General features: G+C 68.6%; 108 protein-coding genes and 1 pseudogene (1 of these 109 running past the window's edge). 68 read left to right on the forward strand and 41 right to left on the reverse strand.

The annotated features are described in order from the left end of the window. Positions 1-1,360 precede the first annotated feature (1,360 nt). The 10 genes and pseudogenes from VKT83_10035 (at position 1,361) to VKT83_10080 (ending at position 8,896) form a co-directional block, all read left to right on the forward strand. Positions 1,361-1,450: pseudogene (locus tag VKT83_10035) on the forward strand (Crp/Fnr family transcriptional regulator). Positions 1,451-1,656: 206 nt separating this feature from the next. Further along, on the forward strand, positions 1,657-1,782 hold the full coding sequence (locus tag VKT83_10040) for a hypothetical protein (protein HLY22792.1): 126 nt from the start codon (positions 1,657-1,659) through the stop codon (positions 1,780-1,782). A gap of 1,496 nt (positions 1,783-3,278) precedes the next feature. Continuing rightward, the gene (locus VKT83_10045; protein HLY22793.1) at positions 3,279-3,668 is read left to right on the forward strand and encodes an STAS domain-containing protein; all 390 of its coding nucleotides are present in this window, start codon (positions 3,279-3,281) and stop codon (positions 3,666-3,668) included. Between the two features lie 326 nt (positions 3,669-3,994). Next, positions 3,995-4,741 (forward strand): Crp/Fnr family transcriptional regulator, encoded by a 747-nt coding sequence (locus tag VKT83_10050; protein ID HLY22794.1) that lies wholly within the window; start codon positions 3,995-3,997, stop codon positions 4,739-4,741. A gap of 157 nt (positions 4,742-4,898) precedes the next feature. Then, on the forward strand, positions 4,899-5,621 hold the full coding sequence (locus VKT83_10055) for a Crp/Fnr family transcriptional regulator (GenBank protein ID HLY22795.1): 723 nt from the start codon (positions 4,899-4,901) through the stop codon (positions 5,619-5,621). Between the two features lie 90 nt (positions 5,622-5,711). Beyond that, a complete protein-coding gene (locus VKT83_10060; protein HLY22796.1) occupies positions 5,712-6,392 on the forward strand; it encodes a Crp/Fnr family transcriptional regulator in 681 nt (226 codons plus the stop codon). A gap of 279 nt (positions 6,393-6,671) precedes the next feature. Beyond that, positions 6,672-6,902: a hypothetical protein gene (locus tag VKT83_10065; GenBank protein HLY22797.1), complete on the forward strand. Its 231-nt coding sequence runs from the start codon at positions 6,672-6,674 to the stop codon at positions 6,900-6,902. A 137-nt stretch (positions 6,903-7,039) separates the two neighbouring features. Further along, positions 7,040-7,603: a YSC84-related protein gene (locus tag VKT83_10070; GenBank protein HLY22798.1), complete on the forward strand. Its 564-nt coding sequence runs from the start codon at positions 7,040-7,042 to the stop codon at positions 7,601-7,603. Between the two features lie 115 nt (positions 7,604-7,718). Further along, entirely contained in the window at positions 7,719-8,108 is a 390-nt protein-coding gene (locus tag VKT83_10075) for a YtxH domain-containing protein (GenBank protein ID HLY22799.1), read from the forward strand. A gap of 218 nt (positions 8,109-8,326) precedes the next feature. Continuing rightward, a complete protein-coding gene (locus VKT83_10080) occupies positions 8,327-8,896 on the forward strand; it encodes a hypothetical protein (GenBank protein ID HLY22800.1) in 570 nt (189 codons plus the stop codon). Positions 8,897-9,598: 702 nt separating this feature from the next. On the opposite strand, the gene VKT83_10085 is transcribed toward VKT83_10080, so the two are convergent. Continuing rightward, on the reverse strand, positions 9,599-9,733 hold the full coding sequence (locus VKT83_10085; protein ID HLY22801.1) for a hypothetical protein: 135 nt from the start codon (positions 9,731-9,733) through the stop codon (positions 9,599-9,601). Positions 9,734-10,188: 455 nt separating this feature from the next. On the opposite strand from VKT83_10085, the gene VKT83_10090 reads away from it, so the two are divergent. Next, a complete protein-coding gene (locus tag VKT83_10090) occupies positions 10,189-10,329 on the forward strand; it encodes a hypothetical protein (protein ID HLY22802.1) in 141 nt (46 codons plus the stop codon). 981 nt (positions 10,330-11,310) lie between these two features. Here the strand turns inward: VKT83_10090 and VKT83_10095 are convergent. Continuing rightward, positions 11,311-12,102 carry an SDR family oxidoreductase gene (locus tag VKT83_10095; protein ID HLY22803.1) on the reverse strand — a complete coding sequence of 264 codons (792 nt, stop codon included), beginning with the start codon at positions 12,100-12,102 and terminating at the stop codon, positions 11,311-11,313. 156 nt (positions 12,103-12,258) lie between these two features. Here VKT83_10095 and VKT83_10100 point away from each other — a divergent pair, with 156 nt between their 5' ends. Then, positions 12,259-13,146: a ChaN family lipoprotein gene (locus tag VKT83_10100; protein ID HLY22804.1), complete on the forward strand. Its 888-nt coding sequence runs from the start codon at positions 12,259-12,261 to the stop codon at positions 13,144-13,146. 30 nt (positions 13,147-13,176) lie between these two features. Next, positions 13,177-14,424 carry an MFS transporter gene (locus tag VKT83_10105; protein ID HLY22805.1) on the forward strand — a complete coding sequence of 416 codons (1,248 nt, stop codon included), beginning with the start codon at positions 13,177-13,179 and terminating at the stop codon, positions 14,422-14,424. A gap of 45 nt (positions 14,425-14,469) precedes the next feature. Here VKT83_10105 and VKT83_10110 read toward each other — a convergent pair whose 3' ends face one another. The 3 genes from VKT83_10110 to VKT83_10120 all read right to left on the reverse strand — a co-directional run bounded on the left by VKT83_10110 (position 14,470) and on the right by VKT83_10120 (position 18,637). Next, the gene (locus tag VKT83_10110) at positions 14,470-16,281 is read right to left on the reverse strand and encodes an HD domain-containing phosphohydrolase (GenBank protein ID HLY22806.1); all 1,812 of its coding nucleotides are present in this window, start codon (positions 16,279-16,281) and stop codon (positions 14,470-14,472) included. Between the two features lie 183 nt (positions 16,282-16,464). Then, entirely contained in the window at positions 16,465-16,806 is a 342-nt protein-coding gene (locus VKT83_10115) for a hypothetical protein (protein ID HLY22807.1), read from the reverse strand. 151 nt (positions 16,807-16,957) lie between these two features. After that, entirely contained in the window at positions 16,958-18,637 is a 1,680-nt protein-coding gene (locus VKT83_10120) for an ABC transporter substrate-binding protein (protein HLY22808.1), read from the reverse strand. 119 nt (positions 18,638-18,756) lie between these two features. On the opposite strand from VKT83_10120, the gene VKT83_10125 reads away from it, so the two are divergent. Next, a complete protein-coding gene (locus tag VKT83_10125; protein HLY22809.1) occupies positions 18,757-19,428 on the forward strand; it encodes an aspartate/glutamate racemase family protein in 672 nt (223 codons plus the stop codon). 32 nt (positions 19,429-19,460) lie between these two features. Continuing rightward, entirely contained in the window at positions 19,461-19,625 is a 165-nt protein-coding gene (locus VKT83_10130) for a hypothetical protein (GenBank protein HLY22810.1), read from the forward strand. Positions 19,626-19,657: 32 nt separating this feature from the next. On the opposite strand, the gene VKT83_10135 is transcribed toward VKT83_10130, so the two are convergent. Then, positions 19,658-20,083, reverse strand: a complete 426-nt coding sequence (locus VKT83_10135) for a PIN domain-containing protein (GenBank protein HLY22811.1) — start codon at positions 20,081-20,083, stop codon at positions 19,658-19,660. Between the two features lie 726 nt (positions 20,084-20,809). Here VKT83_10135 and VKT83_10140 point away from each other — a divergent pair. The 4 genes from VKT83_10140 (at position 20,810) to VKT83_10155 (ending at position 26,380) form a co-directional block, all read left to right on the forward strand. Next, positions 20,810-21,394 carry a hypothetical protein gene (locus tag VKT83_10140; GenBank protein ID HLY22812.1) on the forward strand — a complete coding sequence of 195 codons (585 nt, stop codon included), beginning with the start codon at positions 20,810-20,812 and terminating at the stop codon, positions 21,392-21,394. Positions 21,395-21,481: 87 nt separating this feature from the next. Further along, positions 21,482-23,005: a hypothetical protein gene (locus VKT83_10145; GenBank protein HLY22813.1), complete on the forward strand. Its 1,524-nt coding sequence runs from the start codon at positions 21,482-21,484 to the stop codon at positions 23,003-23,005. A gap of 338 nt (positions 23,006-23,343) precedes the next feature. Continuing rightward, positions 23,344-24,027 (forward strand): isochorismatase family cysteine hydrolase, encoded by a 684-nt coding sequence (locus tag VKT83_10150; protein HLY22814.1) that lies wholly within the window; start codon positions 23,344-23,346, stop codon positions 24,025-24,027. 37 nt (positions 24,028-24,064) lie between these two features. Further along, complete coding sequence (locus VKT83_10155; protein HLY22815.1) at positions 24,065-26,380, forward strand: molybdopterin guanine dinucleotide-containing S/N-oxide reductase; 2,316 nt, start codon at positions 24,065-24,067, stop codon at positions 26,378-26,380. Positions 26,381-26,401: 21 nt separating this feature from the next. On the opposite strand, the gene VKT83_10160 is transcribed toward VKT83_10155, so the two are convergent. Next, entirely contained in the window at positions 26,402-26,815 is a 414-nt protein-coding gene (locus VKT83_10160) for a thiol-disulfide oxidoreductase DCC family protein (protein ID HLY22816.1), read from the reverse strand. Between the two features lie 137 nt (positions 26,816-26,952). On the opposite strand from VKT83_10160, the gene VKT83_10165 reads away from it, so the two are divergent. The 3 genes from VKT83_10165 (at position 26,953) to VKT83_10175 (ending at position 29,030) form a co-directional block, all read left to right on the forward strand. Continuing rightward, on the forward strand, positions 26,953-27,786 hold the full coding sequence (locus VKT83_10165) for a hypothetical protein (GenBank protein ID HLY22817.1): 834 nt from the start codon (positions 26,953-26,955) through the stop codon (positions 27,784-27,786). Positions 27,787-27,879: 93 nt separating this feature from the next. After that, positions 27,880-28,668, forward strand: a complete 789-nt coding sequence (locus VKT83_10170) for an alpha/beta hydrolase (protein HLY22818.1) — start codon at positions 27,880-27,882, stop codon at positions 28,666-28,668. 26 nt (positions 28,669-28,694) lie between these two features. After that, a complete protein-coding gene (locus VKT83_10175; protein ID HLY22819.1) occupies positions 28,695-29,030 on the forward strand; it encodes a hypothetical protein in 336 nt (111 codons plus the stop codon). Between the two features lie 45 nt (positions 29,031-29,075). Here VKT83_10175 and VKT83_10180 read toward each other — a convergent pair whose 3' ends face one another. Beyond that, positions 29,076-29,705: a cation transporter gene (locus VKT83_10180; protein HLY22820.1), complete on the reverse strand. Its 630-nt coding sequence runs from the start codon at positions 29,703-29,705 to the stop codon at positions 29,076-29,078. 388 nt (positions 29,706-30,093) lie between these two features. Here VKT83_10180 and VKT83_10185 point away from each other — a divergent pair, with 388 nt between their 5' ends. From VKT83_10185 to VKT83_10225, 9 genes are all read left to right on the forward strand, one after another. Then, positions 30,094-32,487, forward strand: coding sequence for a xanthine dehydrogenase family protein molybdopterin-binding subunit (locus VKT83_10185; GenBank protein ID HLY22821.1), 2,394 nt, complete (start codon positions 30,094-30,096; stop codon positions 32,485-32,487). 30 nt (positions 32,488-32,517) lie between these two features. Then, positions 32,518-33,786 (forward strand): DUF1116 domain-containing protein, encoded by a 1,269-nt coding sequence (locus tag VKT83_10190; protein ID HLY22822.1) that lies wholly within the window; start codon positions 32,518-32,520, stop codon positions 33,784-33,786. Positions 33,787-33,861: 75 nt separating this feature from the next. Then, positions 33,862-34,752 (forward strand): xanthine dehydrogenase family protein subunit M, encoded by an 891-nt coding sequence (locus VKT83_10195; protein ID HLY22823.1) that lies wholly within the window; start codon positions 33,862-33,864, stop codon positions 34,750-34,752. Further along, the gene (locus VKT83_10200) at positions 34,749-35,258 is read left to right on the forward strand and encodes a (2Fe-2S)-binding protein (GenBank protein ID HLY22824.1); all 510 of its coding nucleotides are present in this window, start codon (positions 34,749-34,751) and stop codon (positions 35,256-35,258) included. The genes VKT83_10195 and VKT83_10200 overlap by 4 nt, the downstream gene beginning before the upstream one ends. A gap of 34 nt (positions 35,259-35,292) precedes the next feature. Next, positions 35,293-36,288 carry an ABC transporter substrate-binding protein gene (locus VKT83_10205; protein ID HLY22825.1) on the forward strand — a complete coding sequence of 332 codons (996 nt, stop codon included), beginning with the start codon at positions 35,293-35,295 and terminating at the stop codon, positions 36,286-36,288. 54 nt (positions 36,289-36,342) lie between these two features. Continuing rightward, positions 36,343-38,718, forward strand: coding sequence for a molybdopterin cofactor-binding domain-containing protein (locus tag VKT83_10210; protein HLY22826.1), 2,376 nt, complete (start codon positions 36,343-36,345; stop codon positions 38,716-38,718). A gap of 2 nt (positions 38,719-38,720) precedes the next feature. Continuing rightward, positions 38,721-39,773, forward strand: coding sequence for a hypothetical protein (locus VKT83_10215; GenBank protein ID HLY22827.1), 1,053 nt, complete (start codon positions 38,721-38,723; stop codon positions 39,771-39,773). Next, positions 39,770-40,546 (forward strand): ABC transporter permease, encoded by a 777-nt coding sequence (locus VKT83_10220; GenBank protein HLY22828.1) that lies wholly within the window; start codon positions 39,770-39,772, stop codon positions 40,544-40,546. Before VKT83_10215 ends, VKT83_10220 begins: the two co-directional genes overlap by 4 nt. Continuing rightward, positions 40,522-41,334: an ABC transporter ATP-binding protein gene (locus VKT83_10225; protein ID HLY22829.1), complete on the forward strand. Its 813-nt coding sequence runs from the start codon at positions 40,522-40,524 to the stop codon at positions 41,332-41,334. The genes VKT83_10220 and VKT83_10225 overlap by 25 nt, the downstream gene beginning before the upstream one ends. 5 nt (positions 41,335-41,339) lie before the next feature. Here VKT83_10225 and VKT83_10230 read toward each other — a convergent pair whose 3' ends face one another. From VKT83_10230 to VKT83_10240, 3 genes are all read right to left on the reverse strand, one after another. Continuing rightward, positions 41,340-41,798, reverse strand: coding sequence for a cupin domain-containing protein (locus tag VKT83_10230; protein ID HLY22830.1), 459 nt, complete (start codon positions 41,796-41,798; stop codon positions 41,340-41,342). A 106-nt stretch (positions 41,799-41,904) separates the two neighbouring features. Beyond that, positions 41,905-42,825, reverse strand: coding sequence for an amidohydrolase family protein (locus VKT83_10235; GenBank protein ID HLY22831.1), 921 nt, complete (start codon positions 42,823-42,825; stop codon positions 41,905-41,907). Between the two features lie 178 nt (positions 42,826-43,003). Beyond that, a complete protein-coding gene (locus tag VKT83_10240; protein HLY22832.1) occupies positions 43,004-44,776 on the reverse strand; it encodes an ATP-dependent DNA ligase in 1,773 nt (590 codons plus the stop codon). A gap of 119 nt (positions 44,777-44,895) precedes the next feature. On the opposite strand from VKT83_10240, the gene VKT83_10245 reads away from it, so the two are divergent. Then, a complete protein-coding gene (locus tag VKT83_10245) occupies positions 44,896-45,849 on the forward strand; it encodes a threonine/serine dehydratase (GenBank protein ID HLY22833.1) in 954 nt (317 codons plus the stop codon). A 26-nt stretch (positions 45,850-45,875) separates the two neighbouring features. Here VKT83_10245 and VKT83_10250 read toward each other — a convergent pair whose 3' ends face one another. Further along, positions 45,876-46,508 (reverse strand): DUF4389 domain-containing protein, encoded by a 633-nt coding sequence (locus tag VKT83_10250; GenBank protein HLY22834.1) that lies wholly within the window; start codon positions 46,506-46,508, stop codon positions 45,876-45,878. Between the two features lie 2 nt (positions 46,509-46,510). After that, entirely contained in the window at positions 46,511-46,939 is a 429-nt protein-coding gene (locus VKT83_10255) for a cupin domain-containing protein (GenBank protein ID HLY22835.1), read from the reverse strand. 185 nt (positions 46,940-47,124) lie between these two features. Here VKT83_10255 and VKT83_10260 point away from each other — a divergent pair, with 185 nt between their 5' ends. Continuing rightward, positions 47,125-48,147, forward strand: coding sequence for an alpha/beta hydrolase (locus VKT83_10260; GenBank protein HLY22836.1), 1,023 nt, complete (start codon positions 47,125-47,127; stop codon positions 48,145-48,147). Between the two features lie 10 nt (positions 48,148-48,157). Here VKT83_10260 and VKT83_10265 read toward each other — a convergent pair whose 3' ends face one another. Genes VKT83_10265 through VKT83_10275 form a run of 3 tightly spaced genes read right to left on the reverse strand, consistent with a single transcriptional unit; the run spans position 48,158 to position 50,816 of the window. Further along, entirely contained in the window at positions 48,158-49,234 is a 1,077-nt protein-coding gene (locus VKT83_10265; protein HLY22837.1) for an ABC transporter permease, read from the reverse strand. A gap of 32 nt (positions 49,235-49,266) precedes the next feature. After that, the gene (locus VKT83_10270) at positions 49,267-49,947 is read right to left on the reverse strand and encodes an ABC transporter ATP-binding protein (GenBank protein HLY22838.1); all 681 of its coding nucleotides are present in this window, start codon (positions 49,945-49,947) and stop codon (positions 49,267-49,269) included. An 11-nt stretch (positions 49,948-49,958) separates the two neighbouring features. Next, the gene (locus VKT83_10275) at positions 49,959-50,816 is read right to left on the reverse strand and encodes an aldo/keto reductase (GenBank protein HLY22839.1); all 858 of its coding nucleotides are present in this window, start codon (positions 50,814-50,816) and stop codon (positions 49,959-49,961) included. A 160-nt stretch (positions 50,817-50,976) separates the two neighbouring features. Here VKT83_10275 and VKT83_10280 point away from each other — a divergent pair, with 160 nt between their 5' ends. Beyond that, positions 50,977-52,323 carry a glycosyl hydrolase family 28-related protein gene (locus VKT83_10280; GenBank protein ID HLY22840.1) on the forward strand — a complete coding sequence of 449 codons (1,347 nt, stop codon included), beginning with the start codon at positions 50,977-50,979 and terminating at the stop codon, positions 52,321-52,323. Here the strand turns inward: VKT83_10280 and VKT83_10285 are convergent. Genes VKT83_10285 through VKT83_10300 form a run of 4 tightly spaced genes read right to left on the reverse strand, consistent with a single transcriptional unit; the run spans position 52,310 to position 56,768 of the window. Further along, positions 52,310-54,652, reverse strand: coding sequence for a xanthine dehydrogenase family protein molybdopterin-binding subunit (locus VKT83_10285; GenBank protein HLY22841.1), 2,343 nt, complete (start codon positions 54,650-54,652; stop codon positions 52,310-52,312). The two genes, VKT83_10280 and VKT83_10285, sit on opposite strands and share 14 nt — an antisense overlap. Positions 54,653-54,700: 48 nt before the next feature. Further along, positions 54,701-55,693 (reverse strand): TIGR03619 family F420-dependent LLM class oxidoreductase, encoded by a 993-nt coding sequence (locus VKT83_10290; protein HLY22842.1) that lies wholly within the window; start codon positions 55,691-55,693, stop codon positions 54,701-54,703. Then, positions 55,690-56,391, reverse strand: a complete 702-nt coding sequence (locus VKT83_10295) for a DUF2848 family protein (GenBank protein HLY22843.1) — start codon at positions 56,389-56,391, stop codon at positions 55,690-55,692. Before VKT83_10295 ends, VKT83_10290 begins: the two co-directional genes overlap by 4 nt. Before the next feature lie 14 nt (positions 56,392-56,405). Continuing rightward, a complete protein-coding gene (locus VKT83_10300; protein HLY22844.1) occupies positions 56,406-56,768 on the reverse strand; it encodes a cupin domain-containing protein in 363 nt (120 codons plus the stop codon). 135 nt (positions 56,769-56,903) lie between these two features. Between VKT83_10300 and VKT83_10305 the strand changes: the two genes are divergently transcribed. Genes VKT83_10305 through VKT83_10315 form a run of 3 tightly spaced genes read left to right on the forward strand, consistent with a single transcriptional unit; the run spans position 56,904 to position 59,538 of the window. Further along, complete coding sequence (locus VKT83_10305; GenBank protein HLY22845.1) at positions 56,904-57,092, forward strand: hypothetical protein; 189 nt, start codon at positions 56,904-56,906, stop codon at positions 57,090-57,092. A 29-nt stretch (positions 57,093-57,121) separates the two neighbouring features. Beyond that, the gene (locus tag VKT83_10310; protein ID HLY22846.1) at positions 57,122-58,498 is read left to right on the forward strand and encodes an MmgE/PrpD family protein; all 1,377 of its coding nucleotides are present in this window, start codon (positions 57,122-57,124) and stop codon (positions 58,496-58,498) included. Next, positions 58,498-59,538, forward strand: coding sequence for a prenyltransferase (locus tag VKT83_10315; protein ID HLY22847.1), 1,041 nt, complete (start codon positions 58,498-58,500; stop codon positions 59,536-59,538). The genes VKT83_10310 and VKT83_10315 overlap by 1 nt, the downstream gene beginning before the upstream one ends. Positions 59,539-59,572: 34 nt before the next feature. Here the strand turns inward: VKT83_10315 and VKT83_10320 are convergent, their stop codons facing one another. The 4 genes from VKT83_10320 to VKT83_10335 are packed head-to-tail and all read right to left on the reverse strand — an operon-like array spanning position 59,573 to position 62,426. Continuing rightward, positions 59,573-60,580 carry an aldo/keto reductase gene (locus VKT83_10320; GenBank protein HLY22848.1) on the reverse strand — a complete coding sequence of 336 codons (1,008 nt, stop codon included), beginning with the start codon at positions 60,578-60,580 and terminating at the stop codon, positions 59,573-59,575. A 57-nt stretch (positions 60,581-60,637) separates the two neighbouring features. After that, entirely contained in the window at positions 60,638-60,934 is a 297-nt protein-coding gene (locus tag VKT83_10325; protein ID HLY22849.1) for a MoaD/ThiS family protein, read from the reverse strand. Continuing rightward, positions 60,931-62,046 (reverse strand): exo-alpha-sialidase, encoded by a 1,116-nt coding sequence (locus VKT83_10330; protein ID HLY22850.1) that lies wholly within the window; start codon positions 62,044-62,046, stop codon positions 60,931-60,933. The genes VKT83_10325 and VKT83_10330 overlap by 4 nt, the downstream gene beginning before the upstream one ends. Then, positions 62,043-62,426, reverse strand: coding sequence for a MarR family transcriptional regulator (locus VKT83_10335; GenBank protein ID HLY22851.1), 384 nt, complete (start codon positions 62,424-62,426; stop codon positions 62,043-62,045). The genes VKT83_10330 and VKT83_10335 overlap by 4 nt, the downstream gene beginning before the upstream one ends. Before the next feature lie 174 nt (positions 62,427-62,600). On the opposite strand from VKT83_10335, the gene VKT83_10340 reads away from it, so the two are divergent. The 3 genes from VKT83_10340 (at position 62,601) to VKT83_10350 (ending at position 66,080) form a co-directional block, all read left to right on the forward strand. After that, a complete protein-coding gene (locus VKT83_10340; GenBank protein ID HLY22852.1) occupies positions 62,601-64,208 on the forward strand; it encodes an ABC transporter substrate-binding protein in 1,608 nt (535 codons plus the stop codon). A 66-nt stretch (positions 64,209-64,274) separates the two neighbouring features. Further along, the gene (locus VKT83_10345; GenBank protein ID HLY22853.1) at positions 64,275-65,180 is read left to right on the forward strand and encodes an ABC transporter permease; all 906 of its coding nucleotides are present in this window, start codon (positions 64,275-64,277) and stop codon (positions 65,178-65,180) included. A 27-nt stretch (positions 65,181-65,207) separates the two neighbouring features. Then, entirely contained in the window at positions 65,208-66,080 is an 873-nt protein-coding gene (locus tag VKT83_10350) for an ABC transporter permease (protein HLY22854.1), read from the forward strand. A 7-nt stretch (positions 66,081-66,087) separates the two neighbouring features. On the opposite strand, the gene VKT83_10355 is transcribed toward VKT83_10350, so the two are convergent. Next, a complete protein-coding gene (locus VKT83_10355; GenBank protein HLY22855.1) occupies positions 66,088-66,498 on the reverse strand; it encodes a pyridoxamine 5'-phosphate oxidase family protein in 411 nt (136 codons plus the stop codon). Positions 66,499-66,649: 151 nt separating this feature from the next. Between VKT83_10355 and VKT83_10360 the strand changes: the two genes are divergently transcribed. The 11 genes from VKT83_10360 to VKT83_10410 all read left to right on the forward strand — a co-directional run bounded on the left by VKT83_10360 (position 66,650) and on the right by VKT83_10410 (position 78,699). After that, the gene (locus tag VKT83_10360) at positions 66,650-67,807 is read left to right on the forward strand and encodes a mandelate racemase/muconate lactonizing enzyme family protein (GenBank protein HLY22856.1); all 1,158 of its coding nucleotides are present in this window, start codon (positions 66,650-66,652) and stop codon (positions 67,805-67,807) included. A gap of 84 nt (positions 67,808-67,891) precedes the next feature. Further along, positions 67,892-68,953 carry a Gfo/Idh/MocA family oxidoreductase gene (locus VKT83_10365; protein HLY22857.1) on the forward strand — a complete coding sequence of 354 codons (1,062 nt, stop codon included), beginning with the start codon at positions 67,892-67,894 and terminating at the stop codon, positions 68,951-68,953. Continuing rightward, on the forward strand, positions 68,950-69,978 hold the full coding sequence (locus VKT83_10370) for a Gfo/Idh/MocA family oxidoreductase (protein ID HLY22858.1): 1,029 nt from the start codon (positions 68,950-68,952) through the stop codon (positions 69,976-69,978). Before VKT83_10365 ends, VKT83_10370 begins: the two co-directional genes overlap by 4 nt. Positions 69,979-70,063: 85 nt before the next feature. Then, the gene (locus tag VKT83_10375; protein HLY22859.1) at positions 70,064-70,768 is read left to right on the forward strand and encodes an aspartate/glutamate racemase family protein; all 705 of its coding nucleotides are present in this window, start codon (positions 70,064-70,066) and stop codon (positions 70,766-70,768) included. A 5-nt stretch (positions 70,769-70,773) separates the two neighbouring features. Further along, positions 70,774-72,351, forward strand: a complete 1,578-nt coding sequence (locus tag VKT83_10380; protein ID HLY22860.1) for an ABC transporter substrate-binding protein — start codon at positions 70,774-70,776, stop codon at positions 72,349-72,351. A 34-nt stretch (positions 72,352-72,385) separates the two neighbouring features. After that, positions 72,386-73,306 (forward strand): ABC transporter permease, encoded by a 921-nt coding sequence (locus VKT83_10385; protein HLY22861.1) that lies wholly within the window; start codon positions 72,386-72,388, stop codon positions 73,304-73,306. Further along, positions 73,303-74,148, forward strand: coding sequence for an ABC transporter permease (locus VKT83_10390; protein ID HLY22862.1), 846 nt, complete (start codon positions 73,303-73,305; stop codon positions 74,146-74,148). The genes VKT83_10385 and VKT83_10390 overlap by 4 nt, the downstream gene beginning before the upstream one ends. Positions 74,149-74,235: 87 nt before the next feature. Continuing rightward, the gene (locus VKT83_10395) at positions 74,236-75,435 is read left to right on the forward strand and encodes a membrane dipeptidase (GenBank protein ID HLY22863.1); all 1,200 of its coding nucleotides are present in this window, start codon (positions 74,236-74,238) and stop codon (positions 75,433-75,435) included. 25 nt (positions 75,436-75,460) lie between these two features. Further along, positions 75,461-76,642, forward strand: coding sequence for an amidohydrolase family protein (locus tag VKT83_10400; protein HLY22864.1), 1,182 nt, complete (start codon positions 75,461-75,463; stop codon positions 76,640-76,642). Positions 76,643-76,647: 5 nt separating this feature from the next. Next, positions 76,648-77,694 (forward strand): zinc-binding dehydrogenase, encoded by a 1,047-nt coding sequence (locus VKT83_10405; protein ID HLY22865.1) that lies wholly within the window; start codon positions 76,648-76,650, stop codon positions 77,692-77,694. Between the two features lie 24 nt (positions 77,695-77,718). Further along, complete coding sequence (locus VKT83_10410; GenBank protein ID HLY22866.1) at positions 77,719-78,699, forward strand: hypothetical protein; 981 nt, start codon at positions 77,719-77,721, stop codon at positions 78,697-78,699. On the opposite strand, the gene VKT83_10415 is transcribed toward VKT83_10410, so the two are convergent. Together VKT83_10415 and VKT83_10420 are read right to left on the reverse strand one after the other, a co-directional pair. Continuing rightward, a complete protein-coding gene (locus VKT83_10415; GenBank protein HLY22867.1) occupies positions 78,687-79,541 on the reverse strand; it encodes a M55 family metallopeptidase in 855 nt (284 codons plus the stop codon). The two genes, VKT83_10410 and VKT83_10415, sit on opposite strands and share 13 nt — an antisense overlap. Continuing rightward, a complete protein-coding gene (locus VKT83_10420; protein ID HLY22868.1) occupies positions 79,538-80,335 on the reverse strand; it encodes a creatininase family protein in 798 nt (265 codons plus the stop codon). Before VKT83_10420 ends, VKT83_10415 begins: the two co-directional genes overlap by 4 nt. Before the next feature lie 134 nt (positions 80,336-80,469). On the opposite strand from VKT83_10420, the gene VKT83_10425 reads away from it, so the two are divergent. The 12 genes from VKT83_10425 to VKT83_10480 are packed head-to-tail and all read left to right on the forward strand — an operon-like array spanning position 80,470 to position 93,419. Continuing rightward, the gene (locus VKT83_10425) at positions 80,470-81,183 is read left to right on the forward strand and encodes a GntR family transcriptional regulator (protein HLY22869.1); all 714 of its coding nucleotides are present in this window, start codon (positions 80,470-80,472) and stop codon (positions 81,181-81,183) included. Next, positions 81,180-81,980: an RraA family protein gene (locus tag VKT83_10430; GenBank protein ID HLY22870.1), complete on the forward strand. Its 801-nt coding sequence runs from the start codon at positions 81,180-81,182 to the stop codon at positions 81,978-81,980. Before VKT83_10425 ends, VKT83_10430 begins: the two co-directional genes overlap by 4 nt. 11 nt (positions 81,981-81,991) lie before the next feature. Continuing rightward, positions 81,992-83,353, forward strand: a complete 1,362-nt coding sequence (locus VKT83_10435) for a M28 family peptidase (protein HLY22871.1) — start codon at positions 81,992-81,994, stop codon at positions 83,351-83,353. Beyond that, positions 83,350-84,948, forward strand: coding sequence for an ABC transporter substrate-binding protein (locus VKT83_10440; GenBank protein ID HLY22872.1), 1,599 nt, complete (start codon positions 83,350-83,352; stop codon positions 84,946-84,948). The genes VKT83_10435 and VKT83_10440 overlap by 4 nt, the downstream gene beginning before the upstream one ends. 5 nt (positions 84,949-84,953) lie before the next feature. Further along, positions 84,954-85,871 (forward strand): ABC transporter permease, encoded by a 918-nt coding sequence (locus tag VKT83_10445; protein ID HLY22873.1) that lies wholly within the window; start codon positions 84,954-84,956, stop codon positions 85,869-85,871. Beyond that, positions 85,868-86,698: an ABC transporter permease gene (locus VKT83_10450; GenBank protein ID HLY22874.1), complete on the forward strand. Its 831-nt coding sequence runs from the start codon at positions 85,868-85,870 to the stop codon at positions 86,696-86,698. Before VKT83_10445 ends, VKT83_10450 begins: the two co-directional genes overlap by 4 nt. A gap of 18 nt (positions 86,699-86,716) precedes the next feature. Then, complete coding sequence (locus tag VKT83_10455) at positions 86,717-87,379, forward strand: RraA family protein (GenBank protein HLY22875.1); 663 nt, start codon at positions 86,717-86,719, stop codon at positions 87,377-87,379. Between the two features lie 5 nt (positions 87,380-87,384). Beyond that, on the forward strand, positions 87,385-88,956 hold the full coding sequence (locus VKT83_10460; protein ID HLY22876.1) for a gamma-glutamyltransferase: 1,572 nt from the start codon (positions 87,385-87,387) through the stop codon (positions 88,954-88,956). Between the two features lie 13 nt (positions 88,957-88,969). Continuing rightward, positions 88,970-90,538: an ABC transporter substrate-binding protein gene (locus tag VKT83_10465; GenBank protein ID HLY22877.1), complete on the forward strand. Its 1,569-nt coding sequence runs from the start codon at positions 88,970-88,972 to the stop codon at positions 90,536-90,538. A gap of 9 nt (positions 90,539-90,547) precedes the next feature. Next, positions 90,548-91,489, forward strand: a complete 942-nt coding sequence (locus VKT83_10470; GenBank protein HLY22878.1) for an ABC transporter permease — start codon at positions 90,548-90,550, stop codon at positions 91,487-91,489. Beyond that, positions 91,482-92,318 (forward strand): ABC transporter permease, encoded by an 837-nt coding sequence (locus VKT83_10475; GenBank protein ID HLY22879.1) that lies wholly within the window; start codon positions 91,482-91,484, stop codon positions 92,316-92,318. The genes VKT83_10470 and VKT83_10475 overlap by 8 nt, the downstream gene beginning before the upstream one ends. 3 nt (positions 92,319-92,321) lie before the next feature. Next, positions 92,322-93,419, forward strand: a complete 1,098-nt coding sequence (locus tag VKT83_10480; GenBank protein ID HLY22880.1) for an arginase family protein — start codon at positions 92,322-92,324, stop codon at positions 93,417-93,419. Here the strand turns inward: VKT83_10480 and nikC are convergent. From nikC to VKT83_10495, 3 genes are read right to left on the reverse strand one after another with little or no spacing between them, the layout of a single operon-like run. Then, the gene (nikC, locus tag VKT83_10485) at positions 93,358-94,254 is read right to left on the reverse strand and encodes a nickel transporter permease (GenBank protein ID HLY22881.1); all 897 of its coding nucleotides are present in this window, start codon (positions 94,252-94,254) and stop codon (positions 93,358-93,360) included. The genes VKT83_10480 and nikC overlap by 62 nt on opposite strands. After that, positions 94,223-95,227: an ABC transporter permease gene (locus VKT83_10490; protein ID HLY22882.1), complete on the reverse strand. Its 1,005-nt coding sequence runs from the start codon at positions 95,225-95,227 to the stop codon at positions 94,223-94,225. Before VKT83_10490 ends, nikC begins: the two co-directional genes overlap by 32 nt. 30 nt (positions 95,228-95,257) lie before the next feature. After that, positions 95,258-96,892, reverse strand: a complete 1,635-nt coding sequence (locus tag VKT83_10495) for an ABC transporter substrate-binding protein (protein HLY22883.1) — start codon at positions 96,890-96,892, stop codon at positions 95,258-95,260. 188 nt (positions 96,893-97,080) lie between these two features. On the opposite strand from VKT83_10495, the gene VKT83_10500 reads away from it, so the two are divergent. The 4 genes from VKT83_10500 to VKT83_10515 are packed head-to-tail and all read left to right on the forward strand — an operon-like array spanning position 97,081 to position 102,377. Continuing rightward, complete coding sequence (locus VKT83_10500) at positions 97,081-98,718, forward strand: ABC transporter substrate-binding protein (protein HLY22884.1); 1,638 nt, start codon at positions 97,081-97,083, stop codon at positions 98,716-98,718. Positions 98,719-98,734: 16 nt separating this feature from the next. Beyond that, positions 98,735-99,682: an ABC transporter permease gene (locus VKT83_10505; protein ID HLY22885.1), complete on the forward strand. Its 948-nt coding sequence runs from the start codon at positions 98,735-98,737 to the stop codon at positions 99,680-99,682. Between the two features lie 2 nt (positions 99,683-99,684). Further along, positions 99,685-100,584: an ABC transporter permease gene (locus VKT83_10510; GenBank protein ID HLY22886.1), complete on the forward strand. Its 900-nt coding sequence runs from the start codon at positions 99,685-99,687 to the stop codon at positions 100,582-100,584. A gap of 17 nt (positions 100,585-100,601) precedes the next feature. Further along, positions 100,602-102,377 (forward strand): M28 family peptidase, encoded by a 1,776-nt coding sequence (locus tag VKT83_10515; GenBank protein HLY22887.1) that lies wholly within the window; start codon positions 100,602-100,604, stop codon positions 102,375-102,377. Between the two features lie 50 nt (positions 102,378-102,427). Here the strand turns inward: VKT83_10515 and VKT83_10520 are convergent, their stop codons facing one another. The 7 genes from VKT83_10520 to VKT83_10550 all read right to left on the reverse strand — a co-directional run bounded on the left by VKT83_10520 (position 102,428) and on the right by VKT83_10550 (position 108,814). Further along, positions 102,428-104,152, reverse strand: a complete 1,725-nt coding sequence (locus tag VKT83_10520; protein ID HLY22888.1) for a M28 family peptidase — start codon at positions 104,150-104,152, stop codon at positions 102,428-102,430. Further along, complete coding sequence (locus VKT83_10525; protein HLY22889.1) at positions 104,149-105,384, reverse strand: ABC transporter substrate-binding protein; 1,236 nt, start codon at positions 105,382-105,384, stop codon at positions 104,149-104,151. Before VKT83_10525 ends, VKT83_10520 begins: the two co-directional genes overlap by 4 nt. Positions 105,385-105,420: 36 nt before the next feature. Further along, complete coding sequence (locus VKT83_10530) at positions 105,421-105,723, reverse strand: hypothetical protein (protein HLY22890.1); 303 nt, start codon at positions 105,721-105,723, stop codon at positions 105,421-105,423. Continuing rightward, a complete protein-coding gene (locus VKT83_10535; protein HLY22891.1) occupies positions 105,724-105,996 on the reverse strand; it encodes a hypothetical protein in 273 nt (90 codons plus the stop codon). It lies immediately after the preceding gene. An 84-nt stretch (positions 105,997-106,080) separates the two neighbouring features. Further along, the gene (locus tag VKT83_10540; GenBank protein ID HLY22892.1) at positions 106,081-107,007 is read right to left on the reverse strand and encodes a proline dehydrogenase family protein; all 927 of its coding nucleotides are present in this window, start codon (positions 107,005-107,007) and stop codon (positions 106,081-106,083) included. After that, positions 107,007-108,026, reverse strand: a complete 1,020-nt coding sequence (locus VKT83_10545) for a PQQ-binding-like beta-propeller repeat protein (GenBank protein HLY22893.1) — start codon at positions 108,024-108,026, stop codon at positions 107,007-107,009. The genes VKT83_10540 and VKT83_10545 overlap by 1 nt, the downstream gene beginning before the upstream one ends. A 203-nt stretch (positions 108,027-108,229) precedes the next feature. Next, entirely contained in the window at positions 108,230-108,814 is a 585-nt protein-coding gene (locus VKT83_10550) for a hypothetical protein (GenBank protein ID HLY22894.1), read from the reverse strand. 241 nt (positions 108,815-109,055) lie between these two features. On the opposite strand from VKT83_10550, the gene VKT83_10555 reads away from it, so the two are divergent. Continuing rightward, on the forward strand, positions 109,056-112,484 hold the full coding sequence (locus VKT83_10555) for an anti-sigma factor antagonist (GenBank protein ID HLY22895.1): 3,429 nt from the start codon (positions 109,056-109,058) through the stop codon (positions 112,482-112,484). Positions 112,485-112,728: 244 nt separating this feature from the next. Here the strand turns inward: VKT83_10555 and VKT83_10560 are convergent, their stop codons facing one another. The 4 genes in view from VKT83_10560 to VKT83_10575 are tightly spaced (each overlapping or abutting the next) and all read right to left on the reverse strand, a layout consistent with a single transcriptional unit that may run on beyond the window. Next, complete coding sequence (locus VKT83_10560) at positions 112,729-113,583, reverse strand: metal ABC transporter permease (protein ID HLY22896.1); 855 nt, start codon at positions 113,581-113,583, stop codon at positions 112,729-112,731. After that, entirely contained in the window at positions 113,580-114,410 is an 831-nt protein-coding gene (locus VKT83_10565; protein ID HLY22897.1) for an ABC transporter ATP-binding protein, read from the reverse strand. Before VKT83_10565 ends, VKT83_10560 begins: the two co-directional genes overlap by 4 nt. Next, complete coding sequence (locus VKT83_10570; protein ID HLY22898.1) at positions 114,407-115,327, reverse strand: zinc ABC transporter substrate-binding protein; 921 nt, start codon at positions 115,325-115,327, stop codon at positions 114,407-114,409. Before VKT83_10570 ends, VKT83_10565 begins: the two co-directional genes overlap by 4 nt. Continuing rightward, positions 115,324-115,343, reverse strand: the end of a protein-coding gene (locus tag VKT83_10575; GenBank protein HLY22899.1) for a Fur family transcriptional regulator. 379 nt of this gene lie beyond the right edge of the window; only the last 20 of its 399 coding nucleotides appear in the window; its start codon lies beyond the right edge, outside the window; the stop codon is at positions 115,324-115,326. Before VKT83_10575 ends, VKT83_10570 begins: the two co-directional genes overlap by 4 nt.

The raw sequence follows: 115,343 nt of genomic DNA on the forward strand, positions 1-115,343 counted from the left end.
AGCGGGGAGTACTTAAGATGAGTTGGAACGCTTGAGGAAGGTAGTCCCAGCGCAGTTGTTGCACCTCGCGTGGACGGGTAGGTAGTTGTCGATCGCGCGGCGGCCATCGTCGCTATAGAAGAGAACGTGGTCTGGCTGCCACCGTTCTATAGACGCAATGATCCCGCCACAGATGTAACACCGAGCAGCAGTCTTCTCATGGATCGAACAAGAGACTACCGATGGGCGGACGTCGCCCATCAACCGTGACTAACCCGTAGGTCACAATACCCTCGGCCACGACCATGCCGTCCACCGTGGCGGTCACGTGCGCCTTTCCGAACGGATCCTTTTCCCTCAGTGCAACCACGGTCCTGACGAGCTGGGCACCGGGGCGCACCGCTCGACGAAACCTTACACGTTCGAGATTCGCGAGGTAGATCAGACGGCCATCGATGTTGGGGCGAAACCTAACGAGATCTTGTTTTCTCGTTCCTCCGGGGCGGCCGGGCCGTTGGGCCGGCTGCCCCGGTCCGTTTCAGCAGCCCTCGCAGCGGGGCCCTGTTCCTCCACGCATGCCATTGTGAGCAATTCTGAACAGACAGAGAATTCTCGCCCCGTTAGCATCTAAGTAAGGTGATCCTCAGGTGAACGCGCAGGCTAGCGTTTTGTGCTGGTCGGGTCGATCTCGTCCGTCCACAAGATTCTCGTGATCATCAAACTGCACGAGCGCATGCCTGTCGTGGATACCGCAGGAGAAGCCCTTGCGATGCTGGGGCAGGAGAACAAACCAGTAACGCGGTCACAGACCAGTAACGCGCACTGTGCGCGAGATTCGGCCAGGGTTCACGGAAGAGGACGGATATTCATTCACATAGTGGGGACAATGGAGGCGACAAGATGCCTGGACGGACGAGTGCGATCCTGATCATGCTCCTGGTATTCGGATTGTCGGTTGGCGCCGCAATGGCTCAGACGTATCCACCGGCTCAGCCGCCTAGTTCGCCCAGCGCGCCCAGTCAACCCAGTGCACCGAGTCAGCCCAGTGCACCCAGTCAACCCAGTGCACCCAGTCAACCCAGTGCACCCAGTCAGCCCAGTGCACCCAGTCAGCCCAGCGCACCGAGTCAGCCCAGTGCACCCAGCCAGCCTGGGTCAATATCACCCAGTGTAGTCGCGATCGGAGTTGTTGTTGTCCTAGCGTTGATTGTGTTCGCGATTCTGGCTGCGACGCGCCGTCGAAGCGATACCGTCATCATTGACCGTACTACGGGCACCCCGCCAACACGTTAACGAAGTGGTCTTTGCCACGTACCATGGGAAGGGTCCTGGAGCTCAAGGCGGCCACCAGGGCCCTTCTTTCGATCGCGGGTGAGGCCACTTCATGAACAAGTTCAGGAAACTAGGCTTCATCGAATACAACGGCGGCCTATCGATCCACAGTTCTCTCTTCGGCGTCATCCTGCACGACCGATTCAACCCCAAAACGTTCGACCCCAGACGAGTCTGCAATTTTGCACAGACAGGCTCGTATGAATCGTCGCATCGTTTTCTAGTGAGAGGGTGTCCGCCGGAGGTGGCGCTGATGAACCGTGAGGGGATTCTTTTCATCGCGCTCTGCCTTCTCCCTCACCTACAACCGGTTGATACGCCGTCTGGATCGAGGAGGGAACGCTAATGCACCACGTACGTGGAATCGGCACCGTGGTCCGGGCCCAGTGGGTCCGCGACGTCCAGATTTACGTCGGGACGATTTGCAAGGGGTGCGGCGTCGACGAGGGCTTGGCTGCGTGGTACGTATGAAAAGAGACACTACACACGCCTCGCCCCTCAACGGAACTGGGCGATCGTCGTTCCGAGCGCTGGCGTCGATCCTCCGGCGCCCCAGCCTGACATGGGCGCTTTCCCTGGCACTGGTCGGATGGAGCGTCGCGGGCGTTGCGGTCTTGGGTGATGTGCAGGAGCATCAAGTCGCACGTAGCTTGGCCGCTGCGGCCGGGCTAACGGCGATTCCAGGGTCCGGCATCGAAATTGTGCTCACAGACGCCGCCAGTGCGTCCTCATCGGGCGCAGATCCACGCGTCGCGTTGGTGCAAGACGGAGATGTGGTATTGCTGAACATGATGTTGTGGTATGGCGGGGCGCAGGCCGTCGCCGTCAACGGAGAACGAATCACGGCACAGACTACAATTGTATCGTCCGGTCCAACCCTCCTGATCAACGGACGCCGAACGGTCGGGCCATTTCACGTGACGGCGATCGGCGACCCGGTGGTGCTCCGAGGGTCAGTAGAGGCACGTGGGGGAGTCCTTGACAGCCTGCGTCAATCTGGTCTTGGCGTGCACGTCACTACGAAACGGGCCATGGTCGTTGCGGCCGGAGCCAGTGAGCAGTGGGGACACGTGTTCCCTCCGCGCGATTCGCCAACTCCGCGTGCCGCTCAGATGGACACCCCGTGACTGGCGCGATGACGAGGAGGTAGCGGATGACCTCGGCACGGCTATCCGCCCGGCGTCGAGCAGGCAGGCCCACCTGATCGCCGCGCAGCAGGCCAGGTCCTGACGACGCTTTAGGGTCTGGAAGACACCCGGGCACGACGGATCTTAATGAAGGTCCCTGCGTCATCTGTGGGCTTCTCTGGCGCGGCAGTGGGACCCTTAGAGGCAGGGTACGCTTGCAACGAACGCCTGATGCGGATCGGACCGCACCGCCGCCGTCGAGTGTTAAACTCGCCCACCCCAAGCGAGTGAGGATCGTCCGTCCAAACCTCGGTGTCCAAGATGCGAATGCGTCACGTACACAAACCACAACGGATTCTGGCGCCGAAAATGGACGCCGACATGTTGGAGTCGTGTCCCGGTTCGAGCATGGCTGGGGTTTTGTCGACTGCGCGGAACTGAATCGTACCTTCTTCGTGCACTACAGCGACGTTGAAGGGGCGGGGCTTCGGTTGCTTGAGGTCAGCCAAGGATGCCGGCAACGAAGAAGAGGACATGCCGCAGCTCAACTCGTCTAAAGTGTTTCGTCCGCGGTCATCTACCTGAAGGACCACCACCAAGCGCGTAGACGGGACCGAAGCCCGGGGGTGTCGGGGGGGTACAGGTCGGGCGGGCGCCGGCCGCCGATCCACGCAACTCAGAGGGGGACTCGTGGGAGCGCTCTGCCCAAGAGCGGTTCACTCCCCGACGGGTCGGTGTGAGATTTTGCACAGACAGTCCCCCTTGACCCTGCCAGACTAATCTCGCTGTTGCGGCCGGGGCATGCCTGTACGTCAGAGGCGGCGGAGGGGGGTATGTGCGATGGTGCAATTCTCTCCCGAGATTCTTCGCACATGGTCCGAGGACATAGCGTCCGGCTCCATCCTTCACGTGCTTGGCGAGGTGGATCTCTCATCCGCCCCGTCCTTGCGAACGACGCTCATGGGCCTCATCGGTCGAGGACGCCCCGTCATCGTAGATTGCAGCGAACTCCAGTACCTGGACATGAAGGGCGTTCACGTGTTGGAGGATTGCCATGAGAGGGCGGAACAACTGGGCCATCGTTTTGTGCTGGTCGGGTCGATCCCGTCCGTCCACAAGATTCTCGTGATCATCAAACTGCACGAGCGCATGCCTGTCGTGGATACCGTAGGAGAAGCCCTTGCGATGCTGGGGCAGGAGGGAACTGCCCCAGCATCGCACACGTCGTGAGCTTTCGCTTATAGAAGGCCCCCTCTCGTTGCGCTTGGTACGGACGCAGGTAGTGGCCGCGGCGAACGCGGTGGGTGCGGCGGAGTCTGGATGCGGGACGGGTTGGAGTTAGCGGTGGGTGAGGCGCTGGCGAATGCCCACGACCACAGCGGCGCTCCCGGCCCTATGGAACTGGCGATTGCGTCTAAGACTGCGTCGGTTCGCAGTGACCGTCAGGCTAGGACCCGTTCACCCACATCGTGTCGGAGGTGACTCGTGCCCGTTGAAGTCGCACCTTAACTAGACACAAGGAGACGAATCGCCTGCGCCAATGGCGGCATGACCAAATGACCGAGCCTTCAAGTCCCACTCAACTGAGCATCCCGTACCATCGGGATGCGATCTGGAACGTTCGTGATCTGCGGCTGTTTGAGACGCTGACGCCTCGGCAGCTTCGCAAACTCAAACCGCTTTTTGAGGTACGTCACTACCGGCAGGGTGAGGTCCTGTTCCAGACAGGCGACACGGGGAATATGCTCTATTTCGTCGAGAAAGGGGCGATTAAGGTCAGCCTCATCTCGGCCGAGGGCGATGAGCGTATTTTGGACATTTTCAAGCCGGGGGACACCTTTGGCGAACTCTTCGTCAGTCAGGGTCACCATCGAACGGCCACGGCTCAGGCGCTTTCGGCCGCGGTTGTACGGACCCTGACGGAGGATGCGTTCAAACGGATGATGCAAGTGGTGCCGGACGTGTGTCATTATTTCGTGCGTTCCCTCGTCGAGGACCAACGGCACACGCTCGTCCGTTTGGAAGCGGTGATGCACATGGGAGCCGGGCCTCGCTTGTTGACGTTTCTGCTGGACTTGGCTCAGCGTTGTGGCCGCCGAACAAACGGTTACTCAACGCTGGTGCCGGGCCGGATTACGCAGGAAGAGCTTGCCCGCATGGTGGGTCTCAATCGGACCACCGTCACGTTGCTCATCAATAGGTATCGCCGCAAGGGCGTCCTCGGCGGCCGAAGGAATATCTTGCTGATTCATCCTGCGCGCGCACGCGCGTTCCTCCAAAAGGCTGGGCTCACGCGCGCCTAACCCAATTCCGGCGCCCTCATCTCGAGAGGGCGGGGCCTTTGCGCCAACGCGAGAATGTTGCTGTCATTGCAACAACATTTCCTCCCGCCGCAGTATATCCTAACGTCTGAGAACAATTGGATTTCCGAAACCTCGATGCCGGTCGGGAGGTGTCGCGGTGGGAAGAGAGGCGCGCGGCCGAAAACGGACTGAACTGCGGAAGCCGCAGACACGGAGAGCGAGCATCCGCAAAGAAAAACTTGACATCACGACATTCTTCCATGGGAAAGGGTTCACGTCACTTGAGTATGGGGAACAACGCTCCGTTTTTTCCCAGGGGGACTCCGCCACTGCTGTATTCTACATCCGCAGCGGACGGATCAAAATCACGGTCGTGTCCAGGCAGGGGAAGGAAGCGGTCGTCGCGCTTCTCCAAGCCGGCGACTTCTTTGGTGAAGGCTGCTTCGTCGGCCAGCCCTTGCGAATGACGAGTGCGACCGCGATGACGCCCTGCGCGCTCTGGAGAGTCGAGAAGAGCACACTCTTGCGCCTCCTCCATCGCAACCAAGAATTTTCAGACTTCTTTGTCGCGCACCTATTGACGCGGACCATCCGCTTGGAGGCAGACCTCGTTGATCATCTCTTCAATTCGGCCGAGAAACGGCTGGCGCGCGCCCTTCTGTTGCTGGCTCACGTCGGCGACGCGCGGGAGCTCCCCGTCGCGCCGAAGATCAGCCAGGAAACGCTCGCAGAGATGATCGGCACGACGCGAGAACGGGTGAGTTTCTTCATGAACAAATTTAGAAAACTCGGGTTACTCGACTACAATGGCGGATTGCGTATTTACAGCTCGCTCATGACCGTCGTCTTAAATGACCAGCCTGATGATCACAACACGTAGATCACCCGTAGCCCTGCTCCTTCTAGAGATTTGTCCCTAGAAATCCGAGTTACCGAGTTCACCTCATCGAGCGGTGGGGGGAGGGCACCGATGGCAAAGAGAGAAAAGGCGCAGTTTCCCCATCGACGCGTGCTCGAGCAGCTCAGCGAGGGCAAGCGCATCCTCGGGTATCACAAGAACCGCATTCTCTTCGCGCAAGGTGATCCCGCGGACGCCGTTTTTTACATTCGAGAGGGTAAGATTAAGCTGACGGTCACATCCCAACAGGGCAAGGAAGCGGTAGTGGCCATCATCGGCGCCGGCGACTTTCTCGGGGAAGGCTGCCTCGCCGGGCAACCGCTACGGATGGCGACCGCCATCGCCATGACCGATGGTTCGAGCCTTCGCATCGAAAAGAAAACGATGAACGACCTGTTGCACCAACGCGGCACGTTCTCCGAGGAGTTCATGGCCCACTTGCTCAGTCGCAACATTCGAGTTGAAGAGGACCTTGTCGACCAACTGTTCAATTCCAGCGAGAAGCGGCTGGCCAGAACGCTCTTGCTGCTGGCGCAGTTTGGCAAAGAGGGCAAACCTGAGACCATCGTGCCGAAGATCAGCCAAGAGACGCTCGCGGAGATCGTGGGTACGACGCGGTCAAGAGTGAGCTACTTCATGAACAAGTTTAGACGGTTGGGTTTCCTCGAATATAATGGCGAAATGAACATTCACAGTACCCTCTTGAACGTCATCCTCTACGACAAGACCCCGGAGTCCCGGCGCGTCGAGTAGCGGCGTTCCAAATCGGGCGCCGTCCTGCCAGTCATTCCGCGCCTGCGCAAGGTGAGCAGTTTTGTTTAGCTCCCAACGCACCGTGATACCACGTTTAAGACTGTGATGGCGCGCAGTTCGCGGAGCTGAAGCCAAGGCCGGGATCGCGTCTTGCTTTCCTGAATTGTGAGCAATCTTGAGCAGACGGGAAATTCTGGTCTTGTTAGCATTCAAGTGAATCTCAGGTGAACCGTCAGGTCCTCCTGTCGCGTCCGGCAACTCAAGGAGAGGTGGAAGATCATGCGAAAGTTCGCGGTCATCGTTCTTGGTGTTGTGATGCTCTCGGCAGCGTTGTCGGGTATCGCGTCGGCGCAACAGTACCCGAGCGTCTCCAGTCTCGCTGCGTTCAGCGCGTCGACGAACTACATGTCCCAGGCCGGGTACCTCAGATACCTGATGCATCAGCAGACCGGCCAGTGGTTGACGTATCAGGAAGCTGGACGGATTGTGCAGCAGCAGCGCGGCCAATAGCGCTGATAGACTGCGTCAACGGCATACGGCCAGGCTTCCGGGTTTCTTCTGCGGGAGTCTGGCCGTAGATCAGTGGGCGTTACCGCCCCAAGGGGCGCGACACGAGCGGGAGCACGATTTCGAAGGGGGCAACAACGATGAGAACGCGCAGATTCAGCAGGGTAATTGTTGGGGCCATTTGTCTTTCTCTCTTGGGCAGCTTGCTGCTGCCGGGCGTGTCCCAGGCGAGGACGGCGCAGCAGATTGACGCGAGCGTGAATACGGCGCTGGCCCGGTTCACGCACCAGGTGCGAGGATCCAAAGAGTTCCTCCAGGACGCCAAGGGTGTCCTCGTCTTGGCGGATGTCTATCAGGCCGGGTTCGGGGTTGGGGCGGAATACGGCGAGGGCGCGCTGCGCATCCACAGCAAGACCGCCTCGTACTATAACATCAAGGCCGGATCGGTCGGGTTTCAGATCGGCGCCCAGAAGAAGGACATCATCCTGGTGTTCCTGCAGCAGAAGGCGCTCACGGACTTCCGGGCCAAGAACGGCTGGCAGGCGGGCGTTGACGGATCGGTGGTGCTCGTGAACCTGGGGGCGCAAGCCTCCATCGACTCCACGAAATTCAACCAGCCGATCGTGGGATTTGTGGTGGGCCAGGAGGGTCTGATGTACAACCTGACCCTGGAGGGGTCGAAGATCTCCAAGATGCCGAAATAGGCCATGATGGCGGCGGACGTGGTCGCGCCGTCCGTCGCCAATGCTGCGGGGTTGCTGGCCGTGGTGCGCGAGGGTATGCAGCGGGTGTGGCCTCGACGCGAGAGGAGGAGGATTCATGACCGAACGCCGTGATTTTGCTGTTGGGATCTTTATCGGCGGAATGATCGGACTGGCCTTCGGACTGCTGTTCGCGCCGCAGGCTGGCAGTGACACCCGCGACCGCATCCGGCGGGAAAGCGAACGTCTTCGCGACCGGGCGAGGATGACGGCAGAGGGCGTCGCCGAGCAGGCCCGCCGGGCCGCCGGCGACCTGGCCGACCGGGCGCGCACCGGCGCCGATGACTTGGTATCGCGCGCGCGGGACGCGGCCGGCGAGGCGGTGTCACGAGGCCGGTCGGCGTTCGAGGAGCGGGCCGACCGTCTCCGCCGCGCGTGCGATGCGGGGCGTGACACTGCGGGCGGCACCCTGGAGGAGTCCACGCACCTTGGCGAGCCGGAGAATTGACGAAGCCACAACCGACAACGCGTCAGCCGCAACAGCAACAGCCCGCGACGCGCCAGCCAGCGGGCAATTCACAGAACCAGCAGTGTAGAGGTAAGGGGCAGCAGCCCTGCCCGAACCAGGGCGGCAATCAGGGTGGGGGGGAACAAGTAGGTTCGTTCCTCTTGGCCCGGGCGCAGTACTTGGGCGCCCGGGCCAAGTAGGGTAGGGGGTGGTGTCGGATGCAGTGGCCGGAAACGCTCGGCGTCCCGTTCCTGCTGATCGCGTGCGCACTCGGGATCACGACGACCGTGTGGACTGGCGAAGCGGCCGCGGTACCAATGCGTACGGTGCACGACTCAAAGAACGTGATCGCCATCACCGTGCCAACGACATGGCAGATTCAGTCGCCGAGCGGCCGCGCGGCACTCAAGGCGACCGCGCCGAGCTCGGGCTCCGGGCTGCCGGACACCGTCGAGGTGGTGGTGCACATCGTGCCAGCGGAGGTTACGACTCCCCTTGCGTGCGAGAACGAGGCCGCGTGGGTGACCCAGCACTTTGCGCACATTACCCCCGTGACCGTGGCGAAGGCTCCCGTCACGATCGGCGGGGTCCCCGCGTATTCGTGGACGTACACGTGGCAGGCGAGCACGACGGAACACCGATGGAGCCAGCAGGTGTGCATCGTGCGGCAGCACACCGCCTACGTCGTGACCGGAACGACGAGCAACACGCCGGCGGCACGGGCGGCTCGGGTCCCGCTCTTAGTTCAGATCATCGACTCGCTGCGGATTCTGACGCCCAAGATGTAGCTCCACCGGCCGGGTCGCTCGTTTCAATCCTCACCCAGACGCGCTCCGTGCCGCCATAAAACCGCGGCGGCTCACTTTCAGCAAGTGGGGCGACCTGCGCCATCCTCAGTGGTTCTCCTTTTTTCTTTCGGGGCGAAATGGCTTGGGAGACCGCGAACTGGCGATGTCGGCCACTCGGATCCCCAGACCGCCTTCTCTTCCGAGGAGCACATGGGGGTCGCAAGCGAAGACGCACGGTCCTCGCAGTGCAGCAGAGCGTGTTTAGCCGGTGACGACTTACCGCTCCCCTTCGATTCCAACACTACGAGGCTGAGTCTTGGTGACGCCAAGCAAGTGACTCCACTCATCTGCGCCGCCTAAACCACCCGAAGAAGACAATCCCCACAAGGACAACTATCATCAGTATCGTGATCATGGTTCGTCCCTCCTAGTTGCGCGGACGTTCGGCGGGCGGGGACGGCACTCCTGGAGTGCGCGTCAGGGGGGCTGGAACACCGGCGAGGGGCGCTCCGGTCGCGCAAGGAGCAAAGACGGACCTGGACGCGGCGGATGTGTTAGTCCTAGCGCCGATCGCCCTGCCGCACCGGAGCGTCCTGGAAGTTGTCCCGTGCAGGCCCCGGACGTTGTAGTTTACGGCCGGTATTGCGGCCGGTAGCGATGTCGGTAGTATTCGCTGGTACTACGTCGATATGGTCCCATGCTTTACGGCTGGGTCGCCGGCCGCACCGATGAATGGTGGTGTGCGATGAGCCACTGGCCGCCGCGGTTCACGACGAGCCAGGTAAAGCGCGCAGGATCCGGGCTCGCGACTTGTCCGACGTGATGCCGCCTTCTCATGCGACACCTCCCCCCCAGCATACTCGCGTCAGCCACCTAGCACGCAGGTCGCGTGGAACCCGTCGATTCGTATCAACCTCCAACCACGCCTCTTCATCTCGCCACGGCGGTTGCCAGTGATTTCTTCGGTCGAATGCGCGCGAACGGACTGGGACGGATCCAGCCCGGAAACGATTCGATGAGTGCGCGGGGCCCCGCGACCTCCATTAGCCGGCGGTGCAGGGCTTCATCGTACGAGAACTTCCGCAGGTGCCAGTCCACCAGGGTAGCGGAGTCGGTCGTCACGATGAGATCTTCCGGAGCTCCGGGATACGCGGTACGTGGGCGGACCAACGCACACTTCCACAGTGACCACGAATCTGCCGCCTACGTGATTAGCGGGACGCTCGTCTTTTGGTCCGGCGATGGGCTCGCCGAGAAGGTAGTCGCGGGGCCGGGGGATTTCCTGTGCTGGCGTGCCGCATCTGTTCCTGAACGGGAGCACGACCGAGCCCGTGGTCGCCGTGCTGGCCCGGACCGACCCGAACGAGCACGAGAGTACAACCCTGCTTCCTGAGCTCGAGAAGCTCAGCCACCTGGCGAGCGCATCAGCCTAGGTTGGCGGAGGTCGTCTTCCACCGCGTGTACTAGCGTCAAAAACGGGCTAACGTCGTCGGTGGGTAGGAGGCGCTTCGGCTAGTCGGCCCTGATCGTCCCTTCCTCCAAAATCTTCACACAACGTCGCATCTTCGTATACAGCTCAGGGCCAAACGCCATCATGTTGTGTTCCCGGGTAGCGTGCTCAGCACAGAGTTGCATGACCTCTTCCAGGCTTGAACCCCGGGCCTGAAAGTCGCAATCAGTGCCTGCGTCACGGCAATTGATGAGATACACTCTTGCCATATCGATCCTCCCCCAGGGGACTCACTGACCTTCGATAGGTACGGCCGTGGCGCCCACCACCCCTGCAGCCGCCCTCAGTACAAGTGCCGGAGGCTCGCGGACGCGTCGGGTATCTTAGGTCGACCCGCTCATGGCACCCGCCAGTCGCGCGCCACTCCCGTCAAGTGCCATGCAGTCAAGTCGCCATAAGCCCCCCGGCTCCGGAAGGCCACCGCCTTTCCGTTTTCATCCTCGACTTTGACGGCAGCCTTAGATGACTGCGACGAGAGCCATTTTTGTGCCTTTACCAACACCCCTTCGGGGGTAGACTCTTTCGTTACACGGAATGTCCGCTCCTTATATTCGTATTGTGTGAGTCGCGTCGTCCTCCGCACCGTGAGTGCCTCCTGAGCCTGTTGCCGGGTGATCGACTAACGCCGCCCGTTCCCGGTCAATCCCGACGCGGGCGCGGGCCTCGGCCGTCAGACATGAAATGGGCGCGACCTCTCCCCTGAACGATTAACCGGTCGCTCCCCCTCGTTCGGCAGGCTGCCTCACCCGCTCTCCGCGACGAGAAGGCCCTCCGTGCCGACCCGGCCAGGCCCGCGATTTGTCCACAATACCCCCAGGTTATCCGAACGCCAGTTTGTCATGATGAGTGAGATACGTAAGCGTCTCTGGACAGAATACCTCATTGAAGATGGCATCCAATACACCTATCGCGACAGCCGGACGGTCAGTGGCGCGTTTGTCCGTCCGCAGTGTGAGCCGCCGCTTACCTGCAGATTGGCACCGGTGACCCACGAGAGTTTTTCCGATGCCAGCATCAGCACGGCCTCCGCGACGTCCGAGGGGACGCCGGTGCGTCCGAGGGGCGTCATCTCGATCATGAGGTTCAAGTACGGATGTGTCGCCTCACCTCGGCGCAGTGGGGCCTCGGTGACCACCCCCGGACTGACGGCATTCACGCGGATGCCGCAGGGGCCCAACTCGGTTGCGAGGACCTGCGTAAGCATATCGATCGCCGCTTTCGATCCGCAATATGCAGCGGCGCCCGGGCGCGCCGAGGTGGCCGCCCCCGACGAAACGTTGACGATCGAACCGCGAGCGCCCCGCGCAACCATCTGGCGCGCCGCAGCGCGACAGGTCAGAAAACAGCCCTGTGTATTCACCAGGAAGGGCGCCTGCCAGGTCGCGAGGTCCATGTCAAGGATCGGGGCATTAGGAGCGGTGCCGTGGCAATTCACTAGGATATCGACCGGCCCCAACGACGCTGTAACGTCGGCAAGCATGCTCTCGACATCCGCCTCGCGACTTACATCCCGAACCACCGCGATCGCTGTCCCTCCGGAGTTCTGGATCGCGGCAGCGACTGCGGCCGCGCGAGGGGTATCGAGATCGCATACGGCCACCCGGGCGCCTTCGCGGGCGAACATTTGGGCGATGCTACGCCCGATGCGTCCTCCGCCGCCGGTCAGCCAGACGACCTTGCTCTGATACTCCGTCACCGAAAGCTCCTTCCAGGCGTCCGAATCCAGTGGCGCAATTCGTCAAGACTGTGGTTAGTGGCGCATCTTGGTTCACCTGCCTGGCGAGGCGCCATCAGGTCTTTGTCGATCTCGAATCGAAGCGTGTATCCAAATGAAGATTGCGCGTGATCTGGCATGAGCGCGGCATCGCCCGGGGCGATTTGCGTAAGCGTGATGCTTTCCCTCGGGGCAGCAGGGCCAACCGTCGCGCCGGGCCTCTACGGCGGTTTCACCGCCCAACCGGTAACCCTCGAGGGCGCGTTGCAGGACGTGCGTTCAGGGGAGGTCGTCGTTATCGGCGAGCAGCATGACGTGCCGGCGCACCACGAAAACCAGCTCGCCGTCCTGCGGGCGCTGAAGAATCTCAAGCTCAACGTCGGCGTGGGATTCGAGCTGTTCTCCTACCCCGATCAACCCTGGCTGGATCGCTACTTGGACGGCGAGATACCGGAATCTGTGTTCCTGCAGAAAGTTCATTGGGACGGCCTTCTCTTTGAATGGTACCGGCCGCTGATCCTGTTCCCGCGCGAGGCCGGCGGTCAGGCACGTGCGTTTAACGCACCGGCGCATCTCGCCGCGGCGTTGGCGCGACAGGGGCTGGTGCGGCTCTCGGCCGAGGAACGGTCTTGGCTGCCGCCGGGGTTCCGGCTGGGCAATGCGCTGTACTTCGAGCGCTTCGCAAGAGAAGCGCGGCAACACGGTGCCATCACAGCGCCGCAGACTCGCAGGTTCTTCGCCGCGCAGAGCGCGTGGGACGACACGATGGCGTGGCAGGCGTCTGAGTACCTGAAGGCGCACCCGGACCACACACTTGCGGTCATCGTCGGCGATTTTCACGTGAGTTACGGGGGCGGCCTGCCGGATCGGCTGCGGAGCCGGAGCATCACGAACATCCTCGTTATCTCTCAGGTCAATGGATACGGGCTAAGCGATGGTGAGGTGCGCCGGTTGCTGGAACCGGATCCGCGTTATGGCGCGCGGGGCGATTTCGTGTGGCTCACACGGGAACGACCGCGCCGCTAAATGCGCCGAGCGAAGGTCGCAACCAAAGTGATGACCGATTCTACGCAAGACGCATCGGCACCCCACGCGAGCGGTTCGTTCACGGCGCCGGCCGGCGATGCGGACGCGCACGCTAAGTCCTTGCTCCCACTCAACAACCTACTGCAACTCTTGACGAACTGTGCCTGGTACATCGGCACGCCGTTCATTCCACTTTACCTCGTGTCGCATGGTGCGTCCGTGGGCGTGGTTGGGGTGGTCGCCGGCCTATCCGGGATTGTGCCGCTGGCCGTGGCGCTTCACGTGGGCGGTCTCGTCGATGAGCGCGGCCCCACCGTCGTCTTTGTGGGGGCCGTGGCGCTCTTCGGCCTCGGAGCCGCAATGCTCGCGGCATTTCACGGGATCCTCGAGGTCACCATCGCGTATACGCTGCTGGCCGCCGCCAACATTGGGCTTGCCGTCGCGTCGCAGGCCGTCGTCGCCAACGCGAGCACCGACGCGACCCGCATCAGAAATTACGGCTACTACGCGGTTTCTTACTCCGCCGGCGCTGTCGTTGGTCCCGTGATCGGAGGGGTTCTCGCCGCCCGGTTGGGCTATACGGCGACGTTTCTTGCGATGGCGCTGTTGATGTTGCCGTCGCTCGCTGTAGCCTTGATGGTGCGAGGTGCCCGAGTTTCAGATCATCGGAGCGGCTCCTTTTGGGCCGTCCATACGGTCGTGGGCACAATTTTGAGCAACCGTGGGGTCGGAGCGATTTTGTTCGTGTCCGGCATTATGAATTGCGCCCAGGCGCTGCAGAGTACTTTCTATCCCCTCTACCTCTTGAAAGTGGGGTTGTCGGCGACGTTGATAGGCTTTGCGATTGCCGCCATCAGCCTGGCGTCGATGGGCGTCCGCATGCTTCTGGCGAGCGCGGTGGCACAGGTCGGTCAGATGGGTGCTTTGGTCGGTGCGATGGTCCTCAGCGCTGTGGCGTTTGCCTTAACGCCGTTTGCCCGGCAGTTTTGGCCCCTCCTCGGCGTATCTGCTCTCATGGGTGCGAGCCTGGGATTTACCCAGCCGCTATCGATGAGCTTGCTCGCAGAGTCGGTGGCTCAACAGTTTTGGGGAGCCGCGTTTGGGTTTCGGCAGAGCGTACAGCGGGTGGCCGGCATTCTCAGCCCGTTTGCGTTCGGCGTTGCGAGCACGGCGCGGGGCGTTGAATCGGCATTCTATCTCGGCGCGCTGGTACTCCTCGGTGCTGCCGGCATCATGACAAAGGTATCCGACGGGTTCGGCCGCCGTCCCGAAGGATAGTCGGCGGCCGGCCCGGGATCCATCGGAAAAGGGCTTTGCTTGGGCTTATCCATGCGCGACGATGCGGCAGAACGCAGCCGCAAGCTTCGGATCGAACCGGGCGCCGGATTCGCGCTGAAGCGCGGCGATCGCGTCGCGATAGTACAGCTTCGGGACGCCCGGTCGGCCCGTGATCATCTCGCCGTAGGCGTCCACCACGGACAAGACCCGCGCGCCGAGGGGGATCGCCTCTCCCTTGAGCCGGTCTGGATGTCCGGCGCCGTCCCAGCGCTCAAATCGATGGCGGAGAATCGTCGCGACATCGCTCAATCCCTCGGCGTCCTTGAGCATCTGATGGGCGACGGCGGGCTCTCTTTCGAGCATGGTCAGCTCATCATCCGTCAGGCCCGCCGCCTTCTTCAGCGTCGCCGCGGGCACGTCGATCTTGCCGATGTCGTGGAGAAATGCAGCGCGGCGCGTGGATAGGATCTCGGGGTCGGAGCACTGAAGCGCACGCGCGAGCGCTTCCGCCCAGTCTGCCAGAAGTTTGCTGAAGTTCGCGACATGGCCGTTGTGCGCATCCAGACGCCGCGCCACCGCGACGATCTGTTTGTCTGCGTCCGGTGCATTCGCCGCCCCGGCCCGCTCCACGAGATCGAGATAGGTCGTCGCGCCGCCGGCCTCCTGGGGCTGCGTTCGCGCGGCCTTCACGTCCGGAACCGGCGTCTGCGTTTCTTCTGCTCGTGCGGCTCGGCGGTCGCGTGCGGACGCGTCGTCCGCCGCTTCCGGCTGTGCCTGCCTCTGCGTGGCCCGCGCGCGCTCTGTTTCCAGCGCCCGGCGCTCGGCGTTGACCCGGGCGGCCTCCGCGTCCAGCGCGGCTCGGTCTCCGGCGAGCCGGGCCTCCCGCGCCTCCAGGTCTCGTCGCAGCGTGTCGAGCCGAACGTTCTCTTCGTGCAACCGGCTTCGGCTTTCCGAGAGTCGTGTCTCCTCGTTTGCGACTTCCGCCCGCGCGGCGGCGAGCTGTTCCCCAGCGCTTTCGCGGCGCGCTCTCTCGGCCTCTACGTCCTGCCACGCCGCCGCGAGCTTCTCACGTTCGCCCGCAAGCCGCTCTGCGTCGGCCTCCAGCGACGCGCGGTCCGCGGCGAGCCCGGCTGCCTCGGTTGCAAGGGCTTGTTGCGCGGCGGCCACGCGATCGCTCTGCTCGTTGACGTCGGTCCGGCTCTCGGCCGGAATCGCGCGTTCGTCCGCGGGGGCGGCGCCGATGTGCGACCGGGGCGGTAGTTCCGCCTCGAGCGTCTGATGCTCGTCAATGCGGCGCGCGGGTCTGCCGGCAGGGGGGGTATGTGTGTCCGCGCGTTCGCCGAGTCCGCGCGCGGCGTCGCCGACGGCATGGGCGGCCCCCTCGCCGAGAGCCGCCGTCGCCTGTGCGGCGAACGCACGCATGCCCTTCTGTTCCTCTTCCGAGCACTCGTGGGGCGCATCGTAGTAGTACGCAAGCGCGGCGATAACCCGGCCGTCCCGGCCAAGCGGCCACACGCACATCGACCGGAAGTTCTCTCGTACGAGCGCGGCGTGATCGGATGACAGTTGAAGCACGTCGCGCACAATCCACGGCGCGGGATCGGTTCTCCGCCTCGTTTTCGGCAGATCCATGCATGCGAGCTCTGGATGGCGGAGAATATGAATCCAGGGGTTGATGCCGTTTGGCGTGACGAGTTCGGCGACGTACCGCTCGGATAAGTTATGCGTCCATGGGCAGGTCACGACGCCGGCCGGTGACCGGAAGAAAATCGCGGCGTGGTCCGCTTCGGTCAAAGCAAGCAGGGCGCGTGCGATTGCCGCGACGGGGGATTCGGCCGGTGCGGGGCTCGTGAGCATCTCACCGGCCGCGGCGAGACGGACCAGGAACGTGCGCTGCGCAGCGCCATCCGCCGGCGCCGCACCCCCCGGCGTCTCGACCGTCGCTTGTGGATTCATATTGTGTCCCACGCTCGCAACTCGTCTGTAGGAATCAGTCCGTCGGGTCGGCGCGGCGGCGCAAACCTTTCGTGAAGTTGTGTGTCACCCGACCCGTGGGGACCTTAGACGACCGAAATCTGGGAACTGCACGGAGGCCGGGTGGGCCGGCTGCCAATAGAAATGGTAGGCGAGAAAGGCCGAGGCAGCCAGCAAAAACAGCATGGTCGCGGTATCCAATTCGTAAAGTCCGAACACTCCTCCGGCCAGGAACGCGGTGAGGATCGAGATCGCCACGGCCGGCCACAAATGGAAGATCCCGTTCATCATGTGCTCGCCCCAGTAGGACTCGCCGGTATCCAGTTGCGCCTCCGCGATACCAACGCCCAAGATGCTGACGACGAGCAGCATCGCGATCACGAATACGGACAGCGGGCGTGCGCGCACGTTTCTCTCCCCCGGGGCTGCCGGGATCCGGCACTGCCGATCGCTGAGCGATTCAGGCCCCCGGCATCATGATGCCCCGGCTAGACGGCTTTCGGACGCCGCCCAGCGGCACTGCGATGGCGCATGATTCGCGGCCATTGAGCGGTTGCTGTTATCCCGCGAGCCACACCCGGTTGAGGAACGCCAGTGCCGTCCGGTAGTCGGTGGCCGGCCATCCCTGCACCCGCTTGTTGATCGCCTGAATCTCGTGGGGGTGGTAGAGGAAGTTGGCGGCCTGTTCCTCCGCGAGCCGCCGGTACAGCCGCGCGTAGATCTCGCGGCGTTTCGCGGCGTTGAACGTGACGAGCCCCTGCAGGAACAGCCGGTCGATTTCCGCGTTGGAGTACCCCCAGATGTTAAGCGAGCCGTTCGTCTGGAAGTATGAGTGCAGGTCCGGGGTCTGCGGCACGATGTAGTAGAAGCAGAACGCCTCGTACTCCTCGGTGACGTGCTCGCGGCGCACGAACTCGGTGAACTCGAGCGGCTGGAACCGGACGTCGATCCCAATGTCCCGGAGGTTCTGCTGAACGATCAGCGAGGTGTCGATGCGCTCGGGCTGTCCCTGATCGGTGTTGAACGTGAACACGAATTTCCGGCCGTCCTTGGCCAGGATGCCGTCCGCGCCGGCCCTGAAGCCGGCCTCGTAAAGCATTTTCTTGGCCCGCTCCGGATCGTAGTCGAACGTCGGCGCGTCCTTCACGTACCAACCCTTCAGCGCGCTGGGAATCGGACCGTTTGCCAGTTCCGCTCGTCCCCGGGCGACCTGTTGGATGATTCCTTTCGTGTTGATCGCGTGCGCGAACGCCTGACGGACCGCGCGTGCGCCCCACCACCGTCCCAGCGTCGGGCTCTTGTCCGTTCGGTAGTTGGCGCCGAAATACCGGAAGTCCATCACCGGCTGCTCGGTGATCGCGATGGTGGGGGTGCCCGCGAGCGCGGGAATCTGGCCGACCGTTGGGAACGCGATGTCGAGCTCGCCGGTCTTGACCTGCAGCACCGTGGAATTCAGGTCGCGCACGACCTTGTAGATGATCGCGTCGAGATACGGCCGTCCCTCGTGATAGTTGTCGTACACGGTGACCGTGAAGTGGTCGCCCGTGACGTGCTCGCCGAACTTGAACGGCCCGGTGCCGACCGGATGCTGGAGGAACGCCTGCGGGAACTTGGTGGCGTTGAACTCCTGCCCCTCCAGCAGGTGCTTGGGCATGATGAACGCGATGTAGCACAGGAGCTCCAGGAACGACGAGTACGGGGTCTTCGTGGCGACCCGGACCGTCAGCGGGTCCACGACCTCGACGCCGGTGACGGGCTCGAAGTTCCCGCGCAACTGGCTGTTGATCTTGGGATCCGCGTACGCGTCGATCGTGTACTTGACGTCGTCCGCTGTGAACGGATGGCCGTCGTGCCACCGGACGCCGCTCTTGAGATGGAACGTCCACGTCAAGCCGTCCTTGGACACTTCCCAGCGCTCGGCAAGATCGGCTTCCGGCGCCCAGTCCGCCGGCCGGAGGCGCACCAACTTATTGAACATGGCGTTGTTCACCATCAGGTTCTGGATCAGCCCGATGGGCGGCCACGGCGTGATGTTGGCGTTGACGGGTATCCGGAACGTACCGCCGCGTCGAGGGGTGGGCGCGGCCGACGCGCGTTCGATCTGCGTCCACGGCGCCGGCGGTCCGGCGGCCGCGAGCCCGAGGCCGGCGGCGCCGGCAAGCAGCCCGCGTCGCGTCAGGGTGCGGCGTCGTGCGGTGACGCCGGAGACCGCGGGGATCGTGCGCACGGGACCGGGCATCGGCGTGTCACCTCGCGCTGCGCGTCGAAGACGCACGTGTCCGTCCGGGCAGGCCTGCGAGATATTCGGCAAGGAGGCGCTCGGCTCCGCCAGAAGTACACGTGTGGAGGCGATGTCCGATGCCGCATATCGTGTACCTCGAGTCCGTGACCGGATACGGCGCTGCCGAGAACACCCGCCGGCTCGAGATCCTCCGCGGGTACCTGCGTCCCGGGTTCACGATCGAGCTCCTCAACCCGACCGACGGCCCCAAGATCCTCGAGCGGCGGGAGGACTTCGAGCAGGCCGGCCGGGCCGCCCTCGCGGCGGTCACGGAGATCGGGCCGGATCGCTGCGCGGCGATCATCGCCGCGGGCGCGGTGGATCCGGCGCTCGCCGATCTGCGCGCCGCCGCCAAGGTTCCTGTCATCGGCCCCGGGGAAGCCTCGTTGTTCCTCGCCCGCATCGTGGCATCGCGTCTTGTGATTCTCACGGTAGAACCCGCCGTGCCCGCGGCTCACGCGATGATCAAGAACGTGCCGGCGCGGCCGAACACCGTCGTCGTCCACACGATGAAGACGACGGTGCGCAAGATCCTGGCCGACCTCGACGCGGGACGCCGGTTCATGCGCGAGGAAGCGGCCGCCGCCGTGCGGGAGCACCGCGCAGACGCGATTTACCTCGGTTCGATGACGCAGGGCACGCTCGGTATCGCCGAAGACCTCCGGACGCAGCTCGGGCTTCCGGTCCTCGACCCTTTGCCCATTTCCGTCTACGCGGCGCAGGAGGCGGCCTCGACACTCGCCCACTGAGCGTGGGCCCGCAGTCTGATGGAGGGGGAGCCATGATCGCAAGCCCGCACTTCACCCCTGCAGACGCCGAGTTGACGCGCAAGATCGGGATCGTCAACCTGCACGACGATTTTCCCCTCATCATCGCGAAAGAGCAGTTCGAGGGCGTGTACGACTCTCTACGGCGGTACTGGCTGCCAAATTTTCGTGCCGGTTGACGCAGTCGTTCGGCCGGCGGGCGAAGCTTTCTTCACAAGAACGGGTTTACTGTCCGAACGCTGCCGTAGAGACGGTCATGCTGGAAGTCTTCGGACAGAAGTTCCGACAGGCCGAAGTGCTCCGCATACGCCCATAAATGCGCGTCGAACCAAGACAGCTGGTACGCCACGGCCCCCCGCAACGCGGTCCTCAAGAGCATCTCGTCGGGGTACAGTACCGTAAACTGTCCCACCATTTCCTCGGCTTCTCGGAGCGCATCGTGTGTCGAGAGAAGTGGTGCCGCGCGTCCAAGCGGCCGGGTCGCCGCCGCAACAAATTCCATGATCGCCTGGTGAGGAACCCGGATGGAATCTTCCGCGATCCCTCGCCTCAGGATCTCAGTTGCGACCTTTTGGCGGTCCGGGAACCGTGGGTCGAAACGATAGACGAGGATGTTCGTATCAACGAGCGCGGCCACGACGATAAAGGTCCTCTCGGTTCCACCCCCGGCTCTGTGCCGATGCCGCGGGGGAGCGATTATTCCTTTTCCGTTGTCTGGCCGTCGCCAAATCGAAGCGGCGAAGGCGCTCGGCAAGGCTCACTGTCTTGATCTTCCTCCCCGGAGGGACGACGCGAATCAGGTCCCCGGAAGCGAGCCATTCGATTTCGTCACCCGGGCGAATACCGTAGAGATCCGCCACCGCCTTGGGAACCGTGACCTGAAGCTTCGACGTCACCTTGGCCATATCCTTACAATAGCAAGGATATGATCCTTGTTCAAGTGTCGTCCATGTTGTGCGCACAATACGGGGGGACACTCGGCGTCTGTGGAATTATTGACATCGAGCAAGTCATTGCAGCCGCACTCCATGCGGTTCCGCGTGAGTCTTGGCGGGGCGGATGAGCGGTCGCCCGACCCCTTGGTGAACCCAAGGATCCCAAAGATAGGCCTTTGCCGAACTCGAACAAGGGGTAGGAACCTATCGAAGTGCGTGATGGCGTTGGGAAGACGCCTCGAGGTCGATGGACCGCGTTGGCAGCAGGAGACTCCCCGCCGCGTGCAGAGCGAGACCGTCATCTCTGGCATCGGGGTCTCGTTGTCACGTTGCTCTACACAGCCGCCGCACTCTTGGCTTTGTCGCCGAACTGGCCGGGACGCATTCTGTACGATGGCAACGCGCCTCCGCTTCCCTACCGATGGGTCGTGCCGCCGCCCGACCTCCGTCGGGGGAATCAGCTTCCGACGCCGGGCACTGCGTCCATCCCGCTCACAGTCGCGGGTTCCGGTTCGGCCTCGATTTCGACCGACGATGCTCAGGTCGCCGTCGTTGTTCCGGAAGCCGCGTTTGCCGGCCGCGCGGATGAGACGTCCGTGCAGGTCCGGATCACGCCGGTCGACCCGAAATCCTTATCGTCGCCGCCTCCCGGCCTGCGCTTCGACGGCAACGGCTACGCGATAGTGGCGGCGTACGCGAGGTCCAGGGAGCTCGCCGTGCTGCGCAAGCCGGCGACGATCGTGTTGCGATATCCTATGCATGCAACCATATTAATGCGCAACATCGGTCAGGAATGGCGGCCGCTTCCGGCCAATACGGTTCCGTCTACATTGCAGATTTTTGCGACAACGAATGCCTGGGGAACGTTCATCGCTGCGGCTCCAGGGGGATTGAACCAGAGATCGTCATGGACCACCTATGTCGCGGCAACGGGCGCCCTGCTCGGCGGGCTTTCCATCGGCTGGCTCCTGAGGTGGCGCGCCTCGCACGCGGGTCCGTCTGGCGGGCGCTGAAGACGTCTCGCGGAGGATATGTCCGAGAATCCTGAGAAACGCCGTGTCGATCGACGTTGTACAGATGCATTCCTCTGGGGGGGACGGATGAAGTGTCGCGACACGCTCGGTAAGTGTATCTGGTCGGTTATCGCGCTTGCGCTCATCACCGTCGTTCTTTTTGGACCACCGACGGTCGCTCTCGGGCAGGGAGTCGGCACCGAGGCCATCACGCCGAATCCACCCGGGGTGAACTTTTTCAATCTGAGCTTGCAACAGACGCGATCGTTGTCCCGCAGCAAGAACTTCCAGGTTGTCGGCCACAGCTATTTCAAGGGACCGTGGCTGGCGCCATTTGCGCAGGCGACGGGCCTCGGCGCCGGATTCAACACCCTGCGCGTTCATGACGGGGTCGCGTACCTCGCCGGATACGCAAGCCCCGTCACGCTCTTTGGCGTTATCATCGCCGATGTCCACGATCCGGCCAATCTCAAGCCCCTGGCCGTGATTCCCTGCAAGCCCGGCACCCGCTGTGCGTACCTCAGGGTCAACTATGCCAAGCACATTCTGGTCGTGGGTCACGACACCAACGGCGACAATCCGCGGAAACCCCCCACGGGCCAGCTGGCACAGGCCGGGTTGGGATTCTACGACATTTCGAACCCGCGCGCCCCGAGGGGCCTCGGGTTCATTGTCACGCGCGAGGGCGGCGCGACCCACGGGTTCGACATCGATGACCGCTACGTTTATGGGTGCGCGAACACACCGGAGACCGCAAACCCGAAGTTCGGGGGCGGCAATCAAGAGTTGGTGATCGTTGACTACGGCAATCCCCAGGCACCAAAACTCGTCAGTACATTGCACATTCAGGGGCAGCACGAAGGCGAAACGTTTGCAGCCCAGGACCAGACGAATCCCGACGGCACGCCGCAGCACGTTTGGTGCCACGAGGTCATCAAGCACAAAGATCGTTTGTACATAGCGTGGCGCGATGCCGGGTTGGTCATTGTGGATGTTAGTAACCCATCGTCGCCTCGCATCATCTCGCGGCTCGATTACGTGCCGCCGTTCAGCGGAGGGAGCCTCGGAGGGGCCCACACCGCCGCGCCGGTGATCGCGAATCCCACCGAATACCCGAAGCTTCTGGTGCTCAACGATGAGATTTTCGATTGCCCATCCGGGGTGACTCGGATCGTGGACATCTCGAACCTGTCGAACCCGCAGTTCGTGTCGAACATGCGCATTCCGGCTGTAGACGACAATTACAATTACAAGACCGGAAAGTTTGTCTGCTCTGGGACGGTGCAGTCAAGCCACCTCCCGTGGTTTGATTACAGATCACCGGGGCTCGTGTACCAGGCGTGGTACGATCAGGGCCTGCACGCGTGGGATATCTCGGATCCGAACACTCCCAAGGAGATCGGGTATTACTTCTCGCCCCGATATCCGTGCGTCGGTCCCTGTGGAGGTGGATTCCCCGGGGCCGTCAATCAACACGGCGACCGTCACACGCGCGAGGTCTTTCAGGATCCGGCCACGGGCCTGCTGTACGTGACGGACGGCAACGGAGGCGGACTGACGGTGCTGCGCTGGACGGGACCGATTCCGCGACCACCCTTGCCCGTTCGGTGAGTGGTGCCCGCCGGGGGACGAAGCGCGGCTGGCGGAACTTCTGGCGCGATGCCTGGAAAGCGGCGAATGTTGCCACCGAAGTGCACTCGCTAACCCCAGGGCGGTCGGAACATGCTGGTGCGGCTCCCCGGGACCGGGGAGCCGCACCGCGCCGGTCCTGAGCGGGTACCCAGATTCCACGTGACCAATACGCTCGGGTCCGTCATTTTAGACTTCGATGGCCTGCTGGCCGACACCGAGCTTCCGACTGTAGGCGACGCCAGGCGCCAGCCCGGCCTCGTGTTGGCCGAGCTTCTACGACGTCGTGGACCAAGTCAACCTGTGACGGGGAGCAGATCGTGATTATCTACAAAGGCCGGCAGATTCCGGAGACCTTCGAAGAGATTGTCGATCCGCGGCACACCGCCCTCATCGTCCACGAGATGCGGAACGATCTGCGGGAGATTGGAGCGGCCGACAAGGACGGGAAGATGATTCGCATCGATTTCGACTCCATCGTCGCCCCGATCGGGAGACTTCTCGCGGCCGCGAGGGACAAGAACATGCGAATCATCTTTGCCGGGTACATGGGGCACTCGACCGAAAGCCTGTATTCGGATGTGATGGTCTGGCGGCATCACAAACGGCTGCTGGACCCTAAGACCGCGCCGGCGGCTCCGGGCGTGGTCGAGAAGAGCCGCGGGTGGCAGGTCATCGATGAGCTCAAGCCGCGGGAGACGGAGATCATCCTGGCGAAGCCGCGCGTCGACTGCTTTATCGGCACCAACTTGGAGCTCTTGCTGCGGTGGAACGGCATTCGGACGATCGTCATCGCCGGCGTGGGCGCGGAGGTGGGCATCCTGCCCACGACCTTCCACGCGATCAACCTGGGCTTCTTCGTCGCGGCGCCGGCGGACTGCATCCGGGGGACGGCGCGGGAGTGGACGGGCGACGCGATGAAGTTCATCGGCGGCAACGAGCACGGCCCGCTGGCCCTTGTGCAGCCGTCGTCCGACATCATCGCGGCGTGGGAACGGTACTGAGCCGGTCCGGTCGAGACCGCCGGGCAAGGAGGACCTCGTGACATCCGCACTGCGTCCGCACAGCTCCCATTGGGGCGTCTTTACCGCGGAGGTCCGCGACGGCGACCGCGTGACGGTCCATCCGCATCCGCTGGACCCTGATCCGTCGCCGCTGCTTGCGAATATCCCCGGCGGCGTGCGGCACCGGACGCGCGTGGCGCAGCCGATGATCCGGGCGGGGTGGTTGGATCACGGCCCCGGGCCGGCGGACGGCCGCGGCGCGGAGCCGTTCGTCCCCGTCGGTTGGCCCGCGGCAATTCGATTGCTCGCGGACGAGCTCAAGCGCGTAATCGGTCAATACGGCCCGCAGGCCATTTATGGAGGATCTTACGGCTGGGGCAGCGCCGGGCGATTCCATCACGCCCAAAGCCAAGTCCATCGCTTTCTCAATTGTCTCGGCGGCTACACCCGCTCGGTTCAGACGTACAGCCTCGGCGCGTCGCGCGTCATCCTGCCCCACGTCATCGGCACGCACGACGAACTGCTCCACTCGGCGACGGCCTGGCCGGTCATCACGGCCAACACGCAGCTGGTCGTCTGCTTCGGCGGGATTCCCCTGAAGAACGCGGCGGTCAACTCCGGCGGGGTGACGCGGCACACCGTGCGCGGCCATTTGCGAGAGGCCGCCCGGCGGCAGGTGCGATTCGTGCAGTTCAGCCCGTTGAAGGATGACCTTCCGGAGTTTCTCGAGGCCGAATGGCAGCCGCTGGTGCCCGGCACCGACGTGGCCGTCATGCTGGCGCTCGCGCACGTGCTCGTCACGGAGCGATTGCACGATCGGGACTTTCTGGCCAAGTACTGCGTCGGGTTCGAGCGATTCGAACGCTATCTCCTCGGGCTCGACGACGGCCGGCCGAAGAGCCCCGAGTGGGCCGAGTCGCTGGCGCAGGTGCCGGCGGATACGCTGCGCGCGCTCGCCCGGCGGATGGCGGCGTGCCGCACGTTGGTGACGGTGAGCTGGTCGCTCCAGCGCGCCGATCACGGCGAGCAGGTGCCGTGGATGGGCGTCGTGCTTGCGGCCATGCTCGGACAGATCGGGCTGCCGGGCGGCGGGTTCGGCTTCGGGTACGGCTCGGTGCAGGCCGTGGGGTCGCCGCGCTCGGCGCCGGTGCCGACGCTCCCGCAGGGCTCGAACCCCGTCGAGACGTTCATCCCCGTGGCGCGAATTTCGGATATGCTGCTGCAACCGGGCGAGGAGTACGATTACGACGGGCGGCGCCTCCGGTACCCCCGGATCCACCTTGTCTACTGGTGCGGGGGCAACCCGTTTCACCATCATCAGAACCTCGGACGGCTCCGCCGCGCGTTTCAGCGTCCGGACACGATTGTGGTGCACGAGGCATTCTGGACGGCCACAGCGCGCCATGCCGACATCGTCCTTCCGTCCACCATCACGCTCGAGCGCGACGACATCGCCGCCTCGCCCAACGACGGCTACCTGATCGCGATGCACCAGGCGGTGCCGCCGTACGCGGCCTCGCGAAACGACTACGATATTTTCGCCGAGCTCTCGTCGAGGCTCGGGGCCGGTGACCCGTTTTCCGAGGGACGCACGGGAGCGGAGTGGATCCGGCATCTCTACGAGGAGTGGCGGGAGTCCGCCGCGGGAGTCGCGGCCCAGGCGCCGCCGTTCGACGAGTTTTGGCGCGCCGGCAGCGTCGAGCTGCCGGTCGGCCCGGACGACGCGGTGCTCTTTTCGGCGTTCCGGCAGGATCCCATCCGCGCGCCGCTCGCCACCCCGAGCGGCCGGATCGAGATCTTTTCAGCCAGAGTCCACAGTTTCGGCTACCAGGACTGCCCCGGTCATCCGGCATGGCTCGAGCCCGCCGAATGGCTGGGCTCTCCGCTCGCCCGCCGGTTCCCGCTCGTCCTCATTGCCAACAACCCGAGGACCCGGCTGCACAGCCAGTTGGATATCGGGGAGTTCAGTCAGGGGGCGAAGATCAAGGGGAGGGAGCCGATTCGTCTCCACCCCGAGGACGCCGCCGTCCGCGGAATCTCGGACGGCGACGTCGTGCGCGTGCACAACGAACGCGGAAGCTGCCTGGCGGGCGCCGTCATCAGCCGCGAGATTCGACGGGGCGTGGCGCAGCTCTCCACCGGCGCCTGGTACGATCCGCTCGACCCTCGAGCCTCCGCGCCGATGTGCGTCCACGGGAACCCGAACGCCCTGACGTTCGACAAAGGCACGTCCCGGCTCGCGCAGGGATGCAGCGGTCAGCAGTGTCTGGTAGAAATCGAGCGGTGGGAGGGCGCGCTTCCGCCGGTCACCGTGCTCGACCCGCCCGCGATGGAACGCAGGCACGGCCTCTGAGGCGCCGGGGTCGTACGTGGGTTATGCCAGGAAGCGCCGCCGCAGCTGCGGTGTCGGCACGCGGCAGGTTTCGGACTTCCCGAACCACTTGTACCGGTGCCGCGCGACCCAATGGTACACCGCGTCCCGCACAGGCCGGGGAATGATCCGGAGAAGCGCGAAATACCGCCACGGACTCCCGAGGCGCCTGTAAATCTCAAGGATGGCCGTCGAATCCGTATACGCCCGGCCGTCCGCCACGAGGATGATTCCGGCAAGATCCCGGCCGGTCCAGCGCAGCGTGTCCAGCACCGCCCGTCCTCCGGCCGATTGCTGCGCTCCGAAAGAAAACGTCTCAGACCGATCGTGGTCGATGACGAAGTTCACCCAGGCGTTGCAGAGATTGCACACGCCGTCAAAGAGGATCACCGCGCCGGGCTGGGGTGACGCGCTCATTCGGTCGGGCACCGAGATAGACATTCACTACGGGCAACCGCCATCAGCCGGCGCGTATTCCCATGGAGCGGAGGTGCGGCATCGGGAGACTGCGAAATACCCGGCACGCCGTTACCGTCAGGATTGGGAGGAAGTGCATGCGGGGAGTATCGCTCCCTCTCGCCATCAGCATCGTCGTCGCGCTATCCGCGCCGCCGCTTGGCGTCTTCGCGCAATCGTCGGTGACATATACCGTGCCGGTCAACACCGCGGTCCCGGCCGTGACGTTCTCGATTCAGGGTGTCTATTGGCTGTCGTCGTCGGAATTTTACTCCGCGCCGGGCGGCGGCACGCTGGAGACGTGGACGTCGCAAATGTACGGAATTGATTTTCGAGCCGACGCACGATCGCACTGGGGATTTCATTTCAACGGGGTCACCGGCAGCGAGGGAAATTGGGCGTTTACCGGCGCTGCCCCGGTGGGCTTGTCGCTCAACGGGACCGACACCATCTGGAGCGCCGACGTGTCATACTCGGTGCAGCGCCCCCTCCCGGAGAACCCCGAGCTACCGGTGACGTTCCGAGCATTCGCCGGTTACAGCGAGGCGAAGGGAAGCCTGTACTCTGGGAATCTCTCCGGTCTCGGAGCCGCCGCGCTGACCACGGACAGCACCGGCGGGCGCGTGGGTTTTGACTTTTCATATCCGTTCCAGTCGGGATGGTGGCTCAACGCCGGGGTCGCCTATGCGCCATCGGTCAGCACGAGGCTATCCGGGTCGGTCGGCGGCGGCGCGCAGTCGGTGACGGCCACCGGCACGGGCTGGGACGCGCAGGCCAGCCTGCGCTACACGGCGGCCGCCCATTGGAATGTCGAGGTCGGCTACCGGTTCGTTCAGGAGATTCAAAGCGCTCTCAGCATCTCCGGCGTGGCGGTCTGTCCGTGCCACACCCAGTGGGAGGGGCCGTTCATCGCAATCGGCGCGAACTTCTGACGCCTGGCCGGGCGTCTTTCTCGAATTCCGTGCCTTCCTCGTAACCCGGTACTTCGGGACACAACTACGGCAGGGGACGGAGGCGTACCGGTCATGTCCACGATTTCCGTAAACGGGACGACCCTTTATTACGACGCGGCGGGGCACGGCCTCCCCATCGTCTTCATTCATGGGATGTGCGGGAATGCCGATGTCTGGGCCGATCAGGTGGCCCGCCTCTCGCCGCGTTTTCGCTGCGTCACTTACGATCGGCGCGGACATACACGGAGCGCGCTCGGCCACATCGCCGCGCGGACGGTCGAGCTGCACGCCGACGATACGGCCGCGCTGATCCAAGGATTAGCCCTGGCGCCGTGCCTCCTCGTCGGCTCGAGCGGCGGTGCCCGGGTTGGCCTCGATGTCGTGCGCCGGTATCCGGAATTGCTCCGCGGCGCGGTGCTCTCCGAGCCCCCGGTTCTGGCACTGGATCCCGAGGGCGCCAAGGCGTTCATGAACGAGATCAAGCCGAACATCGAGCGCGCCGTCGCCGCGGGAGGCGCCGCGGCCGCCGTTGACGCGTTCTTCGAGGTCGTGTGCCCGGGCCTTTGGCGTACGCTACCGGAGGCGGCTCGCGACCGCTACCGCGCCAATCAGATCGAGCTGTTCGGCGACCTTCAGATGCCTCCATATAAAGTCTCCAGGGAGGACCTGGCCCGTATTCAGTGCCCGTGCCTCGTCGTCAGCGGGAGTGAAAGTCATCCGGCGCTTCGGCGGGTTGCGCAGATCGTCACCGACGCCATCCCCGGCTGCCGCTCGGTCGAGCTCACCGGGTCGGGGCACGTCACCTACTACGAACGCCCCGCCGAGTTCGCGGCCGCGGTGCGGGCATTTGCCGATCGTTGACGGGAGGAAGACGAAGAGTGGCTCGGATGAGCGGCAAGCAGGCGCTGCTGGAGCAGCTGGTGGCGGATGGGGTTCGCTATATCTTCGGCTCGATCGCCGCAACCGACGAGGCCGCTCAGCGCCAGCGCCAGGAATCGGTGCCGGGTGGGCGACCGACGGGACGGGCGAACGACGGGGAGCGGGAATTCCTGTTGGTCGGGTCGCCGGACACGATCGTGCGCCAGCTGCGGCGCTACGACGGTGTCGGCGTGACCGAGTTCAACATCGCCTTCTACCACCGCGACGTCGCGACGGCGCTCACCCAGATCCGGATGTTTGCGAAGGAGGTGCTCCCGGCGTTTCGACCCAGCGGCGCCGAGTGAGGCCGGCGTGCCGCTACGTTGCGCTGATTGCAGTGGGACTGCGCATCACTCGCAGCAGCCGCACGCGCTCTCCCCCGCGAGCGCTTCGCGGCCCTCGCGAACGATGAAGTAGACGATGCCGAGCGCGGCAACGGGGTCGGCCCACCACCATCCGAACGCCGCGCGCAGCACGAGACCGGCGAGCAGCGTCGCCGCCATATACACGCAGACCACGCCGCAGGCCGCGTCGCCGCGCAGCGCCGGGCTGTTGATCGCCGCCGCGATCCGCCGCTTCGTCCGGACGAGCGCCGGCATGACCAGCAGGGCGGCGGCGGCCAGCGCAATTCCGGGCAGCGAGCGTTCCGGGACCGCGCGCGTCCACAAGTCGTACCCTGATTGGAGCACCACGTAGACAGCCAGCAGCAGCAGGCTGGCGCCGACGACGCGCGAGGCCTGACGCTCCGCGCGTTCGATCAGGGCCGGAGGGGCCGCGCCCGCGTCCTCGAGCCGAAGCCGCCACAGCAGCGTGCCCGCGGACACCAGCTCGATGACGCTGTCGACGCCGAATGCGATCAGCGCGATGCTGCCGGCGGCAATCCCCGCGCCGATGCTCACGGCCGCCTCGACCACCATCCAGCCGATGGTCAGCCATTCGACCCGGATCCCGCTCCGAATTGCCGCGACTTCGGTGTTCACGCCTGCCCCCTCATCAGCCGGTCTCCTCCGCGAGACCTCCGCGATCGCTGCTTCCATTTCAAGGATACCCGTTAAGGATACCCTCATGGGTTTGGCCTGTCTATGACGCTCTCGCCAACCCCCACTCATGTTGGAGGCCGCTCTGCGATCCTGAAACAAGAGGATCGGCGATTTTCCCCTCCGAACACTTCCTGACCGTAGTCCACGGACGTTTCGCCGCGACCGCACATCCTGCCAACCGCGGCCACCGTCACAACGCTGTACGGAGTCGGGAGCCTATGACGCCGCAGTCTCGCGTTTCTGGGGCGGACCTCACGCGTCTGCTCCCGCTATCGTCCCGCGAGCTGCGCGCCGCTGGGGCGGCGGCCGGGTCCCGCGCCGCGCGCTGATGGCCGCCCCGACGATCTCGTCCCCAGCCTACGCCGCCGTCGGCACGCGCCGGCCGCGGATCGACGCGGCCGCTTTTGCGCGGGGCGCCGCCCGGTACGCTACGGACATGGCGGTGCCGGGCATGCTGCACTGCCGGCTGCTCTACGCGCAGCAGGCGCCGGCGCGGATCACCCGCGTCGACGTCGAGGCTGCCCGGCGCCTGCCGGGAGTGGAGGCGGTGGTCACGGCCGCCGACGCGCCGGCGATGCCGGCGACGGGCATGAGCATCGCCGCGCGTCATCTGTTCGCGCGCGACGACGTGCGAACCGTCGCGGACGTGATCGCGGCGGTCGCCGCGGTCGACGACGAGACCGGGCGCCGCGCCGTCGAGTTGATCGAGGTCGAGTACGAAGATCTGCCCGGCGCCCACACGCTCGACGCGGCGTGCGACCCCTCGGCCCCGCTCGTCCATCCCGGCAAGGCCGAGTACGCCGGCGCGCAGTGGCTCAAGCGCTACCGGGTCGCGGAGCCGGGCAACGTCGCCACCCACTTCCGGCTCCGGAAGGGCGACGCCGCCGCCGCGCGGGCGCGCGCGCCCGTCGTGGTGGAGGGCCGGTTCCAGACGCAGCGCATGGAGCATTTTTCGATGGAGCCCCACGCCGCCGTCGTGAACTACGACCCCGCCACGCAGCGCGTCACGCTGTGGGCGTCGACCGGCAAGCCGTTCCGGACGATCATCCAGATGGGCGAACTGCTGCGCCTGCCGATGAACCGGGTCAACGCGGTGTACGTGCCGACCGGCGGCGACTTCGGCGGCAAAGGCGAGGTCACGATCGAGCCGTACTGCGCCGTCCTCTCGATGAAGACCGGCCGGCCGGTGAAGGGCGTGTACACGCGGGAGGAAGAGTTTTTCGCCGCGACCTGCAAGACGCCGTTCGACATCCGGATGGCCCTCGGGACGGACCGGGACGGACTCCTGCTCTTCAGCGAGGGCGACCTGCGGCTCGACACCGGCGCCTACAACTCGATGTCGGCGATGGTCTCCGCGTTCGCGTCGATCTTGTTCGAAGGTCCCTACGTCGTTCCGAACGTGTCCGTGGACGCGCGGTGCGTCTTCACGCACAACGTGATGAGCGGGTCGTTTCGGGGGTTCGGCAGCCCGCAGGTCGCGTTCGCGCGCGAAGGGCTGCTCGACGAGGCCGCCGCGCGCCTCGGCCTCGACCCGATGGAGCTCCGCCTCCGGAACGCCTGGCAGACCGGCGCGGTCACGGTGACCGGGCAGATCCTGCACGCCGCGCGCCACAGCGTGACCGTCCGCGACACGATCGCGGCCGCCGCCGCCGCCGCCGGCTGGAAGGCGCGGCGGGCGGCCCGCGAGACCCCGGCGGTGCGTGAGGCCGCGGGCCCGCGAATCCGGCGGGGGATCGGGATGGCCACGGCGCACCACGCCCTCGGCGGCCCCGCGGTCATCGGCACGGACACGGCGACCGCCTTCGTCAAGGCAAATCCCGACGGGAGCGTGACGCTGCTGACCGGCGCGGCCGACGTCGGGCAGGGCATCGACACCGCGCTGAGCCAGCTCGTGGGCGAGGAGCTGCGGCTGCCGGCGGACCGCATCGCCATCGCGATGAAGGTCACCGACGGCGTGCCCGACGACCAGGGCGCCTCGGCCAGCCGTACCATGTACTCGGTCGGCAACGCGACGCGCGCCGCGGCGGTCAACCTCAAAGAGAAGCTGCTCGCGATCGCCGCGGAGATGCTGGAAGCGGACCGCCAGGATCTGGAATGGGGCCAGGCCGCGGTCACGGTCCGCGGGACGCCGGCGCGCGCGCTCACAATGACGGACGTCGTCCACTACTCGATGCGCCGCCGCGGCGAGCAGCCGATCGGGACGGGGGTGCACCACGGCCACGGGGTGCCGCTCGACGAACGCGGCCAGGGCGAAGTGCAGAGCTTCGAGTATTCGACGCAGATCGCCGAAGTCGAAGTCGATTGCGACACCGGCGTGGTGCGGGTGCTGCGGCTCGTCAATGCCCAGGAGGTCGGCCGGGCCATCAACCCGCTCATCGTTGAAGGCCAGATCGAGGGCGGCATGGTGATGGGGCTCGGGTTCGCGCTCCTGGAAGAGGTCGTCTGCCGCGACGGGCAGGTGCTGAATCCCTACGCGTTCGACTACCGGGTGCCGCGCGCGGAAGACATGCCCGAGATCACGACGGTGCTTTTGGAGCACCGCGATCCGATCGGCCCCTACGGCGCGAAGGGCTGCGGGGAGATCTGCATGGATCCGACGGCCGCGGCAATCGCGAACGCGGTGGCCGACGCGATCGGGGCGCGGGTGATGTCGCTCCCGATCACGCCGGAGAAGGTGCTGCGGGCGATCCGCGAGCGTGTGCCGGACGGCCGGGCGGAGTAGGGGATGGCGATCGGGGGGAGCCGCGAATCGATGACGGAACGGCAGGCGGCGGCGCCGGTCTCCGGCGCGGGCCCGGCCCGGCGGGCGGCCAACGCGACCGCGCTCGAGCGGCTGACCGGCGGCCATCCGTTTCTCGTCGACGTCCGGCCGGCGATCGAGGTGGTGCCGGGTATGCGTCCGGACCTCGTGCTGCATGCCGGTCCGCCGCTCGCGTGGGACGAGATGGTGCCGCCGATGCAGGCGGCCGTTGCGGGCGCCCTGGTGTACGGCGGGCGCTGCCGCACGCTGGACGAGGCGGCGGCGCTCGCGCGCGACGGCCGCGTCCAGCTTGCGCCGGCCCACGATCACGGCATGGTGGGCCCCATGGCCGGCGTCGTCTCCGCGACGATGCCGGTCTTCGTCGTGCGCAACGAGACATACGGCAACGTCGCCTTCGCCACGATCAACGAAGGGCTCGGCCGCGTGCTCCGGTTTGGCGCAAACGACGACTCGGTCCTCACCCGGCTCGCCTGGATCCGCGACGTGCTCGCGCCGTCGCTCGGGGCGGCGCTCCGGCGCAGCGGCCCGATCGACCTGCGCCAGATGATCGGAGAGGCGCTGCACCGGGGCGACGAAGCCCACAACCGTAACAAGGCGGGGACGGCGCTCTTCGTCCGGCACGTCGCGCCGCATCTCTGCCGCGCCCTTGCAGGCGACGTGGCGGCGCAGTGTCTGGAGTTCATCGGCGGCAACGACCACTTCTTCCTCAACCTGTCGATCGCGCACAGCAAGGCCGTCACCGACGCCGTCGGGACGGTCGCCGGGAGCAGTCTCGTCACCGCGATGGCCGGAAACGGCGTACGGTTCGGCCTGCGGGTCGCGGGTCTCGGCGCGGCGTGGATCACCGCGCCCCCCGATCCGCCGGTGGGACGGATGTTCGAGGGGTTCTCGCAGAGCGACGGGGTGCCGCTGATGGGCGACTCCTACGTCTCCGAGGTGGCGGGCGTCGGGGCGTTTGCGCTGGCCGCGGCGCCGGCGATCGCCGGCTTCATCGGCGGGCGGGCCGGCGAGATGGTGGCGCACACGCAGCGGATGTACGGGATCACGGCCGGCGAGCATCCGGCGTTTACCATCCCCGCGCTCGATTTCCGCGGCACGCCGGTGGGGATCGATGTCGACCGCGTCGTCGCGACGGGCGTCAGGCCCATCCTCAACACCGGGATCGCCGGCCGGCGGCCGGGCGTCGGGCAGGTCGGCGCCGGCATCGCGTCGGCGCCGCTGGCGTGCTTCGTCGACGCCGCGGCGCGTCTGGCCCGATGAACCCGCAGGCGTTTCGAACCGTTACGAAGCGCGGACCCGCGATGGACGCGGCGATGCGCTCGAGGAGGCCGTAGCGTGCTGCAGCCGTTCCAGCTTCACGAGCCGACCACAGTGCCCGAGGCATCGGGCCTGCTGGCCCGACTCGGCGACGAAGGCCGCATCTACGCCGGCGGCACGGAACTGCTGCTGGCGATGAAGCAGGGGCTGCTGCGCTACCGGCACCTGGTCAACATCAAACACCTCGGACTGGAGACGGTCGCGTTCGACGAGGGGGCCGGGCGGCTGCGTCTCGGCGCAACCGCCACCCACCGCGCGGTCGAGCGCTCGGCGGTCGTCGGCGGGCGCTACCCGATGCTGGCGTCGATGGAGCGGCACCTGGCGAACGTCCGGGTGCGCGCGGTCGGCACGGTGGGCGGCAACCTGTCCTTCGCCGAGCCGCATTCCGATCTCGCGACCGTGCTGCTGCTGTACAACGCGACGGTCACCGTCGGCGGCGCGGCCGGCCGGCGGACAATCGGCGTCGCGGACCTGCTCCTGGACGCGTACACGACGGCGCTCGCGCCCGACGAGCTGCTGCTGGAGATCGAGGTGCCGGCGTTGCCCGCGGGGGCCGGCGCCGACTACCGCAAGTTCGCGTTCTTCGAGCGGCCGTCGGTGGGCGTCGGCGCGGTGGTGATCCCGTCGGCCGGCGGCGGCGGGATCGCGGAGGCCCGCGTGGCCGTCGGCTGCGTGGGCCCCGTCCCCCGGCGCGTCGCGGAGGCGGAAGTCGCGCTGGCCGGGGCGCCGCTGCGAGGCGCCGCGTTCGAGCGCGCGGTCGGGCAGGCCGCCGAGGCGGTGCGCCGCGCCTGCGACCCGGTGGACGATCTCTACGGCTCGGCCGGCTACAAACGGCATCTGGCCGGCGTGTTCGCGGAGCGCGCCCTGACCGCGGCCTGCGCCCACGCCGTTGCGGGAGGACAGGGATGATCCAGGAGGACCGCCGATCCGGCGCGGACGAGATGCCCGCGCAGACCGTGGCCATCGACGCCCAGATCAACGGCCGCCGCGTCCGCGCGGCGGTCCCCACGCACCGGACGCTGCTTGACTTTCTCCGCGAGGACCTGGCGCTGACGGCCGCCAAGCGGGCGTGCGACGTCCAGGTGTGCGGGGCGTGTACGGTCCTGGTCGACGGCCTGCCCGTCAGCGCCTGCACCTACCTGGCGTTCGAGATCAACGGCAGGTCGGTCGAGACGTGCGAAGGCTTGGCGCAGCAGGGAGCGCTGCACCCCATCCAACAGGCCTTCGTGGACGCCGGCGCGCTGCAGTGCGGGTACTGCACGCCCGGGATGATCATGATCACCAAGGCGCTGCTCGCGGACCATCCGCGGCCGTCCGTCGACGAGATCAAGGAGTACCTGCACGGCAACATCTGCCGCTGTACCGGCTACAAGAAGATCCTCGACGCCGTGCTGGCGGCGGCCGAGGCGGAATAATCGGAACGATCGGGGAGGCGATATGGGGAGACACATGATGACACGCGGCGGGATCGCGATGATGCTTGCGGCAGTACTGGTGGCCGGCCTGGCGGGGACGGCTGTGCCGCAGACCAAGTATACGGTGCGGTTCGGCGTCGTCGGCGTCCCGTCGACGACGTACTACGCGCCGCTCGTGGTGGCCGAGCAGAAGGGCTTCTTCGCGCAGCAGGGGGTGCAGCTGCAGCGGACGGTTATCGGGCCGGACGACAACCTGGTGCGGGCCGCGGCCGGCGGCGCGCTCGACCTCGGCATCCCCGAGGCGAGCATCGCCATCAACGGCAACGCGCACGGCGCGCCGGTCAAAGTGATCGCGTGCCTCACCGACCGCTATCCGTACAATCTGTTCGCGCGCGCGGGCATCAAGTCGTACGCGGACCTCAAGGGCAAGACGATCTCCCACTGGACGGTCGCGCCGGAAGCCAGCACGGCCCTGATCCGGCGGCTGATGGCCAACGGCGGGTTGAAAGAGGGCGAGTACAACCTCATCGCGGGCGGCGGCCTGCCGGCCCGGTACGCGGCGCTCTCCAAAGGCGCGGTCGACGCGGCGATTCTGACCGCGCCGTTCAACCTTCTCGCGCGGCGGGAGGGCATGACCGATCTCGGCGGCCTGTTTGATATTCCGGCCGTGTTCGCCTGCGTGATCGACAATACCAATTGGGCGGCGCGCAACCGCGACGCCACCGTGGCGACGCTGAAGGCCCTGATCATGGGGTTCCGCTACACCGCGAACTCCGCGCACAAGGACGAAGTGGTGAAGATGCTCGCGGATCTCGGGCACCTGGATCCGGCGGTGGTCGGTCAGACTTACGACCAGTTCTACCGGACTCAGACCTACCTCACGAGCTGGGATCTGGCGCCGAGCCCCCGGTCGATGCAGGGCGTCATCGACATCCTGGCCGGACTCGGCCAGGTCCCGAAGGGGGCGGATCCGCAGCGGTACTTCGACCTCTCCTTTTTGAACGCGGCGCTGGCGCAGGTCGGCAAGTAAGCGCCGCTTGAGGTGACCCGCTCCCAGGCCACTCACGCGCCGGTCGGTGCGCGGGTGCCGCGTCTCGACGCCGCGGCATTCGCCACCGGCCGGGCGTGCTACACGACCGACATGGGCCTGCCCGGCATGCTGCACTGCCGGCTGCTCTACGCCGAGCAGGCACCGGCCCGCATCATCGCGCTGGATGTCTCGGACGCGCTGCGGCTGCCCGGCGTCGAAGCCGTGGTCACGGCCGCGGACGTGCCGTCGATGCCGATGGCCGGCACCAGCATCTCCGCGCGGCACCTCTTTGCCCGCGGCGAGGTCCGGTGCATCGGCGACGTGATCGCGGCGGTGGCCGCCGTGGACGTGGAGACGGCGCAGCGGGCGGTGGACCTGATCCGCGTCGCCTACGACGAGCGGCCGGCGGCGTACACGCTCGAGGCGGCCCTCGCGCCCGGCGCACCGCTCGTGCACCCCGACAAGGCCGGCTATCCGGTCGCGCCGTGGATGCGCCATTGGTTCGTCGAGGCGCCGGGCAACGAGTCGACCCATTTTCGTCTGGTGAAAGGGGACGTGGACGCGGCGCGCTCCCGGTCGCACGTCGTCGTGCGGGAGCGCTTCCGCACACAGCGCATCGAGCACTTTTCGATGGAGCCGCACGCCGCGGTCGCGGACTACGACCCCGCGGTTGGCCGCGTCACGGTGTGGTGCTCGACGGGGAAGCCCTTCCGCACCCAGGCGCAGCTCGCCGAACTGCTCGAGGTGCCGCTGAACCGCGTCAACATCGTTTTCGTGCCGACCGGCGGCGACTTCGGCGGCAAAGGCGAAGTGACCGTCGAGCCGTACTGCGCGGTGCTGGCGATGCGCACCGGCCGCCCGGTGAAGTGCGTGTACACCCGCGAGGAAGAGTTCTTCGCGGCCACCTGCAAGACGCCGTTCGACATCGACCTGGCGCTGGGGTTCGACCGGGACGGGCTCTTGACGTTCCTGGACGGCGAGTTGTGGCTCGACACCGGCGCCTACAACTCGATGTCCGCGATGATCTCGGTCTACGCGGCGATCCATCTCGAGGGCCCGTACGCCATACCGGCCGTGGCCGTCCATTCGCGGTGCGCCTTCACGCACAACACGATGAGCGGCTCCTTCCGCGGCTTTGGGAACCCGCAGATCTCGTTCGCGCGCGAAGGCCTGCTCGACGAAGGCGCGGCGCGGCTGGGGCTCGACCCCGCGGAGATCCGCCTGCGCAACGCCTGGCGGCCCGGGTGGACGAACTGTACCGGCCAGGTGCTCGATCCGGCCCGGCACAGCGTGCACGTGCGCGAGGTGATCGCCGCGGCGGCCGAGGCCAGCGACTTCCGGTCGCGGTGGCGCGCCGGGCGCGAGGCATGGGCCGGCGGGCCCGCGCAGCCGGGGGATGGCGGGGCCTCGGCCGGGCGCCTCCGCGGGCTCGGCATGGCCGCCGCCCATCACGGGCTTGGCGGCCCGGCGCTGCACGGCACCGATACGGGCGCGGCGTTCCTCAAAGCGAACCCGGACGGGACGGTCACCTTGATCACCGGGGCGGCCGACGTCGGGCAGGGCATCGATACCGCCTTGAGCCAGGTGGTCGCGGAAGCCCTCGGGCTGCCGCGCGACGCGATCGCGATCGCGCCGAAGACGACAGACGGCGTGCCCCAGGATCTCGGGGCGTCGGCCAGCCGCACGACATACTTCGTCGGCAACGCCGTGCGGGCGGCCTCGCTCGACCTGCGGCAGAAGTTGATCGCCGTCGCCGCGGAGATGCTGGAAGCCGATCCGCACGATCTCGACTGCGCCGACGGCAAGGTGTCCGTCCGCGGCGCGCCGGCGCGGGCGCTGGCGTTCGCGGACCTGGTGCACTACTCGATGCGCCGCCGGGGGGAGCAGCCCTACGGAGCCGGCGTGCAGCCCGGGTACACGACGCAGCTGAACGAGCGCGGCCAGGGCGACGCGAACAACACGTTCGAATACTCGTGCCAGGTGGCCGAGGTCGAGGTCGATCCCGGTACCGGAGAAGTCCGTGTGGTGCGCCTCTTGAACGCGCAGGACGTCGGCCGCGCCCTCAACCCGTTGATCGTCGAAGGGCAGATGGAGGGCGGCATGGTGATGGGGCTCGGCTTTGCCCTCCTCGAGGAAGTGGTCTGTGAGGACGGCCGCGTGCTGAATCCGTTCGCATTCGACTACCGGACGCCGCGCGCCGGCGACCTACCGGAGCTGGCGACCGTGCTGCTGGAGCACCACGATCCGCGCGGACCGTACGGCGCGAAGGGCGTCGGAGAGATCTGCATGAACCCGACCGCCGCAGCGATCGCGAACGCGGTGGCCGACGCGATCGGGATCCGCATCACGTCGCTGCCGATCACCCCCGAGAAGGTGCTGGCGGCGCTCGCGTCGCGGACCGCCGCCGGGGAGCCCGGGAAGGGAGACTAAGCATGGTCCAGTTTCCGCTCTCGTCGCTCGTCGGCGCGGAAGCCGTGGTGCTGTTCCGCGAAGAGCTGCTGCTGTGCAACCTCCGGCCGTCGGAGAAGGCGCTGATCGTCTCCGACGCGTCCACCAACCCGCACTACGTGGCGGCCTGTTTTGGAGCCGTGCTGGAGATCGGCGCCGAGGTGGCGCAGGTGGTCGTGCCGTTCGTCGAGGGGACGCCGGAGATGGCGGCGCGCCGCCGGACGGAGAAGCTGGTCCCGTACGAGCACATCATTGACCTGATGCAGCGGATGGATTTCGTTGTCGACCTCACCTCGATCGGCTTCCTGCACTCCGAACGGCAGGTCGAGATGCTCTCGCACGGGACGCGCATGCTGCGCGTGCGCGAGCCGATCGAAGTGCTGCAGCGGCTGTTCCCGACGCGGGAAATCAAAGCCCGCGTAGAAGCGGGTGCACGCGTCATCGGCGCGAGCCGCCGGCTGCAGGTGACGACGCCGGCCGGCACCGACCTGTCGGTGGACCGGGGCGACCGCCCGGTGTTCATGCAGTACGGGTTCGCGGATCTGCCCGGCCGGTGGGATCACTGGCCGACCGCGCAGGTGGTCGTCGCACCGGCCGAGGACACGGCGCGGGGCACTCTCGTCCTCACGCCCGGCGATTTCATCGGCCACCGCTATGTGGGAAGCCCGGTGCGCTTCACGGTAGAGCACGGTCGGATCACCCGGATGGACGGCGAGGGACTCGACGTGGTGCTGCTGCGCGATCATTTCGCCCGTGGAGCGGGCACCGACGCGGACCGCATCTCGCACATCGGGTGGGGATGTGATCCTCGCGCCCGCTACGACGCGCTCGACCGCTACGCGCACTATCACACGCGGGGCGCGGAGGTCCGGGGCGTCTACGGGGCGGTCACGCTGGCCTTCGGCTCGAATGCCGACCTCGGCGGGGGCAACCGCACGCAGCTTCACCTCGACCTTGGCTTCCGGGGCGCGCGGTTTCTCCTGGACGACCGCCCGGTGCTGGAGCGCGAGACGTTTCTCATCCCGGAGCTGCGGTGAGCACTCGAAGCCTGCCGCTTCGATGGGGCCGCGTCGTCATCAGCGGTCTGATCGGCATCGCGGTGTGGCAGTTCTTCGCCGCGGCGGTCGTGCGGAATGCGCTCTTTCTACCCGCTCCGGGCGAGGTGCTGAAGGCGTCGATCGAAGTCGTCCGCAGCGGCGAGTTGCTCGATAATCTTAAGGTCAGCCTCTCATATTTCGCGGTCGGCTCCGCGCTTGGCTTCGCCGCCGGCGTCCTGCTGGGGGTGGTGCTCGGCGCCAGCCCGCGGGCCGCCGAGTACATCGATCCGTGGGTCTCCGCGGCCTACACGGCGCCGCTTGTCGCGCTGACGCCGCTGCTCATCATCTGGTTCGGGATCGGGCTGTGGTCGAAGACGATCATCATCGCGCTGCTCGTCGTTTTTCCGGTGACGATCGGGACGGTGGCCGGCATCCGCTCGACGGACCGCTCGCTGCTGGAAGTAGCGACGAGCATGGGCGCGGGCCGGCTCGACATCCTCCGGAAGGTCATGGTGCCGTGGTCGCTCTCGTTCATTCTCTCGGGCGCGCGAATCGGCGTGGGCCGCGGGGTGATCGGCATCTTCGTCGCGGAGCTGTTCGGCGGCGCGAGCAAAGGCGTCGGGCTGATGATCCAGAACGCGGCGTCCGTGTTCAATACCCCGCTGCTCTTCGTCGGCATCATGGTCCTCGCCCTGATGGGGGTGGTCGTCACCAGTTTGATACGCCAGCTCGAGCGGAGGATGGCGCCGTGGCGCACGCAGTCGGTCGTGTAGGGAAGTCGACGGAGCTCAGCGTCGACAACCTCACGGTCGCGTTCGAGCGCACGAGCGCGCCGCCGCTCCTTGTTCTCGACCACGTGAGCTTCGGCGTCGAGGAGGGGCAGTTCGTCGCCCTCGTCGGGCCGAGCGGCTGCGGCAAGACGACAGTGCTGCGCTGCATGGCGGGCCTGCAGACCCCGGCCGGCGGCCGCATCACGATCGGCGGGCGGCAGCTCACCGGGGTGGACCGGCGGGTGGCGATGGTGTTTCAAAGCGATTCGCTGTTCCCGTGGCGGACCGTGCTGGCGAACGTCGCCTTCGGCCTGGAGGTGCGGCGGATTCCGCGGGCGCACACCGCGGGCACCGTGCAGGATCTGGTGGACCTTGTGGGGCTGAGCGGGTTCGAGCGCGCCTACCCGCACCAGCTGTCCGGCGGGATGCGGCAGCGCGTGAACCTGGCCCGGGCGCTGGCGGTGGACCCCGAAGTCCTGCTGATGGACGAGCCGTTCAGCGCGCTCGACATGCTGACGCGGGAATCGATGCAGGCGGAGCTGCAGCGTATCTGGCTGCGCCGGAAGAAGACCGTGCTCTTCGTGACGCACCAGATCGAGGAGGCGGTGTTCCTCGCCGACCGCGTGCTGCTGATGTCCCGGCGGCCGGGCCGCCTGCGTGCGGACGTGGCCGTGCCGCTGCCGCGGCCGCGGGACGTCCACGCCCGGCATACGCCGGAGTTTCACGCGCTCGTCGACGGTCTGGCCGAAGCCCTCAGCACGGAGCTGATCGCCCAGGACGCGGAGCGGTAGCGCTCCTACCGCTTGATCGGCAGCTTCTGCTCGACCTTCATGTAGTCGTCGGACACCGCTTCCGTCTTGATGTCCGGGATCTTTCCGGGCTGTTCGCCCTGGTCGTACAGCCCCGCGGCGTTCGGATGCGTCCCGCCGAGGTACGTCGGCGCGAAGACCTCCAGGATCGTGCAGGGCTTGTCCGAGGTGATCCATCCCCAGTGCACGGCGTTGCGCGGGATGCGGTAATAGTCGCCGGCCTTGACCAGGAAGAACTTGTCCTCGACGAAGACCCAGATCTCGCCGTCGATGACGTAGTTCATCTGCTCCGTATCGTGCTTGTGCGGGTGCGAATGATATCCCCCGGGGCGCGTCGCCAGCATCAGGCAGCTCTCGTTCCCGTACACCATCTGGGTGGACATGTTGGTGTACTGCGTCGTGACGGTATCGTTCGCAATGTCCTCACGCCGGACGTACAACGGCATCTTCCCACCTCCGGGGCGTTGGTGTTGCCGCGAGTGACGAGCGCGTGCGCGGAATCTTCGCCCGTAGACTTCGATGATCGGCCGCGCCGTTCCCTGCGCGATGATCTTATGGCGCCGTCCGCCGCGGAAGATGCCAAAGCCGCTCGGCGTTGCCGTGAGCGAACGAGTCGGCGACATCGTCCGGTAGGTCGGCGAGGGCACCGCGCCAGAGTGCGATCTGGCCCAGATACTGCTGTCCCCAACTGGGGGCTACGACATTGTCGAAGGCAAGCAAGAAGCGGTCGGGGTGACCGACGAGAAGCGCCTTCCATTCCGCGGCCAACCGCCGGCCTGCAAACATATTGGTCCACGGCTGGTTGCCCCGATTGGCCGTGATCGGGTTGGAAGTCGATGCGATGAAACATACGTTCGGATGGGCTGCGATCAGACGCCCAACCTCCGACGCATCGAGTTGGCCCATGTGGATCAGAGCGAAGGGTTCGTCCGGATACTTGGCCAACAGCGCTTCGAATTTGGTCATGAAAACGGTGCGTTGCGCTGTGGGCAGCGCGGCGAACTCGATGTGAATGATGAATGGCCAGCGATTGCGAATCGCCAGATCGAGCGCAAAGAGAACGCGCGGGTCGTCAGGTTCGACGGACACCTCCGGGAAATTGACCCGTCCTCCCTCCGCCGCCTTAGCGGCATGGTACACCAGCACTTCCGCCATCGCGCCGTAGGCACGGGACCGCACCTGAGCATCGACGGTCTGACGATAACGGTCCGGCGGTGTGGTGGTCATATACCCCTTCGTGCGAACGGCCGCGATGATCTGGGCGGGGTTGCGGCGCGCGAGGTCGAGCACTTTATCCTGCGACGCGTTGCCCGTCGAAGAGAGAATGGTTTCCCGGACGCCGCCCTGATTAAGCAGCGCCACGACGGTTTGGGAATCCACCTGACGATCGACTTGGCTATGGACGTCGATGAAGTACACTTCGCGAGCGTGGCTTTCGCCGGCGAACGTGCTGAGTGCCAGCAAGGTGACCAAGATTGTTGCACCGACCGTGCGAGTCCCCCGAACCGTTTGTCTTGCTGTCGCGACCGATGAACTGGAATTTCCGTTTCGGCTTTTCGACTTGTTGTCAGCGCACACCTGATTCAACCAGGTTTCCCCCACCCCGGCTCCAGACGAGCCCGCTCTTGAAGATTGATGTCTTGCGGGGGTTTCAATTTTGGCCGAAATTTCCATTATCTGTTCTTGAACACCTTCTGCCGGCGTCGGACTCCGGCGGCATCGCGCCGTCGTCGACTGCATGGATGCCGGCCGCCGGCCCGGCGGCGTGTGACGTCAGGCGGGCGAACAACTCGCGCACGTCGTCGAGCGTGTTGATCTCCTCCGGCGGCTTGTCCCCGCGGATCCGGACGATCCGCGGAAATCGCAGCGCGAAGCCGGAGTCGTGCCGGTCGCTCCGCGTGATCGCGTCGAAGGCGACCTCCAGCACGACCTCGGGATCCACGGTGCGCATGAAGCCGAGGTCCTGACGCGTGTGCGCGAGGAACCACGCCGTCAGCTCCTTGATCTCCGCGTCCGTGAGGCCCGAGTACGCCTTTCCAATCGTGGCGAGCCGGCTGCCGTCGCGGACCGCGAACGTATAATCGGACAGCACGCCGGCGCGCTTCCCATGGCCGTATTCGGCCGCGACCACCACGACGTCGAGCGTGCCGACGCCTGGCTTCCATTTGGTCCACAGCCGCCCGCGGCGGCCGGGCTGGTACGGTGCGTCCGGGCGCTTCATCACGATCCCCTCGTTGCCCGCGGCGCGCGCCTCGGCGAAGCGCTGCGCGAGGTCGGCGGCGGTCGCGGCCTCGCTTGCGGTGCTGAGTCTCACCGGCGGGGGGAGGCGGAGGGCTTCGAGGGCCGCGCGCCGCTCTGTGAGCGGCGCGCCGAGCAGGTCGCGCCCATCGAGATGCACCAGGTCGAATGCCACGAGCACGACGGGGATCTCGCCGACGAGCGCGCCGGGATTCCGGCGCTGCAGGCGCTGCTGCAGCCGGCCGAATGCCAGCGCGCGGTCGTTCTGCCACGCGACGACTTCACCGTCGACGATGTAGGCGCCGTCGCGTGAGGCGAGCGCCGGAGGAATCTCCGGAAACGCCGCCGTCACGTTGTCGAGGGTGCGGGAGAGCATCACCACGCCGTCCGGCGTGCGGTGCGCCTGCACCCGGATGCCGTCGTACTTGTCCTCGACCCACAGGACCGGCGTCCGGTCATCGAAGGCATCCGCGGGGGCGTCGAGCGGGCTGGCCAGCATGAAACGGAAGGGGCGGCCCGGCACCAGCGACACGCGGTCCAGCGTCCCGGCGCGCGCGCGGACCGCGATCTCCCCCGGCTCGGCGATGAGGAGCGCCCCCTGCCGCACGGTCGCGGCGTCGCGCCCGAAGGCCGCCGCGATCGCGGGCAGGAGCAGCCCCTCCCGCAGTCCGATCCGCATGTCGGACGTCATGATCTTGATCAGATACGCCGCTTCCCGCGGAGACGCGCGGCCGAGCAGGTCCGCGAGGGCCGCCGACTTGGCGCGGCGCGATGCCTGGCCCTGGGCGGCCGCGATCGCGACGAAGTCCCGCTCGATCCGCTCGAGTGTGATCCGGCTCGCAAAGAGCCCGGCCGCGGGCGGGTATCGCGCGAGCAGGATGGCCGCGGTATCGCCGAGGTCGCCGTGGGCGCGGTACGCCGCGTGCATCTCCGCCTCCGGCACCCGGGTGAGGTCCCGGAGGACCTGCGCGATCGCGGCCCAGCCCATGCCGAGGCGGCGGCCGTCCCCCGGTGGAAAGGGCCGCCCGGCGAGAAACGTGCACGCGCGCCGCAGGTCGTCGTCGGAGAGCGTTGCCAGATACCGCGCGAGCCGGCCGACCTTCGCGGACGTGGCGGCGGTCTCGCGCACCTCGTCCAGGCAGCCGGCGAGTTCCAGAAACCACGCTTCCCCGAATGTCGTGCTCACGCGATCGATCCTTCCGGCCGACCGGCGGCCGGTAAACGATAAACTCAAAGCCGGCGCCGGCCTCCCGACGTTTGAATGCTTTGTAACTTTGTGAACTTTCCAATAAGATGTCAAGCGGCATGGCGGACGCACCCGACGGCGGCTTCACCCAGGCACGGATCGCGGCGACCTATGCGCTGATCAAACCGCATATCCGCCGTACGCCCATCATGGACGTGAGCGGCGCGGACTTCGGCCTGGATCCCTTCCGGATCACGCTCAAGCTGGAGCTGTTCCAACACTCCGGCTCCTTCAAGGCGCGGGGCGCGTTCGCCAACCTGTTGGGCCGGGACGTTCCGAAGGTCGGGGTCGCCGCGGCCTCCGGCGGCAATCACGGCGCCGCGGTCGCCTACGCCGCGATGAAGGTCGGGGTCCCGGCCCGGATCTTCGTTCCGGCGATCTCCTCGCCGGCGAAAATCGACCGCATCCGCGAGTACGGCGCCGATCTCGTCGTGGGCGGCGAGCGGTACGCGGATGCCCTCGCGGCGAGCGAAGCCTGGGTGGCCCGAAGCGGGGCGCTGCCCGTCCACGCCTTCGATCAAGTGGAGACGCTGCTCGGCCAGGGAACGATCGGCCTGGAACTGGAGGAGCAGGGCGCGGCCCTCGACACGCTGCTGATCGCCGTCGGCGGAGGCGGATTGATCGGGGGCATCGCGGCATGGTACGCAGGAGGCATCAACATCGTCGGGGTCGAGCCGGAAGCCTCGCCGACGCTGTACCGGGCGCTGACCGCGGGCCGTCCCGTGGACGCGGAGGCCGGCGGCCTCGCGGCGGACTCGCTCGCGCCGCGTCGCGTCGGTGAGCTGATGTTTCCGATCGCGCAGCGCTACGTCAGCCGGGTCGTGCTGGTCACCGACGAGGCGATCCGGCACGCGCAGGAGGCGCTGTGGAAAGTCGTGCGGGTCGTGGCCGAGCCCGGCGGTGCCGCGGCGCTCGCGGCGCTGCTCTCAGGCCGCTACCGGCCCGAGCCCGAGGAACGCGTCGGCGTCCTCGTGAGCGGCGGCAACACCACTGCGGTCGACTTCAGCCGATAAGCGCCGCGGCTCCCTCTTGGCGCGTCTCACGCCGAGACGCCGAACGGCGGATAGCGGTCGGTCGTGAGGAGAAACGCGTAGGCCGCCACCCGCAGCATCCAGCGGAACACCCCGACCACGAATTCGAACAGCGAGCGCGGATAGCGGCCCGTGAACAAGATCGCGAACCAGGCGATGACGACGCAGCAGAACGCCGCGATGCCGAGGAACGCGAGCACGATGTAATGCGGAATGGCCAGGAACCACTTGATCAACGGCAGCCAGCGGTTCAGGTCCTGCGCCGCGTCCGGATACGGGACCGCAAGGTGCACGGCCTGTCCGTCCTCCGCCGAGGGATACTCGTCGCGCAGCAGCGCCAGATACGCGCCGACGCGGGCCAAAAACCTCGTCAGCTCGAGGTTCCAATCGAACCACCAGCGTGGGTACCGCCGCGTGAAGACCAGGAGCAGTACCGTGGGCAGAAACACGAGCCCGCCGCCCGCCAGCGTGAATCCGCGGTGGGACTGGCCGCCGCCGGACTGCGGGCCGCTCACGAGCGCCAGGACGATGGCGATCGGAATGACGGTGAACAGCCGGAACGCCGTGGTGAGCCGGTTCAGCTCCCGGTCGGGATAGTCGATCTCCAGCGTCGCCGGGAACCCCTCCGCGGGATTGTGCACCGCTAGCGCCGCCTTTCGTAGGGAATGATGTTCTCCCACTCGGAGGCGTCGGAGCGCGCCACGACGGCGACGACCGGCGCCGAGTCGCTGAGGTTGCGGACTTCGTGCGGAATCCCCGGTTCGATGAAGATGAAATCGCCCGCTTCGTTGTCGATGCTCAACGAGCAGTTGGGGCCGTATTCGTGGCGGACGCGGCCCTCGAGGATGTAGAGCATGACCTCGAAGCCGACGTGGATGTGGGCGTAGGCGACGCCGCCGGGCGGGATCGTCGCCACGTTCATCGACAGATGCGCGGCGCCGACGTTCTTGGCGGACAACCCCGTCTTGTACCGGATGTTGTTCCAGCTGCGGTGGAGACCGCTTCCGCGTACGGTGAGGATGCCGTCCCTGCCGTCCACGTTCTGCCGAAGATTCTCGGGCGCAGATGCCATCGCCGCTCCCCCCTCAGCGCCGGCCGGACGGCGGATGCGCCGCGAGTCGGCGCCACCCGCCTCGCTGCCCCCCGGCCCACGCGCCCAGTATAGGGCAAATAACAGTCGCGAGGATCCGCGCGCGCGCTCGATCCGGCGCGCGCAGAGGAGCGCGGCGGCGGCCCGCCGAACCAGCGGGACGGCTGATGACCGCACGATCATCGCAGGCGCCGTCCCACGCGGGCCGCCCGCAGGGCCCGGTTCCCGGCGGCGCCATCACCCCGTTTCCGTTCGGCGCTCAGCACGTCTCGCCGCGGGCGTCCGCGCCGGCCGGCGGCGAACCGCAGAGCCAGATCTTCCGGCAGGCCGGGGCGGGCCCAACCCCGACGATCGTGATCGCCGGATTCCTGCCGGACGCCACCGAGTCCATCGAGTATCAACGCGATCTCGTGGCGCGGTACGGCGATATCTACTACGTGAACTACCCGCGCGACCGCTTTTGTACCGAGGCGTTGTTCACGCAGGTCGGCGGGCTCATTCGGCATCTCAATGCGCGCGGAGAGCAGCCGGTGCTCTTCAGCATCTGCTTCGGCTCCGGCCTGGTGGTGAAGCTGCTGCAGGCGGCCGCGTCCGGCCTCGGCATCGCCGGCGTCGTCATGGTGAGTCCGGTGCTCTGCGCCGCCGACATGGTCCGGCTGGACGGCGACGCGGCGGGGCCGGCGCCGATGCGCGAGCGCGCCGCCCGCATGTTCTTCCTCGGCGACCACCACGGGAGCATCGAGCGCGAGGTGGCCCGCGCGCGCCGTGCCTTCGGCAGCCTCTTCCGCCGGGAGCGCGCGGCACGGCTGCTCAACGACCGGAACGCGGTGATTATCGCGAAGGTGCTGGCCGCGGTGCACGAGATCACCGTCACCGGCTACTACGAGCGCGCGCTGGCCCTCAAGGCCCTCACGTGGCCGCCGGCGCGCGAGCCGATCTTCCACGGTCCGGCGCTCGTGCTGTTCGCGGAGGACGAGGACGGGGTGTTCGTGCCGACCTCCCCGACGCTCGCCGCCCTGCGCACGCCGTCCGTTGCCGCGCGGCTGTTTCCGCGGGCCACGATTCGTGAGGTCGCCTCGGCCGACGCGGACGATCCGGTGGTGCACGGGTCGATCGTCGTGCATCACCGGTTCTTCAATCCGTTCATCACCGCCTGGTACGAGCGGCTGCCGGGCCCCGCGTTCGCGTAAGGCCGCCGGCCTACTCGTACTTCAGGGCGTCGACCGGCTGGACACGCACCGCGCGGGCCGCCGGGTAGACGCTGCCGGCCACCCCCAGGACGAGGGTCACCGCGGCGACCTCGAGCAGAAGGCGCGCGCCGGTCTCGGGTTCCACGAGGCCGCGCAGCATCGGCGCCTGCGCGAGCCACCGCAGCCCGCCGATCCCCAACACGATCCCGGCCGCGCTGCCGGCGACCGACAGGACGAGTCCTTCGAGCATGACCATCGCGAGGACACGCCCGGGGCTCCAGCCGAGGGCCGACAGCACGCCGAATTCCCGCACGCGCTCCGTGACGGACATGAGCAGCGTGTTGAGCACGGCAAACAGTCCCATTGCGAGCGCGATGAGCGAGATGCCCCAGGCCATCGCCCGGATCAGGCGCAGGATATCGTTGCTGTCGGCGACCGACCGGGCTTCCGTGAAGGTGAGATCGGGAAACGCGGCGGCCAGCCGGGCTTGAACGGCTTTCACCCGCACCGGATCGCCCGGCTGCAGGAGGCGCAGGTCGAGGACGGTCACTTTGCCCGGCCGGTTGAGCAGGCGCTGGAGCGTGGGCAGGGGGACGATGACCATGTTGTTGTTGATGACCCCGCTCGGACGGAACACGGCGCCGACCGTAAGCGGCATCCCGAGCAGCCCGAACGTATCGCCGGGCCGGAGCCGCAGCGCGCCGGCGAGCCCCTGACCCAGCACCGCGGCGTCGGACGGCATCGCGGCGGGCAGGCGCCCCGCGCTGAGCCGCAGCGTTCCCCAGAGAAAGCTTTCGGGCGGCCATCCCACCGCCAGCACCGGCTGGCCGGACGGCAGCATGACCATATCCGCCAGTTCCGCCGAGGCGTCGCGGACCCCGTCGACGGCCGCCAGACGCGCGGTCACCGATTCGTCGATCGACGCGGTCAAGATCTCCACGGTGCCCCGGGGGACCGCCGTCATGTGGACGTCCCGTTCGATCAGGCTCGTGGTCCACGCGCGCTCCATGCCCTGCGAGAACCCGGTGAGGACGACGAACCCCGCGACGGCCAGCGCCACGCCGAGCGCGGTCAGGAGAGAGCGCACCGGCCTTCGGCTCAGGTTGCGCGCGGGGATGGTTACGAAGCGCATCGGTCGGAGACGACGCGGCCGTCGCCCAATTCAACGAGGCGCCCGGCGCGCGAGGCGACCTCCCGGTTGTGGGTGGCGAGGATCAGGACGGTACCGTCCCGCCGCTGAATGTCCTCAAGCAGATCGAGGACGTCCCCGGACGCGCGGGAATCGAGGTTGCCGGTCGGCTCGTCCGCCCCGATGAGGAGCGGCGAATTCGCCAGGCTGCGGGCGATCGCGACGCGCTGGCGCTCGCCTCCGGACAGCTCCGCCGGCCGGTGCTCGAGCCGCCGGCCGAGTCCCACGCGGCAGAGCAGTTCGCGCGCCCGCCGCCGGCGCGCCGCGCGGTCGGCCACCACGCCAAACATCGGGATCTCCACGTTCTCGAGCGCCGTCAGCGTCGGGAACAGATGGAACGCCTGGAAGACGAAGCCGACGTGCCGCGCGCGCACCTTCGTCCACGCGACGGGCGACGCGGGCTCCGTGCCGCGGAACAGCACGCGGCCGGCCGTCGGACGGTCCAGGCCGCACAGCAGGTGGAGGAGGGTCGACTTGCCGCTGCCGCTCGGGCCGACGACGGCCACGAACTCGCCGGGGCGGACGGCGAGCGTCACATCGCGCAGGGCGATGATGCGGCCGCCGTCGTAGCCCCGGCTCACGTGCTCCAGCGCCACGATCGGATCGGTCATTCGCGCCCGCGCTACACGAACAGCGGCAGCATCTCCAACCGCGCAGCCGCGTCGCGCACGGCCGTCTCGTCCGGCGCGGCCGTGAACCGGGCCGCGGCGTCGAGGACGTACGGCAGGAGCGCAATATCGCCGACGGTGTTGAGGAACACGCCGGGGCGCGCGAGCACCCAGTGGACGGCGAGATCGATGTCGCGCGGGTCCTCGAGCGGCTGATACCAGGTCGTGCGGGTGCGCTCGCGGCCCCACCAGGGACGGCGCGCGACGGCCTTGATCGTCTGCACCGCGACGTTCCGGTCCCGGCACACCGCGGCCACCCGCTCGAACATCGCCGCGTAGTGTGGGTCCCGCATCATCAGGTAGTTGTACGGCAGTAGCACCGAGTCGAAATCGAACCGCTCCAGGCTGCGCAGGTGGGTGGCCGCGATCTGCGAGCCGTGCCCGGTGACCCCGATGTACCGCACGAGGCCCTCCGCCCGCGCCTCGACGCAGGCGTCGAGGGCGCCCCGCGGGCTCAGCGCGGTGTCCCAGTCGATCGGGTCGGCCAGGTTGTGAAGCTGAATCAGGTCGATCCGCCCGACGCCCATGCGCTCGAGGGAGAGATGGATCTGCCGCTTCGCGGCGTCGTAGGTACGTCCGCCGGTCTTCGTGGCGAGGAAGAACCGGTCGCGGTAGGTCTTGAGCCAGGGCGCCAGCCGCAGTTCGGCGTCGCCGTAGCTCGCGGCGACGTCGATGTGATTGACCCCGTACCGCAGCAGCAGCTCGAGGACGGGGTCGGCCTCCTCCTGCGTGACCCGCGCCAGCGCCGCCGCGCCGAAGATGGTCCGTGTGCTCCCGTGCCCGGTCCGCCCGAACGTCAGTGTTGGGATCATGCCCGCCCACCTCGTGCTTCATTGTAGTGGAATTGCCGCGCGCGGCGCCGCGGCGCGTCGGACCCGTCTGCATCGCCCGGGCCGAGGGTACAACACGATCCGGATTGCGCTCGCATGTTCGACATGTCAACTTGGCGGGTCCCGTCGGGGAGGACGGTTTGTGAGAACCTGGGCTCCGGTTTCGCTCATCGTCGCGTTCATCCTTGTTGCGACGGCGCCCGCGACCTATTCCGGGTTTGTCCCGAGGCCCGAACGCCCGCGGGTGCCGGCCGCGGCGGCGCCGGAGTCGCTGGACGCCCCGTGGGTGTACATGCGCTCCACCGGCGCGCGCGGGGACGGTGTCACCGATGATACCGCCGCCATTCAGGCCGCGTTGACCCAGGCGTCCTCCGCCGGGCGCCCGGTGTTTTGCCGGTCGGGCACGTACCTCGTGTCGGCCACCCTGACGCTCGGAACAGACTTCGTCGGGTCGCCGTCGGCGGGGCGGGCGGCGTGCGTGATCAAATTCGTGGGACGCGGTCCGGCCGTGCTGGTGACGGCGAACCCGGTGCAGGTGCAGAATCTCGTCCTGGACCTGACTCAGGACACAAATACCGAAACGGGCGGGCTGCTGCTGCCGGGCGCCTGCGTCCGGTGTACGTTCTCCTCGATCACGGTGAACGGCCCCCCGAACGGCGTGACCCCGTATCTCAACTACGGCATCGTGCTGCGCGGCGGCGGAGCGGAAGACCGGCTCACGAACATTTCGACGAAATTCGCGACATCGGCCATCATCGCGGGGATCGGCGGCAACCTCTTCTATCAGAGCACGCTCGACAATATCTTCGCGCACAACTGCGGCCAGCTGACCGGCCGCGCCTGTCTGCAGATCACCGGCGCCGTCGACACGGTGATGAACTCCGGGATCGGCGGCGGCGGCTTTCCGGGGGCGCCGACGCGGGTCGCCGTGCAGATCTCGGGGTCCGACGCCGAGGCCATCGATATTATTGCCACCGAATTGATCGCGAACGCGCCGCACGGAACGGCGGTGGTCATCACCCGGCCCGCCCATGACGTGAGCGTCGTCACGCTGATCGACGTGCGCCTGCCGGTTCCCGCCAGACTGGCCTCGGACGTCGTCATCCCTCCCCGCATCACGCGCATCGCGACGCAGGAGAGCGGCGCCGGCCCGGTCGGATTCATCAGCGCGGCCGCCCCGATCGCGGCGTTCATGCCGGAATGGGGCTCGGGCATCACGCTCGACGCCTGCACCTGCACGGCCGTCGCCGGCACGGTGGCGTTCACGACCGGCGCGACGGCTCCCGGCGGCGCGGCGCCGTTCGGCACGATCCGGTTCCGGCGCGCGTACCCGGTGCCCCCGATCGTCATCCTGAGCTGGAACTCCGATTCCGCCGCGAGGGCGGGCGTGTACGTGGACTCCACGTCGGTCAAGGGGGCCCGGCTCCGCTCGTCGCAGCTCCGGGCCGAGACGCGGTATGTCCTGAGCTACCAAGTCATCGAACGGTAGAGGCGATCAGCGCGGCGATCCGCCCGGGGGTCAAAGGCCCGTCCGTGATGCGGACGCCGAACGGCGCGAGCGCATCCTCCACCGCGTTCGCCAGCGCGGCGGGCGGCGCGATCGCGCCGCCTTCGCCGACGCCCTTGACGGCCAACGGGTTTCGCGGCGACGGATACTCGAGGTGGATGGTCTCGAACCGGGGCAGATCGCGGGCCCTCGGCACCGCGTAGTCCATGAGCGAACCCGACAACAGCTGTCCGGCGCCGTCGTAGGCGATGGCCTCGCACATCCCGCCGCCGATGCCCTGCGCGAGGCCTCCGTGGATCTGCCCTTCCACGATGAGCGGATTGACCACCCGGCCGCAGTCGTGGGCGACGACGTAGCGGAGGATCGCGACGGTGCCGGTCTCGGGGTCGACCTCGACGATCGCGACGTGGACGGCGCTCGCGAAGGTTACCGTCGGCACCGTCTCGTACCGCGACGCCGCGAAGATCGGATCGGCCACGCGCGCGCCCGCGAGCGTCGGCAGGCTGGATCGCGCAACCTCGGCCAGCGTCAGCGCGCGGCCCGGAGCGCCCCGCACGATGACGCGGCCGTCCTCGATGTCGAGGTCGTGCTCGGCCGCCTCGAGCAGGGCGGCCGCGGCCCGCACCACCTTCCGCCGTACGTCCTGCGCCGCCCCGGCCACCGCGTTGCCGGCCACCACGAGGCTGCGGCTGGCGAACGTCCCCACGCCGGCGGCCAGTTCGCGCGTGTCGCCGCCGACGACGGTGACGTCGTCGAGGCCCACGCCGAGTGCGTCCGCGGCGATCTGCGCAAACGTGGTCTCATGGCCCTGCCCCTGCGAGCAGGCGCCGGTGGCGACGAGCACCTTGCCCGAGGAGTCCAGGCGGACGGCCGCACTCTCGTAGGGTCCGATGCCGGTGCCCTCGACGTAGGCGGCGATCCCGATGCCGCGGTGGACGCCCCGGGCCCGCAGTGTTTTCTGCTCCCGCCGGAAGGCGTCGTAGCCGGCGCGATCGAGCGCGCGCTCCAGCGCCGCCGCGAAATCCCCGCTGTCGTAGACGCACGGGTGTCCGTCGCGGTACGGAAATCCGGCGTCGTACGGCATTTCGTCGCCGCGGATGATGTTGCGGCGGCGAAGGTCCGCCGGATCGATCTCCAGGCGGCGGGCGAGCAGGTCGAGCATGCGTTCCATCACAAACACGGCCTCCGGACGCCCGGCGCCGCGGTAGGGTGCGTGCGGCGTCTTGTTGGTCACGACGGAGCGGGCCTCAAACGCCGCGTTCCGGATCCGGTAGGGTCCGAGCATGTGCGCCACCGTGTTGTACGGCTGGACGATGCCCCACGGATTGTAGGCGCCCTGATCCAGCAGGAAGCGGTCCCGGAACCCGAGGATGGCGCCGTCCGCGGCCGCGGCGATTTCGGCCTCGTGGACCTGCTCCCGTGAATGGGTGGCGGCCTGCATGTGCTCCCGGCGCGTCTCGATCCATTTCACGGGGCGGCGGAGCCGCGCCGCCACGACCGGGATCAGAGTGTCCTCGGGATAGACCGAGCACTTCGTGCCAAATCCGCCGCCGACGTCGGGCGCGATCACGCGGACCCGGTGCGCCGGCATCCGTAGGGCGTCGGAGAGCGCGCGCTGCAGCAGATACGGCACCTGGGTCGACGACCAGACGGTGATGCCGCCGCCGCGGCGGTCGGGAACGGCGAGGATGCCGCGCGGTTCGAGCGGCATTCCGGCAGAACGCGGGACGTGCAACGTGGCCCGGACCCGCACCGGTGCCTGGGCGAAGGCGCCGTCGGGGTCGCCCACCCGCATCGCGAAGCTGACGGCGACGTTGTCGCCCCAGTCCGGGTGGATCAGCGGCGCCCCCGCTTCCAGCCCTCGCACCACGTCGGTCACGACCGGGAGCGGCTCGTACGCCACGCCGACGAGGGCCGCGGCGTCTTCCGCAGCGGCGCGGCCGTCGGCCACGACAACCGCGACGGGCTCTCCGACGTAGCGGACGTGCGTCGCGGCGAGCGGGAACTGTGATGCGGTCCGAACCTGGAAACGCACACGCGCCTCGAGGGCGGGCGGCGCGACACCGGCGGAGGGGACGGGGACCAGCGCGTCCGACAGGTCGGGAAAAGCGAAGCAGGCGACGACCGAGGGGTGGCGGCGGGCCCGCGCGAGGTCCACGTGCGTGAGCCGCGCGTGCGCGTGGGTGGCGCGCACAACCGCGGCGTGGAGGCACCCGGCGGCCGGAATATCGTCGACGTACTGGCCGCCGCCGGTCAAGAAGCGCGGGTCCTCGAGGCGGCGCACGATCGCGCCGACGTACCGGCCGCTCATGCGACAGGGCCCCGGCGGCGCCGGACGCCGCCCGCCGCGCCCGGCGACTCAGGCAAAGTTGGGCGCCACGTGCCGGGCGATCAGGTCGATCTGCGCCGGGTCGTCGGTCACCGGCCCGAGGACCAGATAGGTGAGTCCGGCGCCGGCTAAATCGGCGATCCGCGCGTTGATCCCGTCGATGCTGCCGATCATGTAGCATTCTTGCAGGTGCTCGTACGAGCGATGCGTGCCCATGACGCGGACGAACGGCTCGCGTGACTCGGCGAGCGCCTTCGCCTGGTCCGCTCGTTCCACGAGATGGATGAAGTTGCAGTGCCCGAAGGTGACCGACGCGGGATCCTTGCCCATGGTCCGCGCGTGCGCCTGAATCTGCTCCCAATCGCGCTTGACCCACTCCTGCGTGCCGGAGCAGCGGGACAGCCAGTTCCCCGCCTTCACGATGCGGGTGAGGACGGCCTTCGACATGAACGGGACGTCGTGCTCGTCCGGGTCGGGGACGCGGGACCCGCCGGACACCCAGACCTCGGGCAGCGCGGCCGGCCGCGGGTCGATCGTCACGTCGTCGAACTGATAGTACCGGCCGTGGTAGGACGCGTGGGGCCGGGTCAGCAGCAGCATGACCGCTTCCAGGATTTCGTCGGTGCGGCGGCCGCGCTCCTCGATCCGGGAGCCCGTGACCGTGAACTCCTGCGCGTACCAGCCCGGGCCGATGCCGAAGACGAACCGGCCGCCCGACAGGTGGCAGAGCGTCGAGATCTCCTTCGCCAGCATCACCGGATGTCGTACCGGCAGCACCAGAATGCCGGTGGCGAGCTTCACCCGTTTCGTCAACGCCGCGGCGTACGCGAGCGCGTTGAGCGGCTCGAGCCACGCCATGCCGTAGAGACCCGGCGCGGTCAGCAGATGGTCGATCACCCAGACGTCGAAGCCGTGCTGCTCGCATTTCTGCACGCAGGACGTCAGGCGCCGGAGGCGCTCCGGACCCGCGTCGGTCCAGGCGTACGTGGGCACCCACACGCCGAATTTCAACGGTGCCATCATTCGGCTCCCTTCAGCCACCGGATCGGGGTGACGCGGTAGTCGCACCGAAGCGCCCGCCCGCGCCGCTCGTCGCGCAGTTCGACTTCGAATCGCTCCCCGTACACGAGCGCGCCGCCGAGCAGGGCCAGCGTCCCGGAGTAGATCGCGGTGCCCGCGAGACCGTCCTCGACGCGGGCGCGCACGAGCGATAAGAGCGCGTCCGGCGGCATCATCTCCGCCAGCCGGCCCTGCTGGTACTGGATCCGCCGGCCGTCCACCGTCGTATGGCTGGCCAGCACCAAGCCGTCCCACACCTCGCGCACGTCGGCGAGGTCCCAGACGTCCCTCGAGATCACGTTGGGCGCCACGAGCTTGGCCTTCTCGATGGTCACCCGTTCGAGCCCGCGGTCGGTGTGGTCGCTGCCGGTCGCGACGAGCACGCGATCCGCCTCCGCGAGGAGCACAAACTCCGCCTCGCCCGAGGTCTCCGCGCCGAGGACGTCGATCTCCGCCGCCGTCGTGATCAGGTTGGCCATTTTGGGATAGAGGACCGGTGTGCGGTCCGGACACGGCACGCCGTGGGCCCGCATTTCGTCGATGTGCCGCTGCACGGCGGCGTGGTCGCGTCCGGTGAAGCCGGCGTTGATCACGCGGCGCACCTCGAAGCGCACCGGCGTAGCGCGGCCGTTCTGTCTGAGCGTCAGGTCGAGGACGGTCATCGGTGCGCGCGGCGCTAGGGTTTCTGGTGGTACCGGAATTCCAACGTCATGCACCCCCTTGGCACGCGATACGGGCCGTGGGGCATCCCCGGCGGACGGCACGCGTACATTCCCGCCGTGTAGGTCTCCTTTTTACCGAGGTCGACCAACTCGCCTTCCAGGATCCACACCTCTTCCCAGAAGTCGTGGGCGATGGTGCCGGTCGTCTCCGCGCCGCCCTCGAACCGGAGCAGCCGCGTAATGTCCCCACGCTCCTCGTCCCGGCTGAGGATCTTTTGCGTGATGCCCGGACCGCCGGCGCCCATGGTGGGCGATCCGACGACGGGCTGCCATCCGGCGTCATCCGGCCGGAAGAATTCGCGTTCGGGTTTCGGCATCGGCCCTCACCTCGTTGCCGTGGTTCGCGTTCGCGGCGACGCCTCCCCGTCCGCCGGCGCCGGCCGGACCGCGGCGAAATGAGAAAGGCGGCCGGGACGCGTATATCCTCTCGAGCGAAAGAAGGAGATGGGAGAATGCGCAGGGCAGAGGCTGTTCTCGGGGTGATCATGGTCGCGGCGGGCGGGGTCTGGTTCCTTCAAGGCATTCGCGTGCTGCCGGGAAGCTTCATGACCGGGTCCCGATTCTGGATGGTCACGGGCGCGCTCGTCGCGGTCGCCGGACTCGCGCTGTTTCTGGACGGCGCCCGGCGGCCGGCGGCATAGCGGCGGGACGCCGCGAAACGGAGGATCGCATGGGACTCACGCGAGACGTCGCCGACTGGGTCGCGCGGACATCGATCGACGACGCGCCTCCGGCCGCGACGGCAGCGGGCAAGTCGGCGATCATCGACACGGTGGCCGCCATCCTCGCCGGCGCCACGGAGCCGGTCACGCGCATCGTCGCGGAGGCGGTCGCCGAGGAGGGCGCGGCTCCGGTCGCCGACCGGCTCGGCGCGCGTCTTCGCACGTCGATGGAGGGCGCGGCGTTCGTCAACGGGGTGAGCGGGCACGCGCTCGACTACGACGACGTCAGTCCGTCGGTGATCGGCCACCCGAGCGTGGTCGTCCTGCCGGCCACGCTCGCGGCGGCGCAGGGCACGGGCGCTTCCGGCCGCCGGCTGCTCGAAGCCTACGTGATCGGCGTGGAGGTCATCACGAAGCTCGGCCGGGCGATGGGGAACGCGCACTACCGGATCGGGTGGCACGCGACGTCCACGCTCGGGACCCTCGGGGCGGCGATGGCGGCCGGCAAACTGTTGGGGCTGGCGCCGGAGCCGCTGCAGCACGCGCTGGGGATCGCGGTCTCCGAGGCGTCCGGCAGCCGCCAGAACTTCGGCACCATGACGAAGCCGTTCCATCCGGGCCACGCGGCGCGCTGCGGCGTCCTCGCGGCGCGGCTGGCGCGCAAGGGCATGACCGCCGACACGACGATTCTGGAGGCGCCGCTCGGCTATTTCGCGATGTTCTCGCACGGCGAGGCGGCCACCGACGGCATTCGCGACGCGCTCGGCAATCCGTACGACGTGGTCTCGCCCGGCATGAACGTGAAGCGGTACCCGTGCTGCTACGCGACACACCGGGCCGCCGACGCCGTGCTCGACCTCGCGCGGGAATACGAACTGCGGGGCGCGGACGTTGAGGCGGCGGAGGTGGTCGTGCCGTCCGGGGGACTCGCCGCGGTGACGCGGAACCGCCCGCGCACCGGCCTGGAAGGGAAGTTCAGCCTGCCGTACGTGGTGGCCGCGGCGGTCCTGGACGGCCGGGTGACGCTCGACACGTTCACCGACGAGATGGTGCAGCGGCCCGAGGCCCAGGCGCTGCTCAGAGCCGTGCGTCCGGTTGAAGATCCGAGCATTCCCGTGGCGTTCAACGCGATCGAGGAGGGCTACGTGGTAGTCAAAATCCGCCGCCGGGACGGGACCGTCTTGGAGCGGCGGGTGGACTATCCGCGCGGGGCGCACCAGAATCCGCTGGCCGCGGACGAGCTGTACGCCAAGTTCCGCGACTGCGCCCGGCGGGTGCTTCCGGGCGAGCAGAGCGAGCGGGCCCTTGCGCTCCTCACCGCGATAGAGGACCTGCCGCGCCTCGACGAGCTGGTGGCGTCACTGATCCCCGGGGAGGCGCTGTAATGGCCGGACAGGCGCACGGCGCAGGTGCGAGGAGCGGGCCGCGGCTGTGGCTTCGCACCTTCGTGGGCTTCTATCCGCCGCACGCGGAGGCGCGCGCGGCGCTCGATCCCGTCTCGGGCTTCTTGTTCTCCGCGCGGAGCGTCATCCTCGTCATCTCCGCGCAGGCGGCGATCATCGCGGGGCTGCTGGCCGCCGCGGACGGGCGGTTCGACGCCGTCGCGTTCGTGCTGGTCCTCGCCGGCTTCGTCATCGCGCACGCGATCAGCAACCTCAGCAACGACTACTTCGGCTACCGGAGAGGCCACGACACGCCCGACTCGCCGCGCCTCAGGTACACGATTCACCCGATAGCGAGCGGGGTGCTCGACGCGCGGAGCCTGCTCGCCGGGCTGGCGATCCTCGCGGCCCTCGGGACGGCGATCATCGTCTATTTCTGGGCCACGCGCGGCCCGCTCGCGTTGGGGTTCGCCGCGGCCGGCCTGCTGTTGATGTATCTCTACGACGCGGCGCCGACGCCGCTCAAGGCCGTCGGCCTGGGGGAGATCGCGGCGTTTCTCGTCTGGGGGCCGCTCATGGTGGGCGGCGGGTACTTCGTGATCACCGGCCGGCTGTCCGGGCCGGCCTTTTGGGCGTCGATCCCGTACGGCCTCGGCGTCATGTCGATTCTCGTCGGCAAGCACATCGACCAGGCGGACTTCGACCGCGTCCACGGCCAGCGGACCCTGCCGGTCGTTCTCGGCGACCGGCCGGCGCGCGCCCTCAATCGCGCGGTGATCGTGGCGATGTACGCGGCCGTCGCGGTCCTCATCGCGGCGCGGCAGATCACGCCGTTCGCGGCGCTGGTCGCCGTCGCCCTACCGCGGTCGGTCCGCGCGCTGTCGGTGACGGGCCGGCCGAAGCCGGACGCGCCGCCCGCGGGCTATGTCGGGTGGCCGCTCTGGTACCATCGGGTGTCGCTGGTGCACAATCGTCTGTTCGGCTGGGTGTACATCGCCGGGCTGGCGCTCGGCGCGGTCCTGCGCGGCGCGGGGGTGCGCTGACCGGGCCGTTCTGCGCGCGGACTGACGACTCCGGCTACGACGGGCGCGCCAAGCCCACGACCCGGGCCGTCACATCGACGGGAACGGGTCCGCGTTCCGTCCACCGCAGAGCATCTTCGAGCTGTCCGCGGTCGGAGTAACCTACGAGAACGGTCGAGATGCCCGGCGCCGCAAGGGCGAAGCGGAGGGCCAGTTCCATCGGGCCCTCGTACCCGAGGTCCGCGGCGAGCCGTCGAATCGCCGCGGCCCGCTCGAGGTCGCGTCCGTATTCGGCGCCGGCGGCCAGCTGCGGTCCCGGATCGCCCGCGTTGGCATGCCGGCCCGCCACCGCCGACAGCGCGCCCGCCGCCATGACGCGGATCGCGATCACGCCCACGCCGGCCGCGGCGGCCGCGCCGATCAGGCCTGCGAAGTCCTGCTCACCGCCGCCGGCCCCCGCATACCCGCCGCTGGGGTTCAGGGCATTGAAATAGGACTGCGTCGTGGCGAACGCGCCGGAGGCCACCGTGGCGTGCACCGCAGCCGTCTGCCCGAGGCCGGTGATCCCGATGTGGCGCACGAGGCCGCGGGCGACGAGCCGCCGCATGCCGTCCGCGACCGGCCCGCACACGGTCTGGAGACCGATGGCGTGGCTGCTGCCTCGAACGGACGCCGCGGCCTGAGGAGTCTCGGCGATCGGATTGTGGAGCTGCAGCAGGTCCACGGACTCGTGTCCGAGCCGGCGCAGGCTGGCTTCGCACGAACGCTGAATCGCCGCGGCGGGATCGTCGAGGTCGGGCTGCTGCAGCCGGACCTTCGTCCCGACGACGACGTCGCGCCACGCTCCGAGGTCGCGCAAGACCCGGCCGAGGTGCTCTTCAGACCGGCCGTCGCCATAGCTTGGCGCCGTATCGAAATACGTGACGCCGGCGTCGAGCGCCCGGGCAACCGCCGCCGTCTGCTCGGCGTGGTCGCCGCGCACCATGAGGCCGCCCACCGCGCCGGCGCCGAAGCCGAGGGCGGAGACGGAGAGTCCGGTCTTGCCGAACGGCCGCTGCTCCATGCGGTTACCTCCCGCGGATCCGCCGCGGGGTCCTGTCGACCGCGGTCACGCCCGGCGCTAGCCGCCGGCGATGGCCCCGATGATCAAAAACGGCTCCTCGCCGGCCGCGACCGTGTCGGGGAGGGGGGCATCCGGCGGGTCCTGCGACAGATCGCGCTCGCACGCAAAGAACCGGACGAGCGGCCGGCGCTGCTGCGTGACGTGGTCGCGCACCGTGCCACGCAGCACCGGGTAGCGCGCCTCGAGCGCGTCGAGCACCGACCGCTGCGTGACCGGACCGCGGACGTCGAGCGCGACTTCACGCTCCGTCTTCGCGAGCGTGCGCAGGTGATGGGGCAGAACGACCCGGATCACGCCAGGGTCTGTACCTCGACCGAGAGCACGGCCGGCAGATCGCGCACGATCGGCGCCCACGTGCCGCCGCCGTCCGACGACGCGTACACCTGTCCGCCGGTCGTGCCGAAGTAGAGGCCGCACGCATCGAGCGAGTCGACGGCCATCGCGTCCCGCAGCACGTTGACGTAGCAATCCCGCTGAGGCAGCCCGTTCGTGAGCGCTTCCCACTCGTTGCCGCCGGTCCGGCTGCGGTAGACTCTGAGCTTTCCGTCCGGCGGAAAATGCTCGGAGTCGCTCTTGATCGGGAGCACATAGATCGTCTGCGGCTCGTGCGCATGGACGTCGATGACGAACCCGAAGTCGGTCGGCAGGTTGCCGCTGACCTCGTGCCAGGAGTCGGCGGCGTCGTCGCTGCGCATCACGTCCCAATGCTTCTGCATGAACAGGGTGCGCGGCCGCGAGGGGTGCATCGCAATCCGGTGCACGCAGTGGCCGACCTCTCCCGTCGGATTGGGCATTTGCTCCGAGCGCAGCCCGCGGTTCGCCGGCCGCCACGTCTTGGCCCCGTCGTCGCTGCGGAAGACGCCCGCCGCCGAGATGGCGATGTACATCCGCGCTGCGTCGTTGGGGTCGAGCAAGATCGTGTGGAGGCACATCCCGCCTGCGCCCGGCATCCAGTTGGGCCCGGAGCCGTGGCCGCGCAGGCCGGGCAGCTCCTCCCACGTTTTCCCCGCGTCCGCCGAACGGAAGAGGGCGGCGTCCTCCACCCCCGCATACACGGCGTCCGCGTCGGTGAGCGACGGCTCGAGATGCCAGACGCGCTTGAACTCCCACGGGTGCTGGGTGCCGTCGTACCACTGGTGCGTCCCGGTCGCGCCGGCGTACGTGAACTGGTTGCCCACCGGCTCCCAGGTCTTCCCTCCGTCGTCGGAGCGCTGAATCTGCTGACCGAACCAGCCGCTCGACTGCGAGGCGTACAGCCGGTTCGGATCGGCCGGCGAGCCTTTGACGTGGTAGATCTCCCAGCCCGCGAAGTGCGGGCCGGCGACGTCCCACCGGCTGCGCTTTCCGTCGGACGTCAGGATAAACGCGCCCTTGCGCGTACCGACCAAGACCCGTACCCCGCTCATCGTCCACCCCTTTCGAGTTGATCCTGCGCTTCTTTCCACGCCGGAAACGCCCGCTCGGCCTTGCGCCGCCCGCCCGCGGTGAGCCGGACCGGCCGCCGCCTCGCGTCGCCGGCGCGCGCCGCGCTGACCCAGCCGTTGCGCTCGAGCACGGCGGCGACGCGGGTCAGCGTGGTTCGCTCCAAGCCCAGCGCGCTGGCGAGCTCCGTGATCGACGTCGGGCCTTTGAGCGCGAGCGCGGCGAGCACGGAGAACTGCGTCGCGCGCAGCCCGTGCGGCCGCAGCCGCTGCTCGAAGAGCCTCGTCACGGCGCGCGCGTAGCGCCGCGCGGCGAGGCACCGGCACGCCCTGGTCGGGGAGAGATCCACGTTCGCGGCCGTCATCGTGTGTATATACACTTGATTACGGGGCGTCAAGAACCCTCCCCGACGCCGCCTGCCGCGCCCCGTCTCGCCCGAGCGGGCCGCCGCAGGAACGCGCGGCCCGATGGGTCGAACACGAATCCCGCGACCCGAGATCCAGAGCCGGGCCGCGCACGGGACACACGAGGGGGGCCCATGATGCGGACCGATCTGTATCGCGCCGCCGCGCTGGTCGTTGCGTGCGCGGTTGCCTTCACACTCGGCATTCCGGGCGGCGGCCGCGCCGCCGCGCCGGCGTCGTTGCACGTCGCGATCGGCATCGACGCCGACACGCTCGACCCCGAGGGCCAGACGACCACCACCATTGCCAACATCGTGGACTATATGTTCGACTCGCTGGTCTGGCCCAACGACGAGCGGTCCGGCGTCAAACCGGGCGAGCCGCAGTACACGAAGCTCGTGCCGCAGCTTGCGACGTCCTGGACGGTGAGCCGCGACGGCCTGACCTACACGTTCAAGCTGCGCCAGGGCGTCAAGTTCCAGGACGGGACCGACTTCAACGCCGAGGCCGTGAAGTTCAACGTGCAGCGCTGGCTCGACACCTCGGTGCGCAATCCCAACCGCTACTACTTCACGGACATCGACACGAGCCGCATCGACACCCCGGACCCGTATACCATCGTGCTGCACCTGAAGCAGCCGAGCCCGACCCTCCTGGGCCGGATCGCGAGCGGCGTGGGCGAAATCCTGTCGCCGTCGGCGGTCCGGAAGATCGGCAACGACAAGATTCCGCTGGGCCCGCTCGCCGCGGGCACGGGGCCCTACATGTTCAAGGAGTGGGTCCACGGCGACCACGTCACGCTGGTCCGCAACCCGAGCTACTGGGGCCGCAAGCCGTACTTCGACGAGGTGGTGTTCCGCGTAGTCCCGAACGCCGGCACCCGCGAGACGATGCTGCGCGCCGGGGACGTGCAGATGGCCTTCGAGCCGCCCGCCCCGGACGTGCCGGCGCTGCGCAAGGACGCGAACCTGCGCGTGGTCGAGGGGCCGAGCGACCGCGACGTGTTCGTCGGCCTCAACACGCAATACGGGCCGTTGAAGGACGCGCGCGTCCGGCAGGCGCTCAATTACGCGGTCAACAAGCAGGCGATCATTCACAGCGTCCTCTTCGGGCTGGCGACCGTGCTCGAATCGCCGACGACGCCGTTCTTGTTCGGCTACACGAAGCTCCAGGCCGGTGGCTGGCCGTTCAACCCGGTCAAGGCCAAAGCGCTGCTCGCCGAGGCCGGGTTTCCAAACGGGTTCACGCTGAACTTCCGGACGCCGACGGGCCGCTACATCCAGGACTACCAGTTTGCCCAGGCGGTGGCGGCCCAGCTCGCCAACGTCGGGGTCAAAGCCCAGATCCAGACGACCGACTGGCCGTCCTATGTCAGCTGGATGGTCACGCCGCTCGAGCGCACGCCGCTGCAGATCTTCGTGCTCGGGTGGGCGACCCAATATCTCGACGCGGACGGCGAGCTGTACGGCCAGTTCTATTCAGGGCAGGCGCCGCCGAAGGGCCTCGCGCCGACGTTCTACAAGGACGCCAAGGTGGACGAGCTGCTGCTCGCCGGCCAGACGACGTCCGACCCGAAGAAGCGCGAGGCCATCTATCAGGAAGCGCAGCAGTTGATCTGGAACGACGCGCCGTGGATCTTCCTGTGGAGCCAGAACTTCTACATGGTGACGAGCAGTCATCTGGACGGCGTCACGACCACGCCGAACGAGAAGTGGGCCGCAATCTACGCGACGTGGAAGTAGCGCGGCGCGGCTGATCTCAGGGTAGGGCGGAGCGGCCTCATCGCCGGAGGGTTTCTCGCCTTTGCGATCCGCCGCCTCGTGGCGGCGGTGCCGACCCTGTTCGGGGTCACGCTCATCATTTTCTTCATGGTGCGCGTGCTGCCCGGAGATCCGGCGCGAGTCTTGGCCGGCCTCGAGGCCGACCAGACCGAGGTCAACCGGATCCGCGTGCAGTTGGGCCTGGACAAGCCGGTTCCGATCCAGTACGCGCGCTTCTTGGCGAACGCCGTCCGCGGCAACCTCGGACGGTCCGCCGTGACCCAGGCGCCGGTGGTCTCCGAGATCGCCGGCCGTCTCGGTCCGACGACGCTGCTCGCGGCCACGGCGACGGTGCTGGCCGGGACCTTGGGCGTCGCGTCGGGCATCGTCGTCAGTACCCGGCAGTACACTGCCGCCGACTATGCGGTGACCGTGCTGGCGCTCGCCGGCGTCAGCATCCCCGTCTACTGGCTCGGGCTGATGCTGATGCTCGTGTTCGCGGTGTTCCTGCATCTGCTGCCGGCCGGCGGCGATACCACGCCGCAGAGCCTGATCCTGCCGTCGATCACGCTGGCGGCCTTCAGCCTCGCGATCATCGAGCGGATGACCCGGAGCAGCATGCTCGAGAGCATGCGCCAGGACTACGTTCGGACCGCCCGTGCGAAGGGTCTGGCCGACCCGATCGTCGTCTATCGTCACGCGCTGCGCAACGCCCTCATTCCCGTGGTGACGGTCCTCGGGCTGCAGTTCGGCGCGCTGATCGGGGGCGCGATTCTCACCGAGACGACGTTCGCCTGGCCGGGGATCGGGCGCCTTTTGGTCGACGCGATCGCCCGGCGGGACTATCCCATTATCCAGGGCGTGGTGCTGCTGTTCGCGGTGACGTTCGTGCTCGTCAATCTGATCGTGGACTTGTTGTATGGCTACATCGATCCCCGTATCCGGTTCGGCTAGTGCCGGCCGACTCCGCGGCCGGCCACCATGTCATTGACGCCGGCAGGGGAGCGTGGGTTCCGCCACCCGCTGGCGGTGCTGGGACGGCTGGCGCGCAACCGCGCCGCCGTGGCCGGCTTCGCGGTGCTGGCCGTCATGGGTCTCGCGGCGCTGCTCGCGGGGGCGCTGCTGCCTTACGGCGCCGAAACCGCCGACCTCAACGCCGTGCTGCAGCCGCCGGGTCCGGCCCATCTGTTCGGCACCGACCAGCTCGGGCGCGACATCCTGGCGCGGATCGTCTACGGCGGCCGCATCTCGCTGTTGATCGGCGTGCTCGCGGTCGGCGTCGGCGCGGCGATCGGCGTTCCGCTCGGCGTCGCGTCCGGATTCTACCGCGGCCGCACGGACGCGTTGATCCAGCGCGGGGTCGACATCATGCTCTCGTTTCCGGGGTTCCTGCTGGCCCTCACGCTGATCAGCCTGCTCGGTGTCGGCCCGCGCAACGTCATCCTGAGTGTGGGCGTCGCGTCGGTGCCGGTGTACGTCCGCCTGGTGCGGGGCGTGACGCTCTCCATACGCGAACTGGCGTACGTGGAGTCGGCGCGGGCGATCGGCCTGTCGGACGTCCGCATCATGCTGCGCCACGTCCTGCCGAACATCGCGGCTCCGATCATCGTGCAGTCGTCCCTGCAGCTTGGGGTCGCGCTCCTCACCGCGGCGGGCCTTGGATTTCTCGGCATCGGCGTCACCCCGCCGACCCCGGAATGGGGGACGATGCTCGGGGAGGCCCAGACCTACGTCCTGGCCGCCTGGTACATGGGCACATTCCCGGGGCTCGCGATCTTTGCGGCGGTGATGGCGTTCAACTTGTTCGGCGACGGTCTGCGCGACGCCCTCGACCCGCGGATGAAAACGCTCTGAGCCGGGATTACTTTTCGAATCCCCAGGAGGTGACGTGGCGCGGGGTGACCTCGACCATGACGGAGTCGCGCTCGCCGATCGCGGATTCCTTCGGGTATTGCGGGTACTTGCGATAGAGCAGATCGCGGTACTTCCGAAACCGCGGCCCGCCCTTGATGAGCGCCGCCGAACCTTGGATCATGACGCCCCGGAGGAGGCTCCAGTCTTCCGCGTACACGTCCACGCTGAAGGCGAGGTTCGGATTCGCCCGGAGGTGCCGGACCTTCAGGGCGTCGCGGCCGCTGGCGAAGTAGATCCGCCCGTTGTCGGCGACGTGGCAGACCGGCACCACGTGCGGCCGTCCGTCGCGTCCCACCGTGGCGACCCGGGACACGCGTTCCAAGGCGATGATCTTGGCGAGGTCTTTGCGCAGCCGCACGGCGGCTCACCTCCACGCGCGGCGCGCAGACGGCGCCGCGGACACGAGACTTTCGAACACGATGGTGCCGAACCTATTATGCCGCGTTTTCGCGGCGGTGACCGCGGCCGGGCTTGGATTTCATGGTTGCCGGCCGGCAGGGGGGGCTCCGATGAAGATCGGCGAGGTGAAAGTCTACGTCATGGGCTCGGCGTGGCGGAATTTCGTCTTCGCGCGCGTACGGACGGACGACGGCCTGGACGGGATCGGCGAGGCGCGGCCGGTGAACCGCGAAGAGGCCGTGGCCGCCTACCTCGAGGCCATCACGCACCGCTACGTGCTCGGCAGCGATCCGTTCAACATCGAGGACCTGCTGCTGCGGATCACCCGCGACGATTACGAGGTGCCGGGCGCGACGGAGATGACGGCGATCGCGATCGTGGAGATGGCCTGCTGGGACATCATCGGCAAGGCTCTCGGCCAGCCGGTCTACCGGCTGCTCGGCGGACGCTGCCGGGACCGCATCAAGGCCTACGCGAACGGCTGGTACCAGGTCGCCCGGACGCCGGACGAGTTCGCGCAGGCGGCGCGCCGGGTGGTGGCGCGCGGATACCGGGCGATGAAGTTCGATCCGTTCGGCGCGGGCGCCGGCGAGCTCACGCGGGACGAGCACCGGCGGTCGGTCGAGCTCGTCGAAGCGGTGCGCGACGCGGTGGGGCCGGCGGTCGAGCTGTTCGTGGAGATGCACGGCCGGTTTACCGCGGCCCAGGCGATCGCGATGGCCCGCGACCTCGAGCGCCTGGCACCGGGGTGGATCGAGGAGCCGGTGCCGCCGGATCAGCCGGCCGCCCTGGCCAGGGTGGCGGCGCACACGACGTTGCCGATCGCGACGGGCGAACGGCTGCACACCCGCGCAGCGTTTCGCGATCTGTTCGCGCTCGGCGCGGTGGACGTCGCGCAGCCGGACCTTTCGCACTGCGGCGGGCTGCTCGAGACGAAGAAGATCGCGGCCATGGCGGAGAGCCACGGACTCATGGTCGCCCCGCATAACGTCGGCGCGTCTGTGAGCACCGCCGCGGCGCTGCATCTCGCGGCCTCCGTTCCGAACCTCAAGATTCAGGAGTACTTCAACGATTTCGACGAGCCGGACGTGGCGGGGACGGCATCGGGGCTGCCGGCTGTCACCGACGGCTACTTCGCGCTACCCGAGGGCCCCGGGCTCGGCGTGACGTTCAACGAGGACGTGGTGCTCGGGCACCCCTACCGCCGCCAGCACTTCAATCTCTTCTCCGAGGACTGGCAGCGCCGTCAGGCCAAGCCCGTGCCGTGAAACGCGGCGGGGTCGCAGCAGGGGGCGCGGCGCGCCGATCGCGAACCGCGTAATTCCCGTTCCATTTTTTGCCGGAGGCGCAACGTGGCGACGCTTGTGAAAATCGGTCTGATCGGGTGCGGCAGCATCGCGCGCGGCGCCCACCTGCCCGCGATGCGCGCGCTGCGGGACCGGGTGGTACTCGTTGCCGCGGCCGACCTGAACCGGGAGGCGGCGCAGGCCGCCGCGGCGCCGTGGGGAGCGGACGCGTACGCCGACGGCCGGCAGGTCGTCGACCGGGACGACGTCGAGGTGGTCGTGATCACAACGCCCGAGGCGGCGCACCGGGAGTGGACCGTCGCCGCCGCGGCGGCCGGGAAGCACATCCTCTGCGAGAAACCGATGGCGCCGTCGCTCGAGGACGCGGACGCGATGATCGAGGCATGCCGCGGGGCCGGCGTCCACCTCATGATCGGCCACAGCCGCCGGTTCACCCGCCGGTACATGGAGATCCGCCGCGCGATCGATCGCGGCGAGATCGGCGCCGTCCGGCTCGTCAGGGAGAACGAACGGCGTCCCGGCGCGCGGGCGGGTGAGCCGGGCTATTACACCGGCTCCCACTGGACCGGTGACCCGGCCGTGTCGGTCGGGGCCGCGCTCACGAACGGCATCCACGAGGCCGATTTGCTCCGCTGGTTTGCCGGGTCGGAGCCGGTCACTGTCTTTGCCGAGCACAAGGTCACAATCGACGGCAACCGCGGCGTGCCGGATTTCGTCACGTGGACGGTCCGGTTCGCCAACGGGTCGATCGGCTCGAGCGAGGTCAGCAACTGTCTGCCCGCGGGGTACCCCGCATTCCACCAGTTCGAAGCCTACGGCCTCCGCGGCGCCATCCGTGCCCGGGATCACGAGCTGGTCAGTTTGACCCGGTTCCGGGACGGCGGCGCCGACTATCCCGAGAGCGCGCACATTCTGCTGCATAATCAGACGGCGTATACGCGCGAGCACGCGGCGTTCATCGACGCCGTCCGCGAAGGCCGCCCGCTGCCGATGTCGCCGGACGAGGCGCGCGCCGCGCTCCGGCTGGCGCTCGCCGCCGTGGAGTCCGCGCGCACGGGCCGCGTCGTCTCCCTCGCGGGCACCACGGCATCGGAGGTGCGGGCATGACGGCAGGAGGCCGCGAAGCGGCCGGAGGTCCTGCGCGAGACGGGGCGCCGCTCGCGATCGGCATCGTCGGCGCGGGCCGGCACGCCGCGGCCCTCGCGGACTATCAGGCGCCTTTCGGCGACGTCCGTGTCGCACGCTGGGCGGCGAGTCCCGGCGGTGCGGATCTCTCCGTGATCCGGGAGCTGGCGACCCGCATCGAAGCGCCGTTTGCGCGCGACTGGGAGGCCCTCGTCCGAGACCCGGATCTGCAAGCCGTGCTCGTATTGAGCGAGAGCGCGGGCGCCTCCCTCGTGGCCGAAGCGGCGCTCGGCGCGGGGAAGACGGTTTTCTGCGCGGCGCCCGCGGCCACGCGGCCGGAAGAGGCAAACCGGTTGGCCGGCGCTGCGACGGGTGGGCGCGGCGGCCTGCTCGTCGGCGGGACGATCCGGCACTCGGCCGCCGGGCGGGAGGCGCTGCGGCTGATCCGGGCGGGTGAGCTCGGACCGCTCCATTCGCTGTTCGCGTCCGTGAGGCTGCCGGCCGGGGGCAATGGCGATCGGTCGTCCTCGGCGCAGCGGCCCGTGCTCGAGGAGGCCGGCTGGGATCTTCTCGATTTCATCGTCGCCGCCACCGGGTCGCAGCCGTCGCGGGTGCACGCGCACGTGGATACGCTGTTCGGGGCCGGGGCGCAGGACACGGCGGTCGGCATCGTCCGGTTCGACAACGACCTCGTGGCGACGATCGAAGTCGCCCGCTGCCTGCCGCCCTCGCTCGCGGCGCCCGCGGACGGCGAGGTGGAGATCGAAGTGATCGGCGGCCGCCAGGCCCTTCGACTGCAGCCCGGCGCGACGGCCGTGAGCATCTACGGCCGGGGCACATCGCTGCGTCCGTGGCTGGACGCGCCCGTGATCTCCATGCTGGACGACCTGGCCGCCGCGACCAATAGCGGCGCGCCGAACGCCGAAGGCGTCGCGGACGTGCGCCGGATGGTCGATCTGATGGAAGCGATCCGCGCCGCCGCCGCGCGCCCGGTCGCACGACTGTAGCAGGGAGAGGGGCCGGCGCGGCGCGGCCCGAAGCCCGCGATTGCCGCGTTTGCGGAGTCATTCGTCGTCGGGGAGTGGAGAGTCTATGCGTATCGCGTATATCGGTCCCGAGGGCCGGAACGCCGTCCTGCAGGAGTGGGCCGGTCCCGGCGTCCTCGTGGAGACCCGCAGCGCGAACTTCAACGGCGCCATTGAGTCGTCGTACGACGAGTATCTGTACATCCCGCGGTTGCTCGAGACCGTCGAGCAGATCGAGCGGGACGGATTCGACGGCGCGTTGATCGGCTGCTTCGGCGATCCGGGACTCGACGGGGTGCGCGAGCTGGTGAGGATGCCCGTGGTCGGTCCGGCGGAAGCATCGCTGCACGTCGCGGCGATGCTGGCCGATCGGTTTGGGATCATCACGGCGACCCCGGAGATCCGGCCGATGCTGTACCGGCTCGCGGAGCGCTACCAGGTCGACCGCCGGCTCGCCGGGGTGACGGACATCGGCTGTCCGGTCCTCGACATCCGGCGGGATCCCGACGCGCACTACCCGGCGCTGGTGGATCTGGCGCGCCGCATGGTGCGCGAGCAGGGCGCCGGGGCGCTCGTCCTCGGCTGCGGCAGCATGTCGTTCTACGCCGACCGGCTGTCGGGAGACACCGGCGTTCCCTGTATCAACCCGCTGCGCGTCGGACTGAAGATGTGCGAGCTGCTGGCCGGCAGCGGCCTCACGCACTCGAAATTGACCTATCCGTACCCGTCCAGCCGGCGGATTCGGGCAGAAGCGCAGACCATCGCGAGGTGAACAACATGCGGACGCGTTCGTGGGCGCCGACTGCGTTCGGCGTGGCGCTCGTCGTTGGCACATTGCTCTGGGGGATGCCGCAGAGCACGATGCCGAAACCGCCGGCCGCGCTCGCCGCCGGTGCGGCGCTGCCGCAGTCGCTGGTCGTCGCCGACATCGGCGACCTGCAGACTCTGGACGGCACGCTCCGCGTCGTCACCAACCACCGGCGGCTCTACGGGAACATCTACGAGACCCTGGCGACGCGGGATCCGAAGACGCAGCAGATCGTCCCGCTGCTCGCGACCGGCTGGGAGAAGCACGGCGACACGGCATGGATCTTTCATATCCGCAGGGGCGCCAAGTTCCATGACGGCGCCCCGCTGACCGCGGCGGACGTCAAGTTCTCGCTCGACCGCGCGCGCGATCCCAAGATCTCCCAGGCCGCCGCGAGCGTCAAGCTGGGTCCCATCGACGTCGTCGACGAGTACACGGTTCGCATCACGACGGTCGGGATCGATCCGCTGGCGCTCACGCGGGTCGCGGATCTCGGCTTCATCGGCGAGAAGGCGTATTTCGACCGCGTCGGCGCCGTCGACTTCGGGCTCAGACCGATCGGGACCGGACCCTACAAGTTCGTGCGCTGGGACAAGGGCAGCCAGGTTGTCATGACCGCCAACGACGGCTACTGGGGCGGGCCGGTGCCGGTCAAGAGCCTGACGTTCAAGTTCATCCCGGACGCGGCCACCCGCGTCGCCGCGCTGCTGTCCGGTGAGGTCGATATCGCGGCGGAGATTCCGCCGGAACTGGCCGCGCGGATCGATTCGAGCCCCAACGCGTCGATCTCGTCGCAAACCGACCCGATGGCGGTCGGCGTCTGGCTGAAGCCGCTCGCCACGCCGCTCAACAATCGCGCGGTCCGGCAGGCCCTCAACTACGCGGTCAACAAAGACGCGATCGTCAAGACGATCTGGGCCGGCCGCGCGACGGCGCTGGGCAGCCCGCTGTTTCCCGGCATCTTCGGCTACGACTCCGCCGTGAAACCGTACCCGTACGATCCGGCGAAGGCCAAAGCGATGCTCGCGCAGGCCGGGTACCCGAACGGCTTCACCTTCCACACGGACGTGCCGATCGGCGGCGTGCCGCTGGCCAAAGAGGCCGCGGAGGCCGTGGCGGGGGACCTCGCCCGGGTCGGCGTCAAGATGGAGATGCGCACGCTCGAGTGGGCCGCGTTCTTGAAGAACGTGTTCACCCCGCGGTCCGAGGCGACGGCCGAGTCGATGGTGCTGTACATCAAGACGCCCAGCCTGGACGGCGACGGCATCCTAAGCCCGACCTTTCCGTGCGACGCGGTGTATCCGGCCGGATGGAACTGGGGCGTGTACTGCAACCCGCAGGTCGACAAGCTCATCGCGACGGAGGCCCATGCGCTGAGCCCGAAGGTCCGCGAGCGCGTGATGGGGCAGATCTCGCAGATGCTGCACGACGACGCGCCGTGGATCTACCTGTACGCGCCGACGCAGCAGTTCGGCGTGAAGAAAGGCCTGCCGTGGAAGGCGCGCGAGGACGGCATGATCTTTGCCTGGCACGACCTGAAGCCGTAGCGGCCGCGGGCCCCGCGCGGGGAGCCCCGCCCCGATGAGCGGCCGCTACGTGCTGCGGCGGCTCGGCCGCTGCGTCTTCGTCCTGTTCGGCGTCACGCTGCTCGCCTTTGTGGTCTCGCGGCTCAAGGGCGACCCGGTGCTGCTGATGGTCCAGCCCGGGGCGACGGCCGCCGACATCGAGGCGATGCGCCGCTCGCTCGGGCTTGACGGCCCGCTCTGGCTGCAGTTCGCGCGCTTCGTCGGCGGTGCGCTGCGCGGCAACCTCGGCATGTCGATCTGGCAGGGACAGAACGTGACCTCGCTGCTGCTCGAGCGCGTGCCCTTCACGCTGCGCCTCTCCAGCCTCGCGATCCTCGTGGTGGTCGTCGTCGGCATCCCGGCCGGCATCGTGGCCGCACGCTCGCGGGGGGGCGCCTGGGACCAGGTGATCGTGGCGGGGGCGGTCGCGGGGCAGGCGCTGCCGACGTTCTGGGTCGGGTTGATGCTGATCTATCTGTTCGCCGTGGACTGGCGCCTGCTCCCGAGCTTCGGAGCCGGCGACTGGCGGCACCTCGTGATGCCGGTCGCCACGCTGTCGCTGTTCTCGCTCGCGCGCGTGACCCGGCTGGTGCGGTCCTCGATGCTCGAGGTATTGAACCAGGATTACATCCGGACGGCGCGCGCCAAGGGGCTCGCGACGGGCCGGCTGCTCTTCCGCCACGCCCTGCGCAATTCGCTGCTGCCGATCATCACGCTCGTCGGCCTCGAGTACGGCGTGGCGCTCGGCGGCTCCGTCATCACGGAGACGATCTTCGCGCTGCCCGGGGTCGGCGGGCTCGCGGTCCAGGCGATCTTCAACCGCGACTTCCCGCTGATCCAGGCGGTGGTCCTGTTCACCGCGGCCGTCTTCGTCGCGGTCAACTTTCTCGTCGACATGCTGTATCTCGCGATCGATCCCCGTGTGCAGTACGCGTGAGCGCGTGGCGCCGGCGCGGCGGCAGCCTCAGCGCCGGCGCGTCCCTGGCGTTTCTCGCGCTGCTCGTGGCCGCGACGATCGCCGCGCCGCGGCTCGGGCTGCCGGATCCCAACGCGACGGACCTCACCAGGGCGATGCTCACGCCGGCGTGGTTCTCGGGGGCGGCCGGGCACGCCGTCTTGGGCACGGATCCGCTCGGCCGCGACGTGCTGGGCCGGCTCGTCTACGGCGGCCGCATCTCGCTCCTCGTGGGCTTCGCGACCGCGCTCATCGCCGGCGTGCTCGGGATCGCGGCCGGCCTGGTGTCGGGCTACTACGGCGGCTTCGCCGACACGCTGCTGATGAGCCTGGCCGACGTGCAGCTCGGCGTGCCGGTGATTCTCTTGATGCTCGGCGTGATCGCGGTGGTCGGGCCCGGCCTCTGGAACCTGATCGCGGTATTGGGGATCACCGGGTGGGTGTTATTCGCGCGGATCACGCGCAGCGAGGTGCTGGCGCTGCGCGCCACCGCGTTCGTCGAAGTGGCTCGCTCGACGGGCGCCACGCACGCGCGCGTCCTCTGGAAGCACATCCTGCCGAACGTCGTGCAGTCCAGCATCGTGCTGGCGACGTTCACAGTTCCCCAGATGATTTTGACCGAGGCCGCGCTGAGCTTCCTCGGGCTCGGCGTGCAGCCGCCGACGGCGACCTGGGGCAGCATGATCGCGGACGGCCGCCGGTATCTGCTGGTCGGCGTGTGGTGGCCGACCTTCTTCCCCGGGGTGATGCTGTTCGGCACGGTGATGAGCATCAATCTGGTGGGCGACTGGCTGCGCGTGCGGCTCGATCCGCGGAGCCGCTGAGTCCCGGGGGGTAGGACGTCGGCGTCCCGGGCGGAAGCCTACTACGGTCGCGCGTTCGCGCATGTCTCGCCGGAGAGGTCGGTGGTCATGAAGCGCAAGAACTACAACGGCTATCAGTCGTTTCAGTACCTCGAGCCCGGGGCCGACTACAAACCGTTCAAGCTTGCCAAGCAGCTCGGCCGCGTGCCGTCGTCGCCGTATCCGGTCACGGCGGCGGAAGAGGCCCGCGTTCAGCGGCTCTTCGAGGACAACGTCGTCATCTCGCTCCACGAGCACTGCTTCGTGGCGCCGGAGAACCTCAACGAGATCTGGGAGTTCCGGCGGTGGGGCCGCGACTGGACCGGGTACGAAGGCCTGGCCGTGTCAGGGCTGGACGCGGTCTTCGACAACCTGATGGACGGCACGGCGTTCATCACGTCGCGGGCGGGCTGGAAGTGGGACGACGTGCTGACCGACCTCGGGCTGCGCCTGTCCGACATCGCGCACCAGGACATGGTAATCCAGTGCCGCACCGTCGCCGACATCCACCGCGCCAAGGCCGACGGCCAGATCGCGTTCGTCCCGAGCCTCGAGTGCATCACGATGGTCGAAAACGAACTGGACCGCCTCGACATCCTCTACGGGTTCGGCGTGCGCAACATGGGCATCGCCTACAGCGAGGGCAACGGGGCCGGGGCCGGCCTGCGCGAAGCGCGGGACGGAGGCCTTACCCAGTTCGGCCGCCAGGCGGTGCGGCGGATGAACAAGCTCGGCGTCGTGATCGACGTGTCCCACAGCGGCGATCAGACGAGCCTCGACACGATCGAGACGAGCGAGGATCCGATCTTCATCACCCACGCCGGCGCCCGCGCGCTGTGGAACACCAAGCGGCTCAAGCCCGACGACGTGCTCAAGGCCTGCGCGGCGAAGGGCGGGGTGATCGGGATCGAGGCGGCGCCGCACACGACCCTGACCAAGAAGCATCCGCGCCACAACATCGAAGGGTTCATGGAGCACTTCGAGTACGCGGCCGAGCTGGTCGGGATCGACCACGTCGCTTTCGGCCCGGATTCGCTGTTCGGCGACCACGTGGGGCTGCATCACGTGTTTGCGAGTCAGCTGTCGATCTCGAGCGCCCACGGCACGCGGGACTTCGAGGAAGTCGAGTACGTCGACGGGCTCGAAAACCCCGCGGAGTGCCTCTGGAACATCACGCGCTGGCTGGTCAAGCACGGCTACTCCGACGCCGACATCGCGAAGGCGATCGGCGGCAACGTGCTGCGGGTGCTCGAGCAGGTGTGGGTCTAGCGGAGATCAGACGGGGGTGGGCGGTATGTTCCTGGCGATCAAAGCTCAGCGGGTGCTCGACGGTACCGGACGCCCGCCGATCGAGCGCGGCGTGGTGCTCGTCGACGGGGACCGGATCACGGCGGTGGGGCGCCAGGCCGATGCGGCCATTCCCGCCGGCGCGGAGGTCATCGATTGCGGAACGCAGACGGTGCTGCCGGCCTTCGTCGACGCGCACTCCCACGCGTCCATCAACCCGGGACTCGGCGACCAGATCGGGCAGCTGAAGCAGCCGCCGGCGCCGCAGGTGGTGCGCGCGGTCCGCAATCTGCGCACGGATCTGCTCTCCGGCGTGACGACGATGCGCGTCGTCGGCGAGGAGCATTTCATCGACGTCGAGCTGCGCGAGGCGATCGCCGCCGGCCGGCTGCCGGGACCGCGCCTCGTCGTGGCGACGCGGCCGATCACGGCCCGCAACGGCCACGGCGCCGCGCTCACGTACTCGGACGGAGAGGACGAGATCCGCAAGCACGTCCGCGAGAACATCGCCGCGGGGGCCGATTTGATCAAGCTGTTCATGACCGGCGGCGTTTCGAGCAAGGGCACGGCGTCGCGCTGGTACGCCTACTCCCGGCACGAGGTGGAGGTGGCGGTCGAGGAGGCGCACCGGAACAACAAGCCGGTGGCCGTCCACGCGCACGGCGGGCCCGGAGTCCGGATCTGCATCGAGGCCGGCGTGGACTCGATCGAGCACGGCAAGCTGTGCGAGATGGACGACCTCGTGGAGATGCGCCACCGCGGGACCTGGCTCGTCACCAACAACGCCGTCTCGGGCCATCCGGACGGCATCGAGAAAGGCGACGCGCATGTCCCGTCGATCATGGCCAAGCTGATGGAGTCGCGCGAGAAGTCCCGCGAAAACTTCGCCGCGGTCCTCGAGAGCGGCGTGCGGTGGGCCCTCGGCACCGACTCGATGCACGGGCTCATCTGGTGGGAGATCGCGAAGGTCGTGGAGTGGGGGGCCGATCCGTACGACGCGCTGCGTGCCGCCACCCAGCGCGCCGCACAGGCGATCGGCCTCGGCGACGAGTGCGGCACGCTCGAGGCCGGCAAGGCGGCCGACGTCATCAGCGTCGACGGCGATCCGTTGAAAGACATCGCCTGCCTGGAGCGTGTCGGCCTGATTCTGCAGGGGGGCCGCCGCCGGGACGGCCTCTCGGCCAAGTAGGGGCGATGCGGACGATGAACGCCGCGGTCGTCCACGGTCGCGGCGGCCCCGAGGTCGTCTCGGTCGACCGCGTCCCGGTCCCCGAGCTCGCGGCCGGCGACGCGCTGGTGCGCGTTCGCGCCTGCGCGATGAACCGCATGGACGTCTGGGCGCGGACCGGACCGCCGCAGCCCGTGTTTCCGTGGAAGGAGCGGGAGTATCCCGTCATCACCGGCGCCGACATCGCCGGCGAGGTGGAGGCGGTGGGATCAGGCGCCGCGGGCGTCCGGCCGGGCGACTGCGTGGTCGTCTTCGGCCCGCTGTCGTGCGGCCGCTGCGAGTACTGTGCGCGCGGCGAGCAGACAATGTGCCCGGAGTACCGGATCTTCGGCGAGCACACGCAGGGCGGCTTCGCGGAATACGTGGCCGTGCCCGCGGCCAACCTCGAACCGATTCCGCCGGGCGTGGACTTTACGACGGCCGCGGCCGGGTCGACCTCGTACTGCACGGCGTGGCGGTGCGTCGTGACGCGCGGCGAGGTGCGGCCGGGGGACGACGTGCTGGTCCTCGCGGCCGGCGGCGGCGTAGGCGCGGCGGCGATCGACATCGCGCTGCGGGGCGGCGCGCGGGTGTTTGCCGGGGCGAGCACGCCGGAGAAGCGGGCGAAGGCGCTCGCGCTGGGCGCCGCGGCCGCGGTCGACCACACCACGCCGTTTTCGGCGTGGGTTCTTGAGCAGACGGGGGGCCGCGGCGTCGACCTCGTCGTGGATTCGCTCGGCGCCACGTGGCCGGAGAGCATTCGAAGCCTCGCCCGGGGCGGCCGCCTGTGCGTCTGCGGCGCGACGCTCGACAACAAACCACAGTTCGACATTCGCGAGCTCTACCAGCGCCACCGGTCGATCCGCGGCGCGCCGATGGGCAACCGCGCCGAGTTCCGCCAGGTGCTCAAGCTGCTCGGAGAGGGCGGGCTGCGGCCGGCGGTCGACTCCGTGTTTCCCCTGGCCCGCATCCAGGACGCGCACCGCCGGGCGGAGAGCCGCGACGCGTTCGGCAAGATCGTGGTGACGATGTAACCTTTGGAACAGGGAGGTTCAGCGATGCCGACCGCACGGACGAAGGCCACGATCGCGACCCGGGAGTACGACTATGTCGCGCCGCTCGCCGCGGGCGAGGTCACCGCCGACGGCGTCGACTTGAAGGTGCTCCGCGTGTCCGACGCCCTCAGGCGGTTCCCCGCGGATCCTTCCATGGAAGGCGGCGAGGCGTCGTTCAGCCAGTATCTCCGGCGGATCGCCTCGGGCGACCGGTCGCTCGTGGGCCTGCCGGTGTTCATCATGCGTGAGTTCAGGCACCGCTGCTTCTTCGTGCGGCGGGACAGCGACATGACCGACGTCACGCATCTGCGCGGCAAGCGGATCGGCACCGACGCGTGGGGCGCGAGCGGCAACACGTGGACGCGGGCGATCCTCCGCCTCGCGAACGTGCCGATCGACTCCGTCCGCTGGTTCGTGGGCCCCGTCAACCCCGGGGAGACGTCGATCGATACCTCGACGCTCCCGGCGGCGGTCTCTCGGATACCCGCAGGACGGGCGCTCGGCGAGATGCTGCCAGCCGGGGAACTCGACGCGCTGATGTGCCCGTGGCCGCCGCACGGCTTCGACAACTCCGGGTCGCCGATGCGGCGGCTGTACGAGGACTACCGGACCGTCGAACGCGAGTACTACCGCCGGACCCGGCTCTACCCGGCCCACCACGTCATCGCGCTGCGGCGCGTGTTCGTGGAACAGCATCCGGAGGCCGTCGGCGCGATTTACCGGGCGTTCGTCCAGGCCTATGAACGCTCGGACCGCCTCCACCGGATCCTGCACGAGACGAGCCCGTGGGTGCTCGCCGATCTCGAGGAACAGTCGGCACTCATGGGACCGGACTATCGGCCGCACGGGTACCGGGAGAACCGGGCGATGGTCGCCGCGTTCTGCGAGGAGCAGTATGCGCAGAAGCTGATTCCGGAGCCGCTCGACCCGGATGTATTGTTCAGCGACTTCGAGGCTCTGACCGGCGGGCGCTACAGCTCGTAGCGGAGGCGGTAGACCAGCAGTTCTTGGAGCCTGAAGAGGACGTCCGGCTCCGCCTCGACCCGCACCGTCCGGGGGGCGATCCGCCGCACGCCCGGGACCAGCGCGGCCGTCTGCGCCATATCGGTGCGGTTGTAGTCGATCTCCATCACGAGCGGGTTGCCCACCGCCACCGGCTTGATCTGTCCGCGCGCCCGCACCGCTTCCGCCGCCGTCTCGCGGATCCGCCGGCCGGCCTCGCGCGGATGCAGCGAGGCGGCAACGCCGCGGCCCCGGCCCGTCTTGACCGCGACCGTACGGGTCTGCGGCAGGAACTCCCGAGTCTGCGCCATCGTGGCCTCGTCCCCCGTGACCAGCACCACGGGGACGCCGAAGCGGCCCGCGACGAGCGCGTTGAGATCCGCCTCGTTCATCTCGCGGCCGTTGATGCGCAGATTGTAGATCGTCGTGCTGTTCCACGTGTGATCCAGCACGGCATCGGCCGTGCCGGCGCGCCCGTGGGTGCCGGTGATGAACACGGCGTGGAAGGACGCGTCGAGGCCCTCCGTCTGGAGCGAATCGCGCATCGCCCCGCGCAGCAGCACCGCGCGCTCGTCGAGGCGGCTCGGGATGATGTTCTGCATGCCGGCGTGGCTGTCGCAAACGACGACGTCCGTCGCGCCGCCGTCGAACGCGCCCGCCACCGCCGCGCTCACCTCGTCGGTCATGAGCTCGCGGCCTTCCTGATACTGGCGGGCGCTGTCGAGCGTCTGCAGCGTCGTCGCGACGCCCGCGACCCCTTCGATGTCCGCGGAGATGAAGACGCGGCACTCAGACGCTTCGCGGCCCGCCCGAGCGGCGCTCATCGCGCACGGCCGCCCGGCGCCGCCGCGCCGGTGCCGAGATAGGGATCGACCGTCCGGAACCACTTCAGGAACCCCGCGCAGGCCTGCACCGCGTGCTCGAGAAGCTGCCGGCCGCGTTCGGCGCTGCCGAGCCTGGGATCCGAGAGGCTGCCGGTCGGCGGCGTGACGTCTTCCATGTCGAGCGGCACCGCGGCGCGGACGCCGTCGACCTTGATCGCACCGAGGCCGTCGGTGGGCACGCCGAAGACCTTCTGCCTGCCGAAGGCGCCCGCCCGGTGCAGCTGCACGCGCTCCGGCCGCAGGTACATCATGAGCGATCCGATCGGCTCGCCGCCGTGCCCGAGCTCGACCTTGCCGCCGTAGACGCGCTCGATCAAATCCGGCGCCTGAATGATTTGAAACGGCGCGATCGATGGAATGACGAGCCGGTGGGACCGCCGGTAGCGCCGCGCCACGATTTCCACGGTGGCTGTGTTGCCGTTGTGGCCGTTCATGATGACGATGCGCGGAAACTTGTGGAGCAGGAGACAGTCGATCGTGTCCGTGAGCACGGCGGCGAGCGTCTCGGAACGGAGCGTGATCGTGCCCGGATAGTTGCGGAAGTACTCCGAGTAGCCGAACGGCAGCGTCGGCGTGACGACGTCGCCCGAGATCTCCGCCGCCCGCGCCGCGATCTCATCGACGATGATATAGTCGCCCTCCGGGCAGTGCGGGCCGTGTTCTTCGATAGATCCCAGTGATACGACCGCCGTCACCCCGCGGGCGATCGCCTCGCGGACCTCTGTCCAGGGCATCTCACCGAGCCTCACGTCTCCACCCCCAACCATTTCCTCCCGCGGCCGAGCGCGCGTCTCTGGACAGAGGACCTTCGATAGATATGTCAAATATCCTAGGTCACATGTCAAATATCTCTCCTCGGAAATAGTCAATGAGCCCACTCGGTCCTGTTCCGGTAAAGCGCCTCGGCGATACCGTCTACGAGACCCTGGCCGAGGCGATCGCGTCCGGCCAACTGTCCGAGGGCGCAAAGCTCTTCGAGGACGAGATCGCCAGGCAGATGGGCGTGAGTAGGACGCCGGTGCGGGAAGCGTTCCGCCAACTGGCCAAGACAGGCCTCGTCGACGCCGACCTGTACCGCACCCCGGTGGTGCGGCGGCTCACCCGGCAGGACATCGACGAAATCTACGAACTCCGCGAAGCGCTCGAGCCGCTCGCGCTGCGACTGGCGCTGCGCAACCCGGATGCGTCGTGGCTCGATGACCTCGACGCGAAACAGCGCGCGATCGAAGAGCAGAGTGCTCAAGGCGCGGTCGACGTGACCGCGTCCGTGCACTACAACGAAGTGTTCCACCGCGCGTTCGTGACGGCCAGCCGTCACGAACGGCTCGCCAACATCATGGATCCGCTGTGGATCCAGGTGCTCCGGCTGTCGTTCCTCTCGCACCAGCTCGAGCGTCTTCCCGCCGGGCGGCTGCCGCGGGCGATGGTCGAACACCGCGCGATCCTCGACGCGGCCCGCACCGGCGACGGCGAGCGCGGCGAGACGCTGCTGCGGCGGCACGTCCGCCGCGGACACGACGATCTCGTTGCGTCGCTGTTCTCATCGGAACACTCTGCGCCCGGCAAAGGAGGCACGTCATGAGTACGATCAATCCGGCAGGAGGTCCCTGGGCCTGCGGCGCGGGCCAAAGATGCCCAGACGGGGCAGGAGGCCGCCATGCGGCCGGAGCCGCGGAGGGCGCGCGGGCGCCGCTGCGGCCCGGCTTCATTCTCGTGCGCGGAGCGCCGCGGATGGACCCGGCGCTCGTCGACGCGTTTCGCGATGTTCCGACGGCGCTCGTCTCGGACGCGCAGGGCCGGCAGTTGACGCTGCACCACGCGGTGAAGCCGATCTATCAGCCGATGTCCCGGCTGCTCGGCCCCGCGCTGACCGTGAAGGCGCGCCCGGGCGACAACATGATGGCGATGAAGGCGATCGAGGAGGCGCGCCCCGGCGACGTGCTCGTGATCTCGAGCGACGGCGAGTCCAACCTCTCCGTCTGGGGCGGCATCATGGCGGCGATGGCCGTCCGGCGCAAGGTCGCCGGCGTCGTGACGGACGGGCTCGTGCGCGACGTGGCGCAGATTCGCAAGACCGGGCTGCCGGTGTTCGCCACCGGATTGACGCCCGCGGCGCCGACCAAGGACGGGCCGGGGCAGCTCAATACGGTCATCGCCTGCGGCAACGTCATTGTGCATCCCGGCGACATCGTGATCGGCGACGAAGACGGCGTCGTGATCGTCCCGCGCGCGGAGGCGGCGTCGGTGCTGGAGATGGTGCGCGGCCGCCAGGCGCGCGAGCAGATGTGGCTCGAGCATATCGGCCGCGACGACTTCAGCCCGCTGGTCAATACCGACGAGGATTTCCGGGCGCGCGGCTGCCGCATCGTGTCGTCGTAGGGAGCGGGGCGATGACGAGCGACGCACTCCGTGCCGCCGACCGCGACCTGATCGGCGACGTTTGGACGAGCGACGAAGCCTGGGCGCACTGCGAGGCGCTGGTCGACCGATTCCCGCGGCGGTACGCGGGACATGCCGACGAGGCCGGCGCCCGCGACTACCTGCTCGACGCGCTCGCGCGCTACGGCGTCCCGGCCCGCGCCGAGCCGTTTCCGTGCGGTCATTGGACGCCGGGGCCGGCGGAGCTCGAACTGCACGCGCCGCAGCGCCGCACGATCTCCGGCGTCAATCTCCCGATGAACGTGAACGCCGAGGTCACGGCGGACGTCGTATTCGTCGACGAGGGCACGCCCGCGCAGTACGCGGCGTACGCCGACCGCGTGCGGGATCAGCTGGTGATGGTGACGAGCCGCTGTCCCGCCTATTCGCACCGGCCCCGCACCTGCCGCAGGGAGAAATACCTCCGCGCCGTCGACGCGGGCGCGCGCGGCTTCCTCTACATGCGGCACGAGGGGGGACTTCTGCCGGAGACCTACAGCCTCAGCGCCGACGGACCGCCGCCGATCCCCGGCCTCAGCCTGACCCGGGAAGCGGGATCCGAGATCCTCCGGCTCTTGCGGCAGGGTCCGGTACGCGCGACGCTGCGGACGGCCGGCGCGGTCTCGCCGGGGACCTCCTGGAACGTCGTGGGCGACATGCCGGGCCGGCGCCGCCCGGAACGGGTGATCCTGGTCGGCGCGCACTACGACACGCTGGTGGGATGCCCGGGCGCCATCGACGACGCGTCGGGCGCGGCGGTGCTGCTGGAAGTGGCCCGTGCGCTCTCGAAGCACGCGCCGCTCCTCGGCACGACCGTCCGGTTCGCGTTCTTCGGGCTCGAGGAGGGCGGGCTGCAGGGCGCGTACGCCTACACGGACGCGCACGCCGGCGATCTCGGCGCCGTGGATTTCATGCTCAACCTCGACGGGGCCGGCTTCGGTGATCCCCACAAGGGCATCGGCCTTCAGGGATGGCCGGAGCTCATTCCGTTCTTCCGAGGTCTCGGCCGCGAGATGCGCGAGGACTTCCCGGTCGACGTCTGGGTCACGCCCAATTCCGACATGCACCCGTTTCTGCTGCGCGGCGTGCCCTGCGCGTGGCTGTTCGATCTCGGCATGTCGCTGGCGAATCTCGGATGGCCGCACACGGCGGCGGACTCGCTCGACAAGGTCTCCCGCCGCTCGCTCCGCACCGTGGCGCTGCTTGTCGCGCGCCTGCTGTTGTATATGGACAATGAGGACTGGCCGGGACGGCACGCGCGGCCCGAGGAGGTCGCCGCGTGGCTGTCGGAATGGAACCTCGAGCCGCGGACGAAGAGGAGGATGCCGGTATGACTGGCGCAGGACGGATCACCCGCAGACGGTTGATCGGACAGGCGGCCGCCGGAGGGCTCGCGCTCGGCGCCGGCAGCCTGCTCGCGCCGTGGCAGCGCCGCGCCCTTGCGGCGGGTCTATCACCGGTCGTCGTCATGCAGGGTGTCGACCCCGAGACGCTCGATCCGCAGTTCGGCGAGTCGGGCATCATGGCGAACGTGCTCAGCAACGTGGTCGAGGGGCTGACCGCCTACGACCGCAACATGAACGTCGTGCCGTTCCTCGCCGAGTCGCTGCGCGTGCTCGACGACAAGGTGACCTGGCGGGCCGTCCTGCGCGACGGCATCAAGTTCTCCAACGGCCGGCCGTTCAACGCGGAGGCCGTCAAATTCACCGTGGACCGGACGCTCGATCCCAAGATGCGCGCGCAGGGCCTCAACGATCCGTTTCCGTCGCGCTCCGGTGTCACGCGGGTCAACATCGTCAACGCGAAGACGGTCGACATCGTGCTGCACGAGCCGAACGTGATCTTTCCGGTGTTCCTGTACTTTCTCTACATGCTGGAGCCCAACTACTACTCGTCCACGCCGCCGCAGCGCACGGCGGTGGCGCCGGTGGGAACGGGCCCGTGGACCGTGACCGAGTGGGTGAAGGGCGACCACCTGACGATGGTCGCCAACAACGGATACTGGCGGGGGGCCCCGCACGTCAAGGAGTACCGCTGGCGTCCGGTGCCGGAAAAGGCGACGCGGCTCAACAGCCTGATCCGCGGCGAGGGCGACATCGCGACCCACCTGGATCCGGACGACATCCCGATCCTCCAGCGGGTGGACCGCCTGCGGGTCTCGACGGCGCCGGGCAGCCGGCGCGTGCACATCGGTTTCCCGTGCGACGTCGCGCGCTACCACGACCGCCGGGTGCGCTATGCGCTGTCGTACGCGGTCGACTACAACGGCCTCGCAAAAGGGCTGCTCGGGCAGCTGGGACCCAAGCCGGTCTCCACCGTGCTGGTGGCCGCCGACGTGTGGCGCAACCCGGCGCTGCATCCCTTCGAGTACAACCCCCAGAAGGCGAAGGCGCTCCTCGCGGAGGCCAAGTTCCCGATGAACGAGCCGGTGCGGATCTACGTGCCGGTCGGCCGGTACCTTAAGGGCGAGGACGCCGCCCGCGCGGTGGCCGGCTATCTCCGCCAGGTCGGCCTCAAGGCCGATGCGGCGCCGCTCGACTGGTCGGTGTACACGGACAAGATGCGCAGCCCGAAGGGCATGGACGATCTGTACCTGCTCGGCCTCGGCTCCCGGTTCAACGGCCCCGAGGATCTGAGCATCGTGACCACCGGGCAGATCTGGGACCAGACGAAGTGGGTGACGGCCACCGAGAACGGCCCCAAATTCAACGCGCTCTACAAGCAGCTCAGCTCGACGTTCGATCCGGCGAAGCAGAAGAAGCTGGCGTTTCAGATGGAAGCGCTGTTCGTCGAAGAGGCGGCCTGGATCAACCTGTGGATCGAGCCGGGCGCGTCCGGCGTCAACCGGCGGATCACGTGGGAAGACTCGGGCGGGGGCGACCGGCTGGAGTTCTGGCTGCCGGGTGAAGGGGACGTGCGCTACACGTAATCCCGATGACCACGTACGTCGCCCGGCGCATCGCCCAGACCGTGGTCGTCGTGCTCGGCGTCTCCGTGCTGTCCTTTGGGATGATGTTTCTCACCGGCGATCCGACGATGGTGATGGCCGGCGAGAACTGGACCCGGCAGCAGGTCGACGAGTTCCGCCACCAGATGGGGTTCGACCGGCCGTGGCTGGAGCAGTACGAGACGTTCGTGACGCACGCGGTCCGCGGCGACTTCGGCATCTCGATCCGCCAGCAGCAGCCGGTGTTCCAGTTGATCGTCCAGCGGATCCCGGCGACGCTGGAATTGGCCGGGTCCGCGATGGCGATCACCGTCGGCGTCGGCATCCCGCTCGGGATGCAGGCGGCGATGCACCGCAACACCGCCCTCGACCGGGGCGCCATGGGCCTGGCATTGCTCGGACAGTCGATGCCGGTGTTCTGGCTCGGCCTGCTGCTCGTGCTCGTGTTCTCGGTGTGGCTGGGATGGTTTCCGGTGGCCGGGCGCGGGGGCCTCGCCCACCTCGTGCTGCCCGGTCTGACGCTGGGACTCTTCTCGCTCGCCTACACGGCGCGGATCACGCGGTCGGCGATGCTCGACGTCCTGTTCACGGACTACCTCCGGACGGCCCGAAGCAAAGGTCTTGCCGAACGGCGGGTGCTCGTGCGCCACGCTCTGCGCAACGCGCTCGTGCCCATCATCACCGTGCTCGGGCTGCAGTTCGGCGGGCTGCTCGGCGGGGCGGTGATTACGGAGACGATCTTCGCCTGGCCCGGCGTCGGGCGCCTCGTCCTCCAGGCGATCCAGGGTAAGGATCTTCCGCTCGTCCAGGCCGCGGTGTTTCTCCTGGCGGTCATGTTCGTCACCCTCAACCTCTGCGTCGACCTGCTGTACGTGTGGGTCGACCCCCGCGTGCGGTTCGCGTGAACGGCCGCGTCCCGCCGTCCGTCCTCGCGGCGCTCGCCGTCCTGTGCCTTCTGGCCGCCACCGCGGTGTTCGCCGGCCAGCTGTCGCGGTACGATCCCGGGGCGGTCTCGCTCGGGGACCGGCTCACGCCCCCGGTGTTGTTCGGCGGCACGTGGCAGCACCCGCTCGGCACCGACACGCTGGGCGAAGACGTCCTCAGCCGCGTGATCTACGGAGGACGGATCTCGCTCATCGTCGGTCTCTGCGCGGTCGCGATTTCCGGAACGATCGGCGTCGGCCTCGGGACGGTCGCGGGATACCTCGGGGGCGCCGTCGACGACGTCATCATGCGGGTGGCCGAGATTCAGCTCGCGTTTCCTTCCATTCTCCTGTACGTCAGCATCATGGCCGTGCTGGGACCGGGGCTCGCGAAGATCATCCTGGTCATCGGCATTGTGAGCTGGGTCGCCTACGCCCGGATCGAGCGCGGCGTCGTCCTCGGGCTCAAGGAGCGCGAGTTTATCGAGGCGGCCCGCGCGATGGGCGCGCCGGCGTGGGCGATCATCCGGCGGCACATTCTGCCCAACACCCTCGGCCCGATGATCGTTGTCGGAAGCTTCACGCTCGCCGGCGCGATCGTCACGGAGGCTTCGCTGAGCTTCCTGGGCCTCGGCGTGCCGCCGGCGGTGCCGTCGTGGGGACGCATGCTCGCCGACGGGCGGGACTACCTCGAGCGCGGCTGGTGGATCGCGACGGCGCCCGGGGTCGCGATCATGCTCGTCGTGCTGGCCGTCAACATTACCGGGGACTGGCTGCGTGACGTCTTGGACCCGCGCCTGCGGATGTAACGAGGAGGGGGAGACCGCATGAACGACATCGCGACACTCTACGCACCGGGCGGGGAGCTCGGCGAGGCGCTGGCGATTCTGGCCAAGGCGTCGCCGGCGTGGGTCAGCGACGCGCAGAGCACGATGAACACGATGGATCCCGGCATCAAGCCGGTATGGCCCGGCGCGCGGGTCGTGGGCCCGGTGTTTACGGCGCGGTGCCTGCCGGAGAGCATCATCACGGTTCATAAGGCGCTGCTCGAGGCGCCGAAGGGCGCGGTGATCGTGGCCGACGGCGGCGGCACGCACACCGGCGCGCTGTTCGGGGAGCTGATGGCGACGGAGGCGCGCAATCGCGGCATCGTCGGGCTCATCGTCGACGGCGCGGTGCGCGACACAGAAGCGCTCGAAGCGCTCAAGTTCCCGGTGTTCGCGCGCGCCGTCACGCCGCGCGTCGGCTCGAACCGGCGGCTGGGGACCACGCAGGAGGCGGTCGTCTGCGGCGGCGTGCCGGTCCACCCCGGCGACGTCGTCCTCGCCGCGCACGACGGCGTCGTGGTGGTGCCGCGGGCGCGGCTCGCCGCGGCCGTCGCGGCCGTGCAGGCGATCGAGAAGAAGGAGGCCGACCTGCGGGCCCGGATGGGCCGCGGGGAAGGGCTCGCCGAGATGATCGGCATGCTGCCGATCATCTATCCGAAATGAAGGGCATGATCGTCTGCGCGGAGCCCCTGGCCGCGCAGGCCGGCCGGGAGATTCTGCTGGAGGGCAACGCGGCCGACGCCGCCGTGGCCACCGCGTTCGCCCAGGGCGTCGTGAACCCGTTCATGTGCGGCCTCGGCGGCATGGGGATCGCCGCCGTCCATCACGGCCCCACGGCCGAGCGCTCGGTGATCGACTGCTACGCCGCGATCGGCTCGGTGCCGCCGCCGGCGTCCTGGGTCGACGAGTACGTGGGGCGCCTCGAGACGTACGGCCGGTTCGTGATCAAAAGCGAGGACAACCAGGCCGGCTACCAGTCGATCATGGTGCCCGGTGTGGTCCGCGGCTGCCACGAAGTGTGGCGGCGGTACGGCTCGGGCCGCGTGCCGTGGCGCCGCCTCGTGGAGCCGGCCGCGCGGCTGGCGCGGGAGGGCTACGCGGTCGGCGCCGGGCTCGCCGAGATGTGGGCCCGGGACGAGGACGCGCCGGGGCTCCCGAGCCAGGCGAAAAAGTTCGCGCGCTCGCCGGAAGCGGCGCGCATCTTCGGCCGGCCGTACCCGGAGGGCGAGCGGTTGGCGCAGCCCGACTACGCGCGGACGCTCGAGCGGATCGGCGACGGCGGGCCGGACGAGTTCTACACGGGGTCGCTCGGCCGGGAGATCGCGGACGATCTCGAGCGCGGGGCGTCCCTGATCGCGCCGCACGACCTGGCCGAATACCGCGCCCGGCCGCTTCCGCCGCTCACCGGCACATACCACGAATGCGAGGTCGCCGGCCCCCCGGTGCCGTGCGGGACGGCGCATGTCATCGAGATGCTCCAGGTCGCCGACGGCCTCGAGTGGGCGCGGCTCGATCCGCTCGGCCCGGATTACGTGGAACTCGCCACGGCGATCATGCGGGTCACCTTCGGCGAACACGTGCCGCTCAAACTCGATCCGCCGTATCTCGTGGCGCGCCACCGGCTCGACGAACTCACCTCGCGCGGCCACGCCGACGAGGTCCGGCGGCGCATCACCGCGGAGCGGCGGGGGGCCGACCCCGGCACGACGCATCTGACGGCCGCCGACGGCGAGGGCACGGTCGTCAGTTTCACGCACTCGCTCGGCTCCGGTGCGGGGTCCGGGGTCGTGACCCGCGGCCTGGGCTTCCTCTACAACAATTTTCTCGGGCACTACAACCCGTTGCCGAACCGGTGGGATTCGATCGTCCCCGGCAAGCGCGGGGTCGGCACGACACCGGCCGTGCTCTATCGCGGCGGCCGGCCGTGGCTCGGCATCGGCGCGGCGGGCGGCAGCCGCATCAACACCGCGGTCTTCCAGACGGTGCTCAACGTCGTAGAGCGGGGGATGACCGCGCGCGACGCGGTCGCCGCGCCGCGCTGCCACTCCGAGGAGGCGAAGATCATCTTCGTCGAGGACGCGTATCCCGAAGCGACCGTGCGCGACCTCAGGTACCGGGGCTACGACGTCCGTCGGACGCGGCACGTGGCGCGCGTCCAGGCCATCCTGATCGATCCGTCGGGCACGATGCACGCCGGTCCGGATCCGCGCGGCGGGAGCGGATCGGCGCAGGTGCCGTGAAAAGGAGGACGAGATGATTCGGGTGATCGCGCTGGTCTGCCTCGCGGCGGTGGCGGTGTCGGTGGCCGGTGTCCCGGTGCGCGTCGGTGCCGCGGAGCCGGGCGGGACGCTTCGCGTGGCGCTCACGTCGGACGTCGTGAAGCTCGATCCGCACCGCGCCAACGACTGCTTCTCGACCTACGTCTTCGATGAGATCTTCGACACGCTCGTCGCGCTCGACGACCACCTCAACTTCGTGCCGCACGTCGCCGAGTCGTGGCAGGCCGCGCCGGACGGGACGGTGTGGACGTTCAAGATCCGCAAGGGCATTACGTTCAGCGACGGCTCCCCGCTGACGGCGAAGGACGTGGCGTTCTCGTTCCACCGGATCCTGGACGTGCCGGAAGCGGTCTCCGGCAAACTGTCCAAGGTCAACATGATCGCCGCGGTCGACGTGGTGGACGATTCCACCGTGCGCTTCCGGCTGAAGCGGCCCTACGCGCCGTTCCTCGGTGCGGCCCGCCAGCACATCACGCCGCAGGCGGTCGTCGAGCGGATGGGCGACGAGGCGTTCAACCGGGCGCCGGTCGGCTCGGGTCCCTTCCGGCTGCGGGCCTGGCGGAAGGGCGAACAGGTCACGCTTGTCCGCAACGACCGCGCCTGGCTCAAGAAGCCCAATCTGGACTCGGTGGTCTTCCGGCCGATCGAGGACGGCACGTCCCGCACGCTGGCGCTCCTGGCCGGCGAGGTGGACATGGTGGACAGCCTGCTGCCGCAGATGATCGACCGCGTGCGGAGCGGCGGCTTCACGGTCATCATCAAGCCCAATCTGTTCTACCAGTACCTGGGGTTCCGGCAGTACGCGTCCCCGTACACCAACGTGAAGTTCCGCGTGATGGTCCAGCAGGCGATCGACGTCGACCGGCTCGTCGCCACGGTGTACGGCCGCGGCGGCACGCGCGCGTACTCGCCCGTCGAGCCCGGCCTCTGGCCGCGGGACGAGGCGGCGTGGAAGGCGGCGACGCCGAAGTACGACCCGGCCAGGGCCAAGGCGCTGTTCGAGGAGCTGATCAAAGACGGCGTCATGACCAAGGACACGCCCATCGTCGTGCACGTGTCCCAGAACACGGACACGCAGAAGATCGGCGAAATCGTCGTGACGAGCCTGAAGCAGATCGGGGTCAACGCGACGCTCAAGGTCTCGGAGTGGACCGCGTTTCTCGACAACGTCATCAACTCCAAGGACGGCGAAATCTACACGCTCGGCACCTCACCCGCGCAGCCCGATCCGGACGCGGTCTACGCCTGGCTCTTCGCCACCGCGTCCAACAACGGCGGCAATATCCTGGGCCTCAAGGCCGTCGACAACAAGGCGGTGGACGACCTGATCGCGCGGGCGGCCGCGACGACCGACCGCCGTCTGCGCGAACAGCTGTATGCGCGGATCAACCAGACCGTGATCTTCGACCAGCGCTACCACGTCCCGCTGGTGTACCCGAACCAGATCGTCGGATTGAGCGCGAAGGTGCACGATCCGATCCCGATGCCGATCTGCGGCTCCTGGATGGTGACGAGCCAGCACAACACCTGGATGTCGCGGTAACCGGGTCCGGTGGCTCAGTTCGTCGCGCGGCGCATCGCGTTCCTGATCCCCACGGTGCTCGGCGTCGCGTTTCTGGTGTTTCTGCTGCTGCATCTCGTGCCGGGGGATCCGGTGCGGGTGATGGCCGGCGCCGACGTCTCCGAGCGCGCGGTGCAGGAGCTGCGGACCAAGCTGGGACTGAACCGCCCGCTGCTCGTCCAGTTCGGCTACTATCTGCTGGGTCTGCTGCACGGCGACATGGGCACCTCGCTGCGGTTCGACGACACCGTTACCTCGCTGGTGCTGGCGCGTTTCCCGGCGACGCTCGAGCTCGCCGCGGTGTCGCTCGCCCTCTCGCTGGCGGCCGGGATCCCGCTGGGCGTCGTCGCGGCATTCCGCGTCCGCTCGGTGTGGGACGCGGCGTGCACGACGGTCTCGCTGCTCGGCGCGGCCGTGCCGGTGTTCTGGCTCGGCATCCTGCTCGCGTATCTCTTCGGCGTGGTCCTGAAGTGGCTTCCCATCACGGGGCGGGGCGGCCCCTTGTGGACGGCTGCCGGCTGGGCCCACATCGTGCTGCCGGCCGTGTCGCTCGCGGTGACGCAGCTCGCGTTCACGACACGGCTGGTGCGCGACCGGATGGTCGAGGTGCTTGGGATGGATTACGTGCGGTCGGCGCGCGCGAAAGGGCTCAGCGAAGCGCGCGTCATCTACCACCATTCCTTGAAGAACGCGATGATCCTGATCGTCGCGAACACGGGCCTGCAACTCGGCTACCTTCTCGGCGGCTCGGTGCTGACCGAGACGGTGTTCGTGTGGCCCGGGATGGGCCGTCTGGCGGTGCAGGCGATCTCCGGGCGCGACTTCCCGGTGGTACAGGGGGTCACGCTGGCGTTCGCGGCGTCGTTTGTGCTGATCAACATGGTGGTCGACATGTGCTACATGTGGCTCGACCCACGCCTTCGCTATGCGTGAGTTTTGGGAGCGGTTTCGAAAGAACCGCCCGGGCGTGGCCGGCCTCGTGCTCGTCGGCCTGCTCTTCGCGGTCGCGGCCGCCGCGCCGGTGCTGTCGCGCTGGAGGCCCGACGCGATGGATCTGGTGCTTCAATACCAGCCGCCGTCGTGGCACCATCTACTGGGGACGGACGAGTTTGGGCGCGACGTCCTGACCCGGATCTTCTACGGCGCGCGGGTGGTGATCGGCGTGGCGCTGCCGGCGACGGCGCTGGCCCTCGGCCTCGGCGTGACGCTGGGACTCACGGCCGGACTCAACGGCGGGATGGTGGAGCAGGTGCTGATGCGGGTGATCGACGTGCTGCTTGCATTCCCGAGCCTCGTGCTGGCGATCGGGCTGGTCGCCGCCGCCGGGCCGAGTCTCGTCAACATCATCCTCGTGATCGGCGTGACGCGTGCGCCGACCTACGGCCGGCTGATTCACGGCATGGTGCTGAGCCTGCGGCACCTCGAGTTCGTCGACGCGGCGCGGGCCACGGGGGCAACGATGTTCCGCATCGGCGCCCGGCACATCTTGCCGAACGTCGTCAGTCCCCTGCTGGTGTACTCCAGCCTGACGGTCGGCGCGAGCATTCTCACCATTTCCGGGTTGAGCTTTCTCGGCATCGGGGTGCAGCCGCCGGCGGCCGACTGGGGCGTCATGCTGACCCGCGGCCGCGAGTACCTCATGGTGGCGCCGTGGATTCCGTTCTTCCCGGGGCTCGCGATCTTTCTCACCGTGATGGGCTTCAATCTTCTCGGCGACGGGCTGCGCGACGCGCTCGACCCGCGCCTGAAGCTGGTGGCGTAGGCCGTGCGGCGAAAGAACGCGCGGCCGTCGAACCGCGCCGTCCCGGCGCCGGTTCCCGCGACGGACCGGGGACTGCGCGTGCGGCCCCACACCTTCTTCGGCTGCCCGCCGCGGGACGGCGCGGGCCCGCGCACCGACGTCGCCTTTCTCGGCGCGCCGTTTGACCTCGGCACGACGCTGCGGCCGGGCGCCCGCTTCGGGCCGGACGCGGTGCGCGCGGCGTCGGCGTGGTGGCAGTACGCGCGCGACGCGGACGCGCGCGCGGGCTCAGACGGCGCCGCGGCGGCCGGCCCCGACACACCTGCCGCGGAAGGGTGGTACGATCTCGACGCCGGGCGCTGGATCCTCCGCGGCGTTTCAATGGCCGACTGGGGCGACGTCCGGATCACACCGACCGACCTCCACGTCAACCTCGACCGCATCACGGCGGGCGTCCGCGCCGTGCTCGAGGCGGGCAGCCTGCCGGTCCTGGTCGGCGGGGACCACGCGGTCACCTATCCCGCGATCCGCGCCTTCGCCGGCCGCGGGCCGCTGCACATCGTGCAGTTCGACAGCCACCAGGACTTCAACGACGAACGCCACGGGGTGCGCTTCGGCCACGGGAACGTGACGCGCCGCGCCTCGGAGCTGCCGTTCGTCACGGGGGTGTCCCAGATCGGCCTCAGGAGCCTCCAGAAGTACACCGATACGCTGGACGCCGGCCGGCGGTACGGCATCCGCACGGTGAGCGCGTCCGAGCTGCGTCGGGGCGGACCGCGCGTCGCGGCGGCCGCGGTGCCGGCGGGCGCGCGCTGCTACCTCACGCTCGACATCGATGGGCTCGACATCGCCGCCGCCCCGGGCACCGGCACCCCGGAACCCGGCGGGCTCACGTTCCCTGAGATGCGCGACGCCGTGCGCGCGATCGCGGCGCGCTGCCGCGTCGTGGGCCTGGACCTGGTGGAGGTGTCGCCCCCGTATGATTGGGCGGAGGTCACGTCGCGGACGGCGGCGCGTCTTTTGCTCGACACGCTCGCCGCGATCTTCGACGGAGCGGCCGCTACGTCACAGACCGCAGCCGCGGGTCGAAGGCGTCCCGGACCGCGTTCCCGAGGAGGTTGAAGCCGAGCACCGCGAGGAAGATCGCCAGCCCCGGAAACGTCGGGTACCACCACGCGTCGACCATGTAGCTGCGGGCCTGGGCGATGATCGCGCCCCACTCCGGCGTGGGCGGCTGGGCACCCAGCCCGATGAAGCTGAGGCTCGCGCTCGCCAGGATGGCGAACCCGATGTCGATCGACGCCTGGATCACGACCGTGGTGCCGACGTTCGGCAGCAGGTGCATCAGTAAGATGCGCGGCCGCCCCGCCCCGAGTGAGACCGCGGCGAGGACGTACTCCTGCTCCCGCAGCGAGAGGAGCTGGCCGCGGACGAGCCGCGTGTACCAGGGCCACCACGAGAGCGCGATCGCGACCACGCTGTTCGACAGGCCCGGACCGAGCGTGGCCGCGATGGCGATCGCCAGCACGAGGCGCGGGAACGCGAGAAAGACGTCGGTCGTGCGCATGATCACTTCGTCCATCCACCCGCCCCAGTAGCCGGCGATCAGGCCGAGCCCGACGCCGAGCACCATCGCCAGAACGAGCACGACCACCCCGACCAAGAGCGAGATGCGGGCGCCCGTGAGCACGCGGCTCAGCAGGTCGCGGCCGAGGTCGTCCGTGCCGAGCCAGTGGACCGGCGACGGCGGTCGCAGCTTGTCGGCGGCGGAGATGTGAAACGGATCGTACGGCGCGGCGGCCGGGCCGGCGAGCGCGACGACCACCAGCAGCCCCACGATCGCGATGCCGATCCACGCCGAGGGGATGCGGGCGAGCAGCCGGAACGAGCGCTGCAGGTAGCTCGTGCCGCGGCGCGGCGCCCGGCTAGTAGCGGATACGCGGGTCGATGACAGCATACAAGAGGTCGACGCCGAGGTTGACCAGGACGAAGGTGAGGGTCAGCAGCAGCGACGTGCCCATGATCGCGGAGTAGTCGAACGCCGTGATCGCGTTGACGCTGTAGAGGCCGACGCCCGGCCAGTTGAAGATCAACTCGACCAGGAAGACGCCGCCGAGCAGGCCGCTCGTGTACAGCCCGAGCACGGTCACGACCGGGATCAGCGCGTTGCGCAGGCCGTGGTGGACGAACACGCGCGACGACACGAGGCCCTTCGCCCAGGCGGTCCGGATGTAGTCCTGCGACAGCGCCTCGAGCATCGTGGAGCGGGTGATGCGAACCGTCGGGGCGAGTGAGGTGAGGGCGAGCGTCAGGCTCGGCAGCACGAGATGGCTCACCGCGCTCCCAAAGTCACCGAGGTTGCCGGCCAGCAGGCTGTCGACCACGTACAGGCCGGTGACGTGCGGTGGAGGCATCGCGGTGATGGCGAGCCGCCCGGAGAGCGGAAACCAGCCGAGGCTTCGCACGAAAATGAGCTGCAGCAGGATGCCGAAGAAGAAGATCGGAAACGACAGGCCGCTCACACTGAGCACCTGCGCGGCGAGATCGATCGGGCTGCCGGCGCGGACCGCGGAGAGGATGCCGAGCGGCACGCCGAGCACCACGGTGAGGAGCATCGCGGCCGCGGTGAGCTCGATTGTGGCCGGGAAATACTGCAGCAGATCGCCCAGCACCGGCGCGTTGGTCAACATCGAGACGCCGAGATTGCCGCGGGCGAGTTTGCCGACGTAGACCAGGTACTGCTCGGGCAGCGGCCGGTCCAATCCGAACGCGTGGCGCACGGCCGCCACCTGGTCGGGGCCCGCGTGCTCGCCGGCGATCAGCTTGGCGGGATCGGCCGGGATCAGATGCGTCAGCACGAAAAGGAGAAGGCTCACCCCGATCAGCAAGGGCGGGATCAGGGCGAGCCTTCTCAGCGCGTAGGCGGCCACTCCCCCTCCGGGGGGACTACGGCGAACGGTCTACGTCTTCGAGATCCCGTACACGTCGAACGTGTTGCCGAGCCACGGGTTGTAGCTGTAGCCTTCGACGTTGGCCCGCATCGGCACGCGGTTGATGAGGGTGCCGATGAAGACCGCCGCGGCCTCCTGGACGACGATCTTCTGCGCGTCGCGGAACAGGGCGTTGCGCTTGCCCTGGTCCGTGATCTGGTTGGCCTGCTTCATCAGCGATTCGACCTTGTCGTTGGCGTAGAAGCTGAAGTTCCATCCCGCGGTGCCCCATCCGTCGCGGCCGAAGGTGGCGTCGAGCATCGCGGACGGGTCGGCGTAGTCGGGATAGTTCCGCACCGGCAGCAGGTCGGGCGCCGTCTCCGGCTTCCCGGCCTTGTCCAGCAGCACCGACGACGTCATCGACTGGATGGTCACGTTGATGTTGAGGGTTTTGAGCTGGTTCTGGAGAATCTCCGCCGCCTTCTGGAACGTCGGATCGCCCTGGAAGAGGAACAGGCTCAGCGTAAAGCCGCCGTTCGGATGGCTCGACTCGCTCAGCAGCTGTTTGGCCTTCGCCATGTCGAACTTGTACGGCTTGTCGGACGGCGAGAGATGCGAGGGGTCGCTCTGCGGGAGCGGCCCGTACAGCGGCGCCAGGTTCCCGTTGAAGATCAGGCTCTTCGCGCTCTCATAGTCGAACGCGTAGGAGAGCGCCTGCCGGACCTTCACGTCGTTGAGCGGCGCGCGCTGGCAGTGCATCGCGATGTAGAAGATGCGCTGCGTCGGGAACGAGGCCACCTTGATGCCGGATTCCTTGGCGAGCGCGTCGATGATGTCGGGCGCCACAACCGTGAGGATGTCCGCGTCGCTCCGCTCGAGCATCAGCCGCTGAGTCGACGCTTCGGGCGTGATCTTGAAGATGACCGTCCTGACGTGGTTGCCCGACCATCCGCCCCAGTAGTCGGGGAACGCCGACAGCACCACCTGGCCGGCGCCTTTGTCGTAGCTCGCGATCCGGTACGGGCCCGTGCCGGCTTCGTTCGCGGCGAACCAGCCCTGGCCCATGTCCGTGCCGGAGGCGTGGCCGCCGACCGCGGTAGGGCTGACCATGAGGGCGCCCGACACCGCCGCGAGCTTCGCGAGAAACGCGGCGTCCGGACCGGTCAGGTTGAACCGGACCGTCAGCGGATCCGGCGTGTCGATCGTATCCACCGTGCCTTTGTACGCGTAGCCCATGCCGCGGTTGATCTTGATGAGCCGCTCGACCGTGCTTTTGACCGCGGCCGACGTGAACGGGGTGCCGTCGTGGAACTTGACTCCGGACCGGAGCTTGAAGGTCCAGTGCTTCGCGTCGGGCGTGCTCTGCCACGACGTCGCGAGCCTGGGTACGACCTGGGCCGTCCCGCCCTTCAGCGTTACCAGGCTCTCATAGACGCCGCGCGTGATGCGAACGGTATTGTCATACACGATCTGCGGATCGAACGTCTGCACGGACGTGTCCTGAGCGACGACCAGGGTCTGGGGTCCCACGCCGGCCGCGGCGGCGCGAGCGGGCCGGAGCAGGTCCTGGACGCCCGCGGCGCCCGTGCCGACGGCGGCGGCGCCGAGCCCGGCCTGCAAGAGTTTTCGGCGGGTTAGTACAGACCGCGAGCCGGATTGCCTCATGCGTTCTGCCTCCTTGTGCGTTTCTCGTGGTTCGCCGAACGGCGGTGACGGTCTTGTAACGAGGATGCGTGCCGGGGGGTTCGGATGGGAGGCCGCCAAGTCCTCTGTGCGGCGCGAAGGGAGGCGGGCGGCGCGTACCGAATCTGCTCATCCCTGTTCTTACCGGCCGTTCCTCAGGAGGTCCGTCCATGAAGGCAAGCGACAGGTCCGAGGATCGACGGCACACCGCGATGCGCGTCGGCCGCCGGGAGCTGCTCCGCCTGGCCGCCCTCGCGGGCGTGGGAAGCGGTCTCGCCGGCGCGTTCGACCCGTTCCCCGCGGCCGCGGCGGCCGCGCGCGGCGGGGTCTGGCGGATGGCCATTCCGGGGAATCCGACGGCGTACCCAATCACGATTCCCGGCAAACTCGTCGACATTCTCGTCGACAAGACGTTGTTCAGCACGCTCGTCAAGTACGAGCTGCGGGGCGGCGCGATCGTGGTCGTGCCGGACCTCGCCGAGTCGTGGAGCGCCAACGCCACCCTCACCGAGTTCACGTTCCGGCTGCGGAAGGGCGCCAAGTGGCACGACGGCCGGCCCGTCACCGCGGACGACGTGAAGTTCTCGATCGACGCGCAGCTCAACCCCAAGGTGAACGCCGGCATGGCCGGCGTGGTCTCCGCGATCTCTCAGGTCACGGCCGTCGACCCCGCGACCGTGCGGATGACGCTCAAGGCGCCGTACGCGTCGCTGCCGGTGATGCTCGGCTACAACATCGCGATCGTTCCGAAGCATCTGCTGGAGGGGCAGGATCTCAACCAGCCGGTGGCGTTCATCCAGCATCCGATCGGCAGCGGGCCGTTCAAGTTCAAGGCGTTCGCGCAGGACAGCCATCTCGAGGTGGAGGCGAACAAGGACTACTACGGCGGGGCGCCGCTCCTCGACGGCATCGTCTTCAAGGTGATCCCGGACGGCAACGCGCGGCTCGCGCAGCTCAAGTCCGGCGACATCGACTTCACGGTGATCGATCCGCCGCAGCTCGCCGCGGTGCAGGGCGTGCCGAACCTCCAGGTCCGGCGGGCCCCTCAGGTCAACTACTATTTCTTCGCGATCAACCACCAGCAGCCGAAGTTCGCCGATGCGCGCGTCCGCCAGGCCCTCTCGTACGCGATCGACAAGCAGGCGATCGTGAAGAACATCCTGAAGGGCGACGGCCGCGTGGCCACGGGCCCGATCAACCCGCTGCTCGGCCCCTACTACAACGCCAAGGTCGAGGCATATCCCTACAGCCTCGAAAAAGCGCAGGGACTGATGGCCGAGGCCGGCTGGAAGAAGGGCCCGGACGGCGTGCTGGCCAACGCGAAGGGCGAGAAGTTCACCCTGCTCTTCAACGGGCCGAAGGGCTATCCGGTGATGGAACAGGTGATCACGTACGCGCAGCAGCAGTATCAGAAGCTGGGCGCCGACGTCACGCTGGATATCGTGGACTGGCCCGTCCACCTCCAGAAGTACCACGACCGCGCGTACGACCTGCTGATGGAGTGGTGGATCACGCCGCCGAACGCCGACCTGTACGACCACTACTACAGCCAGTCGTCCAACAACTGGTGGTCGTACAACAATTCGGCGCTGGACAAGATGCTGATCGCGGCGCGCACCGAGCCCGACGAAAAGAAGCGGATCGCGATGTACCACGACATCCAGGCCGCGATCGCCAAGGACGTGCCGGTGATCTACCTGTACTATCCGCCGGAGCTGCAGGCGATGAGCACGCGGACCCAGGGCCTGCCCCTCATCGGGTATCGCGACGCGCTGACGTGGATGACCAAAGTGTGGGTCCGCTCCTGAGCGCCTAAGCCGTTTGATGGCCGGATACGTGCTGCGCCGGCTGGCGCAGGCCGCCGTGCTGCTGTGGATCGTGAGCGTCGTCACCTTCGTGCTGATCCACACCGCGCCCGGCGGGCCGGCCATGTTACAGAATCCCGACCTCGGCCGGGACCAGATCGCGCGGTTCCGCGCCAACCTCGGGCTCGACGACCCGCTGCCGGTGCAGTACCTGCGCTGGCTGCGCGCGGCGGCGCGGGGCGACTTCGGGCGCAGCTACAACACGGTGGAGCCCGTGCTGCGCCTCGTCGGCACGCGCCTGCCGAACACGCTGCTGCTGACCGGACTGGCGCTCGGTCTCGCGATCGCGCTTGCGATCCCGCTCGGCGTGCTCAGCGCGACCCACCGCAACACGGCGATCGACCGGGCGATCGCCGGCGTGAGCTTCCTCGGCATCTCCACGCCGGTCTTCTGGCTCGGCATCGTCCTGATCGTCGTTTTCTCCGTGCAGCTCAAGGCCCTCCCGGCCGGCGGCATGTATCAGATCGGCGCCGGGTTCTCCGTTGCCGACCGGCTGCGGCACCTGGCGATGCCGGTGTTCGTGCTGACGATCGCCAACCTCGCCGAGGTCACGCGCTACACGCGCTCGGCGATGATCGGGGCGCTGGGCGAGGACTACGTCCGGACCGCGCACGCGAAGGGCATGCCCGCCGCAACCGTGCTGTTCCGCCACGCGCTGCGCAACGCGCTCATCCCCGTGATCACGATCGTCGGCGTGTACCTGCCGCGGGCGGTGAGCGCGACGGCGATCACGGAGACGGTGTTCTCGTGGCCCGGCATGGGGCAGCTCGCGGTGCAGTCGGCCGCGACGCGCGACTACCCGGTGGTGCTCGGTGCGACGCTGGCCGTCGCGGTGTTCGCGGTGGGAAGCAGCCTTCTGACCGACCTCGCGTACGGCTACGCCGATCCGCGCATCCGGCTGGGGTAGTGATGGCGGCGCCATCCCTCGCGCGCGGCGCCGTGGCGGACCGGCCGGAGCCGCGCCCCCCTCGCCGGATCGCGTGGCGGCGCTTCAGGGGCAACGGGACGGCGGTCGCGTCCGCGGCGTTCCTGCTGCTCATGTACGCTGTCGCCGCGGGCGGCCCCGCGATCACCCCGTACCCGCCGAACGCCGTCGACATCATGAACGCCAACGCGCGCCCCTCGCCGGCGCACTGGCTCGGCACCGACGAGAACGGCCGGGACGTGCTCGCGCGGGTGATCGCCGGCGCGCGGACGACGATGACGGTCGGGCTGATCGCGATGGTCATCGCCGTCGTGATCGGGGCGTGCGTCGGCAGCGTCGGCGGCTACCTCGGCGGCTGGGCCGACGGGGTGCTGATGCGGTTTACGGACGGCATGATGGCGATCCCCTACTTCTTCCTGGTGCTGATCGTCGTCGCAGTCTTCGGCTCGACTTTCCGCAACATCCTCGCCGCGATCGGCGTCACGAGCTGGATGGTCGTGGCCCGGATCGTCCGCGGCGACGTGCTGCGGTACCGCGGGCTCGACTTCGTGCTCGCGGCGCGGGCGCTCGGCGCGCGCTCCGTCCGGATCCTGGTCCGGCACATCGTGCCGCAGGCCGCGCCGTCGATCATCGTCGCGGCGACGTTCGGCGTGGCGAACGCGATCCTCCTGGAGTCGGCGCTCAGCTACCTCGGGCTCGGCATCCAGGCGCCGCAGGCGAGCTGGGGCAACATGCTCAGCAACGCGCAGGCGTACGTGTGGGAGAATCCGCTGCTCCCGGTCTATCCGGGCTTGCTGATTCTCGTCACCGTGCTGGCGTACAATTTTCTCGGCGACGCGCTGCGGGACGCGCTCGACCCGCGGTATCGCGAGAGCGACGTGTAGGAAAGGGGGCGGGCGGCATGAGTGGTACGGCGGAGATCACGGGGTGGAGCGACCCGGCGCTGGAGGGGCGCGTGCTGGACGGCGTCTCGCTGAAGGTGCCGTGGCGGGTGGTCGAGGACTTCTCGAAGCTCGTGCGGCTCTCCGGATCGCCGGAGGAGCGCCGGGCGTTCGAGATCCTGACGCGCCACCTCGAGAAATGGGGCGTGCCGCATCAGCTGCACGAGCCGATGTGCTTCATCTCCATCCCCGGGCCCTCGACCGTGCGCTGCAACGGCGCCGCCTACCGGGCCAAGACCCCCGCGATGTCGGTCTCCACCGGCGGGCAGGACGTGACGGGCGAGCTCGTCTACGTGCGCGGGACCGGCGGCGAGAGCGCCTACGACGTCTTCTCGACCGGCGTCGAGTTCGGCGGGACGCGCGTCGCGGGCAAGATCGTTCTCACCGAGGGCATGGCGTCGCCCGGCAAGGTCAAGGACCTGATGGCGGCCGGGGCGCTGGCCGGCATCTTCATCAACCCCGGCCAGAACATCCACGAGGGCATCTGCACGACGATCTGGGGCACGCCGGACCTCGACTCGGCGCCGCGGCAGCCGTCGATTCCGGTCGTCGCGGTCAACCATCCCGACGGAACGGCGCTGGTCCGCGCCGCGCAGCAGGAGGCCCGCGCGTCCGTCGCCACCCAGCTCGACACCGGGTGGCGGAGGATTCCGGTGCTGGTCGCGGAGATCCCGGGACGTCAGGCGCCGGACGAGTTCGTGCTGCTGCACGGGCACCTCGACGGCTGGCACTACGGCGTCGGCGACAACGCCACGGGTGACGCGACGATGCTCGAACTCGCCCGCGTCTTCTGGCGGCACCGCCGCCGTCTCGCGCGCACGCTGCGGATCGCGTGGTGGTCCGGCCACTCCCACGGCCGCTACGCCGGCTCGACCTGGTACAGCGACGCGCACGCCCTGGACCTCGCCCGTCACGGCGTCGCGCAGGTCAACTGCGACTCGCCGGGCTGCCGCTGGGCGACGACCTTCAACCACCTGACCGCGATGAGCGAGACGGTGCCGCTCGTCGAGGCGGCGATCCGCTCGACGGCCGGGATCACGCCCCAGCCGGAGCGGCCGCCGCGCGCCGGCGACTACTCGTTCAACGACATCGGACTGTCCTCGTTCTACATGCTCAGCTCGACTATGTCGGAAGAGGACCGGGCGGCGAAGCACTACTACGCGGTCGGCGGCTGCGGCGGCAACATCGCGTGGCACACCGAGGACGACCTCATGGAGATCGCGGACAAGGACAACCTGCTCCGCGACATGCGCGTCTACGCCGCGTCGGTGCTGCGCGTGCTCCAGGCGCCGGTACATCCGTTCGACTGGACGCGGACCGCGGCCGAATTTCGCGACACGCTCGAGCAGTATCAACGGGCGGCCGGCGGGCAATTCGACTTCGGCCCCGCGCGCGCGGCGCTCGAGGCCCTTCAGGCCGGGCTCGAATCGTTTTACGGCAAGGCCCCGGCGCGGGGCACCCCCAAGACGGCCGCGGTGCGGCGGTTCAACGCCGCGCAGCGCCGCCTCGGCCGTCTGCTCATTCCCGCCAACTACAGCCGGGTGCCGGCGTTCTGGCACGACCCGGCGGTCAACGTGCCGCCGCTGCCCGATCTCGCGCCCGCCCTCGGCGCGTCGCGGACGGCCGGGAACGCGGCGCAGGAAGGGATCCTGCGCGCGCACCTGACCCGCGGGCAGAACCGCCTCGCCTGGGCGCTCGAGCAGGCGCGGGAGGTGGTGGAACGCGGGACGCGTTGATGCCCGGCTGCGTCCCGGTGGACACGTGATCGCGCGCCTGCGTCAGCGCGCTAGGAGACGGATCCCAGGCAGTCTTCCACGATCCGGCAGGCCGTCTGCACCGCGTCGAGCACCGCGTTGCGGCCGCGGACGAGGTCGACGCGCAGGAACTTCGCTTCCTCGCCGTCCGGCGGCAGCGCGGCGAGACGGCGGGCGCCGGCGAGCCGCGGCAGGAACTCGTTGTCGAGCGCGGGATCGTGCGCGTACCGGCCGGCGACCGTGTACGTCGCCGGAATCAGCGTCCGCCCGAGCAGCCGGTAGCACTCGTTGATCACACGGGCCCGTTTGGCCGCGGGGGCGGCTCCGGACGACGGGGTCGCCTGCGCGGCCGCCTGGGCGAGCCGGCCGCATAACTCCTCGAGGCGTCCCGCGGCCGAGACCGCCGGCGCGAGATCGAACGACGGTCCCGCCTCGCGAGCGATCGCCCGCAGCTGCCTGTTCAAATCCGCGGCCGCCGCGGCGTAGTCGAGCGGCAGGATCGGATCGGTCAGCAGGCGGTCGAGGGCCAGCTCGAAGATCCTCGCGTCGCGGACGAGCCGCTCCGGATCGATCTTGTCGAGCGTGTCGTGCGGCGTGTGCCACCACCAGCCGAGGCTCCCGTCCTCCTGATGCGACAGCGAGCCGAAGAGCGACGGGATCCCGATGCCGAGGAACGACTGGTCGGAATCGCGTCCGACCCGCTTCGGCGCAAGCGCGGCGCCGGCGACCTCCCGCACCGCCCACGCGCCGAGCGCAGACGTCTGCGGCATCGAGTTGGTGACGAAGCGGTCCGCGCCGGCGCCTCCGACGGAATCGATGTTGACGTGCGCGACGCAGTGTTCGGCGAGGTCGGACCAGTGATTGTCCGCGTACCAGGCGGAGGACGAGTACCGGCCGTGCGAATGGCCGGACCACATCGCCGCGCGCAGGCCGCGGCGCCACGCGGCGCGCCGTTCCGCCAGCACGCGGGCGACTTCGAGCGTCGTCGCGTTCGCGCTGCCGTTGTCCATCGCGCCGAGGTGCCAGCCGTCGAGGTGTCCCGAGAACAGCACGAACATCTCCGGCTCCGCCGCCGCGTGGCCCGCGTCGAGGTCGGCGAGCACGATCGGGGTGGACGTCCATCCCGTCCGCACCTCGGCCGCGAAGCGCACGGCGGTGCGCCCCTCGGCGCAGAGACGGCGCAGCGCCTGGCCGTCCGCCTGGTGGACCGATACCATCGGGATCGCCGGCAGCGTGCCGGCGGTGCTCGGCGCCGGGTTGCCCCACACCGGCGAGACGCACATCTCGTGCGCGTGCCGGCCGCTGACGAAGACGAGGCCCGCGACGCCGAGGCGCGAGCCCAGCACCGCCTGCTCCGGTGTGGCCAGGTCGTCCACGAGCGCGATCTTGCCCGCGGTGCCGGCGGACCCGCCGCGGGCAACCATGTAACTAAAGCCCGCCCGCGCGTAGTCTTCGGGCCGGCCCTTTCCGACATCGACGAGATCCGCGGCGACCCCCGCCGCTTGCGTGGACCGGCCCATCGAATGGGTGATGCAGAACACGTCGCGCGGCGCCGGATGCGTGACCGCGAGCGAGGCCGCTCCCGGCAGGCTGATGTATGCGTCGTGCGTCACGATGCGGGTCTCGTAGCCGGCGGCGCGGAGCTGCTCCGCCGCGTAGTCCGCGGCGTTCCGCTCCTCGACGCTGCCGGAGAGGCGCGTCCACCGGGCGATCTGCCGGTTGTACTCGACCAGGCTGGACTGCGAGACCGCGCTCACGGCAGCACCACCGCGTGCGTGGCGAACTTCGGCGGCCACACGAGCGCCCGCGTGTTCGGCGCGATCCACTCCCAGATCACGCTCGCGGCGCGGAGGTTCTCGCCGGCGCCGGCGGTCCCCGGCGCGCCGAAGGCGAGCCCGGCGCCATTCGGCAGGGCCCCGTCGGGCAGCGCCGAGCGGCGCGCGGCGTCCGCGATTCCGGCCGCGCTGAAGTCGCGGGCGCGCGGGAGGACGTCCCCGAAGAGGGCGATCCCCCCGGTGAATCCGGAGAGCGCCGGCTCCCAGAGGGGGTGTCCGTACCGCCGTTGGAACTCACGCTGCGCCCAGAGCAGCGCCCGCGCCGCGTCCGGGGTCAGCGCGCGCGTGGGCAGCAGATCCCCGGTCTTGTCCGCGGAGAACACGCCGACCGCGCCCGCTCCGAGGCGCCGGCCGAACTCCGGCATGATGTAGGCGGAGCAGCCGCCGATGTTGACCGCGAGCGGCACGTGGGCGCGCAGAATCGCCTGGCGCAGCGCCACCGCGTTCTCCATGTAGGCGCCGACGATCAGCACGTCCGTGCGCGAGGCGGCGATGCGCGCGGTGAGGGCGGCGTAGTTTGCCCGCCACGGATTGAACGGCACGCTCGCCGCGAGCGGGAGGCCGGACCGCCGGATCTCCGCGATCTCACCCTGTGCCTCCGAGCGGCCGAACGCGTCGTCCACGTAGACGACCGTGTAGCGGAGCGGGCCCGGCCGCCGGAGCCGGGGAGCAAGTTGGTCGCGCACGAAGGCGACCGCTTCGCGCCCGAGGACGCCGCCGCTCGGGGCGACGCGGAAGAAGTACCGTCCGGGTCCCGCCTCCGCGGGGATCTCGCCCACGGCGCCGGTTTCCCAGTAGACGACTCCGAGGTGCGCCGCGGTCTCCGCGGCCGGCCGCGCGATGACGCTGCCGTAGGTGCCGGCGATCGCGGTCACACCGCTCTCCGCCAATTGCTCGACGGCCGCGGGCGCCGAATCGGACGACGGCGCGGACGCGAGACGCACCTCGACCGGGCGTCCGCCCACGCCGCCGCGCCCGTTCACGTAATCGGCGGCCAGGAGCAGCCCGTGATACTCGTCGACGCCGGCGCCCGGCGCGGCCTGCGGGCCCTCGACCGGGTACACCGCGCCGACGACCACCGGTCGTCCCCGGCCGGCGGCGGGGAGCCCCGCCGTCAGCGCCAGGAGGAGTGCGGCTGCTGCGACACGTCGCATCGGTGACTCACCTCGGATGAGCGTTCTTCGCCCCGGCTACCGGGGCAGCCTGCAGAAACCCTGCGCTTCGATCCGAAACGCGTGGTTGAACCGGCTGCGGAAATTCTCGAAAGCGACGTGCGCGGTCAGCTCCACCATCTGCTCCGAGGAAAAATGGGTGCGCAGATCCGCGAACAACGCGTCGCCCGTGTCGTGTCCGGAAATGGTCATCCCGTCCGCATAGGCGAGGACTTTTCGCTCGAGCGGCGTGAACAGCGGGCTCGTCGCGTACTCCGCGAGGCGCGCGAACTTCTCCTCGTCGATGCCGGCCGCCTGTCCCGAGGCGGTGTTGATGTCCACTCAGAAGGGACAGCCGTTGAGCGACGCCACCCGAACGTAGACGAGATACTTGAGGCCGGCCGGGATCAGCACCGCTTCGCTCATCGCCTTGCTCCACGTTTTATAGGCCGCGAGCAGCGCCGGGTGGTGGGCCCAGACCGCGGTCGTATTCAGCGGGGCGCCGAATCGCCGCGTTTCGTCCTCTAAGAGGCGGCGCACCGGCTCGGTCAGGATCGATGGATCGGGCGGTGCGAGCCGGCTCGCGTTGTGCGGGCGTGTATTCTCAGACGTCATGGGGGCCTCCGCCGAGTCGTGGGGTTCTCGACGGTGCGCTGTCTTCGGCGGCGCGTCACCGGGCCCCCGCGCCGCATCCGCGAGCTATGGGCGCAGGAGATTCCGCACGACGAAAAGGACATTCGCGGGCCGTTCGGCCAGCCGCCGCATGAGATAGGGATACCATTCGGGGCCGTGCGGCGCCGCCACCCGGACGCGGTAGCCCTGCCCCGCCAGGTCGATCTGCAGCTGCGGGCGCACGCCGAGCAGCATCTGGAACTCGAACGCCGCGGCGGGGATTTCTTCCCGCGCCGCAAAGTCCGCGACGTGCCGGATGATCCGGTCGTCGTGCGTCGCGACCGCCGTGTAGGCGCCGGCGAGAAGGGCTCGTTCGACGAGGCGCACGTAGCTGCGATCGACGTCGGCCTTGCGCGGGTAGGCGACGTCCGCGGGTTCCAGGTAGGCCCCTTTGACGATGCGCACGTTGGGCGTGAGGGGCAGCAGATCGGCCAGATCGCGCTCGCTGCGGTAGAGGTACGCCTGCAGCGCGACGCCTACCCGCCCGCAGCCCGCCTCCCGCAGCCGGCGGTAGGTCCGCAGCGTGGCGTCGACGCGCGGCGATTCTTCCATGTCGATGCGCACGAAGTTGCCGCGCCGCGCCGCGTGCTCGACGAGGCGCGCGGCGTTACGATACGCGACGTCTTCGCCGAAATCGAGCCCCAGGTTCGTGAGCTTGACCGCGATGTTGGCCTGCAGCTGCTCGCCGTCGATGCGGTCGAGGACGGCGACGTACTGCCGGACGATCGACTCCGCGACGGCCGCGTCCGTCACGCCTTCGCCGAGCACGGTCGTGTTCGCGAGCAGCCCGTGCGCGTTGAGCCGGCGCACAACCGGCACGCACTCGTCCAACGACTCTCCCGCGACGAAGCGCCTCACGCCGGTCCGGCGGCCGTAGCGGCGCGCCGCCGCCGCCAGGCGGGGATCGTTGGCCGCGGCCAACAGCACATGCCGGACCAACGACGCCCGCGGCATTACCGGCCGAACGCCGCCGGCTTGAGGTCGACGCCGTCCGGGTCCTTGAGGTAGCCGGGTGTCCGGCCGGCCACGCCCGTCACGCCGTACTGCCACAGAATCCGCTTGGTCCGCCGGCTCAGGACGATGACGCGGTTGTTGTCGTCGTCGTTCAGGAGAAAGTTGCCGTTCGGCAGCTCGATCGCCAGCGAGGGATGGTTCAGCATGCCCGGGCCCGACTTCGGCCCGTATGACCACAACAGTTTCCCGGTGCGTGAAGCGACCACCACCCGTCCGGGGTGGACGTAGTCGACCGTGAGATACTCGCCGGCGCGGGTCAGCTGCGTGTCCGACGCGTAGGCGACCGGCAGCGGGATGCGGTGGACGATCCGGCCGGTCGCCAGGTCGAGCTCCGACGCGCTGCGCCGTCCGATCTCCGTCACCAAAAGATGCCCATTGGGCAGCGGCGTGTCGCCGTTCGGGGACATGAGGTGCCCCTCCCCGGCGTCGCAGCGTCCCGTCTTGCCGAACTGGCGCTGCACGTGGCGGGCGGGCGGGGGATCGAAGAGCAGGACCCGGCAGTTCTTGATATCGGCGACGACCACGCGGCCGTCCGGCAGCTGGTAGGCATCGTCCGGCGTGTTGAGATAGCCGGGGGCGCTGCCGGGATGGCCGGCGTGGCCGTACTCCCAGACGATCTTGTGCGTCGCATAGTCGATGATGGCGATCATGTGGTTGTCTTCCTGGTTGGTGATGATCGTGCGGCCACCCGGGGTGTAGAACGCGTCGTCGGGGTCGACGAAGGTCTGGCCGGGGGCAAGGTCGCCGGGGCGGGGGAACTCCCATACGATGCGCTTGTCGGGGGTGACTTCGAGGACGCGGTTGTTGTCCGCGTCGGCGATCAGAACGTTACCCCTGAGCCCGACGTCCTCGCCGTCGGGAGCGGCCTGGACGGCCGGTCCGTCGGACAGTCCGGCATACGGCAGCGCAAGAAGCGCGATGACAAAGACGGCGCGAGCCCACGATGCATGTCGAAACACAGAGCGTTCCCTCCCGTCGCCTCGAGTGGACGGTGTTGTCCCCGGGGCCCCTAATTGTTCTTAAGACTAACTCCGGTGTGATCCGCGGGAATATCGGGTGGAGGTTTGATACGGTATCGGGTGAACAACCCGGCGGGACGCTCGGGGCGCCCCGAGCGTCCCGCCGGCGCGATCAGCGGCGACGAGGCGGCGCCTCCGAGCGGCTACGCCGAACGCCGGTGTTTCAGATGGTCCCAGCCGTGCTTGATCGTCTCCCGGAGGCGCTCCCACATGTTTTCGCCTTCCACGATCCGGTATCCGTGCGAGGCGGCCCACGTCGGGAAGGTCGCCTCTAGGCCCGGCGCCACGTCGTCCCACGGCCGGCCGATGTAGCGCGGGTCCATCGCCATCGTGTCGGCATACCGGTAGCCGACTTCGTGGTCTTCCCATCGGGCTCCCGAAGCACCGAAGCGGCGTTCCCACATGCTGCGGTATGCGGGCGCGCGCTCGTCCCACTGTCCCGTCCAGGGATCGACTTCCACGCGCTCGACATCCAGCGCGGCGTCCCACGCCGCGCGCACGGCATCCTTCACCCGCTCCCATGAGGCGTCGCCGCCGCCGTCCGGCACGTGCCGCGTCAACCATCCAGGATACTCGGCCCGCAACTCGGCCTCGACATCTTTCCACCGCCGGCCCTCAAACCTCGGGTCGAACACCATCTCGTCGGCGAACTGCTTCGCGGGCGGCGCGTCGTCCGGCATCGGGCGCGGCGTGCGCTCCGTCTTGGGTGCTGCGTTCCGCTTGGCCATCGGAGGCCTCCCCGCCGCCTCAGGCGGCGTGCTGTTGCGCTATATGTTGAACTTACCCCGGAAGGTGGCCGGCCTCAGCGCGCCGGCAGCCGACAAACTCAGGCCGTGGGCGGGTGAGGTGCCGCCAGGAGCGCGCCGCCCGCGGCGGTCCGTCAGGGCAGGGGGGCTCTCGCGCCGGGGCGAACCGTGCGGGACCGGCTATCATCCCCATCGGGGCTGTAGGATATGACAACGCGACGGAATGTCTCGGGCGATTGAGCCGTCGCCGCGCCCGGCCGCGGCGCGGCGGGGAGGCGTCTCCGATCTTCGGGCGATGAGCGCAGCGCTGCTCGTCTCGTTGGGGACGAGCGCGCTGGTGATCGCGCTGCACCAGTGGTATCCGTCCCGGGCGTTTACCTTTCTCTATCTGCCCATGGTCGCGGTCCTTGCGTTCCTGGGCGGCCGCGGGCCGGGGCTGCTCAGCACCCTCGTCAGCCTCCTCGGCGCATGGTTTATCCTTCTCGGACCGGCCCGCGCGGCCTTGGTCGACACCGGGCTCATTGTGTTCGGGGTCACGTTCGCGGCCAGCACCTTCGGGCTCAGCGAGGCGATGGTGCGCCTGCGGCGCCGGAGCCAGGCCTCGCGAGACCTCGCGGCGATCGTCGAATCCTCCGACGACGCGATCTACGCCAAGTCACTCGATGCCGTGATCCTGACCTGGAACAAGGGCGCGGAGCGGATGTACGGCTATTCGCCCGCCGACGCGATCGGCCGGCCCGTCGCGATGCTGGCGGCGCCGGGCCACGTGGACGAGATTCCGGCGATCATGCGGCGCCTGGCGGCTGGCGGGCGGATCGAGCGCTACGAGACCGTTCGAATGAAGAAGGACGGCACGCCGATCGATGTGGCGCTGACGATCTCGCCCGTCCTCGACGACGCCGGCCAGGTCGCCGGCGCCTCCACGATCGCCCGCGACATCTCCGAGCGCAAGCGGACCGACCGGCAGCAGCAGTTCTTGATCGAGGCCGGGGACCTCTTCGCTTCCTTCCTCTCGGTCGAGAGTCTGCTCCAAGGCCTGGCGGCGCTGCTCGTCTCCCGCCTCGCGGACTGGTGCTCGATCGACGTCGTCGACGACGCGGGCGAGCTGCAGACCGTTACGGTGGTGCACCGGGATCCGGCCAAGGTGGCGCTCGCCCGCCATCTGCAGGACGCGACCGCCACGGATCCGCGCGTCCGGGAAGGGCGGCGGCGGGTGATCGAGACCGGCAGGGCGGAGCTGCTCGCGGAGATTCCCGACGAACTGCTGGTGCGGTCGGTGACGGATCCCGACACTCTCGCGACCCTGCGGGGGCTGGGGCTGCGATCCTCCATCGCCGTGCCGCTGACCGCCCGCGGCCGCATCATCGGCGCGATGAGCCTGATCACCGCGGAATCGGGCCTGCGGTACGGTCCCGACGATCTCGCCTTCGCCGAGCAGATCGCGCACCGCGCGGCGCTGGCCGTCGACAACGCGCGCCTGCACGAAACCGAAGCGGCGTCGCGGCGCACGGCCGAACAGGTCGCCGGCCGGATCGGCCGGCTGCAGTCCTTTACGGCCGCGCTCTCGGAAGCGCTCACGCCCGAGCAGGTCGGCGACATTACGCTGCGGCAGGTCGCCGATGAGCTCGGCGCGGGCGCCGCCGCCCTGTGCCTCGCGGGCGACGGCAGCGAACGGCTGACGCTCGTGGCCGCGCGGGGATATTCGGTGGAGCTCGCGGACCGCTGGTGGCGGGAGCCAGAACGCATCCTGCCGCTCGTCGAGGCGATGCGCCGCGAGCGGGTCGTGTGGTTTCCGTCGTGGGAGGAGTTTCGGACGCAGTATCACGAGGCCGAGCCGCCGGCAGACCCGGTTCGCCGGGGCGCGCGGGCGGCGGTGCCGCTGATGCTGCACGGCCGTGCGATCGGGGCGATGTACATGAACTTCGCCGACGAGCGCCGGTTCACGCCTGAGGAACTCGAGTTCATGCTCACCCTCGGCCGGCAGTGCGCACAGGCCGTCGAACGGGCGCGCTTGTACGCGCGGGAGCATCAGGTCGCCACCACGCTGCAGCGCGCGCTGCTTCCCGCGGACGTGCCCCAGGTCCCGGGCATCCGGGTGGACGCCGCGTACATGGCGGCGACCCGCGCGTCGGACGTCGGGGGCGACTGGTACGACGTCTTCCGCCTGGGCGACGGCCGGCTGTGCGTCGCGATCGGGGACGTCGTCGGCCACGGTCTCCAGGCCGCGGTGGTCATGGGGCAGGTCCGCCAGGCGATTCGGACGGCCGCCCTGGAGGGCCACGAGCCGGCCAAGGTCCTGTCGCTGGCCAATCACGTGCTCGCCCTGAACCGGCAGGAAGGAATGACGACGGCGATCGCCGGCATGTACGATCCGCTGGCGATGACGTTCACGTATGCCGTGGCGGGGCATCCGGCGCCGATCGTCGCCGACGGCGGGCAGGTCGTGACGCTCACCTCGGGCGGCCTGCCGCTCGGATTCCTGGACGCCGGGGCCCTGCCGACCTGGACCGTCCAGCTGACGCCCGGCGCGCTGCTCGTTCTCTACACCGACGGCCTGATCGAATTCGACCGGGACGCCGCGGCCGGCCACGCCGCGCTCCTCACCGCGATTCAGACGGAACAGGGGGACGCGTCGCCGGACCCCGCGCACCGGATCCTCGATCGGATGCTCTCCGGCACGCAGGCCCGCGACGACATCGCGATCGTCGCGGTGGCGCTCGCCCCGGGCCCCCTCGATCGCCTCGAGGTGACGCTGCCGGCCGAACCCTCAAGCCTGCGGCTCGTGCGGCAGGCGGTGGCGCAGCTTTCCGCCGGCGTCGGGTTGGACCGGCGCCGCGCGTTTGACCTCAACGTCGCCGTGGGCGAGGCCGTCAACAACGTCGTCGAGCACGCCTACGGCGCCGCCTCGGGGACGGTCAAGCTGCGCGCCTACCGCGACGACTCGGTGCTGCGGGTCGAAGTAGAAGACACGGGCCGGTGGCGCCCCGATCGGCCGGACAACCCCGGCGGCCGCGGCTTCAATCTAATGCGCGCGCTGACCGACGGCGTCCACGTCGTCACCGGCGAGCACGGCACGATCGTGCGGCTGACGGTGCGGCTGCAACCGGCCCATGCCGTCATGAGCGCGGCCACCGCCTATGCCCCTCCCGGGCCGTCCGCTCCTGCCGCTGCCCGGCCCCCGGCCGTCGCAGCGCCGCCGGAAGAGCCGGCGGCCGCGGCGCCGCCCGACCCCGCGGAGTTCCTCCCCGCGCCCCTCATCGAGGTGCACGAGGACGGTCCTCGCCAGCCGTCGGCGGAGACGCTCGGCGGCGCGCAGATCGAGGTGCGGGTTGAAGACGGCGCGCCCGTCGTGGCGCCGACCGGCGATCTGGATCTTTCCAACGCCGCCCGATTCCTGGAAGCGCTGGAGCGCGTCGCAGCGACCGCGCAGGGCCTCATCGTCGTCACCTTGGAGGGCGTCTCGTACTTTGACAGTCAGGGCGTGCGGGCGCTGCTCCGCGCGCAGCAGCGGCTCGCCGCCTCGCGCTGCCGGCTCGCGATCGTCGCGCCGGCCGGCTCAACGATCCGCCGCCTGATCGACGTCGCCGGACTCGGCGCCGCGCTCCCGCTGTTCGACACGGTGGAAGACGCGATTGCCAGGCGCGCCACGTGACAAATATGAGGCCCGCGACGCCTTGCGGCGCCGCGGGCCTTTGTGGTTAGACCGCCTTATCGTTTTACTGAATGATCAGGTGGCCAGTTGCCCACATCGCCAGTCCGGCGAGCAGAAGCAGCGCAAGAAGCATTGTCTTACCTCCTCTCGCTTTCCGACTCCACCCGCACTTGTTTTTCCCAATGCAAACACGAACATCATATGGATATTGTGAAGATTCGAGACACCGAACGGGGTTTCGCCCCTAGCCGGCGGACCCGGTCGAGGTTTCATGGTGGCCGGCCGGCGTCCGCGGCATCGCACGGTGGACGGGGCCGAGCCATCGCGCAACGAGATACGCGCCGAGACTGAACGTCGGGACAAAAAAGCTGACGGGCCACGACGTGTACACGGCGCAGACGATCCCGCCGAGCGTCGCCCCCAGCGCGATCAGCACGCTGTACAGCGTGACGCGCACCGGATGCAGGGTGAGCCGCTGCGCGGTGCCCGCCGGGGCGATCAGCAGCGTGAGGACCAGCAGCACGCCGATAACCTGGACCGTCACGGTCACCGCGAGAGCCAGCACCAGCAGGAACAGCGTGGACAGCAGGCGGACCGGCACCCCGCGCGCGTCGGCGACCTCCGGATCGATGCTCGCGAATCGCAGCGGCCGGCCGATCACGGCCAGCGCGCCGAGCGCAATCGCCCCGACGACCGCCGCCCGGACCACGTCGTCCGGACCGACGGCGAGAATCGAGCCGAAAAGGATGCTGAAGGCCTCGGTCGAGTAGGTCCGGTACAGAGTGAGGAACAGCACGCCGGTGCCCGTCGAGAACGCCAGCACGCTGCCGATCGCGATGTCGCGCTCACGAAGCCGGACGCCGAGCGCCCCGAAGCCGATCGCGGCGAGGAAACTGGCGCCGAGCACGCCCACTTCCACCGGCAGCCGCAGGAACACCGCGCCCGCGGCGCCGGCGAACGACACCTCTGCCAGACCGTGCACCCCGAACCCCTGGTTTCGGAGGGTCACAAACGGCGCGACGCAGCCGGCCACGATGGCGGTGATGGCGCCCGCGATCAGCGCGTTGTGGACGAAGGCATACTGCCACAGCGAAGTCATGCGTGCGCGCCGTGTCCGGCGCCGTCGAGCGCCGGTTCGAGTTCGTGGGCGCCGAGATCGGCCCCGAGGATTACCAGCCGGCCCGCGTGACGCAGCACTTCCACCGGCGCGTCGTAGAGCCGGCTGAGCGAGTCAGCGGTCAGCACCTGATCGACCGCACCGAGGGCCCACCGGCGCCGCGCCAGCAGCAGCACCCGATCGACGGCCGGCAGCACCGGGTTGATGTCGTGGGTGACGAAGACGACCGTCGCGCCCCGGCGGCGGTTCCAGTCCGAGATCTGCTCGACGACGGCCCGCTGGTAGTAGAGGTCGAGGCTCTGCAGCGGCTCGTCGCAGAGCAAGAGCCCCGGCGACGCGACCAAGGCCTGGGCGATCCTGAGGCGCTGCTGTTCGCCGCCCGACAGGCGGCCGACCGGGGTGTCCGCGTACGACCGCGCGCCGACCAGGTCCAGCGCGTCGTCGATGCGCGCGGCCGACGCGCGGGTGCGGAGCGACGGTCCCCAGCGGTGCCCGTCCAGTCCGAAGCCGACGAGGTCGCGGCCCAGCACCGGCAGGTCGGGATCGATCGCGCGGTACTGCGCCACGTAGCCGACGTGTGGATCGCCCCGGCGCGGCGGGCGGCCGTCGATCCACACGGAGCCGGAGGTCAGCCGCTGCAGGCCGAGCAGCACGCGCAGGAGCGACGTCTTGCCCGCGCCGTTCGGACCCAGCACGACGAGAAACTCGCCGCGCGGCACGGTGAAGGTCAAATCCTCCCAGAGCCGGCGCCGGCCGAGTGCGAGCGTCGCCGACTGCGCCGCGATTGCCGTGTCAGGCGCAGAGATCATTTCTTCGCGACGGCCCGCTCGATCTCGTCCAGCTGCTTGAGCATCCAGCGCTGATAGCTCAACCCGGGCGGGAGAGTTTCAGAGACGCCGACGACCGGCACGCCCAGCCGCCCGGCGTCCTTTCTGATTCGTTCCGTCACGGGGCTGACCGTCTGGACGTTGTAGATCAGCACCTTGATCGCATGCTTGCGGATCTGATCCTGCATCTCGGCGATCGCCCGCGCCGGAGGATCCTCGCCCTCTTCGACCGCCTTTTGGAATGCCATGGGCGTGATGACCTTCCAATCGAGCGCATCAGCCAGATTGCCGAAGATCGGCTCCGTGGCGCCGACCGCCGTGCCGGGGAGCCGGGCGCGCAGCGACGCGACTCTATCTGTAAACGGCTTGTACGATGCTTCGAACAGCAGCAGCCGGTTGTGGTACGACTTCGCGTTGGCGGCGTCGACGCGAACGAAGAAGTCCGTGACCGCGCGGGCGAATTTCGGGACGACCGTCGGATCGTACCAGATGTGCCAGTTGTCGCCTTCCTTCTTTCCGACGAGGTGGGCGACGTCCTTAACTTCCCGCTGCGGGTTCGGCGCCGCCTTGATCAGCTTCGGCATGAAGCCGTCGTAGCCCAGTCCGTTGATGATCACGAGCCGCGCCCGGCCGATCGCGGCCATGTCGCGCATGCTGCTCTCGTATTCGTGCGGATCCACGTTCGGATCGCTGATGATGCTGGTCAGCAGGACGCGGTCGCCGGCGATCTGCCCGACGACGTCGCCGTAGAAGTTTTCCGCGGCGACCACCGGAATTTTGGCCGGCGCGGCCGCCGCCCGCGCGGCCCACCGCGCGCCGCCGGCCCGGCCCGCCAGCACGATCGCGCCGAGCCCCGCCGCGCCGGTGAGCAGTGTGCGCCGGCTGATGCGATGTGTCATACGGCCTGCTGGCACG

It is taken from the genome of bacterium, from assembly GCA_035308905.1.
Lineage (GTDB): Bacteria > Sysuimicrobiota > Sysuimicrobiia > Sysuimicrobiales > Segetimicrobiaceae > DASSJF01.

Bases quoted from the DNA above. Each gene is read 5' to 3' on its own strand.
- VKT83_10040 (HLY22792.1), top strand. From the start codon at position 1,657: ATGCACCACGTACGTGGAATCGGCACCGTGGTCCGGGCCCAGTGGGTC.
- VKT83_10045 (HLY22793.1), top strand. From the start codon at position 3,279: ATGGTGCAATTCTCTCCCGAGATTCTTCGCACATGGTCCGAGGACATA.
- VKT83_10050 (HLY22794.1), top strand. From the start codon at position 3,995: ATGACCGAGCCTTCAAGTCCCACTCAACTGAGCATCCCGTACCATCGG.
- VKT83_10060 (HLY22796.1), top strand. From the start codon at position 5,712: ATGGCAAAGAGAGAAAAGGCGCAGTTTCCCCATCGACGCGTGCTCGAG.
- VKT83_10065 (HLY22797.1), top strand. From the start codon at position 6,672: ATGCGAAAGTTCGCGGTCATCGTTCTTGGTGTTGTGATGCTCTCGGCA.
- VKT83_10070 (HLY22798.1), top strand. From the start codon at position 7,040: ATGAGAACGCGCAGATTCAGCAGGGTAATTGTTGGGGCCATTTGTCTT.
- VKT83_10075 (HLY22799.1), top strand. From the start codon at position 7,719: ATGACCGAACGCCGTGATTTTGCTGTTGGGATCTTTATCGGCGGAATG.
- VKT83_10080 (HLY22800.1), top strand. From the start codon at position 8,327: ATGCAGTGGCCGGAAACGCTCGGCGTCCCGTTCCTGCTGATCGCGTGC.
- VKT83_10085 (HLY22801.1), bottom strand. From the start codon at position 9,733: ATGAGAAGGCGGCATCACGTCGGACAAGTCGCGAGCCCGGATCCTGCG.
- VKT83_10100 (HLY22804.1), top strand. From the start codon at position 12,259: ATGAGCGCGGCATCGCCCGGGGCGATTTGCGTAAGCGTGATGCTTTCC.
- VKT83_10105 (HLY22805.1), top strand. From the start codon at position 13,177: ATGACCGATTCTACGCAAGACGCATCGGCACCCCACGCGAGCGGTTCG.
- VKT83_10110 (HLY22806.1), bottom strand. From the start codon at position 16,281: ATGCTCACGAGCCCCGCACCGGCCGAATCCCCCGTCGCGGCAATCGCA.
- VKT83_10120 (HLY22808.1), bottom strand. From the start codon at position 18,637: ATGCCCGGTCCCGTGCGCACGATCCCCGCGGTCTCCGGCGTCACCGCA.
- VKT83_10125 (HLY22809.1), top strand. From the start codon at position 18,757: ATGCCGCATATCGTGTACCTCGAGTCCGTGACCGGATACGGCGCTGCC.
- VKT83_10130 (HLY22810.1), top strand. From the start codon at position 19,461: ATGATCGCAAGCCCGCACTTCACCCCTGCAGACGCCGAGTTGACGCGC.
- VKT83_10145 (HLY22813.1), top strand. From the start codon at position 21,482: ATGAAGTGTCGCGACACGCTCGGTAAGTGTATCTGGTCGGTTATCGCG.
- VKT83_10160 (HLY22816.1), bottom strand. From the start codon at position 26,815: ATGAGCGCGTCACCCCAGCCCGGCGCGGTGATCCTCTTTGACGGCGTG.
- VKT83_10165 (HLY22817.1), top strand. From the start codon at position 26,953: ATGCGGGGAGTATCGCTCCCTCTCGCCATCAGCATCGTCGTCGCGCTA.
- VKT83_10170 (HLY22818.1), top strand. From the start codon at position 27,880: ATGTCCACGATTTCCGTAAACGGGACGACCCTTTATTACGACGCGGCG.
- VKT83_10175 (HLY22819.1), top strand. From the start codon at position 28,695: ATGAGCGGCAAGCAGGCGCTGCTGGAGCAGCTGGTGGCGGATGGGGTT.
- VKT83_10185 (HLY22821.1), top strand. From the start codon at position 30,094: ATGGCCGCCCCGACGATCTCGTCCCCAGCCTACGCCGCCGTCGGCACG.
- VKT83_10190 (HLY22822.1), top strand. From the start codon at position 32,518: ATGACGGAACGGCAGGCGGCGGCGCCGGTCTCCGGCGCGGGCCCGGCC.
- VKT83_10200 (HLY22824.1), top strand. From the start codon at position 34,749: ATGATCCAGGAGGACCGCCGATCCGGCGCGGACGAGATGCCCGCGCAG.
- VKT83_10205 (HLY22825.1), top strand. From the start codon at position 35,293: ATGATGACACGCGGCGGGATCGCGATGATGCTTGCGGCAGTACTGGTG.
- VKT83_10215 (HLY22827.1), top strand. From the start codon at position 38,721: ATGGTCCAGTTTCCGCTCTCGTCGCTCGTCGGCGCGGAAGCCGTGGTG.
- VKT83_10230 (HLY22830.1), bottom strand. From the start codon at position 41,798: ATGCCGTTGTACGTCCGGCGTGAGGACATTGCGAACGATACCGTCACG.
- VKT83_10245 (HLY22833.1), top strand. From the start codon at position 44,896: ATGGCGGACGCACCCGACGGCGGCTTCACCCAGGCACGGATCGCGGCG.
- VKT83_10255 (HLY22835.1), bottom strand. From the start codon at position 46,939: ATGGCATCTGCGCCCGAGAATCTTCGGCAGAACGTGGACGGCAGGGAC.
- VKT83_10260 (HLY22836.1), top strand. From the start codon at position 47,125: ATGACCGCACGATCATCGCAGGCGCCGTCCCACGCGGGCCGCCCGCAG.
- VKT83_10270 (HLY22838.1), bottom strand. From the start codon at position 49,947: ATGACCGATCCGATCGTGGCGCTGGAGCACGTGAGCCGGGGCTACGAC.
- VKT83_10275 (HLY22839.1), bottom strand. From the start codon at position 50,816: ATGATCCCAACACTGACGTTCGGGCGGACCGGGCACGGGAGCACACGG.
- VKT83_10285 (HLY22841.1), bottom strand. From the start codon at position 54,652: ATGAGCGGCCGGTACGTCGGCGCGATCGTGCGCCGCCTCGAGGACCCG.
- VKT83_10290 (HLY22842.1), bottom strand. From the start codon at position 55,693: ATGATGGCACCGTTGAAATTCGGCGTGTGGGTGCCCACGTACGCCTGG.
- VKT83_10295 (HLY22843.1), bottom strand. From the start codon at position 56,391: ATGACCGTCCTCGACCTGACGCTCAGACAGAACGGCCGCGCTACGCCG.
- VKT83_10300 (HLY22844.1), bottom strand. From the start codon at position 56,768: ATGCCGAAACCCGAACGCGAATTCTTCCGGCCGGATGACGCCGGATGG.
- VKT83_10305 (HLY22845.1), top strand. From the start codon at position 56,904: ATGCGCAGGGCAGAGGCTGTTCTCGGGGTGATCATGGTCGCGGCGGGC.
- VKT83_10310 (HLY22846.1), top strand. From the start codon at position 57,122: ATGGGACTCACGCGAGACGTCGCCGACTGGGTCGCGCGGACATCGATC.
- VKT83_10315 (HLY22847.1), top strand. From the start codon at position 58,498: ATGGCCGGACAGGCGCACGGCGCAGGTGCGAGGAGCGGGCCGCGGCTG.
- VKT83_10320 (HLY22848.1), bottom strand. From the start codon at position 60,580: ATGGAGCAGCGGCCGTTCGGCAAGACCGGACTCTCCGTCTCCGCCCTC.
- VKT83_10330 (HLY22850.1), bottom strand. From the start codon at position 62,046: ATGAGCGGGGTACGGGTCTTGGTCGGTACGCGCAAGGGCGCGTTTATC.
- VKT83_10335 (HLY22851.1), bottom strand. From the start codon at position 62,426: ATGACGGCCGCGAACGTGGATCTCTCCCCGACCAGGGCGTGCCGGTGC.
- VKT83_10340 (HLY22852.1), top strand. From the start codon at position 62,601: ATGATGCGGACCGATCTGTATCGCGCCGCCGCGCTGGTCGTTGCGTGC.
- VKT83_10350 (HLY22854.1), top strand. From the start codon at position 65,208: ATGTCATTGACGCCGGCAGGGGAGCGTGGGTTCCGCCACCCGCTGGCG.
- VKT83_10360 (HLY22856.1), top strand. From the start codon at position 66,650: ATGAAGATCGGCGAGGTGAAAGTCTACGTCATGGGCTCGGCGTGGCGG.
- VKT83_10370 (HLY22858.1), top strand. From the start codon at position 68,950: ATGACGGCAGGAGGCCGCGAAGCGGCCGGAGGTCCTGCGCGAGACGGG.
- VKT83_10375 (HLY22859.1), top strand. From the start codon at position 70,064: ATGCGTATCGCGTATATCGGTCCCGAGGGCCGGAACGCCGTCCTGCAG.
- VKT83_10380 (HLY22860.1), top strand. From the start codon at position 70,774: ATGCGGACGCGTTCGTGGGCGCCGACTGCGTTCGGCGTGGCGCTCGTC.
- VKT83_10385 (HLY22861.1), top strand. From the start codon at position 72,386: ATGAGCGGCCGCTACGTGCTGCGGCGGCTCGGCCGCTGCGTCTTCGTC.
- VKT83_10395 (HLY22863.1), top strand. From the start codon at position 74,236: ATGAAGCGCAAGAACTACAACGGCTATCAGTCGTTTCAGTACCTCGAG.
- VKT83_10400 (HLY22864.1), top strand. From the start codon at position 75,461: ATGTTCCTGGCGATCAAAGCTCAGCGGGTGCTCGACGGTACCGGACGC.
- VKT83_10405 (HLY22865.1), top strand. From the start codon at position 76,648: ATGCGGACGATGAACGCCGCGGTCGTCCACGGTCGCGGCGGCCCCGAG.
- VKT83_10410 (HLY22866.1), top strand. From the start codon at position 77,719: ATGCCGACCGCACGGACGAAGGCCACGATCGCGACCCGGGAGTACGAC.
- VKT83_10415 (HLY22867.1), bottom strand. From the start codon at position 79,541: ATGAGCGCCGCTCGGGCGGGCCGCGAAGCGTCTGAGTGCCGCGTCTTC.
- VKT83_10420 (HLY22868.1), bottom strand. From the start codon at position 80,335: ATGCCCTGGACAGAGGTCCGCGAGGCGATCGCCCGCGGGGTGACGGCG.
- VKT83_10425 (HLY22869.1), top strand. From the start codon at position 80,470: ATGAGCCCACTCGGTCCTGTTCCGGTAAAGCGCCTCGGCGATACCGTC.
- VKT83_10430 (HLY22870.1), top strand. From the start codon at position 81,180: ATGAGTACGATCAATCCGGCAGGAGGTCCCTGGGCCTGCGGCGCGGGC.
- VKT83_10435 (HLY22871.1), top strand. From the start codon at position 81,992: ATGACGAGCGACGCACTCCGTGCCGCCGACCGCGACCTGATCGGCGAC.
- VKT83_10440 (HLY22872.1), top strand. From the start codon at position 83,350: ATGACTGGCGCAGGACGGATCACCCGCAGACGGTTGATCGGACAGGCG.
- VKT83_10445 (HLY22873.1), top strand. From the start codon at position 84,954: ATGACCACGTACGTCGCCCGGCGCATCGCCCAGACCGTGGTCGTCGTG.
- VKT83_10455 (HLY22875.1), top strand. From the start codon at position 86,717: ATGAACGACATCGCGACACTCTACGCACCGGGCGGGGAGCTCGGCGAG.
- VKT83_10460 (HLY22876.1), top strand. From the start codon at position 87,385: ATGATCGTCTGCGCGGAGCCCCTGGCCGCGCAGGCCGGCCGGGAGATT.
- VKT83_10465 (HLY22877.1), top strand. From the start codon at position 88,970: ATGATTCGGGTGATCGCGCTGGTCTGCCTCGCGGCGGTGGCGGTGTCG.
- VKT83_10475 (HLY22879.1), top strand. From the start codon at position 91,482: ATGCGTGAGTTTTGGGAGCGGTTTCGAAAGAACCGCCCGGGCGTGGCC.
- nikC (HLY22881.1), bottom strand. From the start codon at position 94,254: ATGCTGTCATCGACCCGCGTATCCGCTACTAGCCGGGCGCCGCGCCGC.
- VKT83_10495 (HLY22883.1), bottom strand. From the start codon at position 96,892: ATGAGGCAATCCGGCTCGCGGTCTGTACTAACCCGCCGAAAACTCTTG.
- VKT83_10500 (HLY22884.1), top strand. From the start codon at position 97,081: ATGAAGGCAAGCGACAGGTCCGAGGATCGACGGCACACCGCGATGCGC.
- VKT83_10505 (HLY22885.1), top strand. From the start codon at position 98,735: ATGGCCGGATACGTGCTGCGCCGGCTGGCGCAGGCCGCCGTGCTGCTG.
- VKT83_10510 (HLY22886.1), top strand. From the start codon at position 99,685: ATGGCGGCGCCATCCCTCGCGCGCGGCGCCGTGGCGGACCGGCCGGAG.
- VKT83_10515 (HLY22887.1), top strand. From the start codon at position 100,602: ATGAGTGGTACGGCGGAGATCACGGGGTGGAGCGACCCGGCGCTGGAG.
- VKT83_10525 (HLY22889.1), bottom strand. From the start codon at position 105,384: ATGCGACGTGTCGCAGCAGCCGCACTCCTCCTGGCGCTGACGGCGGGG.
- VKT83_10535 (HLY22891.1), bottom strand. From the start codon at position 105,996: ATGACGTCTGAGAATACACGCCCGCACAACGCGAGCCGGCTCGCACCG.
- VKT83_10540 (HLY22892.1), bottom strand. From the start codon at position 107,007: ATGCCGCGGGCGTCGTTGGTCCGGCATGTGCTGTTGGCCGCGGCCAAC.
- VKT83_10550 (HLY22894.1), bottom strand. From the start codon at position 108,814: ATGGCCAAGCGGAACGCAGCACCCAAGACGGAGCGCACGCCGCGCCCG.
- VKT83_10555 (HLY22895.1), top strand. From the start codon at position 109,056: ATGTCTCGGGCGATTGAGCCGTCGCCGCGCCCGGCCGCGGCGCGGCGG.
- VKT83_10560 (HLY22896.1), bottom strand. From the start codon at position 113,583: ATGACTTCGCTGTGGCAGTATGCCTTCGTCCACAACGCGCTGATCGCG.
- VKT83_10565 (HLY22897.1), bottom strand. From the start codon at position 114,410: ATGATCTCTGCGCCTGACACGGCAATCGCGGCGCAGTCGGCGACGCTC.
- VKT83_10570 (HLY22898.1), bottom strand. From the start codon at position 115,327: ATGACACATCGCATCAGCCGGCGCACACTGCTCACCGGCGCGGCGGGG.